93 protein-coding genes, 2 tRNA genes, 3 rRNA genes and 1 other RNA gene (1 of these 99 running past the window's edge) are annotated in these 115,343 nt (G+C 56.8%); 48 read left to right on the plus strand and 51 right to left on the minus strand.

From position 1 onward, the window contains the following. Positions 1 to 397 precede the first annotated feature (397 nt). The 12 genes from rrf to mrcB all read right to left on the minus strand — a co-directional run bounded on the left by rrf (position 398) and on the right by mrcB (position 15,706). Positions 398 to 513, minus strand: a 5S ribosomal RNA gene (gene rrf, locus AOC04_RS16580). 154 nt (positions 514 to 667) lie between these two features. Continuing rightward, a 23S ribosomal RNA gene (locus tag AOC04_RS16585) occupies positions 668 to 3,561 on the minus strand. A 311-nt stretch (positions 3,562 to 3,872) separates the two neighbouring features. Further along, a 16S ribosomal RNA gene (locus tag AOC04_RS16590) occupies positions 3,873 to 5,409 on the minus strand. Together the 16S, 23S and 5S rRNA genes form the textbook arrangement of a ribosomal RNA operon. Before the next feature lie 479 nt (positions 5,410 to 5,888). After that, positions 5,889 to 6,503 carry a protein-methionine-sulfoxide reductase heme-binding subunit MsrQ gene (msrQ, locus tag AOC04_RS16595; protein WP_060695247.1) on the minus strand — a complete coding sequence of 205 codons (615 nt, stop codon included), beginning with the start codon at positions 6,501 to 6,503 and terminating at the stop codon, positions 5,889 to 5,891. Next, the gene (gene msrP / locus AOC04_RS16600) at positions 6,503 to 7,516 is read right to left on the minus strand and encodes a protein-methionine-sulfoxide reductase catalytic subunit MsrP (protein WP_060695249.1); all 1,014 of its coding nucleotides are present in this window, start codon (positions 7,514 to 7,516) and stop codon (positions 6,503 to 6,505) included. Before msrP ends, msrQ begins: the two co-directional genes overlap by 1 nt. Positions 7,517 to 7,579: 63 nt before the next feature. Continuing rightward, positions 7,580 to 8,437, minus strand: coding sequence for a CDP-diacylglycerol--serine O-phosphatidyltransferase (gene pssA / locus AOC04_RS16605; protein WP_060695251.1), 858 nt, complete (start codon positions 8,435 to 8,437; stop codon positions 7,580 to 7,582). A gap of 144 nt (positions 8,438 to 8,581) precedes the next feature. After that, on the minus strand, positions 8,582 to 9,598 hold the full coding sequence (gene ilvC, locus AOC04_RS16610; protein ID WP_060695253.1) for a ketol-acid reductoisomerase: 1,017 nt from the start codon (positions 9,596 to 9,598) through the stop codon (positions 8,582 to 8,584). A 49-nt stretch (positions 9,599 to 9,647) separates the two neighbouring features. Beyond that, a complete protein-coding gene (ilvN, locus tag AOC04_RS16615) occupies positions 9,648 to 10,139 on the minus strand; it encodes an acetolactate synthase small subunit (RefSeq protein WP_019410366.1) in 492 nt (163 codons plus the stop codon). A 2-nt stretch (positions 10,140 to 10,141) separates the two neighbouring features. After that, positions 10,142 to 11,866, minus strand: a complete 1,725-nt coding sequence (locus AOC04_RS16620; protein ID WP_060696971.1) for an acetolactate synthase 3 large subunit — start codon at positions 11,864 to 11,866, stop codon at positions 10,142 to 10,144. Between the two features lie 432 nt (positions 11,867 to 12,298). Next, positions 12,299 to 12,628, minus strand: coding sequence for a YqcC family protein (locus AOC04_RS16625; protein WP_060695255.1), 330 nt, complete (start codon positions 12,626 to 12,628; stop codon positions 12,299 to 12,301). Further along, entirely contained in the window at positions 12,628 to 13,365 is a 738-nt protein-coding gene (locus AOC04_RS16630; protein ID WP_060695258.1) for a tetratricopeptide repeat protein, read from the minus strand. Before AOC04_RS16630 ends, AOC04_RS16625 begins: the two co-directional genes overlap by 1 nt. Positions 13,366 to 13,381: 16 nt before the next feature. After that, complete coding sequence (gene mrcB / locus AOC04_RS16635) at positions 13,382 to 15,706, minus strand: penicillin-binding protein 1B (protein WP_060695260.1); 2,325 nt, start codon at positions 15,704 to 15,706, stop codon at positions 13,382 to 13,384. Positions 15,707 to 15,823: 117 nt separating this feature from the next. Between mrcB and AOC04_RS16640 the strand changes: the two genes are divergently transcribed. The 3 genes from AOC04_RS16640 to AOC04_RS16650 all read left to right on the plus strand — a co-directional run bounded on the left by AOC04_RS16640 (position 15,824) and on the right by AOC04_RS16650 (position 18,332). Further along, entirely contained in the window at positions 15,824 to 17,380 is a 1,557-nt protein-coding gene (locus AOC04_RS16640; protein ID WP_060695262.1) for a bifunctional aminoglycoside phosphotransferase/ATP-binding protein, read from the plus strand. Positions 17,381 to 17,469: 89 nt separating this feature from the next. Continuing rightward, positions 17,470 to 17,811: a pentapeptide repeat-containing protein gene (locus AOC04_RS16645; RefSeq protein ID WP_060695264.1), complete on the plus strand. Its 342-nt coding sequence runs from the start codon at positions 17,470 to 17,472 to the stop codon at positions 17,809 to 17,811. Between the two features lie 248 nt (positions 17,812 to 18,059). Continuing rightward, positions 18,060 to 18,332, plus strand: coding sequence for a TfoX/Sxy family protein (locus AOC04_RS16650; protein ID WP_060695266.1), 273 nt, complete (start codon positions 18,060 to 18,062; stop codon positions 18,330 to 18,332). Between the two features lie 232 nt (positions 18,333 to 18,564). On the opposite strand, the gene AOC04_RS16655 is transcribed toward AOC04_RS16650, so the two are convergent. From AOC04_RS16655 to AOC04_RS16665, 3 genes are read right to left on the minus strand one after another with little or no spacing between them, the layout of a single operon-like run. Continuing rightward, the gene (locus AOC04_RS16655; RefSeq protein ID WP_418054951.1) at positions 18,565 to 19,449 is read right to left on the minus strand and encodes a heme ABC transporter ATP-binding protein; all 885 of its coding nucleotides are present in this window, start codon (positions 19,447 to 19,449) and stop codon (positions 18,565 to 18,567) included. Then, entirely contained in the window at positions 19,332 to 20,315 is a 984-nt protein-coding gene (locus AOC04_RS16660; RefSeq protein WP_171970618.1) for a FecCD family ABC transporter permease, read from the minus strand. The genes AOC04_RS16655 and AOC04_RS16660 overlap by 118 nt, the downstream gene beginning before the upstream one ends. 50 nt (positions 20,316 to 20,365) lie before the next feature. Continuing rightward, positions 20,366 to 21,241: a heme/hemin ABC transporter substrate-binding protein gene (locus tag AOC04_RS16665; RefSeq protein WP_060695272.1), complete on the minus strand. Its 876-nt coding sequence runs from the start codon at positions 21,239 to 21,241 to the stop codon at positions 20,366 to 20,368. A 175-nt stretch (positions 21,242 to 21,416) separates the two neighbouring features. Between AOC04_RS16665 and AOC04_RS16670 the strand changes: the two genes are divergently transcribed. After that, positions 21,417 to 21,755, plus strand: coding sequence for a Rieske (2Fe-2S) protein (locus tag AOC04_RS16670; protein ID WP_060695274.1), 339 nt, complete (start codon positions 21,417 to 21,419; stop codon positions 21,753 to 21,755). On the opposite strand, the gene sfsA is transcribed toward AOC04_RS16670, so the two are convergent. Then, the gene (sfsA, locus tag AOC04_RS16675; protein WP_060695275.1) at positions 21,738 to 22,445 is read right to left on the minus strand and encodes a DNA/RNA nuclease SfsA; all 708 of its coding nucleotides are present in this window, start codon (positions 22,443 to 22,445) and stop codon (positions 21,738 to 21,740) included. The genes AOC04_RS16670 and sfsA overlap by 18 nt on opposite strands. After that, positions 22,445 to 23,617, minus strand: coding sequence for a pyridoxal phosphate-dependent aminotransferase (locus tag AOC04_RS16680; RefSeq protein ID WP_060695277.1), 1,173 nt, complete (start codon positions 23,615 to 23,617; stop codon positions 22,445 to 22,447). Before AOC04_RS16680 ends, sfsA begins: the two co-directional genes overlap by 1 nt. Positions 23,618 to 23,939: 322 nt before the next feature. Between AOC04_RS16680 and dksA the strand changes: the two genes are divergently transcribed. The 14 genes from dksA (at position 23,940) to AOC04_RS16750 (ending at position 42,928) form a co-directional block, all read left to right on the plus strand. After that, on the plus strand, positions 23,940 to 24,380 hold the full coding sequence (gene dksA, locus AOC04_RS16685) for an RNA polymerase-binding protein DksA (protein ID WP_003439669.1): 441 nt from the start codon (positions 23,940 to 23,942) through the stop codon (positions 24,378 to 24,380). A gap of 177 nt (positions 24,381 to 24,557) precedes the next feature. Beyond that, on the plus strand, positions 24,558 to 25,454 hold the full coding sequence (gene gluQRS / locus AOC04_RS16690) for a tRNA glutamyl-Q(34) synthetase GluQRS (protein WP_060695279.1): 897 nt from the start codon (positions 24,558 to 24,560) through the stop codon (positions 25,452 to 25,454). Positions 25,455 to 25,532: 78 nt separating this feature from the next. Next, a complete protein-coding gene (locus AOC04_RS23840; RefSeq protein ID WP_003176118.1) occupies positions 25,533 to 25,709 on the plus strand; it encodes a hypothetical protein in 177 nt (58 codons plus the stop codon). Then, complete coding sequence (locus tag AOC04_RS16700; protein WP_162232795.1) at positions 25,693 to 28,647, plus strand: sensor histidine kinase; 2,955 nt, start codon at positions 25,693 to 25,695, stop codon at positions 28,645 to 28,647. The genes AOC04_RS23840 and AOC04_RS16700 overlap by 17 nt, the downstream gene beginning before the upstream one ends. Before the next feature lie 22 nt (positions 28,648 to 28,669). Continuing rightward, complete coding sequence (locus AOC04_RS16705) at positions 28,670 to 30,103, plus strand: sigma-54-dependent transcriptional regulator (protein WP_060695283.1); 1,434 nt, start codon at positions 28,670 to 28,672, stop codon at positions 30,101 to 30,103. Positions 30,104 to 30,835: 732 nt separating this feature from the next. Next, a complete protein-coding gene (locus AOC04_RS16710; protein WP_060695286.1) occupies positions 30,836 to 32,230 on the plus strand; it encodes a polynucleotide adenylyltransferase PcnB in 1,395 nt (464 codons plus the stop codon). 3 nt (positions 32,231 to 32,233) lie between these two features. Continuing rightward, on the plus strand, positions 32,234 to 32,743 hold the full coding sequence (folK, locus tag AOC04_RS16715) for a 2-amino-4-hydroxy-6-hydroxymethyldihydropteridine diphosphokinase (protein ID WP_060695288.1): 510 nt from the start codon (positions 32,234 to 32,236) through the stop codon (positions 32,741 to 32,743). Between the two features lie 196 nt (positions 32,744 to 32,939). After that, positions 32,940 to 33,740: a 3-methyl-2-oxobutanoate hydroxymethyltransferase gene (gene panB, locus AOC04_RS16720; protein ID WP_060695291.1), complete on the plus strand. Its 801-nt coding sequence runs from the start codon at positions 32,940 to 32,942 to the stop codon at positions 33,738 to 33,740. Further along, the gene (panC, locus tag AOC04_RS16725; RefSeq protein ID WP_060695293.1) at positions 33,737 to 34,597 is read left to right on the plus strand and encodes a pantoate--beta-alanine ligase; all 861 of its coding nucleotides are present in this window, start codon (positions 33,737 to 33,739) and stop codon (positions 34,595 to 34,597) included. The genes panB and panC overlap by 4 nt, the downstream gene beginning before the upstream one ends. Positions 34,598 to 34,843: 246 nt before the next feature. Next, on the plus strand, positions 34,844 to 36,508 hold the full coding sequence (pgi, locus tag AOC04_RS16730) for a glucose-6-phosphate isomerase (RefSeq protein WP_060695295.1): 1,665 nt from the start codon (positions 34,844 to 34,846) through the stop codon (positions 36,506 to 36,508). A gap of 88 nt (positions 36,509 to 36,596) precedes the next feature. After that, a complete protein-coding gene (locus AOC04_RS16735) occupies positions 36,597 to 37,466 on the plus strand; it encodes an oxygenase MpaB family protein (protein ID WP_060695297.1) in 870 nt (289 codons plus the stop codon). A 92-nt stretch (positions 37,467 to 37,558) separates the two neighbouring features. Then, complete coding sequence (locus tag AOC04_RS16740; RefSeq protein WP_060695299.1) at positions 37,559 to 38,740, plus strand: acetyl-CoA C-acetyltransferase; 1,182 nt, start codon at positions 37,559 to 37,561, stop codon at positions 38,738 to 38,740. Between the two features lie 142 nt (positions 38,741 to 38,882). Beyond that, entirely contained in the window at positions 38,883 to 39,896 is a 1,014-nt protein-coding gene (locus AOC04_RS16745) for a class I SAM-dependent rRNA methyltransferase (RefSeq protein ID WP_060695301.1), read from the plus strand. A gap of 107 nt (positions 39,897 to 40,003) precedes the next feature. After that, positions 40,004 to 42,928 (plus strand): DUF748 domain-containing protein, encoded by a 2,925-nt coding sequence (locus AOC04_RS16750; protein ID WP_060695303.1) that lies wholly within the window; start codon positions 40,004 to 40,006, stop codon positions 42,926 to 42,928. A gap of 294 nt (positions 42,929 to 43,222) precedes the next feature. Here AOC04_RS16750 and AOC04_RS16755 read toward each other — a convergent pair whose 3' ends face one another. The 16 genes from AOC04_RS16755 to rlmE form a co-directional block, all read right to left on the minus strand. Then, positions 43,223 to 43,576 carry a BON domain-containing protein gene (locus AOC04_RS16755; RefSeq protein WP_060695305.1) on the minus strand — a complete coding sequence of 118 codons (354 nt, stop codon included), beginning with the start codon at positions 43,574 to 43,576 and terminating at the stop codon, positions 43,223 to 43,225. 288 nt (positions 43,577 to 43,864) lie between these two features. After that, a complete protein-coding gene (gene pnp / locus AOC04_RS16760; protein WP_060695306.1) occupies positions 43,865 to 45,970 on the minus strand; it encodes a polyribonucleotide nucleotidyltransferase in 2,106 nt (701 codons plus the stop codon). A 226-nt stretch (positions 45,971 to 46,196) separates the two neighbouring features. Next, positions 46,197 to 46,466, minus strand: coding sequence for a 30S ribosomal protein S15 (gene rpsO / locus AOC04_RS16765; RefSeq protein ID WP_003439639.1), 270 nt, complete (start codon positions 46,464 to 46,466; stop codon positions 46,197 to 46,199). A 161-nt stretch (positions 46,467 to 46,627) separates the two neighbouring features. Beyond that, on the minus strand, positions 46,628 to 47,545 hold the full coding sequence (gene truB, locus AOC04_RS16770; RefSeq protein ID WP_003439625.1) for a tRNA pseudouridine(55) synthase TruB: 918 nt from the start codon (positions 47,543 to 47,545) through the stop codon (positions 46,628 to 46,630). A 3-nt stretch (positions 47,546 to 47,548) separates the two neighbouring features. Further along, positions 47,549 to 47,950: a 30S ribosome-binding factor RbfA gene (gene rbfA, locus AOC04_RS16775; protein WP_060695308.1), complete on the minus strand. Its 402-nt coding sequence runs from the start codon at positions 47,948 to 47,950 to the stop codon at positions 47,549 to 47,551. A 158-nt stretch (positions 47,951 to 48,108) separates the two neighbouring features. Then, on the minus strand, positions 48,109 to 50,616 hold the full coding sequence (infB, locus tag AOC04_RS16780; RefSeq protein ID WP_060695310.1) for a translation initiation factor IF-2: 2,508 nt from the start codon (positions 50,614 to 50,616) through the stop codon (positions 48,109 to 48,111). Positions 50,617 to 50,643: 27 nt separating this feature from the next. Continuing rightward, complete coding sequence (gene nusA / locus AOC04_RS16785; protein WP_003439619.1) at positions 50,644 to 52,125, minus strand: transcription termination factor NusA; 1,482 nt, start codon at positions 52,123 to 52,125, stop codon at positions 50,644 to 50,646. Between the two features lie 47 nt (positions 52,126 to 52,172). Beyond that, complete coding sequence (gene rimP / locus AOC04_RS16790) at positions 52,173 to 52,631, minus strand: ribosome maturation factor RimP (RefSeq protein ID WP_003439616.1); 459 nt, start codon at positions 52,629 to 52,631, stop codon at positions 52,173 to 52,175. Between the two features lie 141 nt (positions 52,632 to 52,772). After that, positions 52,773 to 52,849, minus strand: a tRNA-Met gene (locus AOC04_RS16795). Positions 52,850 to 52,945: 96 nt separating this feature from the next. Then, a tRNA-Leu gene (locus tag AOC04_RS16800) sits at positions 52,946 to 53,031 on the minus strand. 29 nt (positions 53,032 to 53,060) lie between these two features. Further along, positions 53,061 to 53,444, minus strand: coding sequence for a preprotein translocase subunit SecG (gene secG / locus AOC04_RS16805; protein ID WP_003439612.1), 384 nt, complete (start codon positions 53,442 to 53,444; stop codon positions 53,061 to 53,063). A 2-nt stretch (positions 53,445 to 53,446) separates the two neighbouring features. Next, the gene (gene tpiA, locus AOC04_RS16810; protein WP_060695312.1) at positions 53,447 to 54,202 is read right to left on the minus strand and encodes a triose-phosphate isomerase; all 756 of its coding nucleotides are present in this window, start codon (positions 54,200 to 54,202) and stop codon (positions 53,447 to 53,449) included. Between the two features lie 66 nt (positions 54,203 to 54,268). After that, entirely contained in the window at positions 54,269 to 55,606 is a 1,338-nt protein-coding gene (gene glmM, locus AOC04_RS16815) for a phosphoglucosamine mutase (RefSeq protein WP_060695314.1), read from the minus strand. A 16-nt stretch (positions 55,607 to 55,622) separates the two neighbouring features. Next, positions 55,623 to 56,474: a dihydropteroate synthase gene (folP, locus tag AOC04_RS16820; protein ID WP_060695316.1), complete on the minus strand. Its 852-nt coding sequence runs from the start codon at positions 56,472 to 56,474 to the stop codon at positions 55,623 to 55,625. Positions 56,475 to 56,482: 8 nt separating this feature from the next. Continuing rightward, positions 56,483 to 58,390, minus strand: a complete 1,908-nt coding sequence (gene ftsH, locus AOC04_RS16825) for an ATP-dependent zinc metalloprotease FtsH (RefSeq protein ID WP_003439601.1) — start codon at positions 58,388 to 58,390, stop codon at positions 56,483 to 56,485. 191 nt (positions 58,391 to 58,581) lie between these two features. Continuing rightward, entirely contained in the window at positions 58,582 to 59,232 is a 651-nt protein-coding gene (rlmE, locus tag AOC04_RS16830; RefSeq protein WP_060695318.1) for a 23S rRNA (uridine(2552)-2'-O)-methyltransferase RlmE, read from the minus strand. Between the two features lie 105 nt (positions 59,233 to 59,337). Between rlmE and yhbY the strand changes: the two genes are divergently transcribed. Beyond that, complete coding sequence (yhbY, locus tag AOC04_RS16835; protein ID WP_003439595.1) at positions 59,338 to 59,646, plus strand: ribosome assembly RNA-binding protein YhbY; 309 nt, start codon at positions 59,338 to 59,340, stop codon at positions 59,644 to 59,646. Between the two features lie 307 nt (positions 59,647 to 59,953). On the opposite strand, the gene greA is transcribed toward yhbY, so the two are convergent. The 7 genes from greA to grpE form a co-directional block, all read right to left on the minus strand. Continuing rightward, positions 59,954 to 60,430: a transcription elongation factor GreA gene (gene greA, locus AOC04_RS16840; RefSeq protein WP_060695320.1), complete on the minus strand. Its 477-nt coding sequence runs from the start codon at positions 60,428 to 60,430 to the stop codon at positions 59,954 to 59,956. Further along, the gene (gene carB / locus AOC04_RS16845; RefSeq protein WP_060695322.1) at positions 60,427 to 63,648 is read right to left on the minus strand and encodes a carbamoyl-phosphate synthase large subunit; all 3,222 of its coding nucleotides are present in this window, start codon (positions 63,646 to 63,648) and stop codon (positions 60,427 to 60,429) included. The genes greA and carB overlap by 4 nt, the downstream gene beginning before the upstream one ends. 114 nt (positions 63,649 to 63,762) lie before the next feature. Continuing rightward, the gene (gene carA / locus AOC04_RS16850) at positions 63,763 to 64,899 is read right to left on the minus strand and encodes a glutamine-hydrolyzing carbamoyl-phosphate synthase small subunit (RefSeq protein WP_060695324.1); all 1,137 of its coding nucleotides are present in this window, start codon (positions 64,897 to 64,899) and stop codon (positions 63,763 to 63,765) included. A 259-nt stretch (positions 64,900 to 65,158) separates the two neighbouring features. Further along, complete coding sequence (dapB, locus tag AOC04_RS16855) at positions 65,159 to 65,965, minus strand: 4-hydroxy-tetrahydrodipicolinate reductase (RefSeq protein ID WP_060695326.1); 807 nt, start codon at positions 65,963 to 65,965, stop codon at positions 65,159 to 65,161. 10 nt (positions 65,966 to 65,975) lie between these two features. Then, a complete protein-coding gene (gene dnaJ, locus AOC04_RS16860) occupies positions 65,976 to 67,100 on the minus strand; it encodes a molecular chaperone DnaJ (RefSeq protein WP_060695328.1) in 1,125 nt (374 codons plus the stop codon). A 322-nt stretch (positions 67,101 to 67,422) separates the two neighbouring features. Continuing rightward, positions 67,423 to 69,333 (minus strand): molecular chaperone DnaK, encoded by a 1,911-nt coding sequence (gene dnaK / locus AOC04_RS16865; protein WP_060695330.1) that lies wholly within the window; start codon positions 69,331 to 69,333, stop codon positions 67,423 to 67,425. A 100-nt stretch (positions 69,334 to 69,433) separates the two neighbouring features. After that, positions 69,434 to 70,000 (minus strand): nucleotide exchange factor GrpE, encoded by a 567-nt coding sequence (gene grpE / locus AOC04_RS16870; RefSeq protein WP_060695332.1) that lies wholly within the window; start codon positions 69,998 to 70,000, stop codon positions 69,434 to 69,436. A gap of 253 nt (positions 70,001 to 70,253) precedes the next feature. On the opposite strand from grpE, the gene recN reads away from it, so the two are divergent. Next, entirely contained in the window at positions 70,254 to 71,936 is a 1,683-nt protein-coding gene (gene recN, locus AOC04_RS16875; RefSeq protein ID WP_060695333.1) for a DNA repair protein RecN, read from the plus strand. Between the two features lie 97 nt (positions 71,937 to 72,033). On the opposite strand, the gene fur is transcribed toward recN, so the two are convergent. Next, positions 72,034 to 72,447, minus strand: a complete 414-nt coding sequence (gene fur, locus AOC04_RS16880; RefSeq protein ID WP_003439580.1) for a ferric iron uptake transcriptional regulator — start codon at positions 72,445 to 72,447, stop codon at positions 72,034 to 72,036. Between the two features lie 97 nt (positions 72,448 to 72,544). On the opposite strand from fur, the gene AOC04_RS16885 reads away from it, so the two are divergent. Beyond that, a complete protein-coding gene (locus AOC04_RS16885; protein ID WP_060695336.1) occupies positions 72,545 to 73,078 on the plus strand; it encodes an outer membrane protein assembly factor BamE in 534 nt (177 codons plus the stop codon). Positions 73,079 to 73,135: 57 nt separating this feature from the next. Here the strand turns inward: AOC04_RS16885 and AOC04_RS16890 are convergent, their stop codons facing one another. The 3 genes from AOC04_RS16890 to AOC04_RS16900 are packed head-to-tail and all read right to left on the minus strand — an operon-like array spanning position 73,136 to position 75,291. Beyond that, complete coding sequence (locus tag AOC04_RS16890; RefSeq protein ID WP_060695339.1) at positions 73,136 to 73,453, minus strand: RnfH family protein; 318 nt, start codon at positions 73,451 to 73,453, stop codon at positions 73,136 to 73,138. After that, complete coding sequence (locus AOC04_RS16895) at positions 73,446 to 73,880, minus strand: type II toxin-antitoxin system RatA family toxin (RefSeq protein ID WP_060695342.1); 435 nt, start codon at positions 73,878 to 73,880, stop codon at positions 73,446 to 73,448. The genes AOC04_RS16890 and AOC04_RS16895 overlap by 8 nt, the downstream gene beginning before the upstream one ends. Before the next feature lie 7 nt (positions 73,881 to 73,887). Then, a complete protein-coding gene (locus AOC04_RS16900; RefSeq protein ID WP_060695344.1) occupies positions 73,888 to 75,291 on the minus strand; it encodes a sodium-dependent transporter in 1,404 nt (467 codons plus the stop codon). 140 nt (positions 75,292 to 75,431) lie between these two features. Here AOC04_RS16900 and smpB point away from each other — a divergent pair, with 140 nt between their 5' ends. Beyond that, positions 75,432 to 75,914: an SsrA-binding protein SmpB gene (gene smpB / locus AOC04_RS16905; protein WP_003439570.1), complete on the plus strand. Its 483-nt coding sequence runs from the start codon at positions 75,432 to 75,434 to the stop codon at positions 75,912 to 75,914. Positions 75,915 to 75,974: 60 nt separating this feature from the next. Here the strand turns inward: smpB and AOC04_RS16910 are convergent, their stop codons facing one another. Further along, the gene (locus AOC04_RS16910) at positions 75,975 to 76,742 is read right to left on the minus strand and encodes a GntR family transcriptional regulator (RefSeq protein WP_060695345.1); all 768 of its coding nucleotides are present in this window, start codon (positions 76,740 to 76,742) and stop codon (positions 75,975 to 75,977) included. Positions 76,743 to 76,994: 252 nt separating this feature from the next. On the opposite strand from AOC04_RS16910, the gene AOC04_RS16915 reads away from it, so the two are divergent. From AOC04_RS16915 to ssrA, 7 genes are all read left to right on the plus strand, one after another. Beyond that, positions 76,995 to 78,689 (plus strand): lactate permease LctP family transporter, encoded by a 1,695-nt coding sequence (locus AOC04_RS16915; RefSeq protein WP_060695348.1) that lies wholly within the window; start codon positions 76,995 to 76,997, stop codon positions 78,687 to 78,689. Between the two features lie 139 nt (positions 78,690 to 78,828). Continuing rightward, positions 78,829 to 79,650: a (Fe-S)-binding protein gene (locus AOC04_RS16920; protein ID WP_060695350.1), complete on the plus strand. Its 822-nt coding sequence runs from the start codon at positions 78,829 to 78,831 to the stop codon at positions 79,648 to 79,650. Further along, positions 79,647 to 81,107, plus strand: coding sequence for a LutB/LldF family L-lactate oxidation iron-sulfur protein (locus tag AOC04_RS16925; protein ID WP_060695352.1), 1,461 nt, complete (start codon positions 79,647 to 79,649; stop codon positions 81,105 to 81,107). Before AOC04_RS16920 ends, AOC04_RS16925 begins: the two co-directional genes overlap by 4 nt. Further along, entirely contained in the window at positions 81,104 to 81,775 is a 672-nt protein-coding gene (locus AOC04_RS16930; RefSeq protein WP_060695353.1) for a LutC/YkgG family protein, read from the plus strand. The genes AOC04_RS16925 and AOC04_RS16930 overlap by 4 nt, the downstream gene beginning before the upstream one ends. Then, the gene (locus AOC04_RS16935; protein WP_060695356.1) at positions 81,772 to 84,576 is read left to right on the plus strand and encodes an FAD-binding and (Fe-S)-binding domain-containing protein; all 2,805 of its coding nucleotides are present in this window, start codon (positions 81,772 to 81,774) and stop codon (positions 84,574 to 84,576) included. Before AOC04_RS16930 ends, AOC04_RS16935 begins: the two co-directional genes overlap by 4 nt. Positions 84,577 to 84,816: 240 nt before the next feature. After that, positions 84,817 to 85,116 (plus strand): hypothetical protein, encoded by a 300-nt coding sequence (locus AOC04_RS16940; RefSeq protein WP_060695358.1) that lies wholly within the window; start codon positions 84,817 to 84,819, stop codon positions 85,114 to 85,116. Between the two features lie 76 nt (positions 85,117 to 85,192). Then, positions 85,193 to 85,584, plus strand: a transfer-messenger RNA (tmRNA) gene (ssrA, locus tag AOC04_RS16945). Between the two features lie 573 nt (positions 85,585 to 86,157). Here ssrA and AOC04_RS16950 read toward each other — a convergent pair. Then, a complete protein-coding gene (locus AOC04_RS16950) occupies positions 86,158 to 86,934 on the minus strand; it encodes a DNA-binding transcriptional regulator (protein WP_060695360.1) in 777 nt (258 codons plus the stop codon). Positions 86,935 to 87,068: 134 nt separating this feature from the next. Between AOC04_RS16950 and AOC04_RS16955 the strand changes: the two genes are divergently transcribed. From AOC04_RS16955 to AOC04_RS16990, 8 genes are all read left to right on the plus strand, one after another. Continuing rightward, positions 87,069 to 88,727 (plus strand): bifunctional 3-(3-hydroxy-phenyl)propionate/3-hydroxycinnamic acid hydroxylase, encoded by a 1,659-nt coding sequence (locus tag AOC04_RS16955; RefSeq protein ID WP_125878549.1) that lies wholly within the window; start codon positions 87,069 to 87,071, stop codon positions 88,725 to 88,727. Between the two features lies 1 nt (position 88,728). Further along, positions 88,729 to 89,682 (plus strand): 3-carboxyethylcatechol 2,3-dioxygenase, encoded by a 954-nt coding sequence (mhpB, locus tag AOC04_RS16960; protein WP_060695363.1) that lies wholly within the window; start codon positions 88,729 to 88,731, stop codon positions 89,680 to 89,682. 17 nt (positions 89,683 to 89,699) lie between these two features. Beyond that, on the plus strand, positions 89,700 to 90,563 hold the full coding sequence (locus tag AOC04_RS16965; protein WP_060695365.1) for an alpha/beta fold hydrolase: 864 nt from the start codon (positions 89,700 to 89,702) through the stop codon (positions 90,561 to 90,563). A gap of 14 nt (positions 90,564 to 90,577) precedes the next feature. Beyond that, the gene (mhpD, locus tag AOC04_RS16970; protein ID WP_060695367.1) at positions 90,578 to 91,384 is read left to right on the plus strand and encodes a 2-keto-4-pentenoate hydratase; all 807 of its coding nucleotides are present in this window, start codon (positions 90,578 to 90,580) and stop codon (positions 91,382 to 91,384) included. Positions 91,385 to 91,416: 32 nt separating this feature from the next. Next, positions 91,417 to 92,352 (plus strand): acetaldehyde dehydrogenase (acetylating), encoded by a 936-nt coding sequence (locus AOC04_RS16975; RefSeq protein ID WP_060695368.1) that lies wholly within the window; start codon positions 91,417 to 91,419, stop codon positions 92,350 to 92,352. 10 nt (positions 92,353 to 92,362) lie between these two features. Further along, complete coding sequence (gene dmpG, locus AOC04_RS16980; protein WP_060695373.1) at positions 92,363 to 93,382, plus strand: 4-hydroxy-2-oxovalerate aldolase; 1,020 nt, start codon at positions 92,363 to 92,365, stop codon at positions 93,380 to 93,382. 85 nt (positions 93,383 to 93,467) lie between these two features. Then, positions 93,468 to 94,673, plus strand: coding sequence for a 3-(3-hydroxy-phenyl)propionate transporter MhpT (gene mhpT, locus AOC04_RS16985; RefSeq protein WP_060695376.1), 1,206 nt, complete (start codon positions 93,468 to 93,470; stop codon positions 94,671 to 94,673). Between the two features lie 72 nt (positions 94,674 to 94,745). Continuing rightward, positions 94,746 to 96,011, plus strand: a complete 1,266-nt coding sequence (locus tag AOC04_RS16990; RefSeq protein ID WP_060695378.1) for an OprD family porin — start codon at positions 94,746 to 94,748, stop codon at positions 96,009 to 96,011. A gap of 187 nt (positions 96,012 to 96,198) precedes the next feature. On the opposite strand, the gene AOC04_RS16995 is transcribed toward AOC04_RS16990, so the two are convergent. Beyond that, positions 96,199 to 97,080 carry a LysR family transcriptional regulator gene (locus AOC04_RS16995; RefSeq protein ID WP_060695380.1) on the minus strand — a complete coding sequence of 294 codons (882 nt, stop codon included), beginning with the start codon at positions 97,078 to 97,080 and terminating at the stop codon, positions 96,199 to 96,201. A gap of 116 nt (positions 97,081 to 97,196) precedes the next feature. On the opposite strand from AOC04_RS16995, the gene AOC04_RS24345 reads away from it, so the two are divergent. The 9 genes from AOC04_RS24345 to AOC04_RS17040 all read left to right on the plus strand — a co-directional run bounded on the left by AOC04_RS24345 (position 97,197) and on the right by AOC04_RS17040 (position 105,984). Next, positions 97,197 to 97,325 (plus strand): hypothetical protein, encoded by a 129-nt coding sequence (locus tag AOC04_RS24345; RefSeq protein WP_257719951.1) that lies wholly within the window; start codon positions 97,197 to 97,199, stop codon positions 97,323 to 97,325. A 3-nt stretch (positions 97,326 to 97,328) separates the two neighbouring features. Beyond that, entirely contained in the window at positions 97,329 to 98,366 is a 1,038-nt protein-coding gene (locus AOC04_RS17000) for an SDR family oxidoreductase (protein WP_060695382.1), read from the plus strand. Positions 98,367 to 98,444: 78 nt separating this feature from the next. Further along, a complete protein-coding gene (locus AOC04_RS17005) occupies positions 98,445 to 99,173 on the plus strand; it encodes a helix-turn-helix transcriptional regulator (RefSeq protein ID WP_073515007.1) in 729 nt (242 codons plus the stop codon). 501 nt (positions 99,174 to 99,674) lie between these two features. Next, on the plus strand, positions 99,675 to 100,415 hold the full coding sequence (locus AOC04_RS17010; RefSeq protein WP_237178879.1) for an alpha/beta hydrolase: 741 nt from the start codon (positions 99,675 to 99,677) through the stop codon (positions 100,413 to 100,415). A gap of 19 nt (positions 100,416 to 100,434) precedes the next feature. Further along, positions 100,435 to 100,875 carry a hypothetical protein gene (locus tag AOC04_RS17015; protein ID WP_060695384.1) on the plus strand — a complete coding sequence of 147 codons (441 nt, stop codon included), beginning with the start codon at positions 100,435 to 100,437 and terminating at the stop codon, positions 100,873 to 100,875. A 162-nt stretch (positions 100,876 to 101,037) separates the two neighbouring features. Then, complete coding sequence (locus tag AOC04_RS17020) at positions 101,038 to 101,928, plus strand: LysR family transcriptional regulator (protein ID WP_060695386.1); 891 nt, start codon at positions 101,038 to 101,040, stop codon at positions 101,926 to 101,928. Between the two features lie 248 nt (positions 101,929 to 102,176). After that, positions 102,177 to 103,493: an MFS transporter gene (locus AOC04_RS17025; RefSeq protein WP_060695388.1), complete on the plus strand. Its 1,317-nt coding sequence runs from the start codon at positions 102,177 to 102,179 to the stop codon at positions 103,491 to 103,493. 78 nt (positions 103,494 to 103,571) lie between these two features. Beyond that, positions 103,572 to 104,555, plus strand: a complete 984-nt coding sequence (locus AOC04_RS17030) for a M14 family metallopeptidase (protein WP_060695390.1) — start codon at positions 103,572 to 103,574, stop codon at positions 104,553 to 104,555. A 748-nt stretch (positions 104,556 to 105,303) separates the two neighbouring features. Then, positions 105,304 to 105,984, plus strand: coding sequence for a response regulator transcription factor (locus tag AOC04_RS17040; RefSeq protein WP_205891776.1), 681 nt, complete (start codon positions 105,304 to 105,306; stop codon positions 105,982 to 105,984). 165 nt (positions 105,985 to 106,149) lie between these two features. Here AOC04_RS17040 and pigE read toward each other — a convergent pair whose 3' ends face one another. The 4 genes from pigE to AOC04_RS17060 all read right to left on the minus strand — a co-directional run bounded on the left by pigE (position 106,150) and on the right by AOC04_RS17060 (position 113,434). After that, entirely contained in the window at positions 106,150 to 108,660 is a 2,511-nt protein-coding gene (gene pigE, locus AOC04_RS17045; protein WP_060695397.1) for a prodigiosin MAP biosynthesis aminotransferase PigE, read from the minus strand. A gap of 23 nt (positions 108,661 to 108,683) precedes the next feature. After that, positions 108,684 to 111,098 (minus strand): decarboxylase, encoded by a 2,415-nt coding sequence (locus tag AOC04_RS17050; RefSeq protein WP_060695399.1) that lies wholly within the window; start codon positions 111,096 to 111,098, stop codon positions 108,684 to 108,686. 295 nt (positions 111,099 to 111,393) lie between these two features. Continuing rightward, positions 111,394 to 112,758: a pyridoxal phosphate-dependent decarboxylase family protein gene (locus AOC04_RS17055; RefSeq protein ID WP_060695401.1), complete on the minus strand. Its 1,365-nt coding sequence runs from the start codon at positions 112,756 to 112,758 to the stop codon at positions 111,394 to 111,396. Beyond that, on the minus strand, positions 112,748 to 113,434 hold the full coding sequence (locus AOC04_RS17060) for a hypothetical protein (protein ID WP_060695402.1): 687 nt from the start codon (positions 113,432 to 113,434) through the stop codon (positions 112,748 to 112,750). Before AOC04_RS17060 ends, AOC04_RS17055 begins: the two co-directional genes overlap by 11 nt. Before the next feature lie 437 nt (positions 113,435 to 113,871). Between AOC04_RS17060 and AOC04_RS17070 the strand changes: the two genes are divergently transcribed. Then, positions 113,872 to 114,669, plus strand: coding sequence for an energy transducer TonB (locus AOC04_RS17070; RefSeq protein WP_060695408.1), 798 nt, complete (start codon positions 113,872 to 113,874; stop codon positions 114,667 to 114,669). A gap of 84 nt (positions 114,670 to 114,753) precedes the next feature. Beyond that, on the plus strand, positions 114,754 to 115,343 hold the 5' portion of the coding sequence (locus AOC04_RS17075) for a MotA/TolQ/ExbB proton channel family protein (protein WP_060695410.1). 133 nt of this gene lie beyond the right edge of the window; only the first 590 of its 723 coding nucleotides appear in the window; it begins with the start codon at positions 114,754 to 114,756; its stop codon lies off the right edge, out of view.

Here is a 115,343-nt window from a genome sequence, read left to right on the forward strand (position 1 = left end):
GTGATGCTGATAATCTTGTTGACTATCAGTCTGACTCCACAAGCACCCACACGAATTGCTTGATTCAGTTGTTAAAGAGCGGTTGGTTAAGCTTTCGCTCAACCGAGGCGCGCATTCTACAGCAGCCTCTGTTGCTGTCAAGCGGTTATTTTAGGATGTTTTCAAAGTTTCCTTTGTAACATCAACCACTTGCGCTTTCGATCTCTCGTTAGCGGGAGGCGAATTCTACAGCGTTACACGCTGCTGTCAACACCTTAATTCCTGCTTCTTTCGATTGAGATAATCGACTCACTGACCAGGTAAACCTTGATCAGCGGCACAGACTTTATACAAAGCCTGTACTTATACAAAAACAAAATCCCCGTCTGCGTGAGCAGACAGGGATTTTGGAATTTAATCTTGACGATGACCTACTCTCACATGGGGAAACCCCACACTACCATCGGCGATGCATCGTTTCACTACTGAGTTCGGGATGGGATCAGGTGGTTCCAATGCTCTATGGTCGTCAAGAAATTCGGTAGCCAGCGCGTTTACCTTACGGTTAACGTTCCAGCGAATGGGTATGTAATAGATTTGTGTGTTACGCAAACTTTCGGTTTGTATCGTCTTCACACACCGCAACTTGCAGGCTTTGTATTCAAAGCGCAAATTGCTTGGGTGTTATATGGTCAAGCCTCACGGGCAATTAGTATTGGTTAGCTCAACGCCTCACAGCGCTTACACACCCAACCTATCAACGTCGTAGTCTTCGACGGCCCTTTAGGGAACTCAAGGTTCCAGTGAGATCTCATCTTAAGGCAAGTTTCCCGCTTAGATGCTTTCAGCGGTTATCTTTCCCGAACATAGCTACCCGGCAATGCCACTGGCGTGACAACCGGAACACCAGAGGTTCGTCCACTCCGGTCCTCTCGTACTAGGAGCAGCCCCTCTCAAATCTCAAACGTCCACGGCAGATAGGGACCGAACTGTCTCACGACGTTCTAAACCCAGCTCGCGTACCACTTTAAATGGCGAACAGCCATACCCTTGGGACCGGCTTCAGCCCCAGGATGTGATGAGCCGACATCGAGGTGCCAAACACCGCCGTCGATATGAACTCTTGGGCGGTATCAGCCTGTTATCCCCGGAGTACCTTTTATCCGTTGAGCGATGGCCCTTCCATACAGAACCACCGGATCACTAAGACCTACTTTCGTACCTGCTCGACGTGTCTGTCTCGCAGTCAAGCGCGCTTTTGCCTTTATACTCTACGACCGATTTCCGACCGGTCTGAGCGCACCTTCGTACTCCTCCGTTACTCTTTAGGAGGAGACCGCCCCAGTCAAACTACCCACCATACACTGTCCTCGATCCGGATAACGGACCTGAGTTAGAACCTCAAAGTTGCCAGGGTGGTATTTCAAGGTTGGCTCCATGCAGACTGGCGTCCACACTTCAAAGCCTCCCACCTATCCTACACAAGCAAATTCAAAGTCCAGTGCAAAGCTATAGTAAAGGTTCACGGGGTCTTTCCGTCTAGCCGCGGATACACTGCATCTTCACAGCGATTTCAATTTCACTGAGTCTCGGGTGGAGACAGCGCCGCCATCGTTACGCCATTCGTGCAGGTCGGAACTTACCCGACAAGGAATTTCGCTACCTTAGGACCGTTATAGTTACGGCCGCCGTTTACCGGGGCTTCGATCAAGAGCTTCGCGTTAGCTAACCCCATCAATTAACCTTCCGGCACCGGGCAGGCGTCACACCCTATACGTCCACTTTCGTGTTTGCAGAGTGCTGTGTTTTTAATAAACAGTCGCAGCGGCCTGGTATCTTCGACCGGCGTGGGCTTACGCAGTAAATGCTTCACCCTCACCGGCGCACCTTCTCCCGAAGTTACGGTGCCATTTTGCCTAGTTCCTTCACCCGAGTTCTCTCAAGCGCCTTGGTATTCTCTACCCAACCACCTGTGTCGGTTTGGGGTACGGTTCCTGGTTACCTGAAGCTTAGAAGCTTTTCTTGGAAGCATGGCATCAACCACTTCGTTAACTAAAAGTTAACTCGTCATCAGCTCTCGGCCTTAGAATCCCGGATTTACCTAAGATTCCAGCCTACCACCTTAAACTTGGACAACCAACGCCAAGCTGGCCTAGCCTTCTCCGTCCCTCCATCGCAATAACCAGAAGTACAGGAATATTAACCTGTTTTCCATCGACTACGCTTTTCAGCCTCGCCTTAGGGACCGACTAACCCTGCGTCGATTAACGTTGCGCAGGAAACCTTGGTCTTTCGGCGTGGGTGTTTTTCACACCCATTATCGTTACTCATGTCAGCATTCGCACTTCTGATACCTCCAGCAAGCTTCTCAACTCACCTTCACAGGCTTACAGAACGCTCCTCTACCGCATCATCCTAAGATGATACCCGTAGCTTCGGTGTATGGTTTGAGCCCCGTTAAATCTTCCGCGCAGGCCGACTCGACTAGTGAGCTATTACGCTTTCTTTAAAGGGTGGCTGCTTCTAAGCCAACCTCCTAGCTGTCTAAGCCTTCCCACATCGTTTCCCACTTAACCATAACTTTGGGACCTTAGCTGACGGTCTGGGTTGTTTCCCTTTTCACGACGGACGTTAGCACCCGCCGTGTGTCTCCCATGCTCGGCACTTGTAGGTATTCGGAGTTTGCATCGGTTTGGTAAGTCGGGATGACCCCCTAGCCGAAACAGTGCTCTACCCCCTACAGTGATACATGAGGCGCTACCTAAATAGCTTTCGAGGAGAACCAGCTATCTCCGAGCTTGATTAGCCTTTCACTCCGATCCACAGGTCATCCGCTAACTTTTCAACGGTAGTCGGTTCGGTCCTCCAGTTAGTGTTACCCAACCTTCAACCTGCCCATGGATAGATCGCCCGGTTTCGGGTCTATTCCCAGCGACTAGACGCCCTATTAAGACTCGCTTTCGCTACGCCTCCCCTATTCGGTTAAGCTTGCCACTGAAAATAAGTCGCTGACCCATTATACAAAAGGTACGCAGTCACCCAACAAAGTGGGCTCCCACTGCTTGTACGCATACGGTTTCAGGATCTATTTCACTCCCCTCTCCGGGGTTCTTTTCGCCTTTCCCTCACGGTACTAGTTCACTATCGGTCAGTCAGTAGTATTTAGCCTTGGAGGATGGTCCCCCCATATTCAGACAAAGTTTCTCGTGCTCCGTCCTACTCGATTTCACTGTAAAGATGTTTTCGCGTACAGGGCTATCACCCACTATGGCCGCACTTTCCAGAGCGTTCCGCTAACATCAATACAGCTTAAGGGCTGGTCCCCGTTCGCTCGCCACTACTAAGGGAATCTCGGTTGATTTCTTTTCCTCAGGGTACTTAGATGTTTCAGTTCCCCTGGTTCGCTTCTTAAGCCTATGTATTCAGCTTAAGATACCTAACTTATGCTAGGTGGGTTCCCCCATTCAGACATCTCCGGATCAAAGTCTGTTTGCCGACTCCCCGAAGCTTTTCGCAGGCTACCACGTCTTTCATCGCCTCTGACTGCCAAGGCATCCACCGTATGCGCTTCTTCACTTGACCATATAACCCCAAGCAATCTGGTTATACTATGAAGACGACATTCGCCGAAAATTCGCAATTACTCACAAATTTTACCTTAGCCTGAATAAACACCAGTGAAAGTGTCATCCAGTCTAACTTTCTATTACATACCCAAATTTTTAAAGAACGATCTAATCAAAAGATCAGAAATCAACATTCACCATCATCTGATGGAATGTTCATTTCTAAGCTTTACGATAGAGAAGCTACGTTTACCGTCGCTTCTACCGTCTTCTTCAATGAATCAAGCAATTCGTGTGGGAACTTATGGAGCAGCTGATGTCGTCGATTAAGGAGGTGATCCAGCCGCAGGTTCCCCTACGGCTACCTTGTTACGACTTCACCCCAGTCATGAATCACACCGTGGTAACCGTCCTCCCGAAGGTTAGACTAGCTACTTCTGGTGCAACCCACTCCCATGGTGTGACGGGCGGTGTGTACAAGGCCCGGGAACGTATTCACCGTGACATTCTGATTCACGATTACTAGCGATTCCGACTTCACGCAGTCGAGTTGCAGACTGCGATCCGGACTACGATCGGTTTTATGGGATTAGCTCCACCTCGCGGCTTGGCAACCCTTTGTACCGACCATTGTAGCACGTGTGTAGCCCAGGCCGTAAGGGCCATGATGACTTGACGTCATCCCCACCTTCCTCCGGTTTGTCACCGGCAGTCTCCTTAGAGTGCCCACCATTACGTGCTGGTAACTAAGGACAAGGGTTGCGCTCGTTACGGGACTTAACCCAACATCTCACGACACGAGCTGACGACAGCCATGCAGCACCTGTCTCAATGTTCCCGAAGGCACCAATCTATCTCTAGAAAGTTCATTGGATGTCAAGGCCTGGTAAGGTTCTTCGCGTTGCTTCGAATTAAACCACATGCTCCACCGCTTGTGCGGGCCCCCGTCAATTCATTTGAGTTTTAACCTTGCGGCCGTACTCCCCAGGCGGTCAACTTAATGCGTTAGCTGCGCCACTAAGAGTTCAAGACTCCCAACGGCTAGTTGACATCGTTTACGGCGTGGACTACCAGGGTATCTAATCCTGTTTGCTCCCCACGCTTTCGCACCTCAGTGTCAGTATCAGTCCAGGTGGTCGCCTTCGCCACTGGTGTTCCTTCCTATATCTACGCATTTCACCGCTACACAGGAAATTCCACCACCCTCTACCATACTCTAGCTTGCCAGTTTTGGATGCAGTTCCCAGGTTGAGCCCGGGGATTTCACATTCAACTTAACAAACCACCTACGCGCGCTTTACGCCCAGTAATTCCGATTAACGCTTGCACCCTCTGTATTACCGCGGCTGCTGGCACAGAGTTAGCCGGTGCTTATTCTGTCGGTAACGTCAAAACACTAACGTATTAGGTTAATGCCCTTCCTCCCAACTTAAAGTGCTTTACAATCCGAAGACCTTCTTCACACACGCGGCATGGCTGGATCAGGCTTTCGCCCATTGTCCAATATTCCCCACTGCTGCCTCCCGTAGGAGTCTGGACCGTGTCTCAGTTCCAGTGTGACTGATCATCCTCTCAGACCAGTTACGGATCGTAGCCTTGGTGAGCCATTACCTCACCAACTAGCTAATCCGACCTAGGCTCATCTGATAGCGCAAGGCCCGAAGGTCCCCTGCTTTCTCCCGTAGGACGTATGCGGTATTAGCGTCCGTTTCCGAACGTTATCCCCCACTACCAGGCAGATTCCTAGGTATTACTCACCCGTCCGCCGCTCTCAAGAGGTGCAAGCACCTCTCTACCGCTCGACTTGCATGTGTTAGGCCTGCCGCCAGCGTTCAATCTGAGCCATGATCAAACTCTTCAGTTCAAACATCTTTGGGTTTTTAAGAAACCCTAAACTTGGCTCAGCAATCGTTGGTTACATCTTTGATTTCTCGCGGAGTAACTTGTGATGCTGATAATCTTGTTGACTATCAGTCTGACTCCACAAGCACCCACACGAATTGCTTGATTCAGTTGTTAAAGAGCGGTTGGTTAAGCTTTCGCTCAACCGAGGCGCGCATTCTACAGCAGCCTCTGTTGCTGTCAAGCGGTTATTTTAGGATGTTTTCAAAGTTTCCTTTGTAACATCAACCACTTGCGCTTTCGATCTCTCGTTAGCGGGAGGCGAATTCTACAGCGTTACACGCTGCTGTCAACACCTCATTTCCTGCTTCGATGACTTGAAGCTGACACTGCCGAAGAACCGTCCAACTCATTGAAACTCAAGGAGTTTTCCGTTTCGACTGCGCTGGAAGTGGGCGAATTATAGGCCGTTAGAATTTTGAGTCAAGGACTAATTCAGATTTAGACCACCGATACCGGCTTCTTCTTATATAGGCGAGGAATTCGGCGCATAACTGCAGGAATGCGCAGCAGTAGCAGGCAAATACCTATAAAGGCGTAGATTGACCATTCCTTGAGGTCAGCCCGCACAATCCAAAGCATATGCAGCAAACCAAGCCCCAAAATCACATAGACCAGACGATGGAGCTTCTTCCACCGCCCCCCCAAACGCCTCTGGCTATAGCGGTTTGAAGTCACAGCCAATACCAGTAAACACAGAAACCCCAAACTCCCGACAATAATGTAGGGCCGCTTACGCAGCTCCACGCCCAGCTGCGACCAGTCGAATCCCAACACGAAGGCCAAATAGGCACACAGGTGCAAGACTACATACGCAAAACACCACAAACCTAATTGACGGCGCACGGCAATCCAGCCTGCCCAGCCAGTGAGCTTCTGCATTGGAGTCATACAGAGAGTCACCAACAGCAGAATCAACGTCCCCAATCCAAGCCGATCGACCAGCACCTTCCCCGGATCAGGCCCCAAAGCCAAACTCCAGGCTTCATACAGCCAAAATAGGGGCCAGACAGCAGCTGCAATAAAGACACTTAGACGCCACAGACCTGATCGCATCAGTAGTTCTTCCTCAGGTCGAGACCGGTATATAAAGAAGCAACATCATCGGCGTAACCGTTGAACATCTGGGTATCACGCACATTCGGGCTAAACAGACTGCTCGGTAAACGCCGCTCACGCGCCTGAGTCCAGCGCGGATGATCGACTTGCGGATTCACATTAGCGTAGAAACCGTATTCATCCGCAGCAATGCTTTGCCATGTAGTCTTGGGCTGCTCCTCGACCAGACTGATCCGCACAATCGACTTAACGCTTTTAAAACCATACTTCCAAGGCACCACCAAACGCAACGGTGCGCCATTTTGATTGGGCAATTCGCGCCCATACATGCCCACTGCCAGTATCGCCAACGGATTCATGGCCTCATCCAGCCGCAAGCCTTCGACATAGGGCCAGTCAATCAACGCAAAACCTGAGCGCTGCCCCGGCATGACCTTTGGATCCTGCAAGGTTTCAAAACGTATGTATCGGGCTTTAGAGGTCGGCTCCACTTGCTTGAGCAATACAGAAATTGGAAAGCCGATCCACGGGATCACCATTGACCAGGCTTCAACGCAGCGCAATCGGTAAATCCGCTCCTCCAACTGGTAAGGCTTCATAAAGTCTTCGAGGGCGTATCGCCCTGGTTTACCCACCTCTCCATCCACCACTACAGTCCAGGGCTCTGTTTTCAAAGCACCCGCGTTCTGGGCTGGATCGCCCTTATCAGTGCCGAACTCGTAAAAATTGTTGTAATGGGTTGCATCCTTGAAGGGCGTAATCGCCTCGTCCTTGACCGTGACTGCCTGCCACTTGGTCTGCGGCAGTTTCTCGGCAAACCAGCCCGGCGCCTTGCCCGACTCTACACCGGCATAGCGTGCTGCATCATCTGCATTCGCCCAGCGCGGAATTGCACCCACAGCCAATCCGGCAAGGGAACTACCCAGTAGCGCACGACGGGATAAATAGAAAGGTTCAGGCGTAACGTCCGACTCTTTGCAGTCGGACGCTTTAGGCAGCTTGATGAGCATGACAACTCCGTAGTATTGGAGGACTGATGCACCAATAGACTACGGAGTTCGGTAGAAATTACATCACTCTGCGGCTTTGTAACGGCGCAGACGCAACAAATACTGGATCGGGCCCGAGGCGGCATAGGCCAGGAAAGCCAGCAACAAGATGCGCGGCGGATCGCTGAACACAACAGCGAATACCAGGACCACAGCCAGGATCGCTACAAAAGGAACGCGCCCTTTCAAGTCCAGCTCTTTAAAGCTGTTGTACTTGATATTACTGACCATCAGCATGCCCGCGGCAGCTACTAGCAAGGCCACCAGGAACGACATTTTCGAACCCTGAATTCCGTAATCGCTGAACGCCCAGACAATACCCGCCACCACACCCGCCGCAGCCGGGCTGGCCAGACCAATGAAGTAACGCTTGTCAGCTGTTCCGACTTGCGTATTAAAACGCGCCAGACGCAACGCGGCACCCGCTACATAAATGAATGCCACCATCCAGCCAACCTTACCCATATCTCCCAATGCCCAGCCGAAAGCCAGCAAGGCGGGTGCAACACCAAAGGCAACCATGTCCGACAAGGAGTCGTATTCGGCACCAAACGCACTTTCGGTGTTAGTCATACGGGCAACACGACCATCAAGACCATCCAGCACCATCGCGACAAAAATCGCAATTGCCGCAAATGCAAAATACTTGCTGGCACCAGCAGCATCGCCCGCACTCATTGCGCTTTGGGCGCTCATGGAACTGATGATGGAATAAAAACCGGCGAAGAGGTTCGCCGTAGTGAACAGGTTCGGCAACAGATAGATACCACGATGCCGGACTTTGCGGCCTTCAGCGTCATGCCCTTCTTCGACATGCTCATCGATAGGCAGCAGGCTATCGGCGTCAGAAGCCTGTTTTGGCTCTTCGGGACGTTCGCTCATGGACATTACCTTGCAACGATATGAAAAGTTTCAGTAGAGGTCTGCGGATCGACACTGATCCGCAAACGATCCTGCTTTATACCAGAAGCCGCTGCTTAAACGAAAAAACGCGGCCTAGGCCGCGTTTTCTTCATACGCTTTTACTTAGTTCTTTTCTTTGTCGACAATCTTGTTCGCGCCGATCCAAGGCATCATCGAGCGCAATTGGCCGCCGATAACTTCGATACCGTGAGCCGCGTTGTTACGACGCTTGGCGGTCATCGACGGGTAGCCAGTAGCGCCCTCGGAGATGAACATCTTCGCGTACTCACCATCCTGAATGCGCTTCAGAGCGTTGCGCATTGCCTGACGGGATTCAGCGTTGATGATTTCCGGACCAGTCACGTACTCGCCGTACTCGGCGTTGTTGGAGATCGAGTAGTTCATGTTGGCGATACCGCCTTCGTACATGAGGTCAACGATCAACTTCAACTCGTGCAAGCACTCGAAGTAAGCCATTTCCGGGGCATAGCCCGCTTCAACCAGCGTTTCAAAACCGGCTTTGACCAGCTCAACAGTACCGCCACACAGAACAGCCTGCTCACCGAACAGGTCGGTTTCAGTCTCGTCCTTGAAGGTAGTTTCAATGATGCCGGTACGACCGCCGCCCACGCCGGCTGCGTACGACAGCGCTACGTTTTTGGCGTTACCGGAAGCATCCTGGTAGATCGCGATCAGGTCAGGAATACCGCCGCCTTTGACGAACTCGGAGCGCACGGTGTGGCCCGGTGCTTTTGGCGCGATCATGATCACGTCAAGGTCAGCACGCGGAACAACCTGGTTGTAATGGATCGCGAAGCCATGGGAGAAGGCCAGCGTGGCGCCCTTCTTGATGTTCGGCTCGATTTCGTCCTTGTACAGCGCAGACTGGAACTCGTCCGGGGTCAGAATCATGACCAGGTCAGCAGCGGCAACAGCGCTGGCAACGTCAGTTACTTTCAGACCATGAGCTTCGGCCTTGGCAACAGTTGCCGAACCTTTACGCAGACCAACAGTAACATCTACGCCGGAGTCTTTAAGGTTGCACGCCTGGGCGTGACCCTGGGAACCGTAACCGATAATGGCTACTTTCTTGCCCTGGATGATCGAAAGGTCGCAGTCTTTGTCGTAATAAACTTTCATGATTTTCCCTTATATCCAGGCCATTCAGGCCATTTACTAATTGTTAGATTTAGATGCTGAGTACTTTGTCGCCACGAGCTATGCCCGTGACGCCACTACGAACCGTTTCCAGGATCGACGCGGTACCAATCGACTGAATGAAGCTGTCGAGCTTGTCACTTGTGCCGGTCAATTGCACGGTATAGACACTGGCGCTGACATCAACGATCTGCCCACGGAAAATATCCGTCGTACGCTTGATTTCTGCGCGCTGCGCACCTGTTGCCTTGACCTTGACCAACATCAGTTCACGCTCGATGTGAGCGCTCTCCGACAGGTCAACCAGTTTGACTACTTCGATCAGCTTGTTCAGGTTTTTGGTGATCTGTTCAATGACCTCATCGTGACCGACAGTGGTCAACGTCAGACGCGACAAGGTCGGGTCTTCAGTCGGCGCCACAGTCAGGCTTTCGATGTTGTAGTTACGTTGCGAGAAAAGACCGACAACGCGAGACAGGGCACCGGGTTCGTTTTCGAGAAGCAAGGAGATAATGTGCCGCATGATTAAGTACGCTCCGTCTTGCTCAGCCACATGTCACGCATGGAGCCATCTTTGATCTGCATCGGGTAAACGTGCTCACTGGTATCAACCTGTATATCCAGGAACACCAAGCGATCTTTCATGGCGAAGGCTTCTTCCATCTTCGGCTTCAGATCTTTCAGATCAGTGATGCGGATCCCGACATGCCCATAGGCCTCGGCCAGCTTGACGAAGTCAGGCAGCGACTCCATATAAGAGTGTGAATGGCGACTGCCGTAGTTCATGTCCTGCCACTGACGAACCATGCCAAGAACGCCATTGTTCAGGCTGATGATCTTTACTGGCAGGTCATACTGCAGGCAAGTCGACAACTCTTGAATGTTCATCTGAATACTGCCCTCGCCTGTCACGCAAGCAACGTCAGCGTCAGGAAAACTCAGTTTCACACCCATGGCAGCCGGGAAGCCGAACCCCATCGTGCCCAGACCGCCGGAGTTGATCCAGCGATTAGGCTTGTTGAATCGGTAATACTGAGCAGCAAACATCTGGTGCTGACCAACATCGGACGTTACATAAGCATCGCCCTTGGTCACTTCGCAGAGCATTTCGATTACGGCTTGTGGCTTGATCTTGCTCCCGTCACCCTTGTCGTAAGGGAACAACCCGCGGTCACCGCGCCATTCGTCGATTTGCTTCCACCAACTGGCAACCGCCTCGGCATCCGGCTTCTCGCCAATGTCCTTGAGGATCGCGACCATTTCGCTCATCACGCTCTCCACCGGACCTACAATCGGCACGTCTGCCTTGATGGTCTTGGAGATGGATGCAGGATCGATATCAACATGGATGATCTTGGCATTCGGGCAGAATTTGGAAGGGCCGTTAATGACACGGTCATCAAAGCGCGCACCGACCGCCAGAATCACGTCCGCGTTATGCATCGCCATGTTGGCCGTGTAGCTGCCATGCATGCCGAGCATGCCGACAAACTGACGATCAGTGCCAGGGTATGCCCCCAGGCCCATCAGCGTGTTGGTTACCGGAACGTTGAGCATTTTGGCCAGCTCAGTCAGAGGTGCCGAACCGCCGCCCAAAATAACGCCGCCGCCTGCGTACAGAACTGGACGCTTGGCCGCCAGAAGCATTTCGGCTGCTTTACGGATTTGCCCCGAATGGCCCCGTAGCGCCGGGCTATACGAGCGCAGCTTGGCTTTTTTCGGAAAAACGTATTCGAACTTTTCAGCCGGATTGGTCATATCTTTCGGGATATCGACCACGACCGGGCCAGGACGGCCGGATTGTGCAAGGTAGAACGCTTTTTTCATGACCTCCGGGATTTCCGAAGCATGCTTGATCATAAAGCTGTGCTTCACGATGGGCCGGGAGATACCGATCATGTCGGTTTCCTGGAAAGCATCGGTTCCAACCATGGTGCTGGGCACCTGGCCGGAAATGATCACCATCGGGATGGAGTCCATGTAGGCAGTCGCAATACCAGTAATGGCGTTGGTCGCACCCGGGCCGGAGGTAACCAGTACTACACCGGCTTTACCGGTAGCACGGGCATAGCCGTCTGCCATGTGGGTTGCAGCCTGTTCGTGACGAACCAGGATGTGGGTAACATCCGGCTCTTTGAACAATGCGTCGTATACGTGAAGGAGAGCACCGCCCGGGTACCCGTAGATATATTTGACACCTTCGTCGCGCAAAAAGCGGACGAGCATCTCACCGCCAGATAAAAGCTCCACGTTGTTCACCTCTAAAACGCCAGAATACCGTCCGTAAAAATTCGAACGGGTCTTAATAGGTTTACTTTTCAGCAGAGCATGAGCGACGGTGGTCGCCGACTACGTCAGCACTGACTGAGCAAGTATTGGGAGTTCCCCAAATGTTGCGGGGTTTTCCCACCCAGCGCGAGGTAACGCGTTGCGGGTGTTACAAGTCGGCGCGGGTGTGCGCCTCATGATCTGCTGAGAGAGCCTGCTTCTGGCAGTCCCTCTACAGCGGACTTTCGATTCTTCTGTTTCAGCCTCCCCAAGTCAAGCAGTAATTGCGCTTTTTTCCATCTAAGCGCATGAGAATGCAGGAGAAAGCGGCTTGAGGAGGGATAAAACTCGCCTAAATGGCGCAAAGTGGTAGAAATATGCGCGAGACTGCCGAAAAACCCGGCAGTCAGGCAATTAACCAGCGTTGACGATCAGTTGATCGAACTTTTTCAGCGCAGTGCGAAGCCCCAGGCTTTCCTGTGGCCGATCGGCATAAACCATCTCGGCCATCTCCAGAATCCCCGACACCGTTGGCAGTGGCAGGTCCTGCTCCAGGATTTGTTTCATCCTTGTCAGAAAAACCCACTGCAGCCACTGATGAAAGTCCAGGGTATCCACAGAAAAAGGCTCAACGCTGCTCAAGGCTTCGGGGCTGGGGGACACTTCATCCCACCACCCTTGCACACGCAACTCACGTTCGATGAGCAACAACTGGTCAGCAAGCGATGCAAAACGCGCATCCATCACAGACTCACCTTGGCCTTTTGACGAGCCAGTGCCGCGCCAGCTGCATCGCCCTGCTTCTCACGGGCCTGGGCAATCAAACCCCACAGGCTTGCCTGCAAGTCCGGACGTCCACTGGCGAAGGTCAGACCACGACGGGCAAACTGCTCTGCTTGAGCTGCATCGCCTTGAGCCATGCGTACCTGGGCAAGACGATACAATACTTGCGGCTCACGAGGCGCTACGCGTTGTGCCCGTTCCAGACTGGACGAAGCACCATTGAGGTCGCCACTCGATTGTTGCTGCTGAGCAGTCGTCAACAGCGCCAGCACCGGACCATCCAGCTGCTCATCGGCAGCGAGACCGCCACTGCTGGACGGAATGCCGCTCGCAGTGATCGGCGCAGGAGCTCTGTACGTCGTACTTGGCGTATAGCTGCCAGTTGTAATCGGAGCTGCGGCCGGGCCCGAAGTAATGGGCCCCGGTGTAAACGGCTGACTGCTGATCGGTGTCGAGACAGCTGCCCCGCCACCCGGGATCATCACAACCACACCCGAATCCTCGGTGATCGCCCGGGGCTGAGCTGTCCGTTGCGCCGTAGCCTTTGGATAATTATTCGCCGTACGCTGGGACGAAACGCGCTCGCTGTTCGATACCGGCACACCAGAGTCGACCACAGGGATCGAACCCTGCGGCACGCTGGCACAACCATTGAGCAAAGCCAGGGCTGAAACAGCCGGAATCCACCACTTATTCACGTCAAACCCTCTTTGCTTAATTCAACCAGCCCTTGACCCAATCCATCACGGCATCGCCTGTCGCAGGCGCCTGGGCGCCACAACTGGCCCCCGCAGGTGGCTCACTGCCGCGAATATACGGCATCTGCACCGCGCCAGGGCAGCTGGCATCAGAGCCCTGCCCTGTATGCGGGTCAATCCAGGCCTGAACAATGTTATCGGGCTGTGGCATATCAAGCGGCAACGGATCGGCTTTATTCATAAAGCTGGTCCATACCTGCAAGGCGCCAGTGGCTCCGGTGAACGGCGTTTTGCCATTGTCATCGCGCCCCAGCCAGACCACCGCCAGCAAGTCCTGGCTAAACCCTGCAAACCAGCTGTCACGGGAATCGTTACTGGTACCGGTCTTGCCCGCCAGCGCGAGGCTTTTAGGCAACACGTTATAGACAGAGCGCCCCGTACCTTCGCGCATTACATGCTGCATGGCGTTCTGAATGAGGTAGATAGAGCCCGGATCGAAGCGCTGCTGGATCTGGAACGGATAGCGTTTGAGCGGCTGACCTTCTGCCGTCAATACACTGCGGATCCCGCGCATCGGCGTATTGAAGCCGCCGTTGGCCAGCGTCTGATACATCGTCGCCACCTCCATCGGGCTCAGCGCGCCAGCACCCAGCAGCATGGACGGGAATGCAGGGAACTGACGTTCAACGCCGAGTCGCGCCAAGGTCTTGAGCACATTAGGCACGCCAACTTCCTGACCCAACCGGACTGTGCCCAGGTTGTAGGAGTTCATCATCGACTGATACAGAAAAATCGTCCCGTGAGAGCGACGGTCATAGTTCTGAGGCTTCCATATCTGCCCGTCAGCGCCTTTGATCGACAGCGGGTCATCCGACAGCCAACTGGTCAGCGTGTACTGGCTAGGCCGCTCAAGTGCCGTGAGATACACCGCAGGCTTGATCAGCGAGCCGATCGGACGAACCGCATCCAGCGCACGGTTGAACCCCGCGAAGCCGGGTACGCGACTGCCAATAAGCGCCTGAACTTCGCCGGTTTCCGGGTTAGTCACCACCATCGCGGCTTCAACCTCATCAGACCCCTTGCGCCCGGCAAGGCGTTTAAAGGTCTCACCGACGGCAGCTTCCGACTTCATCTGCAGGATCGGGTCGAAGCTGGTGAAAATGCGCAGCCCCTCCTCGGTCAAATCTTCATCGCGATAATCTTCACGCAGCTGACGCTTGACCAGATCCAGGAAACCCGGGAACGAACTGTCTGCAAGACTGCCGCGCTTGGTCACGCCCAATGGCATCTTCTTGGCCGCGGCCACCTGTTCAGCCGTGGCAACGCCCTGCTGCTCCAGCAGGTCAAGCACCAGATTGCGGCGTTCCAGCGCACGTTCAGGGTAACGACGCGGGTTATAGGCCGAAGGCCCTTTGACCATACCTACCAACAATGCCACCTGATGCAACTTAAGCTCGGCCAGGGGCTGGCTGAAGAAAAACTGACTGGCCAGGCCAAAGCCGTGCACGGCGCGCTGCCCGTCCTGACCGACAAATACTTCGTTCAGATACGCTTCCAGGATCTCGCGCTTGTCGTAATGCAGTTCCAGCAGCAACGCCATCATGGCCTCAGTCAGCTTGCGACTCAGGCTACGTTCGTTGGTCAGGTAGAAGTTTTTGACCAACTGCTGGGTCAAGGTACTGCCACCCTGACGCATTTGCCCGGACGATGTGTTCACCCACATGGCACGGGCGATCGATTTCGGCGACACGCCAAAGTGATGATAGAAGTCCCGGTCTTCTACGGTTACCAACGTGTCCAGCAGGAACGGAGGCGCCTGATCAATGTTGATCAGGATGCGGTCCTCAAGGTTCTTCGGATAAAGGCCGCCAATCAGCAACGGCTCCAGGCGCACTACTGGCAATTTGGAACCGTTGATCGACGAAAGCTCTGCAACGTAGTCACCAGAGAACCGAACCCGCACCGGCTGTGCTTGTTCAGCGCCTTCATAGAACTGGAAACCCCGCGTGTTGAGATCAACAGTATTGCCATTAACCGCAGCAACACCGGGCCCACTGACAGCGCTTTCGCGACGATAGCCCAGAGCATCGAGTTCTGTAAGGAAGTCGTTCTTGCTCAGTTTCTGGCCGACGAACAGCTCGAGCGGGCGAGCGTAAACCTTGGCAGGGATGGTCCAGCGCTTGCCGGAGAACTTCTCCTGGACGATGGCATCGAGGTACATGGCAAAACCTGCCAGCACTACCAGGCCAACCAGACTGAGCTTGAGAGCCCAGCCCAGCCAAGGGCGCAGGCCGCCAGAAGGAGGTTTTTTACGGGAACGAGGAGATCGGGTACGAGTCATGGCGCGAGATTATACGCACTTTGTTCATGTTCATCATGCGCAGCCCGGCGGTTTGCACTACCGCTGTCAGCAGCCATAATGGCGACCATTAATTTTCTAAACCTTGAAGGATCAACCGTGAGCCAGAACCTGATTGCTGCCCTGAAGAACCCGGCCCTTTACCCGCATCAAGTCGATGGATTTCAGGTAATCGAGACGCACATCTCCTGGGTCATTCTCACCGGACCTTACGCCTACAAGATGAAAAAACCGGTCAACTTCGGCTTTCTTGACTTTACCGGGCTCAGCGCACGCGAGCACTTCTGTAATGAAGAGCTACGTTTGAACCAGCGGCTGACAGAAGGCCTGTACCTTGAGGTACTGCCGATTACCGGCACCGCTGAAGCGCCGGTTCTAGGCGGCGAAGGCCCTGCGCTGGAGTACGTTCTGAAAATGCGCCAGTTCCCGCAAAGCCAGTTGCTGAGCACCTTGCAAGCCAATAGCGAACTGACGGCTGCGCATATCGACCAAATGGCCCAGCAAATCGCCCGCTTCCATAGCCAGGCGCCGCATGTCCCTCTGGAGCACTACCAAGGCTCACCCGAAGCAGTGATGGACCCGGTCCGCCAGAATTTCGAGCAAATTCGCCCATTCCTTTCAGACAAAGCCGACTTGCAGCAACTGGATGCGCTCCAAGCCTGGGCAGAGGCAAGCTTTACCCGCCTGAAGCCGCTTTTCGAGCAGCGCAAGGCTGAAGGTTTTATTCGTGAATGCCACGGTGATATTCACTTGGGCAACGCCACCATTATTGATGGCAAGGTCGTCATCTTCGACTGCATCGAATTCAACGAGCCGTTCCGCTTTACCGATGTGTACGCCGACGCGGCTTTTCTGGCGATGGACCTTGAAGACCGTGGCTTGAAATCACTGGCCCGACGCTTCGTCAGCCAGTACCTGGAGCTGACCGGCGACTATCAGGGGCTTGAGCTGCTGAACTTCTACAAGGCCTACCGCGCACTGGTTCGCGCCAAAGTCAGCCTGTTCAGCATGCCGGCAGAAGCCAGCCCGGTTCAACGTAAAGCCACCCTGCAGCAATATCGCAAGTACGCCAACCTGGCAGAGAGCTACAGCACTATTCCTTTTCGCTTCATGACCATTACCCACGGCGTATCGGCTGTAGGCAAAAGCTCCGTGGCCATGCGTCTGGTCGAGTCTCTGGGGGCCATTCGTTTACGCTCAGACGTTGTTCGCAAGCAACTGTTCGGCGAGCAAACCGCCGAAAATGCGGTAGGCGATGGCATCTATAACGCGGATGCCAGCGTTGCAACCTACAACAAGCTCCATGAGCTGGCCGGGATCGTACTGCGCGCAGGTTTCCCGGTGGTAATTGATGCCACCTACCTCAAGCGTGATCAGCGCGATGCTGCCGCCAAAGTGGCAGAGGCCACCGGCGTGCCCTGCCTGATCCTCGACTGCACCGCGCCAGACGCAGTGATCGAAGGCTGGCTGGCCCATCGCCAAAGCATTGGTACCGACCCATCAGACGCGACCATTGAAGTGGTCAAGGCACAGCAAGTGAGCCGCGAGGCGTTGGGCGCGGATGAAGTCCTGCGTAGCAAGCGCGTGGAAACCCATAACAGTAAAAGTCTCGACACCCTGATTGCTGACATCCGCCAGCGCCTGCCAGGCTTGTAATTACTCTGGCGCGCCGTGAGACCACAATGGTTTCACGGCGCATCAATAGTGGCACTATAGTGTTACCTCCTCTCTGCAGGAGTTACCCCATGAGCCGCCCGGCACTGCTTGATTCGGCGCTCTATGCATTACTCCATGAAGACGATATACGCGGGTTTAACCAACAGCGGCCTGCCGGCCCCATCGACATGCGCGGCGGAGATTTTCGCGGACTGGATTTACGCGAACTGAATGCCGAAGGCGTGGACTTTACCGATGCTTACTTTCGCTCAGCCGACCTGTGCGGGCTCGATCTTCGTAAAGCCAGCATCGAAGGTGCCAGCCTGGCTCATGCACAAATCTCTGGCACGTATTTCCCGGTGGAACTGACCGCAGATGAGATTCTGATGTCAGTCAAATTCGGCACCCGCTTACGGTACAGCATCAAATAAAGCAATTACGACACAGCTCCTGCGCTACCGCGTAGCGACGCTTAGCGCACGTATCTTTACTGCAAACGCTCTGTTCTCTACCTCACGAACCTGGGCTGACATTTCTTTAGTTCAATTTCCCGATACTGTCCTCGCCTGCTTGTTCCAAAAACGACTATTAAAGGGCGAGTTGTCTGCCTGACGCTACACTCTTGTACTAGTCGTTTTGTCCCGTAACCGCTGAGCTCATGCCGTCGCAAGGAGGGCTGATGAACGATGAACTCCAGCATCTGAAAAATCTTGGAAAAACGTCGTCGCAATGGCTACACGCTGTGGGCATTCACAACGCTTCGGATTTGAAACGTCTGGGTGCTGCCAATGCTTATCGGGCGGTCAAGGCACGAGGCTTCAGAGCCTCGAAAGTGCTGCTATATGCAATTGAGGGTGCCCTACAGGATGTTCACTGGAACGATATCCCCGCAGAACGTAAAGAGGCGCTGAATCGACAGGTAGAACTGTTATCGGCTGCACACAAGGCCTGACATAGATTTTTACAACGGCGGCGGGAAGGAGAAAAAACAGTTGTTGACAGCGTAATGAGAATTGTTATTATTACGCCATCTGGTCGCGAGGCCAGTCGATCTTCTGGAAGGCCCTTGGTTCGGACTCTCAGAAAATCTCCTCATCAGGCTAATCACGGTTATTTGACCCGGCTCTTGCCGGGTCTTTTTTTGTCTGCCGAAAACTCCGGCGAAGAACGCCTGGCGCTATCTGTCAGCGTGCGATGATGACCGGGTGGCCAAGTTCGGGGTGCGGCTGCACAAGCACATCCAGACCGAACACAGCCTTGAGCAACGCCGGCTGCAGCACTGCCTGCGGGCAATCCAGTGCACACACCCGCCCCTCTTCGAGCAGAAGCAAGCGGTCGCAATACCGCGCAGCCAGATTCAAGTCATGCAGGATAATCAACACTGCAGCGCCGCGATCGGCAAAGGCACGTATCGCCTTCAATGTGGTGTGTTGATGCAAAGGGTCGAGCATTGAGGTGGGCTCATCGAGCAACAGCGTCTGGCCGTTTTGCCCCGGCCATAATTGCGCCAGCACCCGTGCCAAATGTACGCGCTGGCGTTCACCGCCCGACAACGCCAGATAACTGCGACCCGTCAGATGCTCAACATCCGCAGCCTGCAAGGCAGCTTCAATAATCTCGGCATCTCGGGCATAACCGGTCTGATGGGGCAATCGGCCCATACCCACGACTTCTTCAACACGAAATGCAAAGTCCAGAGTGGAGGTTTGCGGCAGCACGGCGAGACGCTGTGCACGCTCGGAGCCTTTCCACTGGCTCAAGGCTTGCCGGTCCAGCGAGACCTGACCTGCGGTTGGCGCCAGCTCCCCGCATAACGCCGCCAGCAATGTGCTTTTACCTGCACCATTAGGACCCAGCACACCCAGCACTTCGCCCGGTCGCACATCAAGGGTGACGTCAGAAAGGACCACTTTTTGCCCGCGACGTATCTGTAAGTTTTCTGTGCGCAGCATCAGTGGCGGCCTCGCAGCAGTAAATATAGAAAGAAAGGTGCTCCCAGGAATGCAGTAACAATCCCGATAGGCAGCTCTGCCGGCGCCAGGGCCAGCCGGGCGATCAGGTCGGCGAATAACAACAGCGCGGCTCCCGCCAGCACGGACGCGGGCAACAGGACACGATGATCGGGCCCGGCCAGCAATCGCACCAAATGCGGCACCACCAAGCCAATAAAACCGATCATGCCTGCCGCTGCGACCGCCGCACCGACACCCAATGCCGTGCAAAACACCAGCTCGCGCTTCAGGCCTTCAACATTGATCCCCAAATGACTGGCTTCTGATTCGCCAAGCAGCAACGCGTTGAGCGCCTTGGCCCGGCGAGGCAACCACAAGGCGACACCTGCGGTAACAATCAGCAGGGGCCATAGCCGCGAGTAGCTGGCGCCATTGAGGCTACCCAGATTCCAGAACGTCAGCGTACGTAAAGTCGCGTCATCGGCCAGATAGGTGAACAGTCCTACCGCAGAACTGGCCAGCGCAGTGAGCGCGATCCCCGCCAGCAACATGACGGCCACATTGGTCTGCCCGTTGCGCCGGCCCAGTCTGTAGACCAGCGCTGTAACACCCAGCCCGCCCATAAATGCACACAAGGACAGCAGATACGGGCCAAAAACATCGGGCAGGCCGCCAAACGCGGAGCTACCGACAATCGCAATTGCCGCACCCAATGCTGCACCGCTGGAAACACCAACCAGACCCGGGTCCGCCAGGGGATTACGAAAAAGCCCCTGCATGGCCACACCCGACAGCGCCAGCACACCGCCAACCGCCAGCCCCAGTAGCGTGCGGGGTAAACGGATCTGCCCCAGAATCAACTCGGCCTGCTCCAGCCCGTCGCCCTGAATCGGCACGCCGACCAAGCGCAGTGCGGCCCGCAAAGTGTCAAATAACGGCAAGCTCACGGGCCCCAGCGCCAGCGATAACCAGATCGCCAGCAAACACAACGCACTCAGACCAACAAATAAAGAGCGAGGCTTGACCAGTGTCCTCATGGGTTGGCCGCGGCGGCTGGATAAAACTCGGCCGTCAGTTGCTTCAAACTGGCCGGCAGACGCGGCCCCAGGCCTCCCACCAGCAGAGTCGGATCCAGTTCGTAGACCCGACCGTCCCTGGCTGCACGGATCGAGCCCAGAATCGGGTTCTCTTTCATCAGTGCCTTGCGGGCCTCTTCGCCTGTAAGGCTACGATCAGCAAATACCAATACTTCGGGGTTAAGCCCGGCCAGAGCCTCGACCGAAAACGGCTTATAGCCGGTATGAGTGGCAAGGTTATGGCCACCCGCCTGAGTCAGTAACCAGTCCGCCGCGGTGCCCTTGCCGGCAATCAAAGGCTTGCCGCCTGCATGCCCCAACAGCAGCAGCACTCCCGGTTCCTGATCATGAGCTTTAGCTTGTTTGACTTGCTGCTGGTGCGCCTGCAGTTGCTGTTGATAATCCTTGAACAGTTGTGCGGCTTGCGCCTCGTCACCCAACAGACGCCCCAAATGCATGAGCGTCGCTTCCAGGCTAGCCAGGTCGGCCTGCGCCGAGAACATCTCAACCGGCACTCCGGCGCTACGAATCTGCGCCAGAACAGGCGGCGGCCCCATCTCATCGGTGCCTATCAACACATCCGGCTTCAAACTCAGAATGCCTTCCGCCGAGAGCTGGCGCTGATAGCCGATGCTGGGCAACGACTTCAGTGATTCAGGATGTTGGCTGGTGGTATCGACCCCAACCAATTTAGACTCTGCCCCCAACGCACTGACCCACTCCGAAAGCGCACCTCCCGCACTGACCCAACGTTGTGGCAACTCGCCAGCCAGACAGGCATGACTGATCATAAGGCCTGCACAGAGCGTAATCAGGCGGGTACTCAAGCGCATACAGTGACGTTCCTTGATAAATAGGGCCCAGCGCGACAAAGGGATTGCCACCCCGTGAAAACAGCACATTGCAGAGCAAGCAGCTATTTGATAATTGTTTGCATTTGCACGTCAACCTCTAACCCGCCACAACCCGCGCCACTGACCAGACGTTTAGGTGCCATTAAGGATTGTCATGAAGTTTTTATGCACCTCGCAAACGCTGATTGAAGGTAGCAGCCGCGGCTTCGAACACAACGGCACGCGCTTGCTCGCGGTTCGCCGCAATGGCCAGGTTTATGCCTATAAAAATCGCTGTCCGCATCGCGGTGTGCCACTGGAATGGCAGCCGGACCAATTCCTTGATTCCAGTGCCAGCCTGATCCAGTGCGCGACCCACGCCGCGCTGTTTTTGATTGAAACGGGCGAATGCGTTGCCGGGCCCTGTGCCGGTCATTCATTGACCGCCATTGACTGCTGCGAAGACAGTCAAGGCATCTGGATCACGCCACCGGCCTCAGAGGATGACCTCTAAGCGACGATCAACCACTACCGCATCAGATGTAAGGCTTACACCATAAGCCAGCACCTGCACCCCGGCGGCAACCGCTTCGCGTAGCGCAGCGGCGTAACCCGGGTCGATTTCCTCAGCCGGACGGACCGCGTCGATCCCCGTGAGATTGACACAATACAGTTGCACGGCACGCACCCCTTCCCGGGCCAGAGTCGCCAACTCGCGCAAGTGCTTGGCACCGCGTTGGGTCACTGCATCCGGGAATGCTGCCACCCGCGAGCCATCAAAGCCCAGGGTGACACTTTTAACCTCGACAAAGGCATAGCCGTCGGGGTACTCCAGCCGAAAATCAATCCGGCTGTTTTCCTGCCCGTAAGCGACTTCGCGCTTGAGCGCAGTGAAGCCTTCAAGTTCGGTGATCAACCCGGCCAGCAGTGCTTCTTCGATCAAGCGATTGGCACGCCCGGTGTTCACACACGCCAGCCGTCCTTGCGGGGTCTCACTGATTTCCCAGGTCCCCGGCAGCTTGCGCTTGGGGTCGTTGGAGCGACTGAACCAGACCTGCCCGCCCTCCACCATGCAATTAAGCATCGAGCCGGTGTTCGGGCAGTGTATGGTCATCAACTCGCCCGAAGCCGTTTCAATGTCAGCCAGAAAACGCTTGTAACGCTTGAGCAAACGCCCTTCTTCCAACGCTGGAGAAAAGCGCATCAGCCTTTCCAGCTCTGCAGGCCGCGGGCAATCCGCTCAACGGCTTCCTGTAACCGCGGCAGACTCTGGGTGTAGGCAAAACGTACGTGGTGACCTGACTGAAAACGGCCAAAGTCCAGGCCAGGAGTAATGGCCACATGTTCCGTTTCAAGGAAGTGCCGGCAAAATGCAAAGGCATCCCCACCAAACGCACTGATATCGGCATACAGGTAAAACGCGCCTTCAGGCTCTACAGCAATACCAAAGCCAAGCTCACGCAAAGCCGGTAACAGAAAGTCGCGACGACGCCCAAACTCGGTGCGGCGCTCCTCCAGAATAGCCAGCGTCTGCGGCTCAAAACAGGCCAGGGCTGCATACTGTGCCATGCTCGGAGCACTGATGTAGAGGTTCTGCGCCAGTTTTTCCAGATCAGCTACAGCTTGCGGTGGCGCTACCAGCCAGCCCAGTCTCCAGCCGGTCATGCCGAAATACTTGGAGAAACTGTTAAGCACAAAAGCACTGTCATCGACTTCCAGCACGCTGGTCGCATCACAGCCATAGGTCAGGCCGTGATAGATCTCGTCCACGACCAAATGCCCGTTACGTGCCTTTATTGCTGCCGAAAGAGAGGCCAGTTCATCACGGCTCAAGATCGTGCCGGTCGGATTCGCCGGTGAAGCAACCAGCGCTCCTACACTGTCTTGATCCCAATAGCGCTCAACCAGGTCGGCCGTCAGTTGATAGCGCACGTCCGGACCAACAGGGACGAGCTGCGCCGCACCCTCAACCAGGCGCAGGAAGTGCCTGTTACAGGGGTAGCCGGGGTCGGCAAGCAGCCAGTGCTTGCCTGGATCCACCAGCAGGCTGCTGGCTAAAAGCAACGCGCCGGAGCCTCCGGGCGTAATCAGAATGCGCGAAGGGTCAATGTTCAGGCCGTAACGCTGCTGATAAAACCCGGAGATGGCTTCGCGCAGTTCCGGCAAGCCCCGGGCCGCGGTATAGCGGGTTTTACCGGCGGCCAGTGCCGCCTGCCCCGCAGCAATAATCGGCTCAGCCGTAGTGAAGTCCGGCTCACCTATTTCCAGGTGAATCACGTCGTGCCCCGCCGCCTGCAACTCGTTGGCACGCGCCAGCAACGCCATCACGTGGAACGGTTCGATCGCGCGACTGCGCGCACTGTAAGACTGAGCCATGAGCCTGCCTTCCTGGGTAAGCAAAAGGCCGATTCTACCCAAGCACTGGCGCCAGGTAGAGCTAAATACAGTCTTAGATTGCCAAGCAGTAGAACCAATCAGCGCAAGCATTGGTCATAGCTCGGCTAAAATTATTATTCAGCCACTAATCTCAAGCATCACAGGCTCTTCACATGGCCACTGGCAACGGGCTAGACAACCGGGAGTAGCGCGGCCCGATTTGATCTGGTAAGTTCGCCCGCTTGCAGCCGCAGGGCCGGCAGGTGTCGGTGATGTTGCAATCCTGCGCAATGGATTAGAAGAATGAGAGGCGGTCCATTTCATGCCCACACAAGCTAAGCAACAGAATAGTCAACTCAGCGGTTTCGAACCGTACGTTGAAAAGAAGGGCGAAGAGTACATGGGCGAGCCCATGCGCAAGCACTTCACCAAGATTCTGCAAAAGTGGAAACAGGACTTGATGCAGGAAGTTGACCGCACCGTTGATCACATGAAAGACGAAGCGGCAAACTTTCCTGACCCGGCCGACCGCGCTAGCCAGGAAGAAGAATTCAGCCTGGAACTGCGTGCCCGCGATCGCGAGCGCAAGCTAATCAAGAAAATCGACAAGACGTTGCAATTGATCGAAGACGAAGAATACGGCTGGTGCGAATCCTGCGGCGTCGAAATCGGCATTCGTCGACTTGAAGCCCGTCCTACTGCCGACATGTGCGTAGACTGCAAGACCTTGGCTGAAATCAAGGAAAAACAAGTCGGCAAGTAATCGCCGGCTTGACCAGATGGGGCGTGCGAACGCCCCATTTTTGTTTCTGAAATATGCGATTCCATCGGGGACGCTGGCTTGCCGGCGATGCAGGCGATTCTGCTTGCCTGCAAAACCTCGGTGATCCCTTCGCAGGCAAGCCGGCTCCCACCAGAGGGGGCGTCCAGGATCAATGTCATGACTGTCTCCTCAAACCCCTCATATATCGGACGTTTCGCCCCGACGCCCAGTGGCCATCTGCATTTCGGCTCGCTGGTGGCCGCCCTCGCCTCCTATCTCGATGCGCGCTCAGTCGGCGGGCGCTGGCTGCTGCGCATGGAAGACCTGGACCCGCCACGGGAAATGCCCGGCGCCCAGGGCGCTATTCTCGACGCACTGCAACGTTATGGCTTTGAGTGGGACGGCGAACTGGTTCGCCAGAGCGAGCGCCACGATGCTTACGCCCAAGTAGTGGATCGCCTGTTCAGCCTGGGCCTGGCCTATGCTTGCACCTGTTCGCGCAAACAGCTTGAGGGTTACCACGGCATCTATCCCGGCCTGTGCCGCAATGCCGGTCACTCCATGGAGAACGCCGCCATACGGGTGCGCGTCCCGGAACTGATGTATTCCTTTGAGGATCGAGTGCAGGGTTTGTTTGGCCAGCACTTGGGACGAGATGTCGGCGACTTCGTGATTCGCCGCCGTGACGGGCTTTATGCCTACCAATTGGCGGTGGTACTCGATGATGCCTGGCAGGGCGTGACAGACATCGTACGCGGGGCCGATTTGCTGGACTCCACACCGCGCCAGCTGTACTTGCAAGAGCTGCTGGGTTTGCCTCAGCCGCGTTATCTGCATGTGCCGCTGATCGTGCAACCGGATGGGCACAAGCTGGGCAAGTCGTATCGCTCGCCGCCCCTCACGGCCGACCAGGCTACGCCGTTGCTGCTTCGCGCATTACGTACACTGGGCCAGGCCACCGATGACAGCCTCACCCTTGCCACGCCGCGTGAAGTGCTCGACTGGGGCATCGCCCGCTGGAATGCCGGCCTGATCCCGCGCACGCTCACTCTGGCCGAGGCGCAATTACGCTGACAACCCTTGCAGGTTGGCAGCCATCCGTTACCATCGCCGCACGTTTTCGGGCATGCGGCCTGTAAAAGTGAGGGCGGGATGTATATCTATCGATTGGTCCTGTTGCTGGTTGTCGGGATCTACCTGTTTTCTCCCGCCATCATGGATTGGTGGATCGACGCGACGGGCGCCTGGTACAGGCCTTATCTGCTCTGGCTGATTCTGATTGTTGTGACCTTTATTTTGCAGAGCCAAAAAGATGCCGATGAGCTTTAGCCTGACCCAGATGATCCTCATCAGCGCCGCCTACCTGACGGTACTGTTTGGCGTTGCCTGGATCAGCGAGCGGGGCATGATCCCGCGTGCAATCATTCGTCACCCGCTGACCTACACCTTGTCCCTGGGCGTTTACGCCAGCGCGTGGGCCTTCTATGGCACCGTCGGGCTGGCGTACGAATACGGCTACGGCTTTTTATCCAGTTACCTGGGGGTTTCCGGGGCGTTTTTGCTGGCACCGGTGCTGCTGTACCCCATCCTCAAAATTACCCGCACCTACCAGCTCTCATCACTTGCCGACCTGTTTGCTTTCCGCTTTCGCAGCACCTGGGCCGGCGCGCTCACCACAATTTTCATGCTGATTGGTGTATTACCGCTGCTGGCCCTGCAAATTCAAGCCGTGGCCGACACCATCAGCATCCTCACCCGCGAACCGGTGCAACACCGGGTGGCCCTGAGTTTCTGTGCACTGATCACCCTCTTCACGATTTTCTTCGGCTCGCGACACATTGCGACCCGGGAAAAGCATGAAGGACTGGTGTTCGCCATTGCCTTCGAGTCGGTCGTAAAACTGATCGCCATCGGTGGCGTGGGCCTTTACGCGCTTTATGGCGTGTTCGATGGCCCGCAACAACTGGAAGTGTGGCTGTTGCAAAACCAGACCGCCCTTGCAGCCCTGCACACACCGCTGCAAGAAGGCCCATGGCGCACCCTGCTGCTGGTGTTTTTTGCCTCTGCCATCGTAATGCCGCACATGTATCACATGACATTTACCGAGAACCTCAACCCTCGGGGACTGGTCAGCGCCAGCTGGGGGCTGCCGCTGTTCCTGCTGCTGATGAGCCTCGCCGTACCGTTGATTCTGTGGGCAGGTCTCAAACTCGGGGCTACAACCAATCCCGAGTACTTCACCCTCGGCATCGGTATTGCCGCCAACAGTAAACCCCTTGCCCTGCTGGCCTATGTGGGAGGGCTGTCAGCCTCAAGCGGGCTGATCATCGTCACCACCCTGGCACTCTCGGGCATGGCCTTGAACCACCTGGTCCTTCCGCTCTACCAACCGCCTGCCGAAGGCAATATCTATCGCTGGCTGAAGTGGACACGCCGGGCGCTGATCGTTGCCATCATCATGGCCGGTTATGGCTTTTACCTGCTGCTGGGAGCCGAACAGGATCTGGCCAACCTCGGCATCGTGGCCTTTGTAGCCACCTTGCAGTTCCTGCCGGGCGTGCTCTCGGTACTGTACTGGCCAACGGCCAACCGCCGCGGCTTTATTGCCGGCTTGCTGGCCGGGATCCTGGTGTGGATGGTCAGCATGCTGTTCCCGCTGATCGGTGACTTCCAAGGTTTCTATATTCCGTGGCTGAACATGATCTACGTGCTGGATGACACCAGCTGGCATATGGCAGCCATCGCGTCACTGGCGGCCAACGTTCTGATGTTTACCCTGATATCCCTGTTTACCAACGCCAGCCCGGAAGAGACCAGCGCCGCCGAAGCCTGTGCCGTGGATAACGTGCGGCGCCCGCAACGCCGCGAATTGCATGCCGCCTCGCCCCAGGAATTTGCCACTCAACTGGCCAAGCCGCTGGGGGCAAAAGCGGCGCAAAAGGAAGTGGAGCAAGCATTACGCGACCTGTTCCTGCCCTTTGATGAGCGGCGTCCTTATGCGTTGCGCCGCTTGCGCGACCGGATCGAAGCCAACCTCTCGGGCCTGATGGGCCCCAGCGTTGCCCAGGACATGGTCGAAACCTTTTTGCCCTACAAGTCCGGTGGCGAGAACTACGTAACTGAAGACATTCACTTCATCGAAAGCCGGCTCGAGGATTACCACTCGCGCCTGACCGGCCTGGCAGCCGAGCTTGATGCCCTGCGTCGTTACCACCGCCAGACACTGCAAGAATTGCCAATGGGCGTGTGCTCTCTGGCCAAGGATCAAGAGATTCTGATGTGGAACAAAGCCATGGAAGAGCTGACCGGCATCCCGGCACAGCGCGTGGTCGGTTCGCGCATGAGCACGCTGGGCGATCCGTGGCGCGAGTTGCTGCAGGGGTTCATCAACTTGCCCGACGAACATTTGCACAAGCAGCATCTGGCCCTGGACGGCCAGACCCGCTGGCTTAACCTGCACAAGGCGGCCATTGATGAACCGCTGGCCCCGGGCAACAGCGGTTTGGTGTTACTGGTCGAAGACCTGACAGAAACGCAAATGCTCGAAGACAAACTGGTGCATTCCGAACGTCTTGCCAGCATCGGGCGACTGGCTGCGGGCGTAGCTCACGAAATCGGCAACCCGGTAACAGGTATCGCTTGCCTGGCGCAAAATCTGCGCGAAGAGCGCGAAGACGATAGCGAACTGACGGAAATCAGCAGTCAGATCCTGGAGCAGACCAAACGCATTTCACGCATCGTGCAGTCCCTGATGAGCTTTGCCCATGCCGGCAGTCATCAGCACAACGATGAGCCCGTATGTCTGGCAGAAGTAGCCCAGGATGCGATCGGGTTACTGGCCTTGAACCGGCGCAATTTTGAAGTGCAGTTTTACAACCTGTGCGACCCGGATCACTGGGTTGACGGCGACCCTCAACGGCTGGCCCAGGTGTTGATCAACTTGCTGTCAAACGCCCGTGACGCCTCGCCTGCCGGCAGTGCCGTGCGAGTCAAAAGCGAAGCCAGCGAGCACACCGTCGACCTGATCGTGGAAGACGAAGGCTCAGGTATTCCAAAGAACATCATGGACCGATTGTTCGAACCGTTTTTCACCACCAAGGACCCGGGCGAAGGTACCGGCCTGGGCCTTGCACTGGTCTATTCCATCGTTGAAGAGCATTATGGACAAATCACCATCGACAGCCCGGCTGACATTCAAAGCCAACGCGGAACCCGTATCCGGGTGACACTTCCGCGTCATGTCGAAGCGACGTCCGCTGTGAACTGAGACCGTCGAGAGAACTGAATCAATGCCGCATATTTTGATCGTCGAAGATGAAACTATCATCCGCTCCGCATTGCGCCGTTTACTGGAGCGTAACCAGTACCAGGTCAGCGAAGCTGGGTCGGTACAGGAAGCGCAGGAGCGTTTCAGCATTCCCTCGTTCGACCTGATTGTCAGCGACCTGCGCCTGCCAGGGGCCCCGGGCACCGAACTGATAAAACTCGGGCAAGGCAAGCCGGTGCTCATCATGACCAGCTATGCGAGCCTGCGCTCGGCTGTAGATTCAATGAAAATGGGCGCCGTCGACTACATCGCCAAACCCTTTGATCATGATGAAATGCTGCAGGCCGTAGCGCGCATCCTGCGTGATCGCCAAAACTCCCAGAGCACCCCCGTCGAACGTCCTGCCAAGGCTGGCAGCACGGACAAAAGCACGGTGGACAACAGCAACGGTGAAATTGGCATCATCGGGTCCTGCCCGCCGATGCTGGACATGTACAGCAAGATCCGCAAAGTGGCGCCAACCGATTCCAATGTACTGATTCAAGGCGAATCAGGAACGGGTAAAGAACTGGTCGCCCGCGCCCTGCACAACCTGTCCAGGCGAGCCAAGGCACCGATGATTTCGGTGAACTGCGCCGCCATTCCCGAGTCGCTGATCGAATCCGAACTGTTCGGCCACGAAAAAGGTGCATTCACCGGCGCCAGCGCAGGCCGGGCCGGGCTGGTAGAAGCAGCCGATGGCGGGACATTGTTCCTTGATGAAATCGGCGAACTGCCCCTCGAAGCCCAGGCACGCTTGCTGCGGGTACTGCAGGAAGGCGAAATCCGCCGTGTGGGCTCGGTACAATCGCAAAAAGTTGATGTGCGCCTTATCGCGGCTACCCACCGCGACCTCAAGAGCTTGGCCAAAGTCGGCCAGTTCCGCGAAGACTTGTACTACCGCCTGCATGTGATCGCTCTCAAGCTTCCTGCCTTGCGCGAGCGCGGTGCTGACGTCAATGAAATTGCCCATGCCTTTCTCGCCCGCCAAAGCGCCCGCGTAGGCCGCACCGACCTCAAGTTTGCCCCGGATGCCGAGCGCGCCATCAGCCATTACTCATGGCCCGGTAACGTTCGCGAACTGGAAAACGCTGTCGAGCGAGCCGTCATTCTGTGCGAAAGCCCGGAAATTTCTGCCGAGCTGCTGGGTATCGATATCGATCTGAACGACTTGCATGACGATGACTTCATCGGCCTGGCCCCGCAGCAGAGCATCAGCAGCGGTAACACCAGCCTGGATCCCACCGAAGACCTGTCTCTGGAAGACTACTTTCAGCACTTCGTCCTCGAGCACCAGGACCACATGACCGAGACGGAGCTGGCACGCAAGCTGGGCGTCAGCCGCAAGTGCCTGTGGGAGAGGCGCCAGCGACTGGGGATTCCACGCAGAAAAACCGGGGTCGTCAGCGAGGGGTAACACGCTTAAATGTGAAAAAACTGTTACCTCCGTCTAATCACGTAACAAAAGCCGGGTCTTACGGTAACGAAGACCCGGCTTTTTTTTGCCCTCAAAAAAGCAAAAAACCCGAAAACCCCTTATTTTGCTGGCCCGCGCAAAAGTTGGCACGACACCTGCTATATGTATCCGTACAAGAACAATAAGAATCACAGCAACACACAATAAAAATAAGACGTATCGGCTCACGCATAACAAAAACAACACGGCGGAGGCGCAGCTAACTGATTCTTTTGGAGAGGTGTTGTGATTGGGGCTTGCCCCATGGCTAGGCAGAGAACAACAAAAACTGCGCTTAAAGCAGAGCCTGAACTAGTCGGATCACTGATCACACCAACACAGCGACCAAAGCAATCCGTTTGCTCTTATCTCCCGATTGGGAGGGTTACACAGGCAAAACCTCTGTAACCAGGGCGATTAACAAAAACAAAAAGCCCGCAATCAATAATAAAAATAGAGCACGCAACTACTTCTGGGGGAGCTTCGGCTCCCCTTGTAGTTTCTGCAATTCAACGAAACTTCCCCGCAAGCTCTATCTCAGTCTTCTTGCAGCCATTTTTGCTTGCTGTCAGCGGCTTCATACGCAAGAGCGGCTCAGCTTCCTACACCATCCCCTGACTAAATGCTAGAATCCCCGCCCATCATGCGGTCATTCTTCGTTTTGGCCGAACATTCCTTCAAACAGTGCATCCCATGCTGAAGAAGCTGTTCCAGTCACTCCGTTCTCCCAAGCGTCGCACGCAACAACTGCGCAGCACCCCTGAAGTGCTCAATAGCAGCCAACATTCGCTGCAACGTGCCCAGTTCAGCCGGTACGCGGTCAATATCGTCGAACGCCTGCAGAACGCCGGTTATCAGGCCTATCTGGTCGGCGGTTGCGTACGCGACATGCTGCTCAACATCACACCAAAAGACTTCGACGTCGCCACCAGCGCTACGCCCGAGCAAGTGCGGGCCGAATTTCGCAATGCGCGAATCATCGGTCGTCGCTTTAAATTGGTACATATCCACTTCGGCCGCGAAATCATCGAGGTCGCCACCTTCCGCGCCAATCACCCGCAAAACGACGAAGAGGAAGACAGCAACCAGTCCTCGCGTAATGAAAGCGGGCGCATTTTGCGCGACAACGTGTATGGCACCCTTGAAGAAGACGCCCAGCGTCGTGACTTCACGATCAATGCCCTGTACTACGACCCGGTCAGCGAGCGCATCCTCGACTACGCCAACGGCGTACACGATATTCGCAATCGCTTGCTGCGCCTGATTGGCGACCCGCAACAGCGTTACCAGGAAGACCCGGTGCGCATGCTGCGAGCCGTGCGGTTTGCTGCCAAACTCAACTTTGGTATCGAAAAACATACCGCAGAGCCCATTCGCAAACTGGCGCCGATGCTGCGCGAAATCCCGTCAGCGCGCTTGTTCGAAGAAGTCCTCAAGCTGTTCCTCTCGGGGAACGCTTCAGACACCTTCGAAATGCTGGTCGACCTCCAATTGTTCGATCCTTTGTTCCCGGCCAGCGCCGAGGCACTGGAGCACAACCCTACTTATACCCACACCCTGATCAGCGAAGCCTTACGCAACACTGACCTGCGCATCAAGCAAGGCAAGCCGGTCACCCCGGCATTCCTGTTTGCCGCGTTGCTCTGGCCTGCTCTGCCGGCTCGTGTGGAGTATTTGCAGGACCGTGGCATGCCGCCCATCCCTGCCATGCAGGAAGCCGCGCACGAACTGATCGCCGAACAATGCCAGCGCATCGCCATCCCCAAGCGTTTCACCATGCCGATTCGCGAGATCTGGGACATGCAGGAGCGTCTGCCGCGTCGCAGCGGTAAACGTGCTGACATGTTGCTCGACAATCCACGCTTCCGTGCCGGCTATGACTTCTTGCTCTTGCGTGAAAGCGCGGGCGAAGAGACCCATGGTCTAGGTCAGTGGTGGACCGAGTATCAGGACGCCAATGACAGTGGCCGTCGCGACATGATCCGCGATCTGAGCAATGCCAAAGATGACAGTGCCGGCCCGGCACCGCGCAAACGCCGTCGCACCAGCACAACCAAGCGTAAACGCACAGGCGCAGCGGAAGAGTAAGCAATGGAACGTATCTATATCGGAATGGGCAGCAATCTGGCTGACCCGGCTGAGCAATTGCGCAACGCTGTACAGGCGCTGGCGCAATTGCCTGACTCCCGGTTCGTAGGGGTTTCGGCGTTCTATCAAAGCGACTCGTTGTTACCTGGCCAGCCGCGTTATACCAATGCGGTAGCAGCAATCGACTCTGCAATGGCACCTCTGGATCTGCTGGATGCGCTACAAGCCATCGAGATAGATCAAGGCCGCGAACGTCACGAACGCTGGGGGCCGCGCACACTGGACCTCGATATTCTGCTGTTCGGCGACCGCCTGATCGACCTCCCCCGCCTGAAAGTCCCGCACTACCATATGCAGGCCCGGCCTTTCGTGCTCTACCCCCTGGCTGAACTGGCACCCGCCACGCTCACCCTCGCTGATGGCCGTACCCTTACCCAACTGTTGGCCGACTGCCCTTTTGTCGGTCTGGAGCGCCTTTGCCCGGCAACTGAAACGAATCAATTGCAGCGGTAACACTCCAGCAGTAACACCCGGAATTGACTTCCAGTGTCCTCGTCACGACTATAGGCATCCCGCTGTCCTCCACTGGGCGGCGCAATGTGAAAAGCAGGCTTATCAAGCACCTTCGATAAAGGTGTACCTGCCCATAATGATGAATCACACGCGTTACTCGCAGTGGTTATCACACTGCCTGACGAGGATCCTTTTCATGCCAGCTATCACCCTGACCACCCTGCAAAGCCTTAAGCAAAAAGGTGAGAAAATCACCATGCTGACGTGCTATGACGCCACCTTCGCCCATGCCTGCAATCAGGCAGGTGTTGAAGTGTTACTGGTGGGCGATTCCCTGGGCATGGTTCTACAAGGGCATGACAGTACTCTGCCAGTCACTACCAGCGAAATGGCCTACCACGTTGCTTGCGTCAAACGTGGCAATCAGGACGCGCTGATACTTGCGGACATGCCTTTCATGGCTAACGCGACTCTGGAGCAAACCCTGAACAACAGCGCCCAGTTGCTCAAGGCCGGCGCACACATGGTCAAGGTAGAAGGCGCCGTATGGCTTGCCGAATCGATTCGGGTAATGACCGAACGCGGCATTCCGGTGTGCGCACACATGGGCCTGACCCCGCAAACCGTGAACGTATTGGGCGGCTACAAAGTCCAGGGCCGCAACGAAAACCAGGCGCGTCAAATGCGTGCCGATGCCATTGCCCTGGAACAGGCAGGCGCAGCCATGCTGCTGCTCGAATGCGTCCCCAGCGAGCTGGCAAAAGAAATCACCCTCGCGGTAAAAATCCCGGTAATCGGTATTGGTGCAGGCAGTGATACTGACGGCCAGGTTCTGGTACTGCACGACATGCTTGGCCTGTCCCTGACCGGGCGCGTGCCCAAGTTTGTAAAAAACTTCATGACCGGCCAGCCCGATATCCAGTCTGCGCTTAGCGCTTACGTGACCCAAGTCAAAGCCGTCAGTTTCCCTGGCACCGAACACGGATTTTCTGCATGAACACTGTAAAAACTGTTCGCGAATTGCGCGCGGCTGTTGCCCGGGCACGCCGCGAAGGCAAGCAAATCGGCCTGGTCCCAACCATGGGCAACCTGCATAGCGGCCATGCGGCATTAGTCACCACCGCCGCGCAGCAGGCCGACTTTGTAGTGGCGAGCATTTTCGTCAACCCGCTGCAATTTGGCGCCAACGAAGACCTGGACACCTACCCGCGCACTCTTGCTGCCGACCAGGAAAAACTTCTGCAGGCGGGCTGCCACTTGCTGTTTGCCCCAACGGTTGAAGAAATGTACCCCCACGGCATGGCAGGTCTGACCCGCGTCACCGCGGCGCAGCTCAGCAATGAACTGTGTGGCAGCCGCCGCCCGGGGCATTTCGACGGTGTCACGACCGTCGTCAGCAAGCTGTTCAACATGGTTCAGCCCGATCTGGCTATCTTCGGGCAAAAGGACTACCAGCAGCTGGCGGTTATACGCGCCATGGTTCATGACCTGAACATGCCGGTCCAGATCATTGGCGAGCCGACTGTTCGGGCCGACGACGGCCTGGCGCTGTCTTCACGCAACGGCTATCTGAGCCAAGAGCAGCGTGCAATCGCCCCAGAGCTGTATCGCCACCTGAAAGAGATGAGCAAAGCCATCAATGCCGGCGAACGCGACTTCGCCGAGCTGACAGCCCGGCATCGTGCACAGATCGAAGAGGCGGGCTTTCGTACGGACTATCTGGAGATCCGTCACGGACAAACATTGCTCCCGGCTCAGGCCACTGACCGCGACCTGGTGGTTTTGGTAGCTGCCTTTTTGGGCACCACGCGTCTGATCGACAACGTGCACCTGAACCTCGACGGCGGGCATTAACTGCGCCGGCTGCAGGGCATTTCACAGCAAAAACTGAAACGTTTCACCTTGCGTGACGTGGCGGTGACAAAAGTCCCCGCCCGTTGTCAGACAAAATCGAGACAGAAGCTGGCGCTAGGTTTACTGTTATCGCCCGACTTCTGACATAGATGCAGAAACAGACTGACCGAGCACCTCGACATTAACCAAGGTATCGGTGTTCTCAGTGTCCAAAAGGCAGTTCAAGCAAAAAGGATATTCGCAGCGATGGCGTACTACCGCACCCCTCACGACGTTACCGCTCTGCCCGCTTGGCAAGCGTTGAAACTCCACCGTGCCGACATGCAGCATTTCAGCATGCGCGATGCATTCAATAGCAACCCGAAGCGCTTTGAGGATTTCACCCTCAGCAGCTGCGGTTTGTTTCTGGATTATTCGAAAAACCTGATCACTGATGAAACCCGCGACTTGCTGGTGAATCTGGCCAACGAGGTCGACCTCAAAGGCGCGATCAAGTCTTTGTTTGAAGGCGAAATCGTCAACGCCTCCGAAAACCGGCCTGCCCTGCACACCGCATTGCGCCGTCCAGTGGCCGACAAATTGTCGGTAAATGGCGTAAACATCATTCCCCAGGTGCATAAAGTCCTGAATCAGATGACCGAACTGGTCGGCCGGATTCACGATGGCCTGTGGCGCGGTTACACCGAAAAGCCGATTACGGATGTGGTGAACATCGGCATTGGCGGTTCGTTCCTCGGCCCTGAACTGGTGTCCGAAGCGCTGCTGTCCTACGCCCAAAAAGGCGTTCGCTGCCACTATCTGGCGAATATCGACGGCAGCGAGTTCCATGAGCTGACTGCAAAACTGCGTGCAGAAACCACGCTGTTCATCGTCTCGTCGAAATCCTTCAACACCCTCGAAACCTTGAAAAACGCCCAGGCTGCCCGTGCCTGGTACCTGGCGCAGGGCGGCTCGGAAGCCGAGCTGCACCGCCACTTTATCGCTGTGTCGAGCAACAATGCGGCAGCGGTAGCATTTGGTATTCGTGAAGAGAACATCTTCCCGATGTGGGACTGGGTTGGCGGGCGTTACTCGCTGTGGTCGGCCATTGGTTTACCCATTGCCCTGGCCATCGGCATGTCCAACTTCAAAGAGCTGCTGTCCGGTGCCTACAGCATGGACCAGCACTTCCAGAACGCGCCGTTCGAGCAAAACATGCCTGTGTTGATGGCTGCGCTCGGTGTCTGGTACGGCAATTTCTGGGGTGCGCAAAGTCACGCGATCCTGCCGTATGACCACTACCTGCGAAACATCACCAAGCACTTGCAGCAACTGGATATGGAATCCAACGGTAAGAGCGTGCGCCAGGACGGCACTCCCGTATCGACCGACACCGGTCCGGTAATCTGGGGCGGAGTAGGTTGCAATGGTCAGCACGCCTACCACCAGCTGCTCCATCAGGGCACCCTGCTGATTCCGGCCGACTTTATTGTGCCGATCGTCAGCTTCAACCCGGTTTCCGATCACCATCAATGGCTGTACGCAAACTGCTTGTCGCAAAGCCAGGCACTGATGCTGGGTAAAACCCGCGAGGAAGCCGAAGCCGAATTGCGCGACAAAGGCCTGCCAGAAGAAGAGGTGCAAAAACTCGCACCGCACAAGGTGATTCCGGGCAACCGTCCGAGCAATACCATTGTGGTTGAACGCATCAGCCCCCGTCGTCTGGGCGCACTGGTTGCGCTGTACGAGCACAAAGTCTTCGTTCAGAGCGTGATCTGGGGCATCAACGCCTTTGACCAGTGGGGCGTGGAATTGGGCAAAGAGCTCGGCAAAGGTGTCTACAACCGCCTGACCGGCAGCCTCGAAGAGCCTGCCGACGATGCATCGACCCAAGGTCTGATCAACTACTTCCGCGGTCGTCACCGCGGTTGATTGATAGCCAGTCTCCCGGACTGGCCAGGGACTGTTGACGTTTCGCTCTGACTGCGACGTCATCAGCCCCTGGCACCATCGAGGCACCATGGAATTTATCCGTCGCCCCATCGAACGCCAAATCATGAGCCTGACCGGGCTCTCGCTTGGCCAGCTCGACCTCGAAAACCCCAAAGGCGATCCCGGCCTGTTTGGCCCCACGTCCATCAGCTGGCAGGTACACGGTGATTTCACCAGCATGCTGATTGGCGGCATCAGCGCCTTGATGCTCCAGGCCTTGCACCCTCTGGCACTGGCCGGGGTGTGGGATCACTCCAATTTTCGGCAAGACATGCTGGGGCGACTGCGGCGTACCGGGCAATTTATTTCCGGCACGACGTTCGGCTCCACCAAAGATGCCAACTGGCTGATCGACAAAGTTCGCACCATTCACCTGCAGGTGGTGGGAACCGGGCTCGACGGCAGAGCCTATGCCGCCAGCGATCCCGAGTTACTGACCTGGGTGCATGTGGCAGAAGTCAGCAACTTCCTTGCGGCCCATCTTCGTTATCGCAATCCGCAGTTATCCGGTGCAGATCAAGACCGGTACTACGACGAAATCGCCTTGGTTGCCGAGCGTTTGGGCGCAACCAACGTACCGCGTTCCCGCCAGCAAATCGCCGAATATCTGCAACGTATACGTCCACACCTACTGTGTGATGAGCGCAGTCACGAGGTGATGCGCCTGTTGCTCCACGCGCCGGCGCCCAGCGTGCTCGCCAAACCCTTTGGCGCACTGATGATGCAAGCAGGGATAGAATTGCTGCCGGATTGGGCCAGCGCTCAATTGGGCCTCTATCAACGCCCCCTGACTAAAAAGCTGGTACGCGCAGGCGTTAACAGCACTGCGCCGCTTCTGCGCTGGGCCGTGCGTAATGGCTCGGTCCAGAGGGCCCGGCGCCGCATGGGGCTGGGTTGAATACGGTGCTGCTCCTGTCCCTGACTTGCCAGCAATAGCTAAACCCGCCTGACTCCAGGCCTGACATTCAAATAATAATGAGGACTTTCGCAATGCAAGACGTCGTAATCGTTGCCGCCACCCGCACTGCCGTCGGCAGTTTCCAGGGCTCGCTGGCCCACGTACCCGCTGTTGATCTGGGCGCTGCAGTGATTCGCCAGCTGCTGGAAAAAACCGGCCTGGACGGCGCCCAGGTCGACGAAGTGATCATGGGGCAGGTACTGACCGCCGGCGCCGGGCAAAACCCAGCACGTCAGGCTGCTATCAAGGCCGGGCTGCCATTTGCCGTACCGGCGATGACCCTCAACAAGGTCTGCGGCTCGGGCCTCAAGGCTTTGCACCTGGCAGCCCAGGCCATCCGCTGTGGCGATGCCGAGGTGATCATTGCAGGCGGCCAGGAGAACATGAGCCTGTCCAACTACATCATGCCCGGCGCACGTACCGGCCTGCGCATGGGCCACAGCCAGATCATCGACACCATGATCACTGACGGCCTGTGGGACGCGTTCAACGATTACCACATGGGCATCACGGCCGAGAACCTTGTGGACAAGTACGGCATCAGCCGTGAAGAGCAAGATGCTTTCGCTGCACACTCTCAGCAAAAAGCCATCGAAGCCATCGAAACCGGGCGCTTTGTGGATGAAATCACACCGATACTGATCCCGCAGCGCAAGGGTGATCCGATTGCATTCGCCAGCGATGAGCAGCCGCGCGCTGGCACTACTGCCCAGACGCTGGCCAAGCTTAAACCGGCCTTCAAGAAAGACGGTTCGGTCACGGCCGGTAACGCCTCCTCCCTCAATGACGGCGCTGCAGCAGTGTTGTTGATGAGCGCAACCAAAGCCAAAGCCCTGGGCTTGCCGGTACTGGCCAGGATCGCCGCCTACGCCAACGCGGGCGTTGACCCGGCAATCATGGGGATCGGCCCGGTCAGCGCCACTCAACGCTGCCTGAGCAAAGCCGGCTGGAACCTTGATCAGCTTGATCTGATTGAGGCCAATGAAGCTTTCGCCGCACAGGCCCTGGCGGTCGGCAAAGAGCTGAACTGGGATGCCAGCAAGGTCAACGTCAACGGCGGGGCGATTGCTATCGGCCACCCGATTGGTGCGTCGGGTTGCCGGATCCTGGTCACCCTGCTTCACGAAATGCTCAAGCGTGACGCCAAAAAAGGTCTCGCCACCTTGTGCATCGGTGGCGGCCAAGGTGTAGCCCTTGCAATCGAACGCGAATAACCAACCGCCTGTGTAGTCGCTGCCGAAGGCTGCGAGGCTTTAGCGACGGGTTGCAGCGCAACCCTTCACAGCCTGCGGCAGCGACTACAAAAGACCGTTCTGTTAAACTGCCGCGCCTTATCTATCCCCCAAGGCGCATCGCATGTCTTCCTTGAATCAGGCGCTGCGCGCCGCCCTCGATAATCGTCAGGACTTACTGGCCGAGCTAAAAGCTCAGGGTACTGATTGCTATCGCCTGTTCCACGGCAGTCAGGAAGGCGCCGGCGGCTTGACTATCGACCGCTACGGCCCGCAGTTGCTGGTGCAAAGTTTCCACCAACGTCTTGAGCGCGATGATTTGCTGCAGTTGCATGAAGCAATCAATCGCCATCTGGGTCTGGAGTTGCTGCTGGTTTACAACGACCGCTCCCAGGGCAACTCGCGCATTGATCGCGAAGACACCGTGTACCGCGCCGAAGATGCCGCCCTTGAAGATCTGGTCGGCCACGAGTGGGGACTGAAATACCGGGTACGTGGGCGCCATGCCGGCCAGGACCCGTTGTTGTTTCTCGACCTGCGTAACGCCCGGGGCTGGGTCAAACAGCATAGCGCCGGCAAAAGCGTGCTCAATCTCTTCGCCTATACCTGTGGCGTGGGCCTGAGCGCTGCAGCGGGTGGTGCCAGTGAAGTCTGCAATCTGGACTTTGCCGAAGGCAACCTGGCAGTCGGTCGTGAAAATGGCCTGCTGAACCCCGAACTGAAAAAGATGAAGTTCGTACAGTCCGACTACTTTGCAGCTATCCGCCAACTGGCCGGGCTGCCGATTGTGCAGCGTCGTCACAAGTTGCCATCCTACCCGCGCCTTGATCAGCGTGAGTACGACCTGGTGCTGCTCGACCCGCCAGCCTGGGCCAAGAGCGCTTTTGGCACTGTCGACCTGTTGCGTGACTATCAGAGTCTGCTTAAACCCGCCGTACTGGCCACTGCTCCGGATGGCGTGCTGATTTGCTGCAACAATCTGGCAAAAGTCAGCATGGACGACTGGCGCGAACAGGTTTTGCGCTGTGCTGAAAAAGCAGGTCGCCCGGTACGTGACTGGCAAGTGCTGAGCCCGGCCAGCGACTTCCCGTCACTGGATCAGCAGCCCCCCCTGAAGACCCTGATTCTGCAGTTCTGATCACGGTCAATAAAAGCCAGCCCCGCTCAAAATAAGGCGTTCGTCTCGGAACCAGAAACGCGTGCCATACTCCAAGGCACCTTGGCCACCAATAGACGAACCCTCACATGACCAAAGGATTGATCCGCGCCATTGGCGCCGTGCTGATAGCGATCGCACTCTACAGCGTGCTGGGCTTTTTGATATTGCCCGGCATCGGCCTGCGTATCATCAACCAGCAACTGGCCAATTACGCCACAGCACCGGCCAGACTCGACCGACTGGAGTTCAATCCGTTTAGCCTGGAACTGACCTTGTGGGGGTTTAAAGTCGGCGAACCGGGCAAGGAGCAAGTCGGGTTCGACCGCCTCTACGTCAACCTGCAAACAGACAGCTTGTGGACCAAAGCCCTGCACCTGACAGACGTGCAGCTGGATAAACCCAAGACCGAGTTGCTCTTCAACAAAGATGGCACCCTCAATCTGACCAAGCTGTTCAAGTTACCTGCCAGCGAGGCTAAACCTGCCGACCCCGAAAGCAAACCCTTCCCGCTGCGCATCGACAGCATCAAGCTGGCGGACGGCTATCTGCACTTCGTCGATATGCGCCCCAGCGAACCCATCGAATTTCTCTACGACTCAATGAACTTTGAGTTGAAAAACCTCAGCACCCTGCCCGATGACAACGCCGACATGACGCTGGTGGCTGCCGGCCCCGAGGGCGGCAGAATCGACTGGAGCGGCAAGCTGAGCCTGGTGCCGATCAGCTCCGAGGGCAAACTGAAAGTCTCCGATGCGAAAATGAAAGCCTGGTGGCCCTATGTGCGTGATTCAGTGCCGCTGGTTCTCGAAGACGGCATTCTGAATTTCAGCACTGACTACACGCTGAACCTGGCCAAAGGCACAGAAATGGTCTTGAGCAATGCCTCGGCCAGCATTGCTCCGTTCAGGATCAATGCACCGGACGGCCGCCCGCTGGCGCGTCTGGAGCGTATTGATGTGAGCGACACCACAGTGGATCTGGCGAAACAGAAAGTGGTGGTCGGCAAGATTCAGAGCAAGAACCTCGAAACCTGGGCCGCTCGCGAGAAGGATGGCCAGCTTGACTGGCAAAAACTGTTTGCCAGCCAGCCCGCAAAGACCGCTCCAAAAGCCAACGACCCTGTGACGGTTGAAGCGCCCAAGCCGGGCCCGGTTGCGCCGAGCAAGCCATGGCAGGTACTGCTCAAGGATGTCGAACTGCGCGACTATCGTGTGCATTTGGCCGACAAGGAGCCAGCAACGCCGGTGGCACTGGATATCGGCCCCCTGAATCTGGACCTGAAAAATTTCGACAGCCTTAACCAGTCACCGTTTACGCTCAAACTCGATACCGGCGTTGGTAAACAAGGCGTGCTCACGGCCGTCGGCGATGTCAACTTGAACCCGGTCAGTGCAAAGCTCAAGGTCACGACCAAAGACATCGATCTGCGTGTGGCGCAGGCCTACATCGACCCGTTCATTCGTCTTGAACTGCGCAGCGGTATGCTCGGCAGCGATCTGGCGGTCAATCTCAAAAGTACAGAACCACTGGCCTTCACTGTCGAGGGGCGCGCGCAGGTCGATCAACTGCATACCCTGGACACCCTGAAAAATCGCGACTTCCTCAAATGGCAGCGGCTGGTGCTCGAAGACCTCAAGTATCAGCATGGCGACAGCCTCTCGATCAGCAAGGTCAACCTGACACAGCCCTATGTACGCTTCATGATCAACGATGACCGCACCACCAACGTGGACGACCTGTTGATCCCGCAACCGGCTGGCACTGCTACCAAAGACGCTGCCAAACCGGCGGCGACAAAGGAAAAACCACTGGGTATTTATGTCGGCGGTATCGCGATCAATGATGGTTCGGCCAACTTCGCCGACTTCAGTCTGACCCCCAACTTCGCTACGGCCATTCAACAACTCAACGGTCAGATCGGCACCATCAATAGCCGTTCTGCCAAACCTGCCAACGTCAATATCTCGGGCAAGGTGGACCGCTATGCGCCGGTTACGATCAAAGGGGAGGTCAACCCTTTTGATCCGATGGCCAGCCTGGATATTGCCGCCAGCTTCAAGCGCGTCGAACTGACCACGCTGACGCCCTACTCCGGCAAGTTTGCCGGTTACCGCATCCGCAAGGGTCGCCTGAATCTTGATCTGCATTACCTGATCACCAAGGGCCAGCTCAAGGCTGAAAACAAGGTTGTGATCGAGCAATTGCAACTGGGGGAGAAAGTCGACAGCCCGGATGCGGTGAATTTGCCACTGAAGCTGGCGATTGCCCTGCTCAAGGATTCCGACGGCAGAATCTCCATCGAGCTACCGGTAACGGGGGATCTGAATAATCCGCAATTCAGCGTAATGCCGATCGTGTGGCAAACCTTGCGCAACCTTGTGGTACGGGCAGCTCAAGCCCCTTTCAAGTTCATTGGCGGGCTGATCAATGGCGGCGGCGCCCAAGACCTGGGCACGGTGTCATTCGCGCCAGGATCAAGCGAGCTGAGCCCTGAGGCGCAGAAAGCGCTGGACACCCTTGCCCAGGCGCTGAAACAACGCCCGGCCTTGCGCCTGGAGATTGAAGGCACGGCTGCGCAAAGCAGTGACGGGCCGCACATCGCCAGGGATCGTCTTGAACGCGAATACCAATACACCTATTACAAGATTCTCCAGCGCCGCGGTGAAAAGGTGCCGGCCCAGGCTTCGCAGCTCAAAGTCCCGGATAATGAAAAAGGCCCATTACTGGAGGGGATTTACCGGGCACGCCTGAAACAGCAACCGCCAGCCGAGTGGGCTGACCTGAGTCGCGATGAACGTGCAGCCAAAATGAGTGCCGCGCTGATCGACTTCTGGAGCAAAAGTGAAGTTCTGCTCCGTCAGCTTGGGCAAGACCGCGCTAGCGCGATCAAGGACTACCTGGTGGATAAAGGTCAGCTGGCGGATGACCGCGTGTACTTCATTGATGCCACGCTGGGTCAGGCAGAGAGCGATGGCCGGATAATTACGCCGCTGCATCTGGACAGCGAGTAAAGCCCTCTTCTGGCTTGCTCGCGCTACCCCATGGGCTGGATCGCGAGCAAGCTCGCTCCTGCAGGAGTGCGCTCTGTGGTGCCTTTGTGCAAGGCTAGACACCGCATTGGCAAGCTTACTTCTGGAGGGTTCCCGCCCTATTCCTGCGCCCAAATAGAACAGCCCCCGACGCAAGCGCCGAGGGCTGTAATGACCACATCCGTGTGGCCGTCGCATGAACCTGTATTCAAAGCCAGCAGGCGATGTTTCAATCACCTGCTCCGGCCTTCCCCCGGTTCAACGAATTGGGATGTCTTACTCAGCTTTCAGGCCATCGGCCGAAACTGCCTGAACACCTTTAACTTTCTTGGCAATCGCGACTGCCGTAGCTTTCTGCGCGTCGGTTACCGCTACAGTCGAGGATAGCGAAACCACACCCTTGTTGGTTTCTACTTTGATGTCAGTACCTGGGATGCCTTTTTCAGTCAGCAGATCAGATTTAACTTTGGTAGTGATCCAGGTGTCAGAAGTAGCTTCTTTGGCTTTAGTCATTTCGCCAGCAGCGACAACCATAGGGGTCTGTGCAGTCGATTGAGCAGCAAATGCCGCGTTGGCCATGGTCAGGGTCAGAGCGGTAGCAGTTGCAGCAGCGATAGCAAACTTCTTCATACGAGTAACTCCTGTCTTCTTTAAAATCTGCGCCATCTTATGGCTGCAGGGTTACCTGTACTATTGCAGGGCTTATGCCAACTTTTTTGAATTTAAAAATCCTTATAAATCAACAACTTATAAACAATGCAAATGCCATGGATCGTGCAGTTTGCATGACTGCCCGTCAAACTGCATGCAAGTTGCGGCTTTTTACTAATAGCCATTGGCCTTGAACCGGTCACTTTCTGGCAGGCATAAAAAAAGGATCCCGAAGGATCCTTTTTTCAACGCGGGTTTCGACGGCTATTAAGCTTCCGAAGCCTTGGCTGCTGCTACGTCCTTGATGGAGAGCTTGATACGGCCGCGGTTGTCCACGTCCAGTACCAGTACTTCCACTTCCTGACCTTCTTTAAGAATGTCAGTCACTTTCTCAACACGAGCGTCGCTCAGCATGGAGATGTGAACCAGGCCGTCTTTGCCTGGCAGGATGTTTACGAATGCGCCGAAGTCGACGATACGCTCAACCTTACCGGTGTAGATCTTGCCGATCTCGGCTTCTGCAGTGATGCCCAGAACGCGCTGACGCGCCGCTTCTGCAGCTTCCTTGGTTTCACCGAAGATCTTGATCGAACCGTCGTCTTCGATATCGATCGAAGCCTTGGTTTCTTCACAGATTGCACGGATGGTCGCGCCGCCTTTACCGATAACATCACGGATTTTGTCGGTGTCGATTTTCATCGCAATCATGGTCGGAGCGTTGGCCGACAATTCATTACGCGATACGGCAATGATCTGGTTCATCTGACCCAAGATGTTCAGGCGAGCGTCCAGGGCCTGGCCCAGTGCGATCTCCATGATTTCTTCGGTGATGCCTTTGATCTTGATGTCCATCTGCAGCGCGGTAACACCTTTAGCGGTACCGGCTACTTTGAAGTCCATGTCGCCCAGGTGATCTTCGTCACCCAGGATGTCGGTCAGAACTGCGAACTTCTCGCCTTCTTTAACCAGACCCATGGCGATACCGGCTACCGGTGCTTTCATCGGCACACCAGCGTCCATCAGTGCCAGGGAAGCGCCGCAGACCGAAGCCATGGAGCTGGAACCGTTGGACTCGGTGATTTCCGATACAACACGGATGGTGTACGGGAACACATCAGCAGCAGGCAGCATGGCCTGAACCGAACGACGGGCCAAACGGCCGTGACCGATTTCGCGACGACCGGCACCACCCATACGACCACACTCACCTACCGAGAACGGAGGGAAGTTGTAGTGCAGCATGAACGGGTCTTTCTTCTCGCCTTCCAGGGTGTCCAGCAGTTGTGCGTCACGGGCAGTACCCAGAGTTGCAACGACCAGAGCCTGAGTTTCGCCACGGGTGAACAGAGCCGAACCGTGGGTTTTTGGCAGAACGCCGACTTCGATGTTCAGAGGACGGACGGTTTTGGTGTCGCGGCCATCGATACGCGGCTTGCCGTTAACGATGTTTTCGCGAACGGTGCGGTATTCGATTTCGCCGAATGCAGCTTTGACTTCAGCAGAAGTCGGCTGGCCTTCTTCACCGGACAGCTTGGCAACAACCTGGTCTTTCAGCTCGCCCAGACGTGCATAACGCTCGTGCTTGACGGTCAGTGTGTAAGCCTGGGAGATCGCTTCGCCGAACTCGACGCGGATAGCGGCCAACAGTTCGGTAGCTTCTGGAGCAGCAGCCCAGTCCCAGGTTGGTTTTGCAGCTTCGGCAGCCAGCTCTTTAACAGCCTGGATAACGACCTGGAATTCGTCGTGGGCAAACAATACCGCGCCCAGCATCTGGTCTTCGGTCAGCTCTTTGGCTTCCGATTCAACCATCAACACAGCTTCCGAAGTACCGGCAACAACCATGTCCAGGCTGGAAGCGGCCAGTTGCTCGTAAGTCGGGTTCAGCAGGTAGCCGGTGCTTTCGTGGTAAGCAACGCGGGCAGCACCGATCGGACCATCAAAAGGGATGCCGGAGATGGCCAGCGCAGCCGAGGTACCGATCATCGCAGCGACGTCCGGATCGGTTTTCTTGCTGGTGGACAGAACGGTGCAGACAACCTGCACTTCGTTCATGAAGCCTTCTGGGAACAGCGGACGGATCGGACGGTCGATCAGACGCGAAGTCAGGGTTTCTTTTTCGGAAGGGCGACCTTCACGCTTGAAGAAACCGCCCGGGATTTTACCCGCGGCGTAGGTTTTTTCTTGGTAGTGAACAGACAGAGGGAAGAAGCCCTTGCCTGGATCAGCTTGCTTGGAACCGACAACAGTCACCAACACGCTGACGTCGTCGTCAACGGTGACCAATACTGCGCCGGAGGCCTGACGGGCGATACGGCCAGTCTCGAGGGTGACGGTCGACTGACCGAACTGGAATTTTTTGATAACCGGGTTCACGGTGTCCTACCTTCTCTTTGTGGCTCTTGGGGAACGGGTTTCTTGCGAAATGCTTGCGCAATGTCGGATGTTGACCCGACTCAAGATGCTTACGAAAACCGGCGCAATGCACTGCTTTCGTAAGGATCCGGCTAGTCCAGATAAAACTTGAGGCTGGAAGCCTGTCGTACGCCTGCGGTGAACCCGCACACGTACGACAGACAACCAGCCTCTAGCAACATCGCTATTAGCGACGCAGACCCAGGCGAGCGATCAGCGTTTTGTAACGCTCAACGTTCTTGCCTTTGAGGTAGTCCAGCAGCTTGCGACGCTGGTTTACCATGCGGATCAGACCACGACGGGAGTGGTGATCTTTTTTGTTTTCTTTGAAGTGACCTTGCAGCGTGTTGATGTTAAAGGTCAGCAGTGCAACCTGCACTTCTGGAGAACCTGTATCACCTGGAGCTTGCTGGTAGTCAGCTACGATTTCTGCTTTGTGTTCGATTGTCAGTGCCATGAGGCATTTCCTTTCATTAGGGTCTGCTTGCGAACAAGACAGATCCAATAGGCCGAGGACAAATCCTCGTATTAAAAAATGAGATGTGACCGTGCCTAATAACAGCCACCCTCGTTCCAGTACGGCCCGGGACAGTTACATTCCGAACCGGCCTGCTCCGGTCATTCTGACCGAATCAGTCGACGCGGCGCGATGCGCCCGTCTTCGCTCACTTCACCGATACCGATAAAGCGACCGTTGTGATCTTGTACCCGCACCATGCCGAACTTTGGGGCATCCGGAGCGCGTACTGGTTGGCCGTTTAGCCAATAGAATGCGCTGTGCTCCGAGAAGTGCAGCAACGGCCAGTCCAGCAAACCGCTGTCCGATGGCATCAGGAAGCGATCAACTGCTTCGTTTCCGCCTTCGGCGTGTACTGCTTCCAACTCTTCCAGCGTAACCGTCTGGGCCAAGCTGAAAGGTCCGGCGTGCGTACGACGAAGCTCTGCAACGTATGCCCCGCAACCCAGTTGCTCACCAATATCTTCCACGAGGGTACGGATATAAGTGCCTTTGGTGCAGTCGACGGACAAGCGCGCAGTGTCGCCTTCGCTGGCCAGTAATTCGAGGCGGGTAATAGTAACAGAACGCGGTTCACGCTCCACCACTTCGCCTGCACGAGCCAGCTTGTAAAGCGGCTGGCCGTCACGTTTGAGTGCAGAGTACATCGGCGGTATCTGACTGATTTGTCCACGAAATTTGGGCAAAACAGCTTCAATATCGGCGCGACCAACGGTCACCGGACGCGTCAGCAAAACATCACCTTCTGCATCCGCTGTAGTCGTGGTCTTGCCCAATTGCATCAGGGTTTCATAACCCTTGTCGGAATCGAGCAGGTATTGCGAAAACTTGGTGGCTTCGCCAAAGCACAGCGGCAATACGCCACTGGCCAATGGATCGAGGCTACCGGTGTGCCCTGCCTTCTCGGCATTGAGCAGCCAACGGACTTTCTGCAAGGCCGCATTGGAGGTGAATCCAAGCGGTTTGTCGAGCAGGATGATGCCGCTGACGTTACGACGGATACGCTTGACCTGAGCCACCGGTTACTCCTTGGTGTCTTCAGGAGCAGTGGCTTCAGGGTGCTGATTGTCCTCAGCCACTGCACGCTCAATCAAGGCGGACAGGTGAGCGCCACGCACGACACTTTCATCGTAGTGGAAGTGCAGCTGGGGTACGCTGCGTAGCTTCATTTCACGCGCCAGTTGCATGCGCAGGAAACCCGCTGCCGAGTTCAGCACCTTAACGGTCTGAGCGATGTCTTGAGCATTGTCCTGGCCCATTACGGTGATGAAGATCTTGGCGTGACCGACGTCACGGCTGACTTCAACAGCAGTAATTGTAACCAGACCCACGCGTGGATCTTTGACTTCACGACGGATCAGCTGTGCCAGCTCACGCTGCATCTGATCGCCAATACGTTGGGTACGGCTATATTCTTTTGCCATGTCTTGTTACCTGTTACTCACCCATGGGAAACCCATGCGGTCTGAAAGCGGCAAACGCCCGGCCAGACAGAAGCCGGACCGGGCGTTGCGTTTAGAGTCCAGGCCGGGCGCAACACATTTGCATGCGCTGGCCCGTCCTCGCTCTTGAGGCTCGCGATTTAGAGGCTGCGAGCAACCTGGACCTTCTCGAACACTTCGATCTTGTCACCGACTTTAACGTCGTTGTAGCTCTTGACGCCGATACCGCATTCCATGCCGGCACGCACTTCGGCAGCGTCATCCTTGAAGCGGCGCAGGGATTCCAGCTCGCCTTCGAAGATAACGATGTCGTCACGCAGTACGCGGATTGGACGGTTACGGTGAACAACACCTTCCAGCACCATACAGCCTGCGATAGCACCGAACTTAGGCGAACGGAACACGTCGCGGACTTCAGCGATACCCAGGATGTTCTCCCGGACGTCACTGCCAAGCATGCCGGTAAGGGCTTTCTTGACGTCTTCGATGATGTCGTAGATGACGTTGTAGTAACGCATGTCCAGGCCTTCTTGCTCGACGATCTTGCGAGCGCCGGCATCAGCACGCACGTTAAAGCCGAACAGTACAGCGTTGGATGCCAGTGCCAGGTTAGCGTCGCTCTCGGTGATACCACCGACACCGCCGCCCACTACGCGCACTTGCACTTCGTCGTTACCCAGGCCGCTCAGAGCGCCCTGCAGAGCTTCCAACGAACCACGGACGTCAGATTTGAGGACGATGTTAAGCGTCTTCTTCTCTTCCTGGCCCATGTTCTCGAAGATGTTTTCCAGCTTGCCTGCGTGAGCACGAGCCAGCTTCACTTCGCGGAACTTGCCTTGACGGAACAGGGCAACTTCACGCGCCTTCTTCTCGTCAGTCATAACGCTCATCTCGTCGCCAGCATCTGGCGTTCCGTCCAGGCCGAGAATCTCGACAGGGATGGATGGACCGGCTTCCTTGATGGACTTGCCGTTCTCGTCGAGCATGGCGCGGATGCGGCCGTAGTTGGAACCGACCAGAACCATGTCGCCTTGGCGCAGGGTACCGTCTTGAACCAGAACAGTAGCAACCGGACCGCGGCCTTTGTCCAGACGGGACTCAACGACTACGCCACGGCCAGGAGCCGATGGAGTTGCCTTGAGTTCCAGGACTTCAGCTTGCAGCAATACGGCTTCGAGCAACTCGTCAACGCCGGTACCCATTTTCGCCGAAACCGAAACAAACGGAGTGTCACCACCCCACTCTTCCGACGTTACGCCGTGAACGGACAACTCGCTGCGGATGCGATCAAGATCAGCGCCCGGCTTGTCGATTTTGTTCACTGCAACAACCAGCGGCACGCCAGCAGCTTTCGCATGCTGAACAGCTTCGATGGTCTGCGGCATTACGCCGTCGTCTGCAGCAACAACCAGAATCACGATGTCAGTCGCCTTGGCACCACGAGCACGCATTGCGGTAAACGCAGCGTGACCCGGGGTATCGAGGAACGTGACCATGCCGCGCTCGGTTTCAACGTGGTATGCACCGATGTGCTGAGTAATACCACCGGCTTCGCCAGCAGCTACTTTGGCACGACGGATGTAGTCGAGCAGGGACGTTTTACCGTGGTCAACGTGGCCCATTACGGTCACAACCGGTGCACGGGAGAACGACTCGCCTTCGAACTTCAGGGACTCGGCCAGGGAATCTTCCAGGGCGTTGTCGCTTACCAGAGTCACTTTGTGGCCCAGCTCTTCAGCAACCAGCTGAGCAGTTTCCTGATCAAGTACCTGGTTGATGGTCGCCGGAGTTCCCAGCTTGAACATGAACTTGATGACTTCAGCAGCCTTGACCGACATCTGTGCAGCCAAATCGCCGACAGTGATGGTCTCGCCAATCTGCACGTCACGAACTACAGGGCCGGTTGGGCTCTGGAAACCGTGAGCGTTACGCTTCTTGAGCTTACCTTTGCCACGTCCACCGCGACGGAAGCTATCGCTTTCTTCATCGGAAGAACGCGGAGCAACACGTGGAGTCGGTGCTTTTTCTTTAACCGATGCGCGATGCGGTGCGTTCTTGCGATCGCCGTCACCACTGCCGCGACGATTGTTATCGTCAGCGCGTGGTTTGTCCGGGCGACGCTGTTCATCACGTTTGCGTGCATCAGCGGCCGGCGCTGGTGCGGCAGCCACTGCTGCCTGCACAGGTGCAGGAGCCGCGACAGCCGGAGCTGCTGCTGGAGCAGATGTAGATGCAGGCTGACGGCGCGCGTCTTCTTCGGCGCGACGCTTGGATTCTTCATCAGCCTTCTGACGTGCGGCATTTTCTACTGCACGACGCTCATCCATCTCACGCTTGCGCTCGGCTTCGATTTCTTCCGGGCTGCGTTGTACGAAGACTTTCTTCTTGCGTACTTCAACACTAATACTTTTGCTGCCAGCAACACGCAGGGTACTGGTGGTTTTGCGCTGCAAAGTGATCTTGCGCGGTTCTTCCACTTTAGCCTTGTGGCTGCTTTTCAGGTGAGTCAGCAGAGCCTGCTTCTCACTGTCGGTCACATTCTGCTCGGCGGCGTTGTGCGGCAGACCTGCCTCACGCATCTGCTGCAACAGGCGCTCAACCGGTGTTTTGACCTCATCGGCCAGTTGTTTCACCGTGACTTGCGTCATGCATTTCTCTCCTCAGGCCGCGCCTAATTACTCGAACCAATGGGCTCGGGCGGCCATGATCAACTTGCCGGCACGATCAGAGTCAATGCCGTCGATGTCGAGCAGGTCGTCAATAGACTGCTCGGCCAGGTCTTCGCGGGTAATTACGCCGCGCACCGCCAGTTCCATCGCCAAATCCTTGTCCATACCCTCAAGCGAGAGCAGGTCTTCGGCCGGATGGGCGTCTGCCAGCTTTTCCTCAGTAGCGATGGCTTTAGTCAACAAACGATCCTTGGCTCGAGCGCGAAGCTCGTTGACGGTATCTTCGTCAAAGCCATCGATGTTGAGCATTTCCTCCACCGGTACGTAGGCAATCTCTTCCAGGCTAGTAAAGCCTTCATCTACCAGTACCTGCGCCAGATCTTCATCAACTTCCAGCTCTTCGATGAAATTGCGCAGGATGTCGCCGGTTTCTGCTTGCTGCTTAGCCTGGATGTCCGATTCGGTCATCACGTTCAAGGTCCAGCCGGTCAACTGGCTGGCCAAACGTACGTTCTGACCACCGCGACCAATCGCCTGGGCCAGATTGTCTGCGCCAACGGCGATGTCCATTGCATGGGCATCTTCGTCGACGATAATCGCCGCTACTTCTGCAGGCGACATTGCGTTGATCACGAACTGCGCCGGGTTGTCATCCCAAAGGACGATATCCACTCGCTCTCCGCCCAATTCGCCGGACACTGCCTGGACGCGCGAACCGCGCATACCAATACAGGCACCTTGCGGATCAATGCGTTTATCTTTGGAGCGAACGGCTATTTTAGCGCGAGATCCAGGATCACGGGAGGCCGCCATCACTTCGATCAGGCCTTCGGAGATTTCTGGAACTTCAATACGGAACAGCTCGATCAACATCTCAGGCGCGGTACGCGACAGGATCAGTTGAGGACCGCGGTTCTCGGTACGAATTTCTTTCAGCAGTGCGCGAAGGCGTACGCCAACACGGAAAGTTTCACGCGAGATGATGTCTTCACGAGCCAGCAACGCTTCTGCGTTGTTACCCAGGTCGACGATCACATTGTCACGTGTCACCTTTTTAACAGTGCCAGAAATGATTTCGCCCAGACGCTCACGATAGGCATCGACTACTTGAGCACGCTCGGCTTCGCGGACTTTCTGCACAATTACCTGTTTGGCAGTTTGTGCAGCAATCCGACCGAATTCGATAGAATCGATTTTTTCTTCGATAATATCGCCAGCTACAGCGCCTGGCTGTTTCGCCTGGGCCTGGTCTACAGCCAACTCGATTGCTGGATCATCCAGATCTTCGTCTTCGACCACAGTCCAGCGACGGAAAGTCTCATAGTTACCGGTGTGGCGGTTGATTTCCACACGCAGATCGACTTCGTCTTCAAAACGCTTTTTAGTAGCGGTGGCCAGAGCCAGCTCCAGCGCTTCAAAAATAACGTTTGCCGGTACGCCCTTTTCATTGGACACCGACTCAACAACCAGCAGTACTTCTTTGCTCATCGTACGCCTCGCCTTTCGCAAGCCATTGGATCCGCGGGATCCGCGTCTCAGTCAAAACTGGGAATAATGTTGGCCTTGTCGATCATATCGATCGGCAACAGGAATTCGTGGTCTTCAACTTGCACCACGATGTCCTGCTCCTCTACGCCGCGCAGAAGGCCCTGAAAGTTACGTCGCCCTTCAAAAGGCGAGCGCAGCTTGATCTTCACTTGCTCACCGACATATTTAGCGAACTGTTCAAGAGTGAACAGCGGGCGTTCCATGCCAGGAGAAGAAACTTCAAGGGTGTATTCAACAGCGATAGGATCTTCGACATCCAGAACGCCACTGATCTGACGACTGACAATTGCGCAGTCATCCACCAATACGCCGCCTTCCTTGTCGATATACACACGCAACATTGAATGGCGGCCTTGAGCCGAAAATTCAATACCCCAGCATTCATAGCCAAGGGCCACGATCACCGGGGCCAGCAAGGCCTGCAACTCTTCTAGCTTGCTCGACACTTGAACCCCCTAGTGCATGTTTGTGCATGCTGTGCAAAATGAAAAAATGGGCGAAGCGCCCATCTCTGAAACGTCGTTGAATACCGACGCTATAAAGTGTCCAGTTAACAAAAAGCCCCTAATAAGGGGCTCCGCTAAAACTGGTTGCGGGAGCCGGATTTGAACCGACGACCTTCGGGTTATGAGCCCGACGAGCTACCAGACTGCTCCATCCCGCGACAAAGCTGGAGCGGAAGTATACGGTTGATCCTTTTCAGGGTCAATCCAACCTTCCACATACAAGAAAGCCCGCTACTGCGGGCATTCTTGATAATTGGTACCGAGAAGGGGACTCGAACCCCTACACCCTATGGGCACAACCACCTCAAGGTTGCGTGTCTACCAATTCCACCACCTCGGCAATACTACAGTTACATCATGAAACCCGTTTTACTTTTGCTCTTGAGCTGGAGGTACGTCAGTCGCAGGAGTTGCCGACTTTTGCTCTTGAAGCACCGGAACATCATCTGAAGCCGGCTTTTGCACTGGAACTTCCAGAACCGCTGGATTTGGCAAACCTACTTGAGTCAGCTGTTCAGCTTTCTCTTTAGCAAAGTAACCTAACCCCAAGCTGGTTATGAAAAAACCTGCGGCAAGTATAGCAGTAAACTTACTAAGAAAGGTAGAGGAACCTTGGCTTCCGAACACAGTATTTGATGCACCTGCGCCAAAAGAAGCTCCAGCATCCGCTCCCTTACCCTGTTGCAGCAAAACCAGGGCAATTACACCCAATGCTGTCAGCAGATGAAAAACAGTTACGACGTTATCCAGCATTTTCAGTTTCCTGCGGCACGAATAATCGCACCGAACTCATCTGCATTCAGGGAAGCCCCGCCAATGAGTCCCCCATCGATATCCGGCATGCTGAACAGTTCGACCGCATTGGCCGCCTTCACGCTGCCGCCGTATAGAAGCCGCACACCTTGTGCGACCTCAGAATTCTTTTGCGCCAACTGTGCGCGAATGGCCGCATGCACATCTTGCGCTTGCTGCGGTGATGCAGTCAGCCCGGTACCAATGGCCCAGACCGGCTCATATGCAATCACTGCATTTGCAAAAGCTTCAATACCAAATGCGTCAATGACAACATCCAACTGACGCCCTACCACTTCCAACGTTTGCCCGGCTTCGCGCTGTTCCAGAGTTTCCCCTATGCACAACACCGGCGTCAGACCCGAAGCCTGAACTGCTGCAAACTTGCGATTGAGTGTCTCATCTGACTCACCCAGAATCAGGCGACGCTCAGAGTGCCCCACAAGCACCAATGCGCAACCAGCATCCTGCAACTGATCCGAAGAAATCTCTCCGGTCAGAGCGCCCTGCTTTGCTTCAACCGCAGTATTCTGAGCACCAATCGAGATTGGCGCGCCTTGTAAGCCTTTGATCACACGATCAATGAACAGATCAGGCGGGAATACTGCGACATCAACACTGCCAGGCAAGGACATATCACGCAGACCAACGATCAGCTCAGCGACGCTGGCGCAGGTACCGTGCATCTTCCAGTTACCAGCTACCATCATGCGACGCATGCTTTACCTCGTCGGTCAAAGTGGGCGCAGATGTTACCCAACCACATCCGCGCTGGCAAGTCGAATTCAGGCACAAACTTCACTTACTAGTTTTGCCAGCTCATCGGCATAGCCGCGAACCATATTTTCATCGTCACCTTCGACCATTACACGCACTAGAGGCTCAGTTCCCGATTTTCGCAGCAGTACACGCCCACGTCCTTTCATGGCCTCAGTGACTCGCACGCAAGCTTCTTTGACGGCCGGGTGCTCGACAGGATCAACACCACCACCAAACCGCACATTTACCAGCACCTGCGGGCATTTACGCAAAGCCTGACGCGCCTGGGCCAGACTATCGCCACGTCGACGCAACGCCAGCAGCACTTGCAGGGCAGCGATGATTGCATCACCCGTGGTCGTATGCTGGAAGCACACGATATGCCCCGAGTTCTCTCCGCCAACCTGCCAGTCGCGCTCTTGCAAGCCTGCAATCACATAGCGATCCCCGACATTGGCGCGAACGAACGGAATGCCCAGATCATCCAGGGCCAACTCAAGCCCCAGATTACTCATCAGCGTACCGACGACACCACCTTGCAACTTGCCACGCTCCTGCAAGTCGCGAGCAATGATGAACAGCAACTCATCGCCATCAACAATCGCACCTGTGTGATCGACCATCAAAACCCGATCGCCATCGCCATCAAACGCGATACCCAGGTCCGCACCCTCAGCCAGGACTGCAGCCTGCAACTGCCCCATATGGGTCGAGCCGCAATCATGATTGATGTTCAAACCATTAGGCTGAGCCGACAATACAGTGACCTGCGCGCCCAGTTCCTTGAAAACACTTGGCGCAACCTTGTAAGTCGCACCATGGGCGCAGTCGATAACAATTTTGAGGTCACTGAAGTTGGTACTGCTCGGCACACTGCTCTTGCAGAATTCGATATAGCGACCCGGCGCATCATTGATACGCGACACCTTTCCCAGCTTGTCCGATTCAACGACTGTCATCGGAGCATCCAGCAACTCCTCAATCATCAACTCGACATCATCAGGCAACTTGGTGCCATCCCCCGAGAAAAACTTGATACCGTTATCGTCATGGGGATTGTGCGAAGCACTGATCACGATGCCCGCCTCCGCATGGAAGGTACGCGTCAGATAAGCAATGGCTGGAGTAGGCATTGGCCCCAACAGCATCACATCGGCACCAGCCGCGGAAAGACCGGCCTCTAGCGCAGACTCAAACATATAGCCGGAAATGCGGGTGTCCTTGCCTACCAGGATGCGGCAAGCACCTTTGCTGCGAAACGCCATACCCGCCGCCCAACCCAGCTTGAGCATAAAGTCAGGGGTAATGGGATAAACGCCGACCCGACCACGAATACCGTCGGTGCCAAAATATTTCTTCGTCATAAGTGCTCCATCATTCTTAGTCGGCGGACTCTACCGCTGCGATCATCCGTACCACATCAACTGTTTCGGCAACGTCATGGACACGCAATATTCGCGCACCCTTGGTCACGGCAAGCGCTGCCAGAGCCAAACTGCCATAGAGGCGCTCCGCAACCGGCCGATTCAACGTCTGCCCTATCATGCTTTTACGCGAAACACCTACCAACAATGGTCGACCCAGCGCATACAGGGCCTCCATGTGCTTAAACAAACTCAGATTGTGCTGAAGTGTTTTTGCGAAGCCAAATCCCGGATCAAGCACGATGCGCTCAGCTGGAATCCCGGCAACTGCGCATTGAGCCATTCGTTCGGCAAGAAATGCTGAGACCTCACCAACCAGATCAGCGTAATGCGGATTATCCTGCATATCCCCGGGTTCTCCGAGCATATGCATCAGGCATACCGGCAGACCTGTAGCTGCAGCAGCCTGCAAGGCACCTTCGCGGCGCAATGAACGAACATCATTAATCAGGCCAGCACCAAGACGCGCAACCTCAGTCATGACGATTGGCGCGGATGTATCGACCGAGATAATGACATCAAGTTCACGACTGATGCGCTCGACAACAGGCGCCACCCGATCAAGCTCTTCTTGTGAGGAAACAACAGGAGCGCCAGGGCGAGTAGACTCACCTCCGACATCAATCAGAGTTGCACCCGCCAGAACCATAGCCTTCGCATGGCGCAAGGCCGCATCAACCGCAGCGAAGCGACCGCCATCAGAAAAGGAATCAGGGGTGACATTGAGAATACCCATCACGTGCGGATGGGCCAAATCAAGAACCCGGTTGCCGCAAGGCAACCGGGTTGAGGACTGAACAGAAGTCATTTCAAGCCTTATTGATCAGCAGCAGGACCGCCGATAGGTGTTTCTGGGCGTTCGGTCTTGTCCAGAGTTGGAGCCGTCGGAGTACCCGAACCACCACCTTCCCAGTCACGCGGTTCGCGTGGCGGACGACCAGCCATAATGTCGTCGATCTGATCGGCATCGATCGTCTCGTACTTCATCAAGGCGTCAGCCATAGCTTCCAGCTTGTCACGATTATCTGTCAGGATCTGCTTGGCAGTGCCATAGCACTGATCAATGATGCTGCGCACTTCGGAGTCGATCAGCTTGGCTGTCTCGCCCGAAACGCTCGAGCTCTGACCACCGCCACGCCCCAGATACGACTCTTCGTCTTCGGCATACATCAAAGGACCCAATTTCTCGGACAGGCCCCATTTGGTGACCATGTTCCGGGCAATCTGGCTCGCACGCATGATGTCGTTGGACGCACCAGTAGTCACGCCGTCAAAGCCCAAGGTCATCTCCTCGGCAATACGGCCGCCATATAGCGAGCAGATCTGACTGATCAGAGCACGCTTGGACAGGCTGTAACGATCCTCTTCTGGCAGGAACATGGTTACGCCCAATGCTCGACCACGAGGAATGATCGACACTTTGTAAACCGGGTCATGCTCTGGAACAACGCGACCGACAATTGCATGACCTGCTTCGTGATAAGCAGTATTGCGCTTTTCCTTGTCCGACATGACCATCGATTTGCGCTCTGCGCCCATCATGATTTTGTCTTTGGCCAGTTCAAACTCTTTCATTTCCACAACACGCTTACCGGTGCGCGCGGCAAACAAGGAAGCTTCGTTCACCAGGTTGGCCAGGTCAGCACCCGAAAAACCCGGAGTACCACGTGCAATAACGCCCGGCTGGACATCATCACCCATCGGCACTTTGCGCATGTGGACCTTGAGAATCTGCTCGCGACCACGAATATCCGGCAAACCAACCACGACCTGACGGTCAAAACGACCTGGACGCAGGAGCGCAGGGTCCAGCACGTCCGGGCGGTTAGTGGCGGCAATCACAATGATGCCGTCATTCATCTCAAAGCCGTCCATCTCAACCAGCAACTGGTTAAGGGTCTGCTCACGCTCATCATGACCGCCACCCATACCGTTACCACGGTGACGACCCACAGCATCAATTTCATCAATGAAGATAATGCACGGCGCGTGCTTTTTAGCCTGCTCAAACATGTCACGAACACGGCTGGCACCAACACCCACGAACATTTCAACGAAGTCCGAACCGGAAATCGTAAAAAACGGAACCTTGGCTTCACCAGCAATCGCCTTGGCGATCAAAGTTTTACCGGTCCCCGGCGGGCCAACCATCAGCACACCACGAGGGATTCGACCGCCCAGACGCTGAAACTTGCCAGGATCGCGGAGGAACTCAACCAGCTCACCCACTTCTTCCTTCGCTTCATCACAGCCGGCCACATCAGCCAGGGTCGTTTTGACTTGGTCTTCCGATAGCAGCCGCGCCTTGCTCTTGCCAAAGCTCATCGGCCCGCCTTTACCGCCGGCACCGCCCTGCATCTGACGCATGAAGAACATGAAGACAGCAATGATCACGAGAATCGGGAAGCTCGCTACGAGCAATTGAGTCCAGATGCTTTGCTGCTCAGGCAGCTTGCCCTCAACGGTCACATGGTTATCAACCAGATCACCGATCAAACCATTGTCCTGAATAGCCGGACGGATGGTTTTGAAGGAATCGCCATCACTGCGCTTGCCGGTAATCACGTAGCCATCCACGGCAACGCGTTCGACCTTGCCATCCTTAACTTGCTGGATGAAGTCGGAATAGTTGAGGGTTTGTGGCTCGTTTGGACTGGAGAAGTTGTTCATCACTGTCACCAAGACAGCTGCGATGATCAACCACAGGATCAGATTCTTTGCCATATCGTTCAATTAGCTACCCTCTGAAGCAAGCCCCGCTACTGAAGCGTGCTTCGCATGATATTCACCGGCATAACTTACTACATTGCCTACAACCCTTGCAGGCTCCGTCTGTAACCCTTTGTGAAACTTTGACTACACAATATTCTTTATGCACGATCTGTAAAGCGATACAAAAAAACCTATCGCCCTTGTCATAAACGCTCATCACTGGCTGAACCAGAGATGCCACGGAAGCCGCGCCCCAACAAATACTGCTCGCGGGATCTATCTCTCGAAGAAGACGGCTTGCGCATCTGCACCTTGTCGAACAGCTTTCGAATGTCTTTATGGTACTCATCGAAGCCTTCACCCTGGAAGACCTTGATCAAGAAGTCACCACCCGGTCGCAATACACGTCCGGCAAGATCCAGAGCCAGTTCGCAGAGGAACATCGCACGCGGCATGTCAACGGCTGCCAATCCACTCATATTGGGGGCCATATCTGAAATCACAAGGTCTACCTGCGTATTTCCGACTGCCTCAAGAATCTGAGCGAGCACATGATCTTCGGTGAAGTCACCCTGAATGAAGGTCACATCAGGAATGCTGTCCATCTCAAGGATGTCAGAAGCGATCAGTCGCCCCTGACCACCGATCAGACGACTGGTAACCTGCGACCAGCCACCCGGGGCGGCCCCCAGATCAATAACGGTCATGCCGGGACGGATAATCCGGTCCCGCTCTTGAATCTCGAGCAACTTGTAGCTCGCACGCGAACGATACCCATCTTTTTGCGCCATTTTGACGTATGGATCGTTGAAATGCTCTTTCAGCCAGTTAAGGCTAGTCTTGGAACGGGCCACGGGCCACCTCAAAAAATAAACGGGTCGTGATTAACTGGGCGGTCCCGGACTCGCTCGGGTAAACTGGCCGCCGCTTTTTACAAGATCAGACACAGGGGTCAGATTATGCCGCTCACTCAAGAGCAGAAGAAACAGTACAAATCCATTGGCCACCATCTGAAACCAGTATTGACTGTGGCTGATAATGGTTTGACTGAGGGTGTTTTAGCCGAACTCGAACGCGCATTGGGCGATCACGAGCTGATTAAAATCAAAGTCAACATCCTGGATCGCGAATCCCGCCTGGAGGCCATTGCAGAGTTGTGCAAGGCCGGCAAAGCGGAGTTGGTACAGGTTATCGGCAAAATGGCGCTTCTTTACCGCAAGAACGTCAACGTTAACAAGCAACTGTCGAACATCCATCGTTTCAAGTGATGCCGACAAGGGTCAAGGGTGCGCTCTGCGCACCCTGACACTCTTGCCTGATCAATAGCGATAACTGCCCGCGCAACGCATCAGGCAGCCAGTTCCACCCCACGCAATAAATCCCGCCAGCAGACAACATCAAGCAGCACTTGCCGAATTCCAGCCACAACCATGCTCGATGTATCGATCAACGACGGCGCCAACGCGTATCGCCCGGCACCGGTAAAAAAATCTGATTACAACATGCGCAACCGCCGACCCGGACATCCGGGCCAGCCGCCAACGCAGTGCGCCCGCACGAAGCGGGCGCCTTTTCTCAGATGTGACGTACTTCGACGATCTCGTACTCAATGACGCCGCCCGGTGTTTTCACCGCAACCACATCACCTTCTTCCTTGGCAATCAAGGCGCGAGCAAGTGGCGAACCTACGGAGATTTTTCCGAGTTTGAAATCAGCCTCATCCTCACCAACGATCTGATACGTCACGCGCTCGTCAGTTTCAACGTTCGCGATCTCGACCGTCGTGCCGAAAATCACCTTGCCGGTATGAGGAATAGCCACCACATCAATAACCACTGCGTTCTGCAGACGGCCTTCGATGTCACGAATACGGGCCTCAGACATACCCTGCAGCTCACGAGCGGCATGGTATTCAGCGTTTTCTTTGAGGTCGCCCAGCTCGCGCGCTGTACCAATTTCCTTGCTCAGCTTTGGCCGAACAACCTTGGTCAGGTGCGCAAGCTCTTCTTCCAGGGCTTTATGACCCTGAACCGTCATTGGGTATTTGATCATGCCTTCAATCCTGCGTGTAGATCCTGCAAGCTGCGTACGGTTTTTTCAGGACCGAACTTGAGCGCTTCACAGATCGCTTCGCCAGCAGCAATAGTCGTGGTGCAGTAGATCTTGTGCTGCAGAGCGTTGCGGCGAATGGAGTAAGAGTCAGCAATCGACTGACGACCTTCGGTCGTGTTGATGATCAGGCTGACTTCATCATTTTTGATCATATCGACAACGTGTGGACGACCTTCGGTCACCTTGTTCACGCGGCGCACTTTCAGACCCGCAGCCTCAATGAACTTGGCAGTGCCAACGGTCGAAACAATCTCAAAACCCAGGCTGATCAGATCACGTGCAACACCCGCCACCAAAGGTTTGTCATCGTCACGTACGCTGATGAACGCAGTACCACCGGTAGGTAGCACTTCGCTGGCACCCATTTGAGCTTTGGCAAAAGCTTCACCGAAGGTATCGCCAACGCCCATCACTTCGCCGGTGGACTTCATTTCCGGGCCGAGGATCGGGTCAACACCCGGGAATTTGGCGAACGGGAAGACCGCTTCTTTTACGCTGTAGAAGTTAGGAATGATTTCTTTAGTGAAACCGATTTCCTTCAGGGTTTTACCAGCCATCACGCGCGCCGCGATCATCGCCAGGGAAACACCGATGCACTTGGATACGAAAGGAACAGTACGCGAAGCACGCGGGTTCACTTCGATCACGTAGATATCTTCGCCCTGCAGAGCAAGCTGCACGTTCATCAGGCCGACAACGCCCAACTCCAGAGCCATCTTCTTGACCTGTTCGCGCATCTCGTCCTGGATATGCAGCGGCAACGAGTACGGTGGCAACGAGCATGCGGAGTCACCGGAGTGAACACCAGCCTGCTCAATGTGCTGCATGATCGCGCCGATCACTACGTCAGTACCGTCACAGACGGCGTCCACGTCCATTTCGATGGCACAGTTCAGGAAGTGATCCAGCAGCACCGGGCTGTCGTTGGACACTTTCACCGCATCACGCAGGTAACGCTTGAGCTCGTCTTCTTCGTAAACGATTTCCATCGCCCGGCCGCCCAACACGTAGGAAGGACGAACCACCAGCGGGTAACCAATCTTGGTTGCTGCACGAATAGCTTCATCTTCGCTGCGCACAGTGGCGTTTGGCGGCTGACGCAGATTCAGACGCTCAACCATTTGCTGGAAGCGCTCACGGTCTTCAGCACGATCGATAGCGTCAGGGCTGGTACCAATGATCGGCACGCCTGCTTCTTCCAGTGCACGAGCCAGCTTCAACGGGGTCTGGCCGCCGTACTGCACGATCACGCCTTTTGGCTTCTCGACACGTACGATTTCCAGCACGTCTTCCAGAGTCACGGACTCGAAATACAGGCGATCAGAGGTGTCGTAGTCAGTGGAAACAGTTTCCGGGTTGCAGTTGACCATGATCGTTTCGTAACCATCGGCACGCAACGCCAGTGCAGCGTGAACGCAGCAGTAGTCGAACTCGATACCCTGGCCAATACGGTTCGGACCGCCACCCAGGATCATGATCTTGTCACGATCCGAAGGGTTGGCCTCACACTCTTCCTCGTAGGTCGAGTACATGTAAGCCGTGTCGGTAGCAAACTCGGCGGCGCAGGTGTCAACGCGCTTGTAAACCGGGAACACTTCCAGCTTGTGACGATGGCGACGCAGGTTTTTCTCGGTCACACCCAGCAGTACAGCCAGACGTGCGTCAGAGAAGCCCTTGCGCTTGAGGCGATACATCGCATCGCGGTCAATTGAAGACAGGGCCATGGTCTTGATTTTCTCTTCGTCCTTGATCAGATCTTCGATCTGTACCAGGAACCAAGGGTCAATCATGTTCATGCCGAAGATATCTTCTACGGTCATGCCGGCGCGGAATGCATCCGCCACGTACCAGATACGCTCGGCGCCAGGCACTGTCAGCTCGCGCTTGAGCACTGCCATGCTTTCCGGGTTGCTCAGGTCGAGCTTTGGATCAAGGCCGCTTACACCCACTTCCAGACCGCGAAGGGCTTTTTGCAAGGATTCCTGGAAAGTCCGGCCAATGGCCATAACTTCACCAACCGACTTCATCTGAGTCGTGAGGCGCGCATCGGCCTTAGGGAATTTTTCGAAAGCAAAGCGCGGCAGCTTGGTCACAACGTAGTCGATGGACGGCTCGAAGGACGCCGGAGTAGCGCCGCCGGTGATTTCGTTCTGCAACTCATCCAGGGTGTAACCGATCGCCAGCTTGGCAGCGATACGCGCAATCGGAAAACCGGTGGCTTTCGAAGCCAGCGCCGAAGAACGCGAAACACGCGGGTTCATCTCGATCACAACCATACGGCCAGTGTCCGGGCAAATGCCGAACTGAACGTTGGAGCCACCGGTCTCAACGCCGATCTCACGCAGTACCGCCAGCGAGGCGTTACGCATGATCTGGTATTCCTTGTCCGTCAGTGTCTGTGCCGGAGCAACGGTGATCGAGTCGCCGGTGTGCACGCCCATCGGGTCGAAGTTTTCGATCGAGCAAACGATGATGCAGTTGTCCTTCTTATCGCGGACAACCTCCATCTCGTACTCTTTCCAGCCGATCAGGGACTCGTCGATCAGCAGTTCTTTGGTCGGCGACAAGTCGAGACCACGGGCGCAGATTTCTTCGAACTCTTCACGGTTGTAAGCAATACCGCCACCGGTGCCGCCCATGGTGAAGGAAGGACGAATGATGCACGGGAAGCCGAGCTTCTCGAGAACCGCATTGGCCTCTTCCATGCTGTGGGCGATACCGGAGCGCGGGCAATCCAGGCCGATGGACTTCATCGCCTTGTCAAAACGCGAACGGTCTTCAGCCTTGTCGATAGTGTCGGCATTGGCGCCGATCATTTCTACGCCGAACTTCTCCAGAACGCCTTCACGCTCCAGATCCAGTGCGCAGTTCAGAGCAGTCTGGCCGCCCATTGTCGGCAGAAGAGCGTCCGGACGCTCTTTTTCAATGATCTTGGCAACAGTCTGCCATTTGATCGGCTCGATGTAGGTCGCGTCGGCCATGTCCGGGTCGGTCATGATGGTGGCCGGGTTAGAGTTCACCAGGATGACGCGATAGCCTTCCTCGCGCAGAGCCTTGCAGGCCTGGGCGCCGGAGTAGTCGAATTCACACGCCTGGCCGATAACAATCGGGCCAGCGCCGAGAATCAGGATGCTTTTAATGTCTGTACGTTTTGGCATGGGTTTGTCACTCAAATCCGCAGGTCAGTCGGCAAGCTGTCGATCAAGTCTCTGAAACACCCAAGGGGCCGCCGGAGTACGGGGCCGCCATTGGGCACTACAACTAGAGGATGATCAGCGGCGCTTGGCCATCTCATTGATGAAGCGATCGAACAGCGGTGCTACGTCGTTCGGGCCAGGGCTGGCTTCAGGGTGGCCCTGGAAGCTGAAAGCGCTCTTGTCGGTCAACTCGATACCTTGCAAGGTGCCGTCAAACAGCGACTTGTGGATCGCACGCACGTTGGCAGGCAAAGTCGCTTCATCAACCGCAAAACCGTGGTTCTGACTGGTGATCATCACTACGCCCGTGTCCAGATCCTGAACCGGGTGGTTCGCACCGTGGTGGCCGTGACCCATTTTCACAGTCTTGGCGCCAGACGCCAGAGCCAGCAACTGGTGACCCAGGCAGATACCGAATACCGGAATTTCGGTTTTCAGCACTTCCTGAATGGCCGTGATTGCGTAGTCGCATGGCTCGGGATCGCCTGGGCCGTTGGACAGGAACACGCCATCCGGATTCAGTGCCAGCACGTCGCTGGCCGGAGTTTGTGCCGGCACAACAGTTACGCGGCAGCCACGCTCAACCAACATGCGCAAGATGTTCCACTTTACGCCGTAGTCGTAAGCAACGACGTGATAAGGCAGCTCGGACGCTTCAATGGTCGGATGGCTGTCGGTGGCCAGGTTCCAGACACTGGAGCGCCACTCGTAAGCCTTATCGGTGCTGACAACCTTCGCCAGATCCATGCCTTTAAGGCCCGGGAAGCCACGCGCAGCAGCAATGGCAGCTTCGTCAGAAATGTTGTCACCGGCCATGATGCAGCCGTTCTGAGCACCTTTCTCACGCAAAATGCGGGTCAGGCGACGGGTATCGATTCCTGCGATAGCCACAACGTTATTGGCTTTCAAGTAGTCAGAAAGAGACATCTTGTTGCGCCAGTTGCTCGCAACCAACGGCAGATCACGAATAACCAGACCTGCGGACCAGACGCGATCAGACTCGGCATCTTCCGGTGTAGTACCGGTATTGCCAACATGCGGGTAAGTCAGGGTCACGATTTGCTGAGCGTAGGATGGATCCGTCAAGATCTCCTGGTAGCCAGTCATTGCGGTGTTAAACACCACCTCTCCAACGGTCTGACCGTCGGCTCCAATGGCTTCGCCGCGAAAAATGCTGCCATCAGCGAGGGCGAGTATGGCTTGCTTAGTCAAGAAGACCTCCCGTAAATAAAGCCTGAAAGGGCGATCGCAGGTTGTAAAAAAGCGGAGTGACGTATGGACACGTCACCCCGCTTCTTCATCGAATTATCTGCGCGCTTTTAGTGGACACACTAAAGCTGTAGCTTACAGAAAAAGGCTTTTTTGGTCTACCGCTAAAGAGCCTAAAAGGCAGAGGAATGCGACAGGACATCGCTTAGCGGTTAAAAATCAGGCTGCTGGTGCGCCCACAGCCTGATTTTACAGAGACAACTCAGCGCAGGTCGAGCACATCCTGCATGTCATACAGCCCGGCCTCGCGCCCATCGAGCCAAAGCGCTGCACGAACGGCGCCCTTGGCGAAGGTCATGCGACTGGATGCCTTGTGGGTGATTTCAAGACGCTCACCCTCGGCAGCAAACAGAACCGTATGATCCCCCACCACATCACCGCCACGAACCGTCGCAAAGCCGATGGTCTCGCGATCGCGGGCACCGGTGTGGCCTTCACGCCCGTAGACCGCTACCTTTTGCAGATCACGCCCCAACGCATCGGCAATCACTTCACCCATACGCAACGCAGTACCCGAAGGCGCATCAATCTTGTGCCGGTGATGCGCCTCGATGATTTCGATATCAGCATCATCGCCCATCACCCGGGCTGCCATATCAAGCAACTTGAGCGACAGGTTGACGCCAACACTGAAATTGGCCGCAAAAACAATTGGAATATCTTTACCGGCTTCAACCAGCAATTGTTTTTGCCCTGCATTGAGCCCCGTAGTACCGATGACCATGGCCTTGCCCGATGTGCGGCAAATCTCCAGGTTTTTCAGCATCACTTCGGGAAGCGTGAAATCTATCAACACATCGAAGTCTTCAACGACAGCCAGCAGATCTGCAGACAACGGCACGCCGATACGACCCAACGCTGCAAGCTCGCCAGCATCAGCGCCGATCAACGAGCTGCCCGGACGAACGATTGCCGCTGTCAGCCCGGACAGCGGCGAACGCTGCTGTACCGCATCGACCAACGTCTTGCCCATGCGCCCAGCAGCGCCCATCACAGCTATACGTCGCATGCCCCGCTCCTTACAAGTCGCCGAAGAAGCGCTTCACGCCTTCGAACCAGCCCGTTGCGTTCGGCGAGTGACTGCTATCGCCTTCAAGGGTCGAGCGAAACTCTTCCATCAACTCACGCTGACGTCGGCTCAACTTCACCGGAGTCTCAATCACCACACGGCACATCAGGTCGCCAGCACCACCACCGCGCACCGGCGCCACGCCTTTGCCACGCAGTCTGAACTGCTTGCCGGTTTGAGTACCCTCGGGGATTTTCAACTTTACACGGCCATCAAGGGTCGGCACCTCAAGCTCGGCACCCAATGCAGCATCAGCAAAGTTGATCGGCACTTCACAAAACAGATGCTTGCCATCGCGCTGGAAAATCGCGTGCTCACGCACCTCGATCACCACATACAGATCGCCAGCAGGACCGCCCTGCACCCCAGCCTCGCCTTCGCCCGAAAGACGAATGCGGTCGCCCGTATCAACACCCGCAGGCACTTTTACGGAAAGGGTTTTGTATTCTTCTACGCGGCCTTCGCCACGGCAGCTGTCGCACGGATCAGAAATGATCTTGCCCTGACCATGACAACGCGGACAGGTTTGCTGCACAGCAAAAAAGCCCTGCTGCATGCGCACCTGGCCAATACCGCCACAGGTCGTACAGGTAACCGGCGAAGAGCCCTTCTTGGCGCCAGAACCATCACATGGCTTGCAGTTGACCAGCGTCGGCACACGAATATTGACCGTGGTACCGCGTACAGCCTCTTCCAGATCAAGCTCCAGCGTGTAGCGCAAATCGCTACCGCGCTGAGCGCCGCCCCGGGAGCCACCACGACCACCGCCGAAGAAATCACTGAACACATCACCGAAGATATCGGAGAAGTTCTGCCCGCCAAAACCGGCACCGCCGCCACCCATTTGCGGATCAACACCGGCATGGCCGTATTGATCATAGGCGGCACGCTTGCTGGAGTCCGACAGAACCTCGTAAGCCTCGTTGGCTTCCTTGAACAGCTCTTCGGAAGCCTTGTCATCCGGATTGCGGTCCGGGTGGTGCTTCATTGCGAGGCGACGATAAGCCTTCTTCAACTCCACTTCAGTGGTAGTACGCTCAACACCCAATATTTCGTAATAATCGCGCTTTGCCATAATTCTTTGCACTCTCAAGGACGTTCGGCAAAACCCTCCCGAGCCTCGCCAAACCCGCCGGACCCCAGTAAAGACCAAGCCCGACTCACGTCTTTTTCAACGATATTGGTTTCTGATTAACAGCCAATGCATCGGCCAACAGGAGCGGTTACAGCCGACCGGAAACAAAAAAGATCCGGACTCCAACCGCAAGCATTCGACCTTGTCGCATGCTGTAAAAATTCCTCTACTCCAGACACGCCAACGCGGGAGCAAGCTCCCGCGCGGCGACATCCTACCAGTCACCGCTAATGCACGGTCAACCGGCCGACCAACAAGCTAATTACTTGTTGTCTTTTACTTCTTCGAACTCAGCGTCGACAACGTCGTCACCCTTGGTTTCTTCAGGTTTGGCCGCTGCGTCTGCCGGGTTAGCTTGCTCGGCGTACATTTTCTGTGCGACCGGAGCAGACACCTTGGACAGCTCTTCAACCTTGGCTTCGATAGCAGCTTTGTCATCGCCTTTAACAGCGGCTTCAAGTGCAACTACTGCAGCTTCGATTGCAACTTTCTCTTCTGCGGTCACTTTATCGCCAGCATCAGCGATCATTTTACGAGTCGAGTGAACCAGTGCGTCGCCCTGGTTACGTGCAGCTGCCAGCTCTTCGAACTTGCGGTCTTCTTCAGCGTTGACTTCAGCGTCACGAACCATCTGAGCAATTTCTTCCTCGGACAGACCCGAGTTAGCCTTGATCACGATGGACTGAGACTTGCCAGTCGCCTTGTCTTTCGCGCTAACGTTCAAGATGCCGTTGGCATCGATGTCGAAGGTCACTTCGATCTGAGGCACGCCACGTGGAGCAGGTGGAATGTCAGCCAGGTCGAATTTACCCAACGACTTGTTCTGGGCAGCTTGCTTACGCTCGCCTTGCAGAACGTGAATGGTCACAGCGCCCTGGTTGTCGTCAGCTGTCGAGAACACTTGCGATTTCTTGGTAGGAATCGTGGTGTTTTTCTCGATCAGAGCAGTCATTACGCCGCCCATGGTTTCGATACCCAGAGTCAGCGGGCTCACGTCCAGCAACAGAACGTCTTTTACATCACCAGCCAATACCGCGCCCTGGATAGCAGCACCCATTGCAACTGCTTCGTCAGGGTTCACGTCTTTACGTGCTTCCTTGCCGAAGAACTCGGTAACCATTTTCTGAACCAGTGGCATACGGGTCTGACCACCGACCAGAATCACGTCGTTGATCGCGCCAACTTCAATGCCGGCATCTTTCAGAGCGATGCGGCAAGGCTCGATGGTGCGCTGAACCAGATCTTCAACCAGCGATTCCAGCTTGGCGCGCGAGATTTTCACGTTCAAGTGCTTAGGACCGGTGGCATCTGCAGTGATGTAAGGCAGATTCACATCAGTCGACTGGCTCGAAGACAGTTCGATCTTGGCTTTTTCAGCAGCTTCTTTCAGACGCTGCATCGCCAGCGGGTCACCCTTGAGGTTCATGCCGCTTTCTTTCTTGAACTCGTCAACCAGGTAGTCGATCAGACGGATATCAAAGTCTTCACCACCCAGGAACGTGTCGCCGTTGGTTGCCAACACTTCAAACTGGTGCTCGCCATCAACTTCGGCAATTTCGATTACCGACACGTCGAAAGTACCGCCACCCAAGTCATAAACGATGACAGTGTGGTCGCCTTTCGCTTTGTCCATACCATATGCCAGAGCAGCAGCAGTTGGTTCGTTGATGATGCGTTTTACGTCCAGACCCGCGATACGGCCGGCATCTTTGGTAGCCTGACGCTGGCTGTCGTTGAAGTAGGCCGGAACGGTGATAACCGCTTCAGTCACTGGCTCGCCGAGATAGTCTTCGGCGGTTTTCTTCATTTTCTTCAGAATTTCAGCCGAGATTTGTGGCGGAGCCATTTTCTGGCCGTTCACTTCAACCCAGGCATCGCCGTTATCAGCCTTGACGATTTTGTAAGGCACCATCTGAATGTCTTTCTGTACAACTTCTTCGTCAAAACGACGACCGATCAGACGCTTCACCGCGTACAGGGTGTTATGCGGATTGGTCACTGCCTGACGCTTGGCCGACTGGCCAACCAGAATTTCGCCATCGTTGGCGTACGCAACGATCGACGGCGTAGTACGCGCGCCTTCTGCGTTTTCGATAACTTTTGCTTTACCGTTTTCCAGAACCGAAACACACGAGTTGGTGGTCCCGAGGTCAATACCGATAATTCTGCCCATGTTTACTCTCCCTAAATTTGAATTTTTTTGCCGCAGCAGTAATGACCAACTGCGGCATTACTTAACGCTTGACTTCTAAATGGGGGCCTTGCGGCCGATTTCAAGCCTGCTCGTCAATCGATGGCGAAACCGGCGCTGGAGCCTTGCTGACTACGACCATAGCCGGGCGCAGCAAGCGCCCATTGAGCTGATAACCTTTTTGAAACACCTTGAGCACACTGTTTGGCTCCAGGTCAGCGCTTTCCTGCATGGCCATCGCTTGGTGGTGCTCGGCATTGAAGGGTTCGCCGTGCGGATCGATAGCTTCAAGGTGATAACGTTTCAGGGTGTCCTGGAACATTTTCAGGGTCAGCTCGATCCCTTCACGCATTGGACGAATGCTTTCATCATCCGGATTCGACAGCTCAAGGCCGCGCTCCAGACTGTCCATCACCGGCAACAGGTCACCAGCAAATTTTTCCAATGCAAATTTGTGTGCTTTTTCAACGTCCTGTTCTGCACGGCGGCGAACGTTCTGTAGATCGGCAGCTACGCGCAAAGCCTGATCATTAGCGGCTGCCAGCTGCTCTTCAAGCACTTGCACGCGGGCTACCAGATCTTCGCTTCCAGCATCCGCGGCCTGACTAGCGTCTTGGTTCTGCGTATCCATAGTCTGTTCGTCTGCCATAGATTTCTCCTTTCAAACTTTGTCCGCGAGCTCGACTCGCGCTTCTGCCAAGGTATATGGGGTCGCAATTTTCAGGTTCAAGAGCCAAAAAGCAGTAAGTGTGGTCTTTAGCCACGCGCGAAAGCCCCCGATGCACAATCAAAACGACCTAAAAAAACAAAACCACCAAGCAAATCGGACTAAACGAAGGCATTGTCAGCACGAAACAAAACACTGTATAAATAACCAGACATTACGTTTTGGAGCAGCTCCTATGCTGGTGCACCTGTCCGTACATAACTACGCCATCGTTGAACATCTCGATCTTGAACTGGATCGCGGGATGAGTGTAATCACTGGCGAGACCGGTGCCGGTAAATCGATCATGCTCGATGCGCTGGGCCTTACCTTGGGTGACCGCGCCGACAGTGGAGTAGTTCGCCCGGGTGCCGAAAAAGCCGACATTCTGGCCACCTTCGATCTACAGGACATTCCAGAAGCACGCACCTGGCTCGCAGAACGCGACCTGGACGTCGATGGACCGTGCATCCTGCGCCGCGTGATTACGGCCGAAGGACGCTCACGCGGCTATATCAATGGCACGCCCTGCCCTCAAGGCGACCTGAAAGCACTGGGTGAACTTTTAATTGATATCCACAGCCAGCACGAGCACCAGTCGCTGCTTAAACCCGACACACACCGGCGCCTTCTGGACGAATATGCTGGCGCTACCGATCTGGCCCGCCAGGTACAACTGGCCGCACAGCGCTGGCGCCAGACCCGTCAGGAACTGGAGCACCTGTCCAACTCCGGGGACGAGCAACGCGCACGCCATCAGCTATTGAGCTACCAGCTCGAAGAACTCGAAACGCTCTCACTGGGTGAAAACGAACTGGAAGAACTGGAGCAGGAACACAAAAACCTGACCAACGCTGAAACCCTGCTGACGATCTGCCGCCAAGTGGTTGAGCAATGCAGCGAAAACGACTCCGGCAATGTTCTTAATGCCCTGACAGTAAGTCTGAATCGCCTGTCGAGCATCAACAACAACTCTGGCTCATTGAGTGAAGCCACCGATCTACTGGCCAGTGCGCAAATTCAAGTCGAAGAGGCCGTGGGTGAACTTAATCGTTTCCTCGATCACTTTGATGCCGACCCGGGCCGCCTTCAGTACCTCGAAGAGCGACTGGACACCATCTACACCCTTGCGCGTAAACACCGCGTTCAGCCCAATGACGTTGCTGCCCTGCAACAACGACTACTGGAAGAGATCGAAACCCTCAATGCCAACGATGAGTCCATTGAGCGCCTGGGCAATGAGCTGGCCGCCTATTCCCGCCACTACCAGGAATGCGCACGCGCTCTGAGCGAGTTGCGCAGCCATGCAGCTACACGCCTTAGCAGTGCTGTAGAAGAAGAAATCCAGCGTCTGGGCATGCCCGGCGGTCGTTTCGTGATCGAACTGCGCGCGCAAAGCAGTACTGACCCTATGCCTCACGGCCTTGAACAAGTCGAGCTTCTGGTCAGCGCCAACCCCGGACAGCCACTGAAAGCGCTGGCTAAAGTTGCCTCTGGCGGCGAGTTGTCGCGCATCAGCCTGGCCATCCAGGTCATAACCGCTCAAACCTCGCGCGTTCCCACCCTCGTATTTGACGAAGTCGACGTGGGGATCGGCGGCCCGACTGCTGAAATCGTAGGCCAGCTGCTGCGCCGACTCGGCGAACGCGGCCAGGTGCTGACCGTGACTCACCTGCCGCAAGTGGCAGCACAATGCCACCAGCACCTTTTCGTGCACAAGGTTCGCGAGAGCGAGACCACACGTACGGCAGTATCGAAACTGAGTAAGAAGGAACGCGTAGAGGAAGTAGCGCGCATGCTCGGCGGCATCGACCTGACCAAAGAGTCACTGGCTCATGCCAAGAAAATGGTGGTCACTGCCAAGAATATGGCTGCTTAGCGACGAACGGCCACTTAAAATCAGTATTCAGATAGCACGAAGGCGACCCTGGGGGTCGCCTTCGTTCGTTTCGCGAACCGAAATTCGCGCGACATGCTTATTTAGTTTTCTTGCGTACGTACAGCACCAGATTGTGATCCACCAGCTCGACGCCATGTTTGGCGGCGATGGCATGTTGCAGTTTTTCAATATCTTCGTCGAAGAACTCGATCACTTCACCGCTGTCCACGTTGACCATATGGTCGTGGTGTCCACCGTCGGCATCGGCCAATTCAAAGACCGCATGACCGCCATCGAAATTATGGCGGATCACCAGCCCTGCGGACTCAAACTGCGTCAGTACACGGTAAACCGTGGCCAGACCGACGTCTTCGCCAGCTTGCATCAGCGCCTTGTAAACATCCTCGGCACTCATGTGACGCTGCTCGGCAGAGTCAAGCATTTGTAGAATCTTGACTCGTGGCAGAGTCACCTTAAGTCCGGCCTTACGTAGTTCGCTATTTTCAACCATGGTTAGCTTTCTCGCGGAAGCGCTTCGCAGCTTCTCTTAATACGGGTATGATCGGCGTTTACGTTGTCCCAGCCAAGATAGTGGAAGTCGCCCACCGATGCAAAACACCAAGCTCTTGCTAACCAGTTTCACCTTTGTGGGACTGCTCGCACTCGCCGGTTGTTCATTCCCCGGGGTTTACAAAATCGACATCCAGCAGGGCAATGTCGTCACGCAGGACATGATAAACCAGTTACGCCCGGGAATGACCCGCCGGCAAGTGCGGTTTATCATGGGCAACGCCCTGCTGACCGATACATTCCACCCGGATCGTTGGGATTATTTGTATAGCCTGCAACCCGGTGGCGGTGAACGCCAACAAGAACGCGTGAGCGTGTTCTTCAACGAAAACGACCAGCTCGTGAGCTTGTCAGGCGACTTCAAGCCTGGTGTCAGCCGCGACGAAGCAATTCTCGGCAAAGACGCTGCTACAGGGGTAACTGCCCCTCCAGCGCCAGAAACTGCGCCGAGCGAGAAGAGCGATGCCCCGCCCAAGCCAGGCTCGCTGCTCGATCAGATCCAGAAAGACGTCGATGGAGTCGAAACAGTTCCTGTGCCGACCCCAGCACCTCTGGATACAACCGAACAATAAGCGTTCGGCACAAAAAAGCCCGGCATGCCGGGCTTTTTGTTAACTGCCATAAAGTGACTAAAGCTGGCTCAGACGTTTAGCTTCTGCGGCTTTGGCTGCACGCTGGCGCCGAATCTCTTTAGGGTCAGCCAGTAACGCCCGGTAGATCTCAACCCTGTCACCGTCCTGCAGCACCTGGCTGGCTGGCGCGGCAACCTGCTTGCCGAAAACCCCCAGGGGACAATTCAGCAGATCCAGCTCAGGAAACTCGCTGTCGATACCCGACGCCAATACCGCTGCCCGCACCGTCGTGCCTTGCGGCACCGCCAAAGCAAGCAAACGCTGACGATCGACCGCCGCGTAGACGACCTCAATCTCAATCACCGGGTCAGCCATACAACTGCTTGGCGCGCTGGCAAAACGCATCGACCAACGTATTGGCTGCCTGATTGAACAAAGGCCCCAATGTCGCCTTCACAATCGCCCCGGCGTAATCAAAGGTCATATCCAGACTGATCTTGCAGGCTTTCTCGCCCAACGGCTTGAACACCCAAAGGCCGTGCAACTTGGTGAATGGCCCCTCTTCAAGATTCATCTCAATCGATTGCCCCGGCACCAGCGTATTACGCGTGACAAAGTGCTGGCTCAAACCGCCCTTGGCCACACCCAGACTGGCGCGCATCAGCACCTCGGTGCTTTCTAGGATCTCGGCCGAAGAACACCACGGCAAGAACTCCGGATAACGCGCAACATCGTTAACCAGGTCATAAAGAGCCTGCGCCGGATAAGGCAGCAAGGCAGAGCGTTGGATATGGGTAGTCATGTCAGCGTTACTTCCACAGCTGGGCGGCAAACACAATCAGAATGCCGAGTGGCGCCACATAGCGCATCAAGAAAAGAGTCAGAGTAAACATCACCGGGCTGCGCATCGACAATTCGTCGCGCACCGCGCCGCGCCCCATGATCCAGCCTGCAAAGACCACAAAGCACAGCCCACCTAAAGGCAGCATGATACGCGAGGTGAAGAAATCAACGACACCAAAGAAGTCCAGTCCGCTGGCAGCACCCCATTGGTAAAGGTGAAAGCCTGACTCTTCGCTCACAAAAAACTTGGCTTGCTTCCAGATATTGAACGAAAACACCGTACCCAACCCGACAAACCAGCATGTAAAGGCCAGCCAGAATGTCACCCAAAGGCGTCGAACCCTGGTTCGCTCAACCAGGTAAGCCACCATCGGCTCAAGCAACGAGATGGCCGAGCTCCAGGCTGCCACGGCGACCAGAACAAAAAACACCACCCCCATCAGCTGACCGAACGCTACGTTGCCAAAGGCAAACGGCAAGGTCACAAACATCAGGCCAGGGCCTTCGCTCGGATTCAAACCCGAAGCGAATACAATTGGAAACAATGCCAGCCCGGCCAGCAATGAGACAAACGTATCGATCAGTGCCACACCGACGACCGTCCCGGAAATCGACGCGTTCTTCGGCATATATGCGCCGTAGATCATGATAGAACCCACGCCCACACTCAGCGAAAAGAACGCATGGCCCATTGCTGCCAGCAAACCGTCGAGCACCCGGTCGGGATTGAAGTCGAACATGAAATGCACGCCTTCCATGAAGTGCCCGGTGGTCATGCTGTAACCCAGCAGCACCAGCAACAGCACAAACAGGATAGGCATCATGATCCGCAAGCTACGTTCAAGCCCCGCCACCACTCCCCTGGCAATCACAAACGCTGACAGAAGCATGAACGCCGTATGCCAGAACGTCAGCCTCCAAGGGTTGGATATCACGCCACCGAAGTAATCGCCCACCTGGTCAGCCGTCGCCCCCTGAAAGTCGCCCTTGCCCATATTGATGATGTAATCCAGCGACCAGCCACCGACCACACTATAAAAAGACAAAATCAGCAACGCGGTGATCATCCCGGCAAAAGCCCCCCACGACCAACGCCCGGAGTGACCCGCCTCAACCGCCAATACCTTCAAGGCATTCGCCGGACTGAGTCGCGCTCGCCGCCCGATGAGGGTTTCAGCCAGCATCACCGGCACACCAATCAGCGCGATACATGCCAGGAACACCAGCACAAAAGCGCCGCCGCCATAGACGCCAACCATGTACGGGAATTTCCAGATACTGCCCAAACCCACAGCAGAACCGGTCGCAGCGAAAATAAAGACCCAACGGCTTGCCCAACTGCCGTGGACAGAAACCTTGTCTGTCGACATCGTTACTACGCCCAACCACTAAAAAAAGAGGGCGCATTGTCCGGGAATCACCCTACGTGCTCAAGCACGGAGTCCTACGCGCACAAACTCGCAGGTTGGCCGTAGCCGACACGCTAGCAACTGCCTATAATGCCGGCCCTATGGCTAAACAGAAGAAACACCCCACAGGGACCATCGCGCAGAATAAAAAAGCGCGACACGATTACTTCATCGAACATCGGTTCGAGGCTGGTCTGGTCCTGGCCGGCTGGGAAGTAAAAAGTCTGCGTGCAGGCAAGGCACAGCTGGTCGACAGCTACGTGCTACTCAAGGACGGTGAAGCCTGGCTGCTTGGCAGCCATATTGCCCCCCTGACGACAGCCAGCACCCACGTCATTGCCGACCCTACGCGCAGCCGCAAACTGCTGCTTAACCAGCGCGAGCTGGAAAAGCTGTTTGCCGCGGTGCAGCAGAAGGGTTACGCCTGCGTCTGCCTCTCGCTTTACTGGAGCAAGCACTTGATCAAGTGCGAAATTGCCCTGGGTAAAGGCAAGAAGGAATACGACAAGCGTCATACCGAGCGTGAGCGTGACTCCGATCGCGAACTGCAGCGTGCAGTTCGCAACAAGGGCAAGGAAGACTAGACGTCCCTCCCCTGAGTATCTGCAGGAGCGAGCTTGCCTCGCTCCTGCAGATCTGGCATTTCACAACCCATTACGCCGCTCTGCCCGCGCCATGCGCTGAACTTCCTGACGCACTTCTTCCAGCACTTCCTGCACATACACCAGATGCCGGCTTGCCACTTCCCGGGCATCTTCCGCACGACCCTCGATAATTGCCAGGTACAACTCGCGGTGCTGACTGATCAGCATGTCGCGCGTTTCGCTGCGCTGCTTGTACATGCCGCCGATATTGGTCACCACGTTGCGCTTGAGCAGATCGAATAGCCCGCGAATCGTGTGCAGCAACACGGCATTGTGACTGGCCTCCGCAATGGCCAAATGGAAACTGGCATCAGCTTCGCCCTCCTCGGCCCGACTAACTTCATCGACCCGCGCATAACAATCCTGCAACTGCTCGAACGCCAGGCGCAGGCGCTCACGGTCCATCTCGGTTGCACGCAATGCCGCGTAATACGCACATGACGCCTCAAGGGTATGCCGGAACTCCAGCAGATCACGCTGCGCTTCGGGGTTGCTTTCCAGCAGTTGCAGCAACGGGTCGCTAAACGTCGTGCCCAGCGAACTCGCCACATAATTGCCGCCGCCCTGGCGACTGACCAGCAGACCTTTGGCCGACAACTTTTGAATCGCTTCACGCAATGAAGGGCGCGACACACCAAATTGTTCCGCCAGCGCACGCTCAGCCGGCAATCGCTCGCCGGACTTCAGCGTTCCCTCAAGGATCATGCCCTCAAGCTGCTCGACAATATCGTCCGACAAACGGCGCTGACGAATTTGATCAAACCCCATAACTGCTCTCCACCCTCCCAGCCACGCGCCGGGGGTCGCTATTCTCGCCGATTGGCGCAATCGGCACACTCATCAGAAACGCCGCTCTCGACCCCATCAGATGCACTGAACACGAACACCGCGAGAAAAGATTTAAGAGCGGCAAATTGACACATACCGCATAACGCTTTTAACCTAGCCGATAGCGGTTGTAAATTGGTAATACCAATTATCCAAATGCGCTCGACCAATAACAATTAGGGGCCACCCCATATGCAAACCTGGCAACAGCTCTATAGCCCGCTCGGCAGCCTCGGCCTGTCCGCTCTCGCGGCTGTCATTCCGATTGTGTTCTTCTTCCTGGCCTTGGCCGTGTTCCGTCTCAAAGGACACGTCGCCGGGAGCATTACCCTCGCCCTGTCGATTGTGGTGGCCATTTTTGCCTTCCAGATGCCTGTCGACATGGCCTTCGCAGCAGCCGGCTATGGATTTGCCTACGGCCTCTGGCCAATTGCCTGGATCATCGTTGCCGCGGTGTTCCTCTACAAACTGACGGTTAAAAGCGGCCAGTTTGAAATCATCCGCAGCTCGGTCCTGTCGATCACTGACGACCAGCGTCTGCAAGTGCTGTTGATTGGCTTCTGCTTCGGAGCGTTCCTAGAAGGTGCCGCCGGTTTCGGCGCGCCGGTCGCGATTACTGCCGCATTGCTTGTAGGCCTGGGGTTCAACCCGCTGTACGCCGCGGGTCTGTGCCTGATTGCCAACACCGCCCCCGTGGCCTTCGGCGCCCTGGGCATCCCGATCATCGTCGCAGGCCAGGTAACGGGTATCGACTCATTCAAGATCGGCGCCATGGCTGGCCGCCAGCTGCCTTTGCTGTCGCTTTTCGTACCGTTCTGGCTGGTGTTCATGATGGACGGCCTGCGCGGCGTGCGTGAAACCTGGCCAGCTGCCCTGGTAGCCGGCTTAAGCTTCGCCGTCACCCAGTACTTCACCTCGAACTTCATTGGCCCTGAACTGCCGGACATCACCTCGGCCCTCGCCAGCCTGGTCAGCCTGACGCTGTTCCTGAAAGTCTGGCAGCCAAAGCGCACTGCTGGCGCACAGATCGCCGGCGTGTCCTCTGACGTAATCGTGACCGCCAGCGCAGGAGGTTTCGGCAAGCCAAGCAACCTCATGGCTTCGCCTTACAGCCTGATGCAGATTCTCAAAGCCTGGTCGCCGTTCCTGATCCTCACCGTTCTGGTGACCATCTGGACCCTCAAGCCGTTCAAGGCCCTGTTCTCACCGGGCGGCTCGATGTATGGCTGGGTGTTCAACTTCGCCATCCCGCACCTTGATCAATTAGTGATCAAAACTGCCCCCATCGTAAATGCACCGACCGCCATTGCTGCCGTGTTCAAACTGGACCCGATTTCAGCAACCGGCACAGCGATTTTCTTCTCTGCATTGATCTCGATGCTGATCCTGAAAATCAACATCAAAACTGGTCTTACCACTTTTAAAGAGACCCTCTACGAACTGCGCTGGCCGATCCTGTCCATCGGCATGGTGCTGGCCTTTGCCTTCGTCACCAACTACTCGGGCATGTCTTCCACCATGGCTCTGGTACTGGCAGGTACAGGCGCGGCGTTCCCGTTCTTCTCGCCGTTCCTCGGCTGGCTGGGCGTGTTCCTGACCGGCTCCGACACCTCGTCGAACGCCCTCTTCAGCTCGTTGCAAGCCACCACTGCACACCAGATCGGCGTCAGCGACGTATTGATGGTCGCGGCCAATACCAGCGGTGGCGTGACCGGCAAGATGATTTCTCCGCAATCGATCGCCGTGGCGTGTGCGGCCACCGGCCTGGTGGGCAAAGAGTCCGACCTGTTCCGCTTCACCCTCAAACACAGCCTGTTCTTCGCCACCATCGTTGGCCTGATCACACTGGCACAGGCCTACTGGCTCACCGGCATGCTGGTGCACTAATAGGGCTATGGTTACTGCACGATAAAAGGCGCCGGCCTGCATGCCGGCGTCAGTCATTCAAAACCCGGTCTGCCTGGCGGCTGAAGACGGTTTCAGCTGCTGACGCGGACACATAACCGGGACCACCCGGAGACGCCTGATGAGCGAGCTTTTTTACAACGCCGTGCCGAATGCGACCCGCGTCGCCCCGCCTCTTCCAACACTTCGTCAATACCCTTCGAAGCCGCGCAAGGTCTATCTGTTTGGCACCTGCGTAGTGGACCTGTTCTTCCCCGAAGCCGGGATGGACGCCATTCACCTGATCGAACGCGAAGGTATCGCAGTCGACTACCCCCAGGGCCAGAGCTGTTGCGGACAACCGGCTTACACCTCCGGTTACACCGATCAGGCCCGCGAAGTGGCACGTTCACAGCTGGCGTTGTTCGCCGAAGATTACCCCGTGGTCGTGCCGTCCGGTTCTTGTGCCGGGATGTTGCGCGAACACTACGAAGACTTGTTCAAGGACGAACCCGAGACCTTGAAAAAGGTCCATGCCCTGGCCGAACGCACCTTCGAACTCACCGAATTCCTGCTGTTCGTGTGCAAGGTGCAATTCAAGGACAGTGGTGCCCCCGTCAAAGTGGCACTGCATACCTCATGCTCCGCCCGGCGCGAAATGAACACCCACCTGCATGGCCGCGAAATGCTCGCGCAACTGAGTAATGTTGAGCGCATCGACCACAGCCACGAAAGTGAATGCTGCGGTTTTGGTGGGACATTCAGCGTACGCATGCCGGATATTTCCGGGGCCATGGTCGCCGACAAGACCCGCGCCTTGATTGAAACCGGCGCGCACCAGGTACTGACTGCCGACTGCGGCTGCCTGATGAATATCAATGGCTCGCTGGAAAAACAGAAACAGGCCCTGCGCGGCCAGCATCTTGCCAGCTTCTTGTGGCAGCGCACCGGAGGACAGCAATGAGCACTAGCACACTGATCCCCACCGTCGCAGTTGAAGAAGACTTCCGCGAGCGCGCCCACGAAGCCTTGGCTGACACGCAACTGCGAAATAACTTCCGCAGTGCCATGGACTCGTTGATGACCAAACGCGCCGCGTCCTTCAGCGACGCCCATGAGCGCGAGCATTTGCGAGCCCTGGGCAATGCCGTGCGCGCCCGCGCCTTATCCAAACTGCCCGACCTGCTGGAACGACTGGAAGCCAACCTGACTCGCAACGGGGTACAGGTGCATTGGGCCGAAACCGTCGACCAGGCCAATGAAATCGTGATGTCGATTGCTCGCCGGCGCGCTGCCAAGCAAGTGATCAAAGGCAAATCGATGGTCAGCGAAGAGATGGAGATGAACCACGTGCTTGGCGCCCAAGGCATTGAATGCCTTGAGTCCGACATGGGCGAGTACATCGTTCAACTCGACAACGAGAAGCCATCCCACATCATCATGCCCGCGATCCACAAGAACGCCGGGCAAGTGGCTGACTTGTTCCACGAAAAACTCGGTGTGGACTACACCAAAGACGTCGATCAATTGATCCAGATCGGCCGACGCGTCCTGCGCCAGAAATTCTTTGAAGCTGACATCGGCGTGTCCGGGGTCAACTTCGCGGTCGCCGAAACAGGCACCCTGTTGCTGGTGGAAAACGAAGGCAACGGCCGCATGTCCACCACCGTGCCGCCGGTGCATATCGCCGTAACCGGCATCGAAAAAGTCGTCGAGCATCTACGTGATGTGGTGCCGCTGCTGTCATTGCTGACACGCTCGGCCCTCGGCCAGCCGATCACCACCTACGTCAACATGATCTCCGGCCCGCGCAAACCCGGCGAACTGGATGGCCCCGAAGAAGTGCATCTGGTACTGCTAGACAACGGTCGCAGTCAGGCATTTGCCGACAGCGAGCTACGTCAGACGCTGAACTGCATCCGTTGTGGTGCCTGCATGAACCACTGCCCGGTGTACACGCGCATTGGCGGTCATGCCTACGGCGAGGTTTACCCCGGTCCGATCGGTGCAATCATCACGCCGCACATGGTGGGCCTGGCCAAAGTGCCGGATCACCCTAGCGCCTCGTCGCTGTGCGGTGCCTGTGGCGAAGTGTGCCCGGTAAAAATTCCGATCCCGGCCCTGCTGCGCCGCCTGCGCGAAGAGAACGTCAAAGCACCGGATGCCTCGCCCCGAATCATGCGCGGCCAGGGCAGCAAGTACTCGCGCAAAGAGCGTCTGGTCTGGAACATGTGGGCCAGGCTTAACAGCTCCCCCACCCTGTACCGCGTGTTTCTCAAGGCCGCTACCCGCCTGCGCGGGCTCACGCCGAGCAATGTCGGGCCGTGGACGCAAAACCACAGCGCCCCCAAACCCGCTGCCCGCTCCCTGCACGATATGGCCCGCGAGCACTTGGCGAAGAAATCGGGAGACCCGCGATGAGCGCTAAACAAAACATCCTCAACAAGCTGCGCAACAGTCTGACAGGGACCACACCGGTGCCTGACAACTTCGACGAAGTGCTGGTCACAGAGCCATGGACCTACACCCCGGAACAACGCATCCCTCAGCTACGCAAACTGATGGAAGCGGTGCATACCGAGATCCACCTCAGCACCGAACAGGACTGGCCGGCGCTGTTGGCGCAATTGGTCACCGACCGGCAGTTACCGAGCCTGTTGATCGCGCCCGCCACAGCACACGGGCAGAAAGTGACGACGCATTGGGCGCAGAATCCTGGGCTGCCGACTCTCAAGGCCTACAACCGTCCCGTGGAAGAATGGAAAGCCGAACTGTTCAATGACACCCCGGCCAGCCTGACCACGACCCTGGGCGCAATTGCCGCCACCGGCAGTTTGATCATGTGGCCGACGGCTGAAGAGCCGCGCTTGATGAGCCTGGTGCCACCCGTGCATTTCGCCCTGCTCAAAGCCAGTGAAATCCGCGACAACTTCTATCAAGTGCAGCGAGAAATGAACTGGGCAGCCGGCATGCCAACCAATGCCCTGCTGGTGTCCGGCCCATCGAAAACCGCCGACATTGAGCAAGTGCTGGCCTACGGTGCCCACGGTCCGAAAGACTTGGTGGTGTTGATCCTGGAGGATGCATGAGCCTGCCCGCTGCCTTTGTGCGAGACGCTGAACGATTGATCGCGCAAGACCGCCGTTTCGACGATCCGCTTTCAACCCTGGCTTTTGGTACTGACGCGAGCTTTTATCGGCTGATTCCCAAGCTGGTGATACGCGTCGAGTCTGAGGACGAAGTAGTCGAACTGTTGCGCCTCGCCCGCCGCGACCAGGTGCCGGTGACGTTTCGCGCCGCCGGCACCAGCTTGTCGGGCCAGGCCATCAGCGACTCGGTGCTGATCGTGCTTGGGGATAACTGGAACGCCAAGGAAATACGTGGCCAGGGTATGCAAATCCGCCTGCAACCCGGCGTCATCGGCGCCCAGGCCAACGCCTGGCTGGCACCATTCGGGCGCAAGATCGGCCCTGACCCGGCCTCGATCAACGCCTGCAAAATCGGCGGCATCGTCGCCAACAATGCCAGCGGCATGTGTTGCGGCACCGCGCAAAACACCTACCACACCCTGGCTGGCCTGCGCGTAGTACTGGCCGACGGTACCCGGGTCGACACCGAAGACGCGAGCAGCGTCGCCGCCTTCCGCCAAAGCCATGGCCCATTGCTCGAACAGCTGGCGACATTGGCCCGCGAGACCCGCGCCAATACCGAACTGGCTGCAAAAATTCGCCATAAATACCGTCTGAAAAACACCACCGGCCTGTCACTCAACGCCCTGGTGGATTTCGACGACCCGCTGGATATTCTCAGCCACCTGCTGGTGGGCAGCGAAGGCACTCTGGGCTTTATCAGCGCGGTGACCTACGACACGGTGATCGATCATCCGAACAAAGCCTCGGCACTGATCGTGTTCCCCGATGTTGAAACCTGCTGCAACGCCGTCACCGTCCTGAAAAATCAACCGGTGTCAGCCGTAGAACTATTGGACCGTCGCAGCCTGCGCTCGGTGCAGGACAAGCCGGGCATGCCGGCTTTCGTACAACAATTGTCGGCCAATGCCTGTGCCCTGCTGATCGAATCCCGCGCCGCAACCTCGACTTTATTACACGAACAACTGGCACAAATCATGGCGTCAGTGGCGGCGTTCCCGGTCGAGAAACAAGTCGACTTCACCGAGGACCCGGTCGAAAACGCCAAGCTGTGGGCAATCCGCAAAGACACCTTCCCGGCCGTCGGCGCCGTACGCAAAACCGGGACCACGGTGATCATCGAAGACGTGACCTTCCCGGTCGAACAACTGGCCATCGGCGTCAATCGCCTGATCGAGCTGTTCGACAAACACCACTACGACGAAGCGATCCTGTTTGGCCATGCACTGGAGGGCAATCTGCACTTCGTCTTCACCCAGGGCTTCAACAACCCCGAAGAAGTGGCGCGCTACCAGGCGTTTATGGATGACGTGGCGCAGCTGGTTGCCGTGGAATTTGGCGGTTCGCTCAAGGCTGAACATGGCACCGGGCGCAATATGGCGCCGTTCGTAGAACTGGAATGGGGCAGCGATGCCTACCAGTTAATGTGGCAGCTCAAGCGCTTGCTGGACCCCCAGGGCATTCTCAACCCCGACGTGGTCCTCAGCGAAGACCCGCACATCCATCTCAAGCACCTTAAACCGATGCCCGCCGCAGACGAGATTGTGGATAAGTGCATCGAATGCGGTTTTTGCGAGCCGGTCTGCCCATCAAAAGGCCTGACCCTCAGCCCGCGCCAGCGGATTGTGATCTGGCGCGACATTCAGGCCAAAAAACGCGCAGGGATTGACACCCTTGAGCTAGAAAAAGCCTACGCCTACCAAGGAATCGACACCTGCGCCGCTACCGGTTTATGCGCACAGCGTTGTCCGGTCGGCATCAACACCGGCGAGCTGGTAAAAAAACTCCGGGCCCGCAGCGCAAGGAATGTGAAAACCGCCGACTGGTTGGGCAATCATTTTGCTACCACGCTGCAAGGTGCCCGTTTCATGCTGCATGCGGCCAATGGCGCACGCATGTTGCTGGGCGCGCCACGGCTGGGCAAAATCTCGGCCGCACTGACCAAAGCCAGCAAAGGCCGCGTGCCGTTGTGGACCAATGCCATGCCACAACCCGAACGCGCGATTCGACTCAGCCCTGCGGTCAAGGATGCACGACCGCGAGTGGTATATCTGGCGGCGTGTGTTTCGCGAGTGATGGGGCCGGCGGCAGGCGATAGCGAGCAAATGTCGCTGCTGGATAAAACCCGTGGTCTGCTGGAAAAAGCCGGTTACCAGGTTGTGTTCCCCGACGACATGGACAGCCTGTGCTGCGGCCAGCCGTTTGCCTCCAAAGGCTATGCCGAACAAGCGGAACACAAGCGCCAGGAACTCATCGGCGCACTGCTGCATGCCAGCCGCGGCGGGCTTGATCCGGTCTACTGCGACACCAGCCCGTGTACCTTGCGCCTGGTGCAAGACCTTAAAGAATCGCGTCTGGACCTGTATGACCCGGTGCGCTTCATCCGCACCCACCTTGTGGACAAGTTGAGTTTCACCCCGCAAGCCGCACCGATTGCTGTGCACGTCACGTGCAGCACCCAGCACTTGGGCGAAAGCCAGGCACTGATCGACATCGCACGCCTGTGCAGTACCCAGGTAGTAATTCCCGAAGGGATTCATTGCTGCGGGTTTGCCGGCGACAAGGGCTTCACCACACCGGAGTTGAACGCCCACTCGCTGCGTACTCTGAAGGACGCCGTACAGCATTGCAGTGAAGGTATATCGACAAGCCGCACATGCGAAATCGGTCTGAGCCAGCATGGCGGGATTGATTATCACGGGCTGGTGTATCTGGTAGACCGGGTGACCACCGCTCTGTAAGAGCGGGATTGCTCCCACAGTTTTTGGCAGTTTTTGTGGGAGCTGGCTTGCCAGCAATGCCCTTCCGGCCACCCAAAAATCGCCCCGCTTTTGGGCACAAAAAAAATGATTCAATGATGGCCAAATACAAGCAGAACTCCTGAGCACGGCTATAGTCAATTGGCTTGATGCCCCACGATTTGGGGCATATAACCGAGCCCGGAAACACCGGGCCTATCATGTGCACAAGGAGTTTTCCCCATGAAGCGTACCGCTCTTGCTGGTCTGTTTATTTCCGCTGTGATGTTGGCCTCTCCGGTGTTTGCGGCTGAAACCATTCCTGCGAAGGATGATTTGTGCGCCATCAACCTGCAAAAAATTGAAAACGCCATGGCTACTTCTGGCCAGACAAGCGAAAACACGTCCGACGACATCAAGGCCGGTTACGATAAGGCCAAAGCCGAAAAAGCTGGCGGCGATGACAAAGCCTGCATTTCTACCTCCACCCAAGTGCTCCAGCGGATCCAGGATGTCAACAAAGGTGGTGGTGACGGCAAGTAAACCCTTGATGGGGTTGGCCTTCTGCGCTGGATAGGCGTAGACTCCGCTAGCTTGCTGGTTATACACAGCAAGCATCGGGGCCGTTTAGGATTCGACGCCGGTTGCGAAACTCTAGGTGCATGCCGAGTTGGTAACAGAACTCGTAAATCCACTGTTGCAACTACTTATAGTTGCCAATGACGAAACCTACGAGGGTCAAGCTCTCGCAGCGTAAGCTGCCTTAGCCATCCTCCTGGTACCTTCGGGTCCAGCAATCACTAGGGGATGCCTGTAAACCTGAAGTGATTGTCATATAGAACAGGATCGCCGTGCAGTACGTTGTGGACGAATCGGCTAAAACTTACACAACTCGCCCAAAGCACCCTGCCCTTCGGGTCGCTGAGGGTTAACTTAATAGATACGGCTAAGCATGTAGTACCGACAGCGGAGTACTGGCGGACGGGGGTTCAAATCCCCCCGGCTCCACCAAATAGCTGTCCAGACCTGTCTCAGACAGTCTGCGAAACACCCAAGAAGCCCGCCCCGTGCGGGCTTTCTTGTTTCTGGGCATTCGTGAATACATCCACACAGCATTACGCGCCCCGCATATGCCTGCTTGAAGGCGCCCCACAGGGCAACAGAGCTACGCAACGGCCCTTCCAAGGTGTTCTGCCTATGGAATAGAAGGAGTTCCTGCCAGCTGTATCTCTGCAACGACGTGGCTCGGTTTGTCAGTGAACACGTTGAACTGCCTGGCCAACGCGCTTACTCGTCACGACCCCTTACCTGCAATTGAAGAGTCAGGTTGCCTTCGCCACTGGCGATATTGGCCATGGCTTCGACTGTCTGCCTGAGGGGGGCGAAATGCAGCGTACGCTCAGGCTGATAACGGTAGACAGCACCAGAGCGATGACTAACCCCAACAGCGCCATCTGCGTCAGGTCGTTGCCAATGTTGACCCGGCACATGATCATGACCGGCACAGCGTGCAGGCAACTGACGTTTACTCCCCCAACACCAGTAAGCCTTACCCGGTGAGTTAGCTATCAGACGCAGGCAACATCAGCCCAATTGAGCCTGGATCTGTCTCACTACGCCCAGCATCGCCGGCAAGTAGCGACGAGCGGCTTCCTCAATGGGCATCGCTTTAGCGATGTACACCAGGTTCAGGCAGCCCATCACCTGTTCGTGGTGCATGACCGGGATGGCAATGGCGGCGATCTTGCGTTCCAGGCCCCAGTGCGAGTTGTTTTCGCCATACCCCTTGGCCAGGGTGTGCTCCACCAGCCGATCGACAAAACGACGATCGGCGGCCAGCACCGATTGTTCATCTTCGCGGCTGATCATCAATTCGATCAGCTCTTCGCGCTCGGCGGGTGGGCAGAACGCAAAGTACGCACGCCCGGTCGCGGTCATTAGCAAGGGCAGGCGCCGGCCAACCATGGAGCGGTGAAACGACAGGCGGCTGAAGCGATGAGTGGTCTCGCGAATGACCATCGCATCGCCGTCCAGCGTGCACAGGTCGGTGGGCCAGATCACTTGCTGCAACAACTCTCCGAGCAAGGGCGCGGCGATGGAGGAGATCCATTGCTCATCGCGAAAACCTTCACTGAGCTCGCGCACTTTCAACGTCAGACGATAACTGTCATCCGACTCGCTGCGCCGCACATAACCTTCAGCCTGCAAGGTCTCCAACAGCCTGCGCACGGTGGTGCGATGCAGCCCGCTCTGCTCAGCCATTTGCGCGGTACTGGCGCCGCCGTCGAAGCGGTTCAAGCCATTAATCAGTGCCAAACCCCGCATCAGGCCACGCACGGCTTTGTATTCGGTCTCGCTCATGGCTGGATCCTTTATTGTTGTAAATCAATCATGTGCATTCAGTGCACGCTAACAAGAGTTCTCGTTGTCGACCAGCCCTGTGATTTCCATACTTCGCTCAATAAGAAATCCAAAAGCGCTGTACGGAGATGACCATGAGTTCTGCATCCACTCCTTCCTCATCGAACCTGACCACCGATGTCGCGATTGTCGGCGCCGGCCCGGTTGGCCTGATGATCGCCAACTATCTGGGTCAATGTGGCGTGAACGTCACCTTGGTGGAAAAGCTCGCCAGCCTGATCGACTACCCCCGCGCCATCGGTCTGGACGACGAAAGCCTGCGTACTTTTCAAGCCGTCGGCCTGGCCGAGAACGTGCTGCCGCACACCACGCCGTGGCACGCCATGCGCTTCCTGACTCCCAAGGGTCGCTGCTTTGCCGATATTCAGCCGAAAACCGACGAGTTCGGCTGGTCACGCCGCAACGCGTTCATTCAACCCTTGGCCGACCGTGTTTTGTTCGAGGGTCTGGCGCGTTTTGCCAACGTCAAGGTGTTGTTCAGTCGCGAACTCGAAGGCTTCGAGCAAAGCGAAAGTGGTGTAGCGCTCACCCTCAAAAATTCAGAGGGACGCAGCGAGCGCTTGCAGGCCAAGTACCTGATTGGCTGCGACGGCGGCAACAGCCTGGTGCGGCGCAGCCTGGACATCAGTTTCGAAGGCAAGACCGCCCCCAATCAGTGGATCGTGGTCGACATTGCCAACGACCCGCTGGCCACGCCCCATGTTTACCTTTGCTGTGACCCCGTGCGTCCTTACGTGTCCGCCGCCCTGCCCCATGGCGTGCGTCGATTCGAATTCATGGTGATGCCCGGCGAAACAGAGACAGAGCTGAGCAAGCCCGAGAACATGCGCAAGCTACTGGCCAAGGTGTTGCCGAACCCGGACAACATCGAGTTGATCCGCAGCCGCGTCTATACCCACAACGCTCGTCTGGCCGGTCAGTTCCGTCAGGGCCGGGTGCTGCTGGCGGGCGATGCCGCGCATATCATGCCGGTGTGGCAAGGCCAGGGGTACAACAGCGGCATGCGCGATGCCTCGAACCTGGCGTGGAAGCTGTCGCTGGTGATCAAGGGGCTGGCGGCCGACAGCCTGCTCGACAGCTACGAACAGGAACGCCGCGACCACGCCAAGGCAATGATCAATCTTTCAGTGCTCGCGGGCCACGTGCTGGCACCGCCCAAACGCTGGCAAGGCACCCTGCGCGATGGCGTGTCGTGGTTGCTCAACTACCTGCCGCCGGTCAAACGCTACTTCGTGGAAATGCGCTTCAAACCGATGCCGCAATACTCCCGGGGCGCTTTGATCGTGCCGAGTGAAAAGGGCTCGCCGGTAGGCAAGATGTTCATTCAGCCGAAGGTGTTGACTGACGCCGGCACCACAGTGCTGCTGGATGAAGTGATCGGCGAAAACTTTGCAATTATCGCCTGGGGCTGCGATCCGACCTGGGGCCTGACACCGGCGCAAATTACGCAATGGAAAGCCCTGGGCACGCGCTTTATTCAAGTATTGCCGGATGTCCAGCTCAGAGCACCGAGTGATGCCGGCCCTGATGTGATCCGCGTCGGAGACAGCACCGGTCGTCTCAAGGAATGGTTCGCTCTCGGCACTTCGTCTATCGCTCTGGTACGTCCAGACCGCTTCCTCGCCGGCCTGGCCATCCCCCAGACCATTGACCAAACCTGCGAAGCACTGGCCCGGGCGCTCAAAGTCCTGCCGCAACCGGCTGCGAAAGCCGTTGTTAGCAAGGTGGCGTGATATGAGCGCCTATCTGCATTGCATGTCTCACACCCCACTGGTGGGCTACGTAGACCCAGAGCCAGAAGTGCTGGCCGAGGTCGATGACATGATCAGCGGTGCCCGTGAACGCATCGCCCGCTTCGACCCGGAGTTGGTGGTGGTGTTTGGCCCCGACCACTACAACGGTTTTTTCTACGACATGATGCCGGCCTTCTGCATCGGCATGGCGGCCGACGCCATCGGCGATTTCGACACCGCCGCCGGTCCCCTGGACGTGCCCAAAGCACTGGCTGAATCCTGCGCCAAGGCTGTGTTGGATGCCGGTATCGACGCCGCTGTGTCTTATCGCATGCAGGTCGACCATGCGTTCGCCCAACCCCTGGAACTCTTGCTGGGGGGCTTACAAGGTTGCCCGGTGATCCCGGTGTTCATCAACTCGGTCGCCGTGCCCCTGCCTGGCTTCAAGCGTGCCCGTCTGCTCGGTGAATCGATTGGCCAGTGGGCGCAGTCGCTGAACAAACGCGTGCTGTTCCTGGCCTCGGGAGGGTTGTCCCATCAACCTCCGGTGCCGGAACTGGCCAAAGTCGATGCGCGCATGGCCGATCGGCTGATGGGCAGCGGTCGCCAATTGCCAGCTAACGAGCGACAGGCGCGCCAGGAACGAGTCATCCAGGCTGCCCGGGATTTCGTTGAAGACCAACACAGTCTGCACCCGCTAAATCCGGTTTGGGACCAGCAGTTTCTCGACACCCTTGAACAGGACCGCCTCAGCGAACTCGATGCGCTGGGCAATGACGAGCTGTCGGCATTGGCCGGCAAATCCACACATGAAGTGAAAACCTGGGTCGCCGCCTTCGCCGCCCTTAGAGCCTTCGGCCCGTACCAAACCGAAGGTCGTTACTACCGTCCAATTCCCGAGTGGATTGCAGGCTTCGGCGCTATCGGCGCACAGCCGCTGAACAACCACCATTGAATTCAAGGAACTCTGCCATGACAACCACTGCATTCACCGAAGCTTCCACCAGCCGCTTTGCCCGTATCAAGGAAGGCGATCTGGACCTGCAACTGCACTACAACGACGTTGGCGAAGGTGCTGAAACCGTGGTCATGCTGCACGGCTCCGGCCCGGGCGCCAGCGGCTGGGCCAACTTCCAACGCAATATCGAGCCGCTGCTCAATGCCGGTTACCGCGTGATCCTGATGGATTGCCCAGGCTGGAGCAAAAGCGACACGATCGTCAGCGAAGGCTCGCGCTCGAACCTCAATGCGCAAGCGCTCAAGGGCCTGCTCGATGTGCTGGACCTGGACCGCGTACACATCATCGGCAACTCCATGGGAGCCCACAGCACCGTCGCCTTCGCCCTGGAATATCCTGAGCGGATCGGCAAACTGATCCTGATGGGGGGCGGTACCGGCGGCCCAAGCGCATTTGTTCCCCAGCCCACTGAAGGCATCAAGCTGATCGGCGCGCTGTACCGCGAGCCGACCATCGAGAACCTGAAGAAGATGATGAATGTCTTCGTTTTCGATGCCAGTGGCCTGACCGACGAACTGTTCCAGACCCGCCTGGACAATATTCTGGCGCGCCGCGAACACCTGGAAAACTTCGTCAAGAGCAGCACTCTGAACCCCAAGCAATTTCCGGACTTCAGCCACCGCCTGCACGAAATCACCGCCGACACCCTGATCGTCTGGGGCCGTGAGGACCGCTTCGTGCCGATGGACACTGGCTTGCGCTTGCTGGCCGGCCTGCCCAAAGCCCAACTGCATGTGTTCAACCGTTGCGGGCACTGGGCGCAGTGGGAACACGCCGAGAAGTTCAACCGCATGGTCCTGGACTTCCTGACCCACTGATCACCGAGGCCGACATGAACCTGACTCAAGACACACTGCGCCAGCTCGCTGCTGACCTGCGCCAGGCCGAAGCCCACGGCGAAGCCATCGGGCCACTGCGCGAGCAGATCGGCGAAAACAACGCCGAGGCCGCTTACAGCATTCAACGCCTCAACGTCGACCACGGCGTGGCCAACGGCCGTCGCGTGGTCGGCCGCAAGATCGGCCTGACCAATCCCAAGGTGCAGGCACAACTGGGCGTCGACCAGCCAGACTTCGGCACCCTGTTCGCCGACATGTGTTACGGCGATAACGCCAGCGTGCCGGTGAGCCGCGTGCTGCAACCGAAGATCGAGGCCGAAATCGCCTTGATCCTCGAACGCGATCTACCCTGCGCCGACACTACATTTGCCGACGTGGTGGCGGCCACCGGCTGGGTCGTCCCGGCACTGGAAATCGTAGGCAGCCGCGTGCAGAACTGGAACATCCGCTTCGTCGATACCGTGGCGGACAACGCCTCCAGTGGCTGCTTTGTATTGGGTGGGCCGGCTCGACGCATCGACGGACTTGACCTGCGCCAAGCCAGCATGCGCATGACCCGCAATGGTGAAGAAGTGTCCAGCGGCAGCGGCGCCGAGTGCCTGGGGCATCCGCTCAACGCGGCCGTCTGGCTGGCCCGGACCATGGCTCGCCACGGCGATCCGCTGCGGGCGGGCGACATCATTCTGACCGGCGCACTCGGGCCGATGGTGGCGGTGGCCGGGGGTGATCGTTTCGAAGCTGAAATTGAAGGCATCGGCACAGTCGGTGTGGACTTCACGGTAGACAGTAGCGCCGAGTGATCGGCGACTTGCGTGCACATGAGGCAATAACAATGAAGAAACTCAAAGTCGCCATCATCGGTTCCGGCAACATCGGCACCGACCTGATGATCAAGATCCTGCGTAACGCCAAGCATCTGGAAATGGCCGTGATGGTCGGCATCGACCCGGCCTCGGACGGCCTGGCTCGCGCCGCGCGCATGGGCGTGGCTGTGACCCATGAAGGCGTTGAAGGCCTGACCCGCATGGACTCCTTCAAGGACATCGACTTCGTGTTCGATGCCACCTCGGCCGGCGCCCACGTCAAGAATGACGCCTTCCTGCGTACGATCAAACCTGGCATCCGCCTGATCGACCTGACCCCGGCAGCCATCGGCCCGTACTGCGTGCCGGTCGTGAATCTGGAGCAGAATCTCGGTCAGCTCAACGTCAATATGGTCACCTGCGGTGGCCAGGCGACGATCCCGATGGTCGCAGCCGTGTCGCGCGTGGCCAAGGTGCATTACGCTGAAATCGTCGCCTCGATCGCCAGCAAGTCCGCCGGCCCCGGCACCCGCGCCAACATCGACGAGTTCACCGAGACCACCTCCAAAGCCATCGAAGTGATCGGCGGTGCGGCCAAGGGCAAGGCGATCATCGTGATGAACCCGGCCGAGCCGCCGCTGATGATGCGCGACACGGTGTTTGTGCTGTCTGAAGCGGCCGACCAGGCGCTGGTCGAGGCCTCCATAGTGGAGATGGCTGCGGCGGTGCAAGCCTATGTACCGGGCTATCGCCTCAAGCAGAAAGTGCAGTTCGACATCATCCCCGAAGACGCGCCGCTGAACATTCCCGGCCTGGGCAGATTCTCGGGGCTCAAGACCTCGGTGTTCCTCGAAGTTGAAGGTGCAGCCCATTACCTGCCGGCTTACGCCGGTAATCTCGACATCATGACCTCCGCTGCCTTGGCTACCGCCGAGCGCATAGCGCAGTCGATGCTCAACGCCTGAGGAGACCGACATGACCTTTAACCCCGGCAAAAAAATCTACATCAGCGACGTGACCCTGCGCGATGGCAGCCACGCGGTTCGGCATCAGTACTCGCTGCAGAACGTGCAGGACATCGCCCGCGCTCTGGACAAGGCCAAGGTCGATTCGATCGAAATCGCCCACGGTGACGGCCTGCAAGGTTCCAGCTTCAACTACGGCTTTGCCGCGCACACTGATCTGGAATGGATCGAAGCCGCCGCCGACGTGATCAGCCACGCCAAAATCACCACCTTGCTGCTGCCCGGCATCGGTACGGTTCATGACCTCAAAGCCGCGTACAACGCCGGTGCCCGGGTGGTGCGCATCGCCACCCATTGCACCGAAGCGGATGTCTCGAAACAACACATCGAGTACGCCCGCGAACTGGGCATGGACACCGTCGGCTTCCTGATGATGAGCCACATGATCCCGGCCGAACAGCTGGCAGAACAGGCCAAGCTGATGGAAAGCTACGGCGCGACCTGCGTGTACATGGCCGACTCCGGTGGCGCGATGAACATGCAGGACATTCGTGACCGTTTTCGCGCGTTCAAAGCCGTGCTCAAGCCGCAGACCGAAACCGGTATGCACGCGCACCACAACCTGAGCCTAGGTGTGGCCAACTCGATCACCGCGGTCGAGGAAGGTTGCGACCGCATCGACGCCAGCCTTGCCGGCATGGGCGCCGGGGCCGGCAATGCCCCGCTGGAAGTGTTCATCGCCGCCGCCGAACGCCTGGGCTGGAACCACGGCACCGACCTGTACACGCTGATGGACGCCGCTGACGACATCGTGCGCCCGTTGCAGGACCGGCCGGTGCGGGTCGACCGCGAAACCCTGGCGCTGGGTTATGCCGGGGTTTACTCAAGCTTCCTGCGCCACGCCGAGATCGCCGCTACCAAGTACGGCCTCAAGACCCTCGACATCCTCGTCGAGCTGGGCAAGCGCCGGATGGTCGGTGGTCAGGAAGACATGATCGTCGATGTGGCGCTGGACCTGCTCAAACGCTGAACCGTGCATCACCCCCGGCTGGTCGCCCACGCAGCGGCCGGACGGGTTTTCTTTGCCCACTACAACAATAAAACGGGTATTGCACATGACATCGCTAAACGTGATGACACCGTTACACATGGCGCGGACCATCGGTCTGTGTTTCCTCGTTGCCCTGATGGAAGGCCTGGACCTGCAAGCCTCGGGGATTGCCGCCCAAGGTATGGCGGCGGCTTTCCAACTGGATAAATTACACATGGGCTGGGTCTTCAGCGCCGGCATTTTCGGCTTGCTGCCCGGTGCCTTCCTGGGCGGCTTGCTGGCGGATCGTATCGGCCGTAAACGTGTATTGATGGCGTCGGTAGCCCTGTTCGGATTGTTCTCGCTGGTCACGACCATGGCCTGGGACTACAACAGCCTGCTGGTCGCCCGTTGCCTGACGGGCGTTGGATTGGGTGCTGCTTTGCCCAACTTGATCGCCCTTAGCAGCGAAGTGGCTGGCCCACGCCTGCGTGGCACCGCCGTGAGCCTGATGTATTGCGGTGTGCCGCTGGGTGCTGCGCTGGCGGCCGGCATTGGCATCGCCGATCTGGCCGGTGGCTGGCAGGTGGTGTTCTACGTCGGTGGCGTCGTACCTTTGTTGATCGTGCCGATGCTGGGCCTTTACCTGCCGGAGTCGGCGCTGTTTCGCAGCATCAAGGACACGCCGCCCGTCAGTGTGGTCCAGGGGCTGTTCCGCGATGGCGCGGCGCTGCCGACAGCAATGATCTGGGTCAGCTTCTTCTTTACCCTGATGGTGGTTTACATCCTGATCAACTGGCTGCCCAGCTTGCTGGTCGGTCAGGGTTTCAGCGGTCGCCAGGCCAGTTGGGTGATGCTGGCGCTGCAAATTGGCGCAGCGACCGGCACCTTGCTGCTGGGCTGGTTCATGGACCGCTTGCCGGCCTGGGCGCTGTCGGCGCTGATTTATCTCGGCATTCTCGCTTCGTTGACCGCCCTGGGTCTGGCCAGTGAGATGCAGAGCATGCTGGTGGCCGGGTTCGTTGCCGGCTTTTTCGCCACGGGCGGGCAATGCGTGCTGTATGCCCTGGCACCGCATTTCTATCGTCCGTCCGTGCGCACGACAGGTGTCGGCTGCGCGGTCGCCATTGGTCGATTGGGCGCCATGAACGGCCCGTTGGTGGCCGGCAAGATGCTCGCCTTGGGCACCGGCACCACCGGGGTGATGCTGGCCTCGGCGCCGGGGATTGTCATCGCGGCGCTGGCGATGTTTTACCTGTCTGTGCGGCGCAACAGCTCGCAAGCGGACTGACTTTCTCCCCGTGACACCCCGCGTCGCGATGGGCGCGGGCTTATTCCAACAACAATAAAAGTGAACACTGCCATGCTCAGGAACTCTCTTGGGACGCTCAGCGCCTGCGTTTTATCCCTTGGTCAGGCTTACGCCAGCGGTTTTGTCGACGACAGCCACGCCGATCTGGTGATGCGCAACTATTACTTTGACCGCAATTACGTGAATGCCACACCTCAGGCCGCCGCCCGCGAATGGGCACAGGGCTTCATTCTCAACATGCGCTCCGGCTTTACGCAAGGGCCGGTGGGGTTCGGCCTTGATGCTCAAGGTTTGCTGGGTGTGCGCCTGGACTCCTCACGCGCTCGCACCGGTACCGGCCTGCTACCGTATAGCGTCACCACCCGTGAGCCGGCCGATGAATATTCGGAGCTGGGTCTGACGGCCAAAGTCAGGGCGTCGAAAAGCGAGCTGCAATTGGGCACCATCAGCACGTTCCTGCCGATCGCTTTCGCCAGCCCTACTCGCCTGCTGCCACAGACGTTTCGCGGCGCGTACCTCAAGTCCCAGGAAATCGACAAGCTGACCCTGCACGTCGGCTGGCTCGACCGCATCAACCTGCGCGACTCCACCGACTACCAGAAAATGTCGGTGGCCTCGCCCAACGGGCGCTTCAATGGTGCGGCGCAGTCCGAACGCTTTACCTTCCTCGGAGGCGACTACGACTGGTCACCGCAACTGACCCTGAAGTACTACCACGCAGAACTCGCGGACCTGTACCGCAAAGACTTCTATGGCTTTATCGACACTCGGGCGATGGGCCCCGGCAGCCTGAAAAGCGACTTTCGCCTGTTTGTCACGGGTGAGGACGGTGCGGCCAAAGCAGGCACCGTAGACAACCGCAACGCCGCCCTGATGCTGACGTACAGCCTGGGAGCCCACAAATTAGGCGCCGGCTACATGCAACTGAGCGGCAAGACAGGCATGCCGTACCTGTTCGGCACTGAGCCGTTGGTGATCACCGAAGGCTCCCTGAGCTCCGACTTTCTGAACCCCAAGGAGCGCAGCTGGCAGGTGCGCTACGACTACAACTTTGTCGCCCTGGGTCTGCCCGGACTCAATGGCATGCTGCGCTACGTCAGCGGCGATAATATCGAGTTGCCCAAGTTGGGCGGCAGCAACCTGACAGAAAGCGAAAAGGACATCGAACTGAACTATGTGCTTCAGGGCACGCCCCTCAAAGGCCTGGCCCTGCGGGTGCGTAACGCCTGGTACCGCAACGACTTCAGCGCCCAGGCCAGCCATCGGGATGACAATGAGCTGCGGGTGAATGTCGATTACACATGGAAGTTATGGTGAGTGCCGGCCGGTTACCGGGTGAAGCGCCAATACTTGCATCACGAAGATGCGCGTACACCGTCAAGGTCTCCCCCTGCATCCTCTGAGGCATCACACCCGGTGCTTCTTGCATCCCGCATAACTTGATCACGATGATTGAGGCTTGCACCTGGGTGGGGCCTCATCAACTCGGTCGCGCGCGCAACATTTAATCTTCGACACGCTCAACGCTCAGAGCCTCCAGCAATACCCGCTCCAGGATGTCAAAGAAACCTCTGATGTGTGCCTGTTTCAACGCCTGAGGCCGAGTGACCAGATAGACCTCCATATCGGGCAACTCAAGGTCCAGAAACACTTCGTTCAGGCCCTTCGCCAAAATACGGGGCAGTACAGCCACGCCCATACCTCGCCTCACCGACTCCAGTTGTACGGCGAACGAGTTCACGCTGATTTGTGCACGGTCCAGACCCGCAGCCTTTGCGGCACGCATTTGAGGCAACATGTCCAGCGGAGGGAGCAAGGCGATGTTGACCGCCGTAGCCAGGCTCACCCCAGGAAACCGCTTCAGGTACCTGGCATCAGCAAAGACGCCGTAAGCGAGCTTGCCCATGGGGCGATAAATCAGCGATGGCTCTCCCAGGTGCGCGGTGCGCAGAGCAATGTCTGCCGCCCCGCGGACGATCTTGTGGAAGTCGGCGGTGACCATTAACTCCACGCTGCAACGCGGATGCAGGGAAGTAAAACGACTCGCAGCCTGCAGCACACAAGAAGAGAACCCCTCTCCGGCACTGACCAGAACACTGCCGCACAGCTCTGTTTGCCCCCCGGACACGTCCGCTGCCGTTTGGCGCCTTAACCCCGCCTCCGCAGCCACTGCAACTTCCACCAGGGATTGACCCCGCGCGGTCAACCAGCAGCCCTCAACGCCTCGCTCAACGAGTGGTTCACCCAGGGCCGCTTCCAGTTGGGTCAGGCGACGAGACACCGTAGACGCCGCGATACCCAGCAGTTGCCCGGCTTGAAGAAGGCTGCCACGCCGCGAGACCGCCAACAGCAGACGAAGGTCGTCCCAATTTGCTTGCAACGCCATACCTCCCATCCTCCCTGGTTTGCATATATGCAAAGCCATTATGCAGCAGTCGCTGTTTTTCAGACCCGGTCTCAGCGGTATATCTACCGGCCTTAGAAACGACTGGAATGGAATGTATGACTACGGGGCCCAACGACTACGCGGAATGCGCCGCTCAGGTCTTCAATCGCCGTGATGCAGGCGGCGAAGAGGTGTTCTTCGACAGCGTGGTGCTGATGCCGTCAGCCCAACAGCAAGAGGGTTAAGCCATGCGCAACGCTTTCGTTACTGGCGCGACCGGCTTGCTGGGAAACAACCTGGTGCGGGAACTGGTCGCACGCGGCTACTGCGTCAAAGCCCTGGTCCGCTCAAGAGCCAAAGGTGAACAGCAGTTCAACGACCTCCCGGGGGTGGAGTTGGTGGTGGGTGACATGGCCGACATCGACGGGTTCGCAGCATCGCTGCAAGGCTGCGATACGGTGTTTCATACGGCGGCGTTCTTTCGCGACAACTACAAAGGGGGCAGCCACTGGGAAGAACTCGAAAAGATCAATGTCGCCGGCACCCGAGACCTGCTGCAACAGGCCTACCGCGCGGGGATACGCCGGTTTGTTCACACCTCTTCGATTGCCGTGCTCGACGGCCCACCCGGCACCGCTATCGATGAGACCTGTCTGCGGGCCGAAGCCGATGCGGATGACTACTACCGCAGCAAGATCCTCGCCGACCGTGTCGTGCTGGCGTTTCTTGAAACTCATCCCCAGATGCATGCCTGCATGGTGCTGCCCGGCTGGATGTGGGGACCTGGCGATATGGGCCCGACCTCCTCGGGGCAATTGGTCAATGATGTCGTCAACGGCAAATTACCCGGGCTGATCCCCGGTACCTTCTCCGTAGTCGATGCCCGTGACGTGGCATGGGCCCAGATTGCCGCCGCTAAACATGGACGGCGTGCAGAGCGCTACCTCGCGGCCGGCCGGAACTTGACCATGCGCCAGTTGGTACCCGCTCTGGGACGTATAGCGGGTGTCAAAACCCCTGCCCGGCAACTGCCATTGCCCGCGTTATACCTTTTGGCGGCGGTGCAGGAGGTCTATGCGCGCCTTACCGGCAAGCCCATTTTGCTGAGCATGGCGACGTTGCGCCTGTTGATACGCGAGGAGCACCGGACCTGTTTTAACCACCGCAAAAGTGAACAGGAACTCGGGCTCAGTTTTCGAGCGCTGGAGCTGACGATGTCTGACACGGTGACGTGGTACCGGGAACATGGCTGGTTTAAAAACAACAAGGCCGAAAACAAACGCTGAGCCATGAATGAAAATCTTGCATTGCCTACAGCATTTGCGCAGAGTTGATTTAACCCGGCCGGATATTGAGCGCATGACATGGACAGTCAATCCAATCACTCTGATTTTGGCGTGTCCGGCCTGCCCCCTTCAAACGTATGTTTACAATCAGAACTTGAAAATCAGCTGGGGATGTTTCAAGAACTAAGTTATGCCTACTTTGCCGTGCCACGCAATCGCGTGGTCGCGCCTCTTATTGTTTCAAACTACCCTTCACCTTGGCTAAATACTTATAAGCAAGCCCGATCGCACTTGATCGATCCGATCATTCATTACGGACTTAAAAGTTGTGCACCATTCTCCTGGAGTGCTGCACTTCAGGCTGTTTCCTGTGACCAGAGTCGGGAACTGTTTCGACGTTCCAGCGAACACCGGATCTGCTCAGGCACCACCTTTGTCCTGCATGACCCCTGTGGCGTGTTCAGTTCGTTGAGTCTGTGCAATGGCGGGCAGCAGGCCGATTTTGATCGCCTGCTGGCCGACCGGCAGGGGCAGATACAGATGGCACTGATCCACTTTCATAGCTGGCTAATGAGCCTGCGTACGGTAGACGAGCTGTTTTCAACCCTTGCGAACGGGCCGCTTTCGGCCAGGGAAATGGCAGTGCTCAAATGGGTCAAGATGGGCAAGTCCTACCGGGAAACAGGGCTGATCTGCGCGATTTCCGAGCGGACGGTCAAATTTCACATGTCCAACATTGCGGCCAAACTACAGGTCTGCAATGCCAAGCAGGCGGTTTATGAAGCTCAGCGCCAGGGCCTGCTCTGAGTGCACGCTGGCGCTTGCCGGTCTCTCGCGGATGTGCAAATACAGCGACCGCATACTATTAATTGACGGACCAGAAAGATAATAAATACAACTTCGCCGGTTCAACTATCTCACCCGGCAACCCCCTGTACTCAAGTGCTATTACAGGTTGCAGCCCGATACTCTCCTCACGCTATCTGTACCTAGATACAGTTGTTCTCCACAGGTAATTACGGCACGTTATGCCCGGCAGTGCTCAAGCCCCTGACCACTGCGCAACACTAAACTTTTCAATATTGCGCCAAACAAGACAATGACTGCCCGAACCTCTGGATCAGGCTTGCGCATGCTGGTTGGCGATCCTGCCAATACATCGAAACAGGGAAGATCATGGAAAAGCCCGCGTCTTCAGAACCGCGCCAGGCCCTCATGCCGATCGCAACGCCCGGGTGGCCCGGTGTTGCCATTTGCAGGCTGTTCATCCGGGTTATGTTTCGCCAGGTCCAGGGCTGGAAACGCGACGTGCCAGCTCATGCGGCGGCCTTTGTAGAAGTCTCGCGCGACGGCAGCCGGCTGGAGGGAGCCTCTGTGCGCACCACCGCCATGCAGCCCCGAGGCGTCGTGATGTTGTGCCACCCGTTCCTCAAGTACGGCATGCATTATTTTTTCGAGAACAAACTGGATCAAGCATTTCTGGATCAGGGCTATCACGTGGTCGCTTTCAATTTCAAAGGCTTCGGCCGCAGCACCATCGGCGGTCATGCATTTGCCGACGATGTGCTGGCGATTGCCCGGCGAGTGACACAGGACAACCCGGGCCTGCCCGTCCACCTGGTGGGCTGTTCGTTTGGTGGCTATCACCTGGCCCATGCCCTGGCACGGGATGCCACGCCCTTTACCTCGGCGGTGCTGGACAGCGTGCCGGTTTCGGTGCGCAGCTACTTCACTCGCGGACCGCTGCGGCACGCCATGCGCTGGATCAGCGGCAGTCGCCTGGCGGTGCCCACGGGGACCTGTGCGATTGATCACTCATTGCAAAGCGTGCGCCATCTACCGGTCGCCTATTTCTACGGCCTCAACGACCCCTTTATCCCGGCTGCCAGCGTGGCAGGGCTAAAGCGCGATTGCGGGACCTTGCATATGGTCGGCTTCGAGGGCTGTCGTCACCTGGAAAACCATAAGAACCACCGGGATCGCTACTTCGAGGAAATCTTCGCTTTTTTCAATCGGGCAGAAGCTCAAACGCCTGTCGTACCGGCATAACCCACCAAGGAACACTGGAATGGGCAACGAATACAACATGGCGCTGGTGCTCGGTGCCGGGCTCAGCCTGCTGGCGGCGCTGATGCATGTCGGGGTCATCATGGGGGGGCCTTCGTGGTATCACCTGTTTGGCGCTGGCGAGCGCTTTGTCCGGGCAGCCAGGGCCGGGCGACGGTTTCCGGCAGTGGTCACGGCAGGGATTGCCCTGGTGCTCACCGCATGGGCGGCCTATGCACTGTCCGGTGCCGGGGTGATCGAACCGTTGCCCCTGCTGCGCCCTGCATTGTGTGCGATCACCCTGGTTTACCTGCTGCGCGGCCTGCTGGGGCCTTTCGTACTGGCCGGTACCGGGCGCAGTACCCGCTTCATCATGATCAGCTCGGCGATCTGTCTGGTGTATGGGCTGGTGCATCTGTTCGGGTTGGTGCAAGTGTGGAGCTCACTCGCGTCACCTGGCTGACCGCCAGTCTCAGTTGCGGGTGCCCGGCAAACTGCACTCGATCATCGTGCACCAGATGGCGTATCGTTCGGCAAACATTCCAGCACCCGCCAGGGGCTGGAGCAGAAATACACCGTCAGCCATTTAGTTGAAGCGTTGACGGGTCGCCGAGCAGGAAACCCCATGCAACTTGAATGGCTTGAAGACTTTATCGAGCTGGCACGCACCCGCAGTCTGTCCCGTGCTGCCGAGAATCGTTGCGTCACCCACCCGGCGTTCGGCCGGCGCATCCGGGCACTGGAAGAGTGGGTCGGCTCGGCGCTGATCGAGCGCAAGCAACCGCTGTCGCTTACGCCTTGCGGTGTATTGTTTCTTGATGCCGCCACGCAGTCGCTGGCATTGCTGACTGCGGTCAGGGCGCAATTCCAGGGCACCACCCTGAGCCGCGACGAACCGGTGCGGATCGCTACAGGCCGTACTCTGGCCTGTGATTTTTTCCCCGACTGGTACCAGTCGCTGAACCGCCAACTGGGCAGTTTTCCGGTGTCACTGGTTACCAGCGGCGCCCAGGAAGCAATCAGCAAACTGTCCGCCGGCGAGGTCGACTTGCTGCTGAGTTTTTCCAGCCCCTTGACCCAGACGCTGATGGACCCGCAGCGTTTCGACTCGCGAGTGCTGGCCAGTGAAGAGTTGTTGCCGGTCAGTGCACCCGACGCCCATGGGCAACCGCGACAGCAAATAGCCGTCGACAGCAGTGCCCTGACCATCCCCTGGCTGGCGTTTTCGCCGACCCTGGCCCTGCGCGGGGTGCTGGCCCAGCACCTGGAGCAACTGCCTCAGCGTCTGGCCCTGCGCATGGTTTATCAGGCTGATTCCTATGACGCCATTCTGGAAATGGCCAAGCGTGGCATAGGCCTCGCGTGGCTGCCGCGCATGGTGGTCAAAGGGGCACTGGAGTCCGGCGATTTGCTGATTGCGGGCAGCGCCGAGTTCCGCGTCAGCTTCGACGTTTCGCTGCATCGCTTGCGCGCCAACCAGAGCGAACTGGTAATGAAAATCTGGAACAGTCTTTGACCGCTCCTGTACCGCAACAGCCATAAGATCCCAACCCTTCAGGCCTGAAAACGCCCTGCGGCAGCGGCTTTACAGGCCCTGTGCCCAAACAGCTCAAACCTGTGCCCAAACAGCAATTGCCGTTGCCGGGTACTTGCTGCAACTTCACCGGGCTTCACTCATAAAAAATAATGCCTTCGATCTTGCCTGGCCGCACTGCGGCCCGGTGAATCCGGATGCCAACTGTGAAATAGACCTGGTGCTCACCCATGACAGTTCAATCATCCGCCGTACCCTCGGTACGTGCTGCGACCAAGCGAGGCCCATGGAAGGAAATCGTCGCTGCCAGCGTCGGCAACGCGCTGGAATTCTACGACTTACTGATCTACGGCTATTTTGCGGTGGTCATCAGCAAGCAGTTTTTCCCCTCCGATAACGAAACCACTTCATTACTGCTGGCCGTGGGCTCGTTCGGCATTTCCTTTTTGATGCGCCCGCTGGGCGCCATCGTCCTCGGTTCATATGCCGACAGGGCCGGGCGCAAGGCATCGTTAACGATGTCGATCCTGCTCATGTTGCTCGGCACCGCGATCATTACCTTCGCTCCGACCTATGAGCAGATCGGCCTGCTGGCACCGCTGTTGATCATCGTTGCGCGCATGCTCCAGGGCTTTTCCACAGGCGGGGAATTTGGTGCAGCGACGGCGTTTATGGTCGAACACGCCGATGCCAAACGCCGGGGCTTCTTTGCCAGCTGGCAATTATCGACCCAGGGCCTGGCGACGGTTTTGGCAGCGGGCGTGAGCGCGCTCCTCAGCTATGTGCTGTCGGATGTGCAATTGAACACCTGGGGCTGGCGGGTGGCATTCGGCATCGGCCTGCTGATCGGCCCCGTGGGTTTTTACATCCGCACGCAAATCGATGAAACCCCGGACTTCAAGAAAACCGTGGCCAATATCGCGGTCAAGACTCCGTTGCGCGATGTGCTGATCAAAGGCCATGTCAGCCTGTTGCTGGCCATCGGCGTCGTTGCCGGGGCCACTGCATTCAACTACGTACACAAGCTGTACATGCCGATCTATGCCCTGAAACAGTTGCACATCGCAGCTACTTCCTCGTACCTCGGGGCCTTGATGACCGGCATCACGCTGATGATCATGGCGCCGGTGTTCGGCGGACTTTCCGATCAGTACGGTCGATTCCGGGTACTGACCATCGCCCTGTTGATAACCGGGTTTTCGTCCTACCCGATGTTCGTGCTGCTCAACACCTTCCCTAGCCTCTCAACCCTGTTAATGGTGCAAGCGATTGTCGGCGTGTTGATCGCAGCCTGCCTGGGGCCCATCCCGGCAATGCTCGCCGACATCTTCCCGACCAGCATTCGCGGGACAGGACTGGCGCTGAGCTACAACTTTTCAGTCACCCTGTTTGGCGGGTTCGCCCCGTTGATCGTGACCTGGATGATCGATGCTACCGGCAACAAACTGGCCCCCAGTTTTTATGTGATGGCGACCGTTCTGGTCAGCGTACTGGCAATCATCTGCCTGGGACGACGCATGCGCGGCATCAGCCCTGCAGCCAGTTAAACAGCAGCAAACCCATCTTGCCTGTCGCACCCTGAACCCGGTGCGGCACACGCAAAAGCTGATCTGACGGAGACACAAATGAAGACCCTTGAACAAGTTCGCGCAGCGCTCACACCCTACCCCGTTGAAGTCGAATTTCCCGATATCGAACCCTGGAAAACCGGTAACTGCGGGATCGACTACGTCCACAGCTTCGACAGTGGCCAGCCCGGGCCCCATGTGCTGATCATGGCACTGACCCATGGCAACGAAGTCAGCGGAGCGATCGCGGTAGACACCTTGCTGCGCAGCGGTGTGCGCCCGCGTCAGGGACGACTGTCGCTGGCATTCGGTAATGTAGAGGCCTATCACCGCTTCAATCCACAGGACATCGACGCGACTCGCTTTGTGGACGAGGACATGAACCGTGTCTGGCTACCAGCGGCGCTGGACGGAGAGCGCGACTCGGTAGAATTACGCCGCGCCCGTGAATTACGGCCGCTGATCGACAGCGTCGATTTACTGCTCGATATTCACTCGATGCACGAAGAGTCCGCACCGCTGATGATGTGTGGTGCTTGCAGCAAAGGTCTGGAGTTCGCCCGGTCGCTGGGCGTACCTGCAACCGTCGTCGCCGACGCCGGCCACGCCAACGGACGACGCATGCGTGACTACGGCGGATTTGGCGATGCCGCCAGCCACAAAAACGCCCTGCTGATCGAGACCGGCCAGCACTTTTCAAAGAAGAGCGAACACGTGGCCCTCGATGTGGCAGCACGTTTCCTGATCGCCACCAAAGCCGTCGCCGAAGCCGACGTGCAAGGGTTTCTAAGCCAGCAACAGCCCGTCACCCAACAGTTTCTGCAGGTCACCGAGCCGGTGATCGCCAGCAGCATGGACTTCAGTTTCAGCGAAGACTTCCGAGGCCTCGAACGAATCGCCCGGGCAGGTACGGTGATCGCACGGGATGGCCAGCGCGAGATCGTCACCCCGTATGACAATTGCGTGCTGATCCAGCCGTCACTGCGCCATCTGGGCCAAGGGGTTACGGTGGTGAGACTGGCGCGAGTGCTGGCTATTTAACCGGGCTGCATGCCGCCTGCACAGGAAGCACAAACCAGGGTAACCGGGTCGGCCTTCACAACGGGCCATCCGGATACCCGCACAAGCCCCACAAAATGAGCATGGCCGGCACGGCACCATGCCTGGCTATGACCTCCCCCGCCTGCACCTGACCCGAGTTGCCTGCACACTGGCAATAACTTCGGCGCCCCTGCTTCGCCGACGGCTTATCCAGAACATGGGCATTGCGCCGCTTTATGACGAGGCTGGCCAATATGGCATGAGCCATCGCGCATTCATCCCCCCGAGAAACCTCCGCAAAAAGTGCTGGAATTTATCCAGATTCTGCGAGCAAACCTCACGCCCCGCGGGAATAGATAACGCTGCGGGGTATGCAGTGGGCATTAATTAAATGCCGGCATGAATTCATTTATTTCTTCAGACAAATACATTTCCTAATGTATCTACCTTCGGCATTAGCGAGGTGGCGCTTACATCATTAACCATGTTTTTTTATTATCGGGCCACAGCCGACGACTCAAGTCCAACCCGGCACACAACCTGTTGAGTCTAAACGTTAACCGGGCTGTAACCCCCCGCATGTTAAAGTAGATACAAGACGAAATGCCGATACTGCTGGCATTAGCATACAAACACCACCCAACAATAAATGTGAAGAATGGCGAAACAGTTAGTCGTTCTGCACACCTTTTTAACGAAACATACTTAACATGTGGCCCGTCAGAAACATTGACCACGGAGTTGTCAAGTGCACTCGCAAAAACCCAACGGGATGAACATATTATTAATCGGCGATGATCGTTCTTTGGGTGAAGGCCTTCAGGCTTTTCTTCATCACAACGGTTTTACTTGCATATGGGAGCGTGACATAACGGACATTAAACACATATGGCGATCCGCAAGCCTGGCTATATTAGGCCGACAAATACTTGGCAAAGACAGCACTCGGCTTCTTCCAGGCTTGCTTACGATAAAAGCATTACCTGTGATTATTCTCACGACTTGCGCCGACGTAGAGGAAAAGATTGCCGCACTGGAAGCAGGAGCGCGTGACTACGTCACAAAGCCATTTGCCCATATAGAACTTCTAGCCCGTATACGTGCTCAGATAAGACCCTTGGGTGAGGGAAACCTGGAATCCGGTGAACTTCTGCTAGTCCCCTCCAAACGTTTGGTCTTCTGGAAAGGACAGAAGATTTCTCTTACCCATAAAGAGTTTGAGTTGTTGTTAATCCTTGTACAAATGGCCGGACGTGTTTTTACCAGGGAGGAATTACTTAACCAGGTATGGGGTTATAAAAAATTCCCCTCGACCCGGACGATTGACATGCACATCCTGCAATTGCGGCGAAAAATCCCCAACATCAAAATATCGACCATACATGGCGTTGGTTATCGTCTGGCCGATGACGGACACCCGGACCTTTAATATATTTAACCCCAAGTAACACTCCACTCGGACCCACTGCATTCTCCCTGCATTAACCGCCCTGCTCTTCACAAGTTGGTGTCCCGGACGTATTCCATAAAATCCCGTCCGGGCATGTTGCCAAGTTTGCCGGTTTTGCATAACCGGACCGGCCACTGAAAAGCATCAGGTAAGGAAGGTCGACATGTCTTGGCAAACGGTACGGAATGCCTGGGCAAAATGCGCCGCTTCAGCCTCGCTGAGTACCAAGGGTGGCTGGATACGTATAACCCGGTTGTTATTCGCGGTGACAAAGGTCAGCACGCCGTGCTCCTTCGACAGTTTGATGATGAAGCGCAGTACGAACATCTCCTCAAAGTTCTTCTCCACCTCACTGATCGCCTCCTGGATGTGCTGCCTGGCTTTATCAGAAAGCATTCGGTAGGTACCTGCTGCGTTCCCCGGTATACGACTGGCAAACTCGCGTACGAATGCCTCCACCCCCCCTTGGAAACTGTATTCAAACTCGATGGCAATCATCAGCCCTGTGCCCCGCACCTCGCGAATGAACGGGTAGGCACTGACCACTTCACGCAAGTCGGCCTTGAGCTGGCCACCAACACGGGCGGCATTGCCGGCCAGGTCTTCGTCGATGATCACGTCAAGAGTCGCAAGGGCCGCAGCAGAGGCAAAGTTGCCGCCACCGAAGGTCGAAGTATGCAAGGCGAAGGTGTCGATGCTGCCATAGGCTCGATCCCACAGCGCCGCCCCGGACAGCGTAGCGCCTATGGGCACGGCACCGCCGGAGAGGGATTTTGCCAGCACCAGAATGTCAGGCACCACCTCTTCCCATTCACACGCAAATAATTTGCCGGTACGCCCGAGCCCCGTCTGGATCTCGTCGAGAATCATCAGGCAACCATGGGCACTGCACAGTGCCCGCACCTGTCGCAGATAGCCCGCAGGCGGCAGGATCACCCCGCCCTCACCCTGGACCGGTTCCAGGATAAAAGCACCAATTTGCCCCTGGACCAGGGCCGCTTCCAGAGCAGCAATGTCACCGAAAGGAATCGAATCACAACGTTCCAGCAATGGTTTGAAGGGCTCGCGGTGCTTACTGCGACCGGTCACTGATAACGCGCCCAGAGTCTTGCCGTGGTATCCGTTCTCGCAATACAGCACCCGCGGACGGGCCATGGCAGCCATGGCTAATTTCAACGCGGCTTCTATGGCTTCGGTGCCGGAGTTACTGAAAAACACCCGTTCAAGATTGCCCGGTGCCAGTTCGCAGAGTCGCTGCGCCAGCAAGCTGGTTTGTTGCGGCACCGATACGTATTGCACAAAGGTTGGGTGCTGCTGTTGCAGGTAAGCCTGCAATGCCTGGTTGACCCGCGAATGGTTGTGCCCGGTGTTCAGGCAGCCATAGCCGGCGACAAAATCCAGATAACGGTCGCCATTGAGATCGGTCAGCCAGCATCCACTGCCCCGGGTAAAGACCCGTTCGATATGGTTGAACCGGTAGAACGCCTGCAACACCGGGTTGATGTGCTGGCCAAAGCAGCGCAGGACTTCGTCGCGCACTTGCGGCGCACAATCGCTGGGGGCGGCCTCGGCACCGCGATGGTGAAAGCGGCGCAAGGTCTGAAACGCCTGCGGGTGCAGGCGCTCGCCACTGGAGGCCATCGGCGATGGCGAAAAACCATGTTCGCCGGCGATCCGGCCTATCTCCAGCACCTGCTCCTCGGGCAATTCACGGCCGATGGAAAAAGCTTGCGCGCGGCCTTCCAGAGCCAGAACCAGGGTTTCGGCCAGACAGCCATTGAGGAACTTCTTGGGGGCCAGCCCAAGAGACTCGGTTCCAAAGCGCACGGCCTCGCTGGCGGACACCAGTCCACCGTCGATGATCAGGATGTCGTTGCGGTCGTGATGAAAGGGCAGCACGTCCCTGGGCAAAGCAGCGTCCACCACTACTGAGCCCGGGGCCAGTCGATAAGGGTCGATCACCCCGCCGCTGGAGGTCGCTGCGACGTAGAACAGCACCTCGTCGTAACAGGTAGCGATCTCGGGAGTCAGGCACACCTGAGGGTGCATTTGCACCGGCAGGTAGCTGAGACTTTTATGGCCCTGCTCGACACTGCCCCGGTGCACCAGGCGCAGGCGGCAACCCTTGCGCGCCAGCAGCCTGGCAATAACCAGAGCGATAGAGCCGGGGTAGCCGACCACCGCCACTTCGCAGTCAGCGGGCGACACATCCAGGCGGGCCATGGCTTCAAGCACGTTCTTGTAGGCCGCAAAGGCAGTCAGCGAATTACCGGTGGTCACCGCCACGCCGCTACGGTCCAGCGTTTGCAAACCACGGTTGCCGACAATCGCGGTAAAGCCCCCCAGACCCACCAGCTGGGCACCTTGCGCGCTGAGGCTTTGCACACCTTCCAGTACGCGCTCAGCGATCGTTCGCGGCTGGCTGAGCATCTGCTCGGCGGTGAGCGGCAGGTAATGCAAAATACCTTCGCAGGTAGCACCGGTGGCACTGACGATACGCCCGAAATCAGCGAACGGCACCAGGTTGCGCGGCTTCCAGAGTTGAGATTGATAGCCCAGATTCTGCTCGGCAAGCGTACGGTCCAGCAGGTCGATAATTTTGACTTGACGCTGCAGGCCGATGGAAGTCGGATGGGCAATAAAACCGAATTTCATGGTGGGGTGCTCCCTATGCACGCTCATTGACGGCTCCAAGCGGTTTCCGAGACCAGACTCAAGCCATCGCCCTCCGAGTTGTGGGCCAGCAATACGTCGATAATATTCAATTGCCCGGGACACATCAGAAGGCTGCGCAGGCGTGCCTCATCGAACTTCACCAGGCGTTCGCGGTGCACGCAGATCGAGCCCGCCCGCTCCAGTGAAACGGCCAATGACCCGGCACTGGAGACTGCAACCTGCAACGCGCCGTTATGGGCGTATCGCTTGTCGAGGTAGGTCTGGATCAGCGACAACAGGCCATTGGTTAGATAGAACAGGGTCACGTTGCGTTTTTTTGCACCGCGATCGCCGGCCAGGCCATCGATGAGCCGCGCCTCGATATCCGGCACCAGCGCCCGGGCACCGTCACCGACAAACGCCAGCACGTTGCCCGAGCCGGTCATGGCAATGTAAGGCAGCGCCATAAGACCGTCCCCCATCAAGGCGCGTCCGTACCAGCCGGAAAACCCCGGATCAGTGCGCGGCACATTACGTAGCGCAGAAATGCCACAGCGCCCGACGTCGTAGACGCCAATGTAGCGATAGCCCTGTTGCTCGATCAGCTCGCGCACCAGGTTGCCCAGGCGCAGAAAGAAGTAGTTGGCGGTCATCGGCAGCGTCTCGACCTGGTCCACCGCGACGCTCTCGCTGATACCGGACAACACCTCAAGCTTGGCACGGCGCAGTGCGAGGACCTGCGGTTCGACCTGCAAACCGCGCTCTATATGATCGAGAAAGACATCCAGCGGCACATTGAGCGACAGGTCAGTAAAAGGCGAAACATGACGCGGCTCATGATTGACCTGCACGATCCGCAACTGGCGCTTGAGCTTGCCTTCGGAGAATGGTGTGGCCGCCTGGTCGACCTTGCCCTTTAGAAAGAACACGCAATGGCTTTGCGGCCCGTTGAGCTCATGCCCGGTGTGCATGAAGTGATAGATACGGCGACTGAAACCATACAGGGACAACGGCCCCAGATACTGCGGCACCGGTTGGCCCTTATGGTATGGGCCGACGCTCCCGGGCTGGGTGATGCTGTCGGCCAGGGCAATGGCTGCGCGCTCGGCCAGTACGTAGACTCGCTGGCGTTGCCCGTCGCTGAGCTTGCCGCATTGCCAGAGCAAGTGCAGCGGCTGGTGATTGATCAGATCCAGGGCCTGATCCAGCGCTTGGAGCTGACTGCTGTCGAGGGGGGTATCAAGGGCCGTCCCCCGCCCAGGCAAACCTACATTCAGCGGCTTCCTGGGACGGGACTCCAACACACCTTGGGTAGCAAGGATGAACACCGGCTCCGCCCGCTCGGCGAGCATGGCGAAAGCCTGCTCCAGGCAAGTGCCAACCTCCTCGACCTTGCGGATGAAGACCTGGCGCAAGCCTTTGGCCTCGATCACCCGGCACCCGTTGTTTTCAACGTCGTGGGTGCCCTGGAAGGCGTACCAGACATTCTCCGGGCTGTCGGCACAGATGATCAGCCCCGGCGCACCGAGGCGCTTGAGGTTGGCCAGGGTACCGCGAAACTCGTCAATCATGCCCGACGTCACGGTGATCACATAAGCACGGCCAAACAGCTGCCAGCCAGCCATGGCACTGACCGCCAGACTGTGCTCATTGCACCCGCTGAAGCACCGCACTCCTGTTCCGGTGAGGTTCTGCTGCATGGACTGGATCAACCCTGCAACCATGGAGCCCGTGTATGAATGAAAGTCCCAGTGCTCTTGCCAGCGACTGCGCATGAACCGTGTCACTTCGGTGGCCATGCTCACTGACAGCAACGGGCTGGTAATGGAACGTGCCAGCAGGCGGTTAAAGTGAACGTGCTCCAGGTGATCGAGCACAATGCGCAGCAAGTCCGCGCGCCGAGCGGCACGGTCATCATCAATCACTCGCAGATTACGGTTCCCGCCCACCTGGTTCATCCACCCCGCCAAGGCTGACAAGGCGCAATACATCAGTGCTGAATGGGGCGAGAGGCGCGTGCCGGGCGTAATGGCGATCAGCGCGTCAAACGGGTCTTCGAAGCTGGCCTCGGCCTGCTCACTGAGATCGAGGATAAATATCTGGCTGGACAGTTGCGGGGCCTGGCAACACAGCTGCACCTGTGCCGCCTCGATCGAGGTGAAGCTCATCAGGCACGGCTCAGGCACCACCATGACATCGGGCAGCATTGCTTGCAGGTAGTGCCGGGTCTTGAGGACAAGCATTTGCAGTACCGCCTCGCTTCGCGGTTTTGGCCCCGGCCCGCAGAGCATGCCTTCATTGCCACCCTGCTTCAGCGGCCGGTCAGGTGCACAGGGAGCGGGCTGTCGGCACGCCTGCAACTGTTCAATAACAAAGGTCACATCCTCGATTAGAGTCTGGGCCCGGGTAACGAGACAAATACCTAAGATTGGCTTCATGGACGTATACCTACTCAAGTCGAACTTCCGGTTAAAAGGTTCGCTGTTATCGCCAGTAAGACGCCGTCCAATTCAAACCCGTGCAACTCGCACTTATTGGCGCGCCAATAAATCAGAAAAAATAAAACCGATGGCGCCCCCCGCAGAACCGAGAGCAACCATGACTCCTTGAAAGACAAACAGGTGACGATACAGAGCCCTGCCTGCACCCCATCAATATTGATAACTACGGCAACTATTGCCCGTCCGGGTGTTCAGCAATAACACCCGGATGGTTATATACACTACCGCTCAATTACAGAGCCTGGTATTGACTCCTGTACTCATCGGCGATGCACTTCGATAGCCTGATGATTTGATCCGCCAACTCATCAACCATGGCCAAGTGTTCCTTTTTCATCAGCGTCAGTCTTATACAGCTGACTTCACGAAATACGCCGGTTTCAGATGAAATATCACAGTCTGCCATCGCCACATAAAAACCTGAGGCTTTAAGTTGCTCATACAGTTGGCGTGTCGCAGCGCTGATATCCGCACATTCAATATAAAACACCACGATATCAAGAGCCGGTTCACGAACGACAAGCCTCACGTCATCAACGGCAAAAAGCAGTTCAGACATTTTAACGGCCGCGGTATGACAAGAAAGAAGCACCCGGGAAAACTCCCCCTCTTCTTCTAAAGGGAGACATTGCATGGTGGCCCACAACGCAGCTGCAGCTGCGCCAGGCCGGGAACATTCCAGGGTCTTTTCACCGATGCTGATACCTCGCCGGTCAAAATAAGTGTACGGCGAGTCGTGCGTATATATCGCTTGCGACGTCGACTCGCTGACACCTCTCAACAGCAGTGCGCCACAGCCAAAACCTTGAAGCCCATGTTTATGAGGATCAATGACTATCGAATCCGCGGCGGGCAGAAAGTCGAAAGCTTTTCGGTTACGTCCAGCAAGACGCGCTCGAATCAAATAGAAGTAGCCGCCATAGGCCGCATCGACATGAACTTTAAAATCATGTTCGGCCTTAAGGGAAAATATTTCATCCAGGGGGTCGATTGCACCATTGAGGGTGGTCCCTAAAGTACATACCACCACGGGCACATCTGTAGCCTCCAGTGCAGCCAGTACACCTGACAACGCTATTGAGCACAGGCTGCCGTCTTTGGTGACATCCACTTCAAGGTACTTGAGATCAAGGATATTGGCCGCGCGCTTGTGGGTAAAGTGAGCCCCCTTGCTGCAAATTACCGTGTTGGCTCCCAACGCCCTGTGAATCCACAAGGCCTCAAGATTGCCTATTGTCCCGCCCGAAGTCAGATGCCCCTGATAATGATTCCAGTCCAGCATCCTGGCCATGCTGTCAAGGCACTCAACTTCCATCTTCGTTGTGGCACGCCCTCCGTCATAACTATGATTATTGGGATTGAACTGCATGGCCAGGAAATAGCTCATGACCGCCACATCGCACACATACCCGGACATGTGCCCGGCATAGCGGGGGTGGAAATAGGGGTCGTTATCGCCCAGCCGGGTTAAAAGCGCCTGAATGACACCGTCCGTTTCGAAATCCCAACGCTGCTCAAATGAAGGAAGTTCAGGAAAAGTGCAGTACAACCTTTTCTGCGCCGCCACTAAAATTTCCAGATTCTTTCTAGACAACATGTCTCATGCCCTCTGTAAGTTTGGCGTACACATCCGCAACAGATTCAAAAACAAACAATCTTTCAGGCTCACCCGCCGCCGAGATGCCCGACTCCAATACACTTGCCAGGTCATACTCCATGATTTCAATGTTTTTGTTTATGAAGCGCTTCAATGCAACATTCGACGTAATCAATCCACCACCAAAGGCATAAAGTTTATCGCCCCGGGCCACCACGCCGAACTCAAGTGTGTAAAACCACAGTTTCAACAATAGTTCGCGTTGCTCTTTAGTGACCGTGGCCCACAAGACAGCAAATTGCTTGCTCACCTGGTTGAACTTCGGGAACACAAAATAGGGCGCATGACCAAAGAGGTCGTGATAGAAATCGGTCATGTCCGATTGCGCTACATGTTCGGGAGGCCTGACGTTGGCGTATACCGGAAACTTCCCTTGCGCCAGAATTGCAAACCAGGCGTCAAGCCCGACAGGGTAGGTCAGTTTGATTGCACCCCCTTGTGTAGAAATAACATCCTTTATTTTTTCGATCTCTATAGGTCGTTCCATCAACCTGAGTGCCTCCACCCCGTGGTGCCACTCACTGCATATATAATCCTGCGACTCATGCAATAGAGCCGTAAAGGAGCTCCAGACCCGATCAAACTCTCTTTCATTAACAGTTATATCTTCCTGCATTACCTTCTCCAGAGCGTCCTTGTCCTAAAACACTAACTTCAGGAAAACTGGAATATGTCAGGGACTTGTAAAATCTTTGCTGAATTCAGATAAAGAATGATAGCCGAAAGCTACCATGTCCGACATTAAGACAATAATCGTGACCCACTGGAAGTTGAACGCTAATAACCTGCAACTTGCGCCTGTGCCGAACGCCCGGGCCGGCGCAATCACTCGGAATGCAGGCCAGAGCCGGCTGTTGACAGAGCAACAGCTGCGCAACAGTTATTGCTCCATTAACGACAAACTTGTCGTCTTTGATACTCCCCGCCGCCCCCTGTGAAGGACCTTAAAGCACCCGGCACAGCCCGCAGCTGTGGCCTCAGGCGCGCTAAACATGGGCAGGCACAGTTATTGCTCTGGTGCTTTTAACGGTTATTTTTAAATGGAGTCAGTCAATGGCCAAAGTCCAGACCGCAGGCGCAGTGTCAGAGGCCCTGTGGCATCAGGCACCGATCGGCGAGTTGGTCGATCTGGGGCGGGTTTATCGAGGGCCGCTGGCGCTGCTGCGGTTGCCCGCGCCCAAGCGCATCTTGGGTCGAGGCGAAGCCGTGCTGCTGGGGGTTTTTGCCCTGGCACTGCATGGCGCAGTGATTTACTGGATCAGCCAGTCACCGGCGCCCGTACTGCCGATCGTGCCACCGGAAGTCCCGCCGATGACCATCGAGTTTTCGCAGCCGGCACCGGTCATCGAAACCCCGCCTCCACCGCCAGAACCTATCCCGCAACCGGTGGCCGAACCGCCACCGCCCGTGGAGGACGAACTGGCGGTGAAGCCGCCGCCACCGCCCAAACCCAAACCGGTGGTCAAGCCGGTGCCCAAGCCCGTCGCCAAACCGGTCGAACAACCACCGGCACCGCCAGCACCGCCGGTTGCCGCGCCAGCGCCACCGGCACCACCCGCGCCCAGGCCCGTGACCCCGGCCTCGGCCAATGCCGGCTACCTGCATAACCCGGCACCGGAGTACCCGGGGCTGGCGATGCGTCGCGGCTGGGAAGGTACGGTGCTGCTACGGGTGCATGTGCTGGCGAGCGGTAAACCCGGCGAGATTCAAATCCAGAAAAGCAGCGGTCGCACCCAGCTTGATGACGCAGCCCTGGCAGCGGTCAAACGCTGGAGTTTTGTACCGGCCAAACAGGGCGACGTCGCCCAGGACGGCTGGGTCAGCGTACCCATCGACTTCAAAATCAAGTAATTCAACCCTATCGATAGACCGCGGGCCACCTGACAAAAGGCGCATCGCTACACACGAACCAATGCCTTGTTGGAGAGCCACACCATGAACCTGATCGCTTCCCCTTTCGAATCCATTGAACATGCGGTTATCTGGCTGCTGATTATTTTTTCGGTCGCTACCTGGGGCCTCGCACTGATCAAAGGGGTGCAGTTCACCCGGCTCAAGGCCCAGGACCGAAAATTCCACAAACGCTTCTGGGCCGCCTCAAGCCTGGACTCGGCCGCTGAACTGGCCCACACCCAGCCGGGCGCTGCAGCCCGCGTCGCGCAAGCTGGCTACAACGCCATTCAAGTCGCCGAAGGCGGCGCGCCCGCCACTGACCTGAGCCATGCGATCAACCATCAGGACCGCCTCGAACGGGCCTTGCGCCAGCAGATCGTGCGCGAACGCCGCTCGCTGGAAAGTGGCCTGGCCATTCTGGCCAGTATCGGCAGCACCTCGCCTTTTATCGGTTTGTTCGGCACCGTGTGGGGCATTATGTCGGCCTTGAAAGGCATCAGTGCTGCCGGCTCCGCCAGCCTTGAAACCGTGGCCGGCCCCATTGGCGCAGCGCTGGTCGCGACCGGTGTCGGGATCGCGGTCGCAGTACCTGCGGTGCTGGTCTACAACTACTTTTTGCGCCGCCTGAAACT

This window comes from Pseudomonas versuta (assembly GCF_001294575.1).
GTDB lineage: Bacteria > Pseudomonadota > Gammaproteobacteria > Pseudomonadales > Pseudomonadaceae > Aquipseudomonas > Aquipseudomonas versuta.

Coding starts and splice junctions, on each gene's coding strand:
- AOC04_RS16740 (WP_060695299.1), top strand. CDS start 37,559: ATGCAAGACGTCGTAATCGTTGCCGCCACCCGCACTGCCGTCGGCAGT.
- tpiA (WP_060695312.1), bottom strand. CDS start 54,202: ATGCGTCGCATGATGGTAGCTGGTAACTGGAAGATGCACGGTACCTGC.
- dnaJ (WP_060695328.1), bottom strand. CDS start 67,100: ATGGCAAAGCGCGATTATTACGAAATATTGGGTGTTGAGCGTACTACC.
- dmpG (WP_060695373.1), top strand. CDS start 92,363: ATGACCTTTAACCCCGGCAAAAAAATCTACATCAGCGACGTGACCCTG.
- folK (WP_060695288.1), top strand. CDS start 32,234: ATGGAACGTATCTATATCGGAATGGGCAGCAATCTGGCTGACCCGGCT.
- mrcB (WP_060695260.1), bottom strand. CDS start 15,706: ATGACTCGTACCCGATCTCCTCGTTCCCGTAAAAAACCTCCTTCTGGC.
- folP (WP_060695316.1), bottom strand. CDS start 56,474: ATGACTTCTGTTCAGTCCTCAACCCGGTTGCCTTGCGGCAACCGGGTT.
- AOC04_RS16895 (WP_060695342.1), bottom strand. CDS start 73,880: ATGACTACCCATATCCAACGCTCTGCCTTGCTGCCTTATCCGGCGCAG.
- greA (WP_060695320.1), bottom strand. CDS start 60,430: ATGATCAAATACCCAATGACGGTTCAGGGTCATAAAGCCCTGGAAGAA.
- pigE (WP_060695397.1), bottom strand. CDS start 108,660: ATGAAATTCGGTTTTATTGCCCATCCGACTTCCATCGGCCTGCAGCGT.
- AOC04_RS16955 (WP_125878549.1), top strand. CDS start 87,069: ATGAGTTCTGCATCCACTCCTTCCTCATCGAACCTGACCACCGATGTC.
- AOC04_RS17020 (WP_060695386.1), top strand. CDS start 101,038: ATGCAACTTGAATGGCTTGAAGACTTTATCGAGCTGGCACGCACCCGC.
- AOC04_RS17000 (WP_060695382.1), top strand. CDS start 97,329: ATGCGCAACGCTTTCGTTACTGGCGCGACCGGCTTGCTGGGAAACAAC.
- AOC04_RS16710 (WP_060695286.1), top strand. CDS start 30,836: ATGCTGAAGAAGCTGTTCCAGTCACTCCGTTCTCCCAAGCGTCGCACG.
- AOC04_RS17070 (WP_060695408.1), top strand. CDS start 113,872: ATGGCCAAAGTCCAGACCGCAGGCGCAGTGTCAGAGGCCCTGTGGCAT.
- msrP (WP_060695249.1), bottom strand. CDS start 7,516: ATGCTCATCAAGCTGCCTAAAGCGTCCGACTGCAAAGAGTCGGACGTT.
- AOC04_RS17060 (WP_060695402.1), bottom strand. CDS start 113,434: ATGCAGGAAGATATAACTGTTAATGAAAGAGAGTTTGATCGGGTCTGG.
- AOC04_RS16625 (WP_060695255.1), bottom strand. CDS start 12,628: ATGGATGCGCGTTTTGCATCGCTTGCTGACCAGTTGTTGCTCATCGAA.
- AOC04_RS16995 (WP_060695380.1), bottom strand. CDS start 97,080: ATGGCGTTGCAAGCAAATTGGGACGACCTTCGTCTGCTGTTGGCGGTC.
- AOC04_RS16670 (WP_060695274.1), top strand. CDS start 21,417: ATGAAGTTTTTATGCACCTCGCAAACGCTGATTGAAGGTAGCAGCCGC.
- AOC04_RS16900 (WP_060695344.1), bottom strand. CDS start 75,291: ATGTCGACAGACAAGGTTTCTGTCCACGGCAGTTGGGCAAGCCGTTGG.
- dapB (WP_060695326.1), bottom strand. CDS start 65,965: ATGCGACGTATAGCTGTGATGGGCGCTGCTGGGCGCATGGGCAAGACG.
- AOC04_RS16680 (WP_060695277.1), bottom strand. CDS start 23,617: ATGGCTCAGTCTTACAGTGCGCGCAGTCGCGCGATCGAACCGTTCCAC.
- sfsA (WP_060695275.1), bottom strand. CDS start 22,445: ATGCGCTTTTCTCCAGCGTTGGAAGAAGGGCGTTTGCTCAAGCGTTAC.
- mhpB (WP_060695363.1), top strand. CDS start 88,729: ATGAGCGCCTATCTGCATTGCATGTCTCACACCCCACTGGTGGGCTAC.
- AOC04_RS16965 (WP_060695365.1), top strand. CDS start 89,700: ATGACAACCACTGCATTCACCGAAGCTTCCACCAGCCGCTTTGCCCGT.
- AOC04_RS16940 (WP_060695358.1), top strand. CDS start 84,817: ATGAAGCGTACCGCTCTTGCTGGTCTGTTTATTTCCGCTGTGATGTTG.
- grpE (WP_060695332.1), bottom strand. CDS start 70,000: ATGGCAGACGAACAGACTATGGATACGCAGAACCAAGACGCTAGTCAG.
- AOC04_RS16890 (WP_060695339.1), bottom strand. CDS start 73,453: ATGGCTGACCCGGTGATTGAGATTGAGGTCGTCTACGCGGCGGTCGAT.
- AOC04_RS16700 (WP_162232795.1), top strand. CDS start 25,693: ATGCCGATGAGCTTTAGCCTGACCCAGATGATCCTCATCAGCGCCGCC.
- mhpT (WP_060695376.1), top strand. CDS start 93,468: ATGACATCGCTAAACGTGATGACACCGTTACACATGGCGCGGACCATC.
- AOC04_RS16645 (WP_060695264.1), top strand. CDS start 17,470: ATGAGCCGCCCGGCACTGCTTGATTCGGCGCTCTATGCATTACTCCAT.
- msrQ (WP_060695247.1), bottom strand. CDS start 6,503: ATGCGATCAGGTCTGTGGCGTCTAAGTGTCTTTATTGCAGCTGCTGTC.
- ilvN (WP_019410366.1), bottom strand. CDS start 10,139: ATGCGGCACATTATCTCCTTGCTTCTCGAAAACGAACCCGGTGCCCTG.
- fur (WP_003439580.1), bottom strand. CDS start 72,447: ATGGTTGAAAATAGCGAACTACGTAAGGCCGGACTTAAGGTGACTCTG.
- dnaK (WP_060695330.1), bottom strand. CDS start 69,333: ATGGGCAGAATTATCGGTATTGACCTCGGGACCACCAACTCGTGTGTT.
- AOC04_RS17015 (WP_060695384.1), top strand. CDS start 100,435: ATGGGCAACGAATACAACATGGCGCTGGTGCTCGGTGCCGGGCTCAGC.
- AOC04_RS16925 (WP_060695352.1), top strand. CDS start 79,647: ATGAGCACTAGCACACTGATCCCCACCGTCGCAGTTGAAGAAGACTTC.
- mhpD (WP_060695367.1), top strand. CDS start 90,578: ATGAACCTGACTCAAGACACACTGCGCCAGCTCGCTGCTGACCTGCGC.
- pssA (WP_060695251.1), bottom strand. CDS start 8,437: ATGAGCGAACGTCCCGAAGAGCCAAAACAGGCTTCTGACGCCGATAGC.
- AOC04_RS16920 (WP_060695350.1), top strand. CDS start 78,829: ATGAGCGAGCTTTTTTACAACGCCGTGCCGAATGCGACCCGCGTCGCC.
- AOC04_RS16750 (WP_060695303.1), top strand. CDS start 40,004: ATGACCAAAGGATTGATCCGCGCCATTGGCGCCGTGCTGATAGCGATC.
- AOC04_RS24345 (WP_257719951.1), top strand. CDS start 97,197: ATGACTACGGGGCCCAACGACTACGCGGAATGCGCCGCTCAGGTCTTC.
- AOC04_RS16705 (WP_060695283.1), top strand. CDS start 28,670: ATGCCGCATATTTTGATCGTCGAAGATGAAACTATCATCCGCTCCGCA.
- AOC04_RS16935 (WP_060695356.1), top strand. CDS start 81,772: ATGAGCCTGCCCGCTGCCTTTGTGCGAGACGCTGAACGATTGATCGCG.
- AOC04_RS17025 (WP_060695388.1), top strand. CDS start 102,177: ATGACAGTTCAATCATCCGCCGTACCCTCGGTACGTGCTGCGACCAAG.
- AOC04_RS16755 (WP_060695305.1), bottom strand. CDS start 43,576: ATGAAGAAGTTTGCTATCGCTGCTGCAACTGCTACCGCTCTGACCCTG.
- AOC04_RS17050 (WP_060695399.1), bottom strand. CDS start 111,098: ATGAAGCCAATCTTAGGTATTTGTCTCGTTACCCGGGCCCAGACTCTA.
- ftsH (WP_003439601.1), bottom strand. CDS start 58,390: ATGGCAAAGAATCTGATCCTGTGGTTGATCATCGCAGCTGTCTTGGTG.
- AOC04_RS16745 (WP_060695301.1), top strand. CDS start 38,883: ATGTCTTCCTTGAATCAGGCGCTGCGCGCCGCCCTCGATAATCGTCAG.
- pgi (WP_060695295.1), top strand. CDS start 34,844: ATGGCGTACTACCGCACCCCTCACGACGTTACCGCTCTGCCCGCTTGG.
- AOC04_RS16990 (WP_060695378.1), top strand. CDS start 94,746: ATGCTCAGGAACTCTCTTGGGACGCTCAGCGCCTGCGTTTTATCCCTT.
- AOC04_RS17055 (WP_060695401.1), bottom strand. CDS start 112,758: ATGTTGTCTAGAAAGAATCTGGAAATTTTAGTGGCGGCGCAGAAAAGG.
- AOC04_RS16885 (WP_060695336.1), top strand. CDS start 72,545: ATGCAAAACACCAAGCTCTTGCTAACCAGTTTCACCTTTGTGGGACTG.
- AOC04_RS16910 (WP_060695345.1), bottom strand. CDS start 76,742: ATGGGGTTTGATCAAATTCGTCAGCGCCGTTTGTCGGACGATATTGTC.
- gluQRS (WP_060695279.1), top strand. CDS start 24,558: ATGACTGTCTCCTCAAACCCCTCATATATCGGACGTTTCGCCCCGACG.
- AOC04_RS17030 (WP_060695390.1), top strand. CDS start 103,572: ATGAAGACCCTTGAACAAGTTCGCGCAGCGCTCACACCCTACCCCGTT.
- carB (WP_060695322.1), bottom strand. CDS start 63,648: ATGCCAAAACGTACAGACATTAAAAGCATCCTGATTCTCGGCGCTGGC.
- recN (WP_060695333.1), top strand. CDS start 70,254: ATGCTGGTGCACCTGTCCGTACATAACTACGCCATCGTTGAACATCTC.
- AOC04_RS23840 (WP_003176118.1), top strand. CDS start 25,533: ATGTATATCTATCGATTGGTCCTGTTGCTGGTTGTCGGGATCTACCTG.
- rbfA (WP_060695308.1), bottom strand. CDS start 47,950: ATGGCAAAAGAATATAGCCGTACCCAACGTATTGGCGATCAGATGCAG.
- AOC04_RS16975 (WP_060695368.1), top strand. CDS start 91,417: ATGAAGAAACTCAAAGTCGCCATCATCGGTTCCGGCAACATCGGCACC.
- AOC04_RS16915 (WP_060695348.1), top strand. CDS start 76,995: ATGCAAACCTGGCAACAGCTCTATAGCCCGCTCGGCAGCCTCGGCCTG.
- infB (WP_060695310.1), bottom strand. CDS start 50,616: ATGACGCAAGTCACGGTGAAACAACTGGCCGATGAGGTCAAAACACCG.
- nusA (WP_003439619.1), bottom strand. CDS start 52,125: ATGAGCAAAGAAGTACTGCTGGTTGTTGAGTCGGTGTCCAATGAAAAG.
- rpsO (WP_003439639.1), bottom strand. CDS start 46,466: ATGGCACTGACAATCGAACACAAAGCAGAAATCGTAGCTGACTACCAG.
- smpB (WP_003439570.1), top strand. CDS start 75,432: ATGGCTAAACAGAAGAAACACCCCACAGGGACCATCGCGCAGAATAAA.
- AOC04_RS16735 (WP_060695297.1), top strand. CDS start 36,597: ATGGAATTTATCCGTCGCCCCATCGAACGCCAAATCATGAGCCTGACC.
- AOC04_RS16665 (WP_060695272.1), bottom strand. CDS start 21,241: ATGCGCTTGAGTACCCGCCTGATTACGCTCTGTGCAGGCCTTATGATC.
- glmM (WP_060695314.1), bottom strand. CDS start 55,606: ATGACGAAGAAATATTTTGGCACCGACGGTATTCGTGGTCGGGTCGGC.
- dksA (WP_003439669.1), top strand. CDS start 23,940: ATGCCCACACAAGCTAAGCAACAGAATAGTCAACTCAGCGGTTTCGAA.
- AOC04_RS17005 (WP_073515007.1), top strand. CDS start 98,445: ATGGACAGTCAATCCAATCACTCTGATTTTGGCGTGTCCGGCCTGCCC.
- yhbY (WP_003439595.1), top strand. CDS start 59,338: ATGCCGCTCACTCAAGAGCAGAAGAAACAGTACAAATCCATTGGCCAC.
- AOC04_RS16950 (WP_060695360.1), bottom strand. CDS start 86,934: ATGAGCGAGACCGAATACAAAGCCGTGCGTGGCCTGATGCGGGGTTTG.
- ilvC (WP_060695253.1), bottom strand. CDS start 9,598: ATGAAAGTTTATTACGACAAAGACTGCGACCTTTCGATCATCCAGGGC.
- AOC04_RS16930 (WP_060695353.1), top strand. CDS start 81,104: ATGAGCGCTAAACAAAACATCCTCAACAAGCTGCGCAACAGTCTGACA.
- panB (WP_060695291.1), top strand. CDS start 32,940: ATGCCAGCTATCACCCTGACCACCCTGCAAAGCCTTAAGCAAAAAGGT.
- AOC04_RS16650 (WP_060695266.1), top strand. CDS start 18,060: ATGAACGATGAACTCCAGCATCTGAAAAATCTTGGAAAAACGTCGTCG.
- panC (WP_060695293.1), top strand. CDS start 33,737: ATGAACACTGTAAAAACTGTTCGCGAATTGCGCGCGGCTGTTGCCCGG.
- secG (WP_003439612.1), bottom strand. CDS start 53,444: ATGCTGGATAACGTCGTAACTGTTTTTCATCTGCTGACAGCATTGGGT.